Annotated in this window: 85 protein-coding genes and 1 riboswitch (1 of these 86 running past the window's edge); of the genes, 49 read left to right on the forward strand and 36 right to left on the reverse strand. The window is 66.6% G+C overall.

The genetic code is table 11. The features are described 5' to 3' along the window. A partial coding sequence (locus FBZ87_RS22990) for a transposase (RefSeq protein ID WP_186454930.1) occupies nucleotides 1-300 on the forward strand: 300 nt, incomplete at its 5' end. Nucleotides 301-450: 150 nt separating this feature from the next. Here FBZ87_RS22990 and FBZ87_RS22995 read toward each other — a convergent pair. The 6 genes from FBZ87_RS22995 to FBZ87_RS23020 form a co-directional block, all read right to left on the reverse strand. Beyond that, nucleotides 451-2,502, reverse strand: a complete 2,052-nt coding sequence (locus tag FBZ87_RS22995) for an FkbM family methyltransferase (protein ID WP_145612939.1) — start codon at nucleotides 2,500-2,502, stop codon at nucleotides 451-453. A gap of 93 nt (nucleotides 2,503-2,595) precedes the next feature. After that, the gene (locus FBZ87_RS23000) at nucleotides 2,596-3,627 is read right to left on the reverse strand and encodes a hypothetical protein (RefSeq protein WP_145612940.1); all 1,032 of its coding nucleotides are present in this window, start codon (nucleotides 3,625-3,627) and stop codon (nucleotides 2,596-2,598) included. Next, on the reverse strand, nucleotides 3,620-5,011 hold the full coding sequence (locus tag FBZ87_RS23005) for a hypothetical protein (protein ID WP_145612941.1): 1,392 nt from the start codon (nucleotides 5,009-5,011) through the stop codon (nucleotides 3,620-3,622). The genes FBZ87_RS23000 and FBZ87_RS23005 overlap by 8 nt, the downstream gene beginning before the upstream one ends. A gap of 394 nt (nucleotides 5,012-5,405) precedes the next feature. Continuing rightward, nucleotides 5,406-7,226, reverse strand: a complete 1,821-nt coding sequence (locus FBZ87_RS23010; RefSeq protein WP_145612942.1) for an HAD family hydrolase — start codon at nucleotides 7,224-7,226, stop codon at nucleotides 5,406-5,408. Then, nucleotides 7,223-9,307 (reverse strand): glycosyltransferase family 2 protein, encoded by a 2,085-nt coding sequence (locus FBZ87_RS23015; RefSeq protein WP_246134543.1) that lies wholly within the window; start codon nucleotides 9,305-9,307, stop codon nucleotides 7,223-7,225. Before FBZ87_RS23015 ends, FBZ87_RS23010 begins: the two co-directional genes overlap by 4 nt. Before the next feature lie 190 nt (nucleotides 9,308-9,497). Next, a complete protein-coding gene (locus tag FBZ87_RS23020) occupies nucleotides 9,498-12,176 on the reverse strand; it encodes a response regulator (RefSeq protein WP_186454931.1) in 2,679 nt (892 codons plus the stop codon). A 282-nt stretch (nucleotides 12,177-12,458) separates the two neighbouring features. On the opposite strand from FBZ87_RS23020, the gene FBZ87_RS23025 reads away from it, so the two are divergent. Together FBZ87_RS23025 and FBZ87_RS23030 are read left to right on the forward strand one after the other, a co-directional pair. Further along, nucleotides 12,459-14,522, forward strand: coding sequence for a methyl-accepting chemotaxis protein (locus tag FBZ87_RS23025; protein WP_186454932.1), 2,064 nt, complete (start codon nucleotides 12,459-12,461; stop codon nucleotides 14,520-14,522). 45 nt (nucleotides 14,523-14,567) lie between these two features. Next, complete coding sequence (locus FBZ87_RS23030; RefSeq protein ID WP_246134544.1) at nucleotides 14,568-15,056, forward strand: GNAT family N-acetyltransferase; 489 nt, start codon at nucleotides 14,568-14,570, stop codon at nucleotides 15,054-15,056. A 5-nt stretch (nucleotides 15,057-15,061) separates the two neighbouring features. Here the strand turns inward: FBZ87_RS23030 and FBZ87_RS23035 are convergent, their stop codons facing one another. Beyond that, a complete protein-coding gene (locus FBZ87_RS23035) occupies nucleotides 15,062-15,484 on the reverse strand; it encodes a rhodanese-like domain-containing protein (RefSeq protein WP_145612946.1) in 423 nt (140 codons plus the stop codon). 186 nt (nucleotides 15,485-15,670) lie between these two features. On the opposite strand from FBZ87_RS23035, the gene FBZ87_RS23040 reads away from it, so the two are divergent. The 6 genes from FBZ87_RS23040 (at nucleotide 15,671) to ftrA (ending at nucleotide 18,913) form a co-directional block, all read left to right on the forward strand. Next, nucleotides 15,671-16,039 (forward strand): antitoxin Xre/MbcA/ParS toxin-binding domain-containing protein, encoded by a 369-nt coding sequence (locus FBZ87_RS23040; RefSeq protein WP_145612947.1) that lies wholly within the window; start codon nucleotides 15,671-15,673, stop codon nucleotides 16,037-16,039. Further along, a complete protein-coding gene (locus FBZ87_RS23045) occupies nucleotides 16,036-16,554 on the forward strand; it encodes an RES family NAD+ phosphorylase (protein WP_186454933.1) in 519 nt (172 codons plus the stop codon). Before FBZ87_RS23040 ends, FBZ87_RS23045 begins: the two co-directional genes overlap by 4 nt. Nucleotides 16,555-16,647: 93 nt before the next feature. Next, complete coding sequence (locus FBZ87_RS23050) at nucleotides 16,648-16,995, forward strand: VOC family protein (protein WP_145612948.1); 348 nt, start codon at nucleotides 16,648-16,650, stop codon at nucleotides 16,993-16,995. A gap of 127 nt (nucleotides 16,996-17,122) precedes the next feature. Beyond that, nucleotides 17,123-17,485, forward strand: a complete 363-nt coding sequence (locus tag FBZ87_RS23055) for a hypothetical protein (protein WP_145612949.1) — start codon at nucleotides 17,123-17,125, stop codon at nucleotides 17,483-17,485. Further along, nucleotides 17,482-17,835, forward strand: a complete 354-nt coding sequence (locus tag FBZ87_RS23060; protein ID WP_145612950.1) for a hypothetical protein — start codon at nucleotides 17,482-17,484, stop codon at nucleotides 17,833-17,835. The genes FBZ87_RS23055 and FBZ87_RS23060 overlap by 4 nt, the downstream gene beginning before the upstream one ends. Nucleotides 17,836-17,920: 85 nt before the next feature. Beyond that, complete coding sequence (ftrA, locus tag FBZ87_RS23065; RefSeq protein ID WP_145612951.1) at nucleotides 17,921-18,913, forward strand: transcriptional regulator FtrA; 993 nt, start codon at nucleotides 17,921-17,923, stop codon at nucleotides 18,911-18,913. A gap of 4 nt (nucleotides 18,914-18,917) precedes the next feature. On the opposite strand, the gene FBZ87_RS23070 is transcribed toward ftrA, so the two are convergent. Next, the gene (locus FBZ87_RS23070) at nucleotides 18,918-19,289 is read right to left on the reverse strand and encodes a hypothetical protein (protein WP_145612952.1); all 372 of its coding nucleotides are present in this window, start codon (nucleotides 19,287-19,289) and stop codon (nucleotides 18,918-18,920) included. Nucleotides 19,290-19,509: 220 nt separating this feature from the next. On the opposite strand from FBZ87_RS23070, the gene FBZ87_RS23075 reads away from it, so the two are divergent. Continuing rightward, nucleotides 19,510-21,852 carry a beta-glucosidase family protein gene (locus FBZ87_RS23075; protein WP_246134545.1) on the forward strand — a complete coding sequence of 781 codons (2,343 nt, stop codon included), beginning with the start codon at nucleotides 19,510-19,512 and terminating at the stop codon, nucleotides 21,850-21,852. 91 nt (nucleotides 21,853-21,943) lie between these two features. Beyond that, complete coding sequence (locus FBZ87_RS23080) at nucleotides 21,944-23,563, forward strand: GMC family oxidoreductase (protein ID WP_145612953.1); 1,620 nt, start codon at nucleotides 21,944-21,946, stop codon at nucleotides 23,561-23,563. Between the two features lie 15 nt (nucleotides 23,564-23,578). Here FBZ87_RS23080 and FBZ87_RS23085 read toward each other — a convergent pair whose 3' ends face one another. Then, nucleotides 23,579-23,875, reverse strand: coding sequence for an ArsR/SmtB family transcription factor (locus tag FBZ87_RS23085; protein WP_246134546.1), 297 nt, complete (start codon nucleotides 23,873-23,875; stop codon nucleotides 23,579-23,581). Nucleotides 23,876-24,022: 147 nt separating this feature from the next. Between FBZ87_RS23085 and FBZ87_RS23090 the strand changes: the two genes are divergently transcribed. Further along, a complete protein-coding gene (locus FBZ87_RS23090) occupies nucleotides 24,023-24,769 on the forward strand; it encodes a glucose 1-dehydrogenase (protein WP_145612955.1) in 747 nt (248 codons plus the stop codon). 81 nt (nucleotides 24,770-24,850) lie between these two features. Here FBZ87_RS23090 and FBZ87_RS23095 read toward each other — a convergent pair whose 3' ends face one another. Continuing rightward, nucleotides 24,851-25,702: a CPBP family intramembrane glutamic endopeptidase gene (locus FBZ87_RS23095; RefSeq protein WP_145612956.1), complete on the reverse strand. Its 852-nt coding sequence runs from the start codon at nucleotides 25,700-25,702 to the stop codon at nucleotides 24,851-24,853. Further along, nucleotides 25,699-26,196, reverse strand: coding sequence for a MarR family winged helix-turn-helix transcriptional regulator (locus tag FBZ87_RS23100; protein ID WP_145612957.1), 498 nt, complete (start codon nucleotides 26,194-26,196; stop codon nucleotides 25,699-25,701). The genes FBZ87_RS23095 and FBZ87_RS23100 overlap by 4 nt, the downstream gene beginning before the upstream one ends. 190 nt (nucleotides 26,197-26,386) lie before the next feature. Between FBZ87_RS23100 and FBZ87_RS23105 the strand changes: the two genes are divergently transcribed. Continuing rightward, a complete protein-coding gene (locus FBZ87_RS23105) occupies nucleotides 26,387-28,903 on the forward strand; it encodes a PepSY domain-containing protein (protein WP_211107119.1) in 2,517 nt (838 codons plus the stop codon). Between the two features lie 13 nt (nucleotides 28,904-28,916). Here the strand turns inward: FBZ87_RS23105 and FBZ87_RS23110 are convergent, their stop codons facing one another. Beyond that, nucleotides 28,917-29,966 (reverse strand): LacI family DNA-binding transcriptional regulator, encoded by a 1,050-nt coding sequence (locus tag FBZ87_RS23110; RefSeq protein ID WP_211107120.1) that lies wholly within the window; start codon nucleotides 29,964-29,966, stop codon nucleotides 28,917-28,919. Nucleotides 29,967-30,654: 688 nt separating this feature from the next. Here FBZ87_RS23110 and FBZ87_RS23115 point away from each other — a divergent pair. From FBZ87_RS23115 to pgmB, 4 genes are all read left to right on the forward strand, one after another. After that, the gene (locus FBZ87_RS23115; RefSeq protein WP_186454934.1) at nucleotides 30,655-33,102 is read left to right on the forward strand and encodes a TonB-dependent receptor; all 2,448 of its coding nucleotides are present in this window, start codon (nucleotides 30,655-30,657) and stop codon (nucleotides 33,100-33,102) included. A 170-nt stretch (nucleotides 33,103-33,272) separates the two neighbouring features. Next, nucleotides 33,273-34,742, forward strand: a complete 1,470-nt coding sequence (locus FBZ87_RS23120) for an MFS transporter (protein WP_244410983.1) — start codon at nucleotides 33,273-33,275, stop codon at nucleotides 34,740-34,742. 99 nt (nucleotides 34,743-34,841) lie between these two features. Then, nucleotides 34,842-37,256, forward strand: coding sequence for a glycoside hydrolase family 65 protein (locus tag FBZ87_RS23125; RefSeq protein WP_145612959.1), 2,415 nt, complete (start codon nucleotides 34,842-34,844; stop codon nucleotides 37,254-37,256). After that, on the forward strand, nucleotides 37,243-37,887 hold the full coding sequence (pgmB, locus tag FBZ87_RS23130) for a beta-phosphoglucomutase (RefSeq protein ID WP_145612960.1): 645 nt from the start codon (nucleotides 37,243-37,245) through the stop codon (nucleotides 37,885-37,887). Before FBZ87_RS23125 ends, pgmB begins: the two co-directional genes overlap by 14 nt. A gap of 117 nt (nucleotides 37,888-38,004) precedes the next feature. Here the strand turns inward: pgmB and FBZ87_RS23135 are convergent, their stop codons facing one another. From FBZ87_RS23135 to FBZ87_RS23150, 5 genes are all read right to left on the reverse strand, one after another. Beyond that, on the reverse strand, nucleotides 38,005-39,954 hold the full coding sequence (locus tag FBZ87_RS23135; RefSeq protein ID WP_186454935.1) for a RiPP maturation radical SAM C-methyltransferase: 1,950 nt from the start codon (nucleotides 39,952-39,954) through the stop codon (nucleotides 38,005-38,007). Nucleotides 39,955-40,050: 96 nt separating this feature from the next. After that, on the reverse strand, nucleotides 40,051-40,212 hold the full coding sequence (locus tag FBZ87_RS29335; protein WP_186454936.1) for a hypothetical protein: 162 nt from the start codon (nucleotides 40,210-40,212) through the stop codon (nucleotides 40,051-40,053). A gap of 149 nt (nucleotides 40,213-40,361) precedes the next feature. Then, entirely contained in the window at nucleotides 40,362-40,628 is a 267-nt protein-coding gene (locus FBZ87_RS23140) for an Os1348 family NHLP clan protein (RefSeq protein WP_145612962.1), read from the reverse strand. Nucleotides 40,629-40,731: 103 nt separating this feature from the next. Then, on the reverse strand, nucleotides 40,732-42,834 hold the full coding sequence (locus tag FBZ87_RS23145) for an ATP-binding protein (RefSeq protein WP_145612963.1): 2,103 nt from the start codon (nucleotides 42,832-42,834) through the stop codon (nucleotides 40,732-40,734). Nucleotides 42,835-43,042: 208 nt separating this feature from the next. After that, nucleotides 43,043-44,788: an ABC transporter substrate-binding protein gene (locus FBZ87_RS23150; protein WP_145612964.1), complete on the reverse strand. Its 1,746-nt coding sequence runs from the start codon at nucleotides 44,786-44,788 to the stop codon at nucleotides 43,043-43,045. 186 nt (nucleotides 44,789-44,974) lie between these two features. On the opposite strand from FBZ87_RS23150, the gene FBZ87_RS23155 reads away from it, so the two are divergent. The 6 genes from FBZ87_RS23155 (at nucleotide 44,975) to FBZ87_RS23180 (ending at nucleotide 55,500) form a co-directional block, all read left to right on the forward strand. Beyond that, a complete protein-coding gene (locus FBZ87_RS23155) occupies nucleotides 44,975-46,405 on the forward strand; it encodes an SAM-dependent methyltransferase (protein ID WP_186454938.1) in 1,431 nt (476 codons plus the stop codon). A gap of 274 nt (nucleotides 46,406-46,679) precedes the next feature. Beyond that, complete coding sequence (locus tag FBZ87_RS23160) at nucleotides 46,680-50,426, forward strand: two-component regulator propeller domain-containing protein (RefSeq protein WP_186454939.1); 3,747 nt, start codon at nucleotides 46,680-46,682, stop codon at nucleotides 50,424-50,426. Nucleotides 50,427-50,604: 178 nt separating this feature from the next. Beyond that, nucleotides 50,605-51,447, forward strand: a complete 843-nt coding sequence (locus FBZ87_RS23165; protein ID WP_145612967.1) for a p-hydroxycinnamoyl CoA hydratase/lyase — start codon at nucleotides 50,605-50,607, stop codon at nucleotides 51,445-51,447. 131 nt (nucleotides 51,448-51,578) lie between these two features. Next, complete coding sequence (locus FBZ87_RS23170; RefSeq protein ID WP_145612968.1) at nucleotides 51,579-53,036, forward strand: aldehyde dehydrogenase; 1,458 nt, start codon at nucleotides 51,579-51,581, stop codon at nucleotides 53,034-53,036. A gap of 230 nt (nucleotides 53,037-53,266) precedes the next feature. Then, a complete protein-coding gene (locus FBZ87_RS23175; protein ID WP_145612969.1) occupies nucleotides 53,267-53,788 on the forward strand; it encodes a MarR family winged helix-turn-helix transcriptional regulator in 522 nt (173 codons plus the stop codon). Between the two features lie 171 nt (nucleotides 53,789-53,959). Next, nucleotides 53,960-54,039: riboswitch (Fluoride riboswitch) on the forward strand. Nucleotides 54,040-54,117: 78 nt separating this feature from the next. Beyond that, nucleotides 54,118-55,500 carry a voltage-gated chloride channel family protein gene (locus FBZ87_RS23180; RefSeq protein WP_145612970.1) on the forward strand — a complete coding sequence of 461 codons (1,383 nt, stop codon included), beginning with the start codon at nucleotides 54,118-54,120 and terminating at the stop codon, nucleotides 55,498-55,500. Here the strand turns inward: FBZ87_RS23180 and FBZ87_RS23185 are convergent. The 4 genes from FBZ87_RS23185 to FBZ87_RS23200 all read right to left on the reverse strand — a co-directional run bounded on the left by FBZ87_RS23185 (nucleotide 55,497) and on the right by FBZ87_RS23200 (nucleotide 62,460). Continuing rightward, nucleotides 55,497-56,354, reverse strand: coding sequence for a ParB/RepB/Spo0J family partition protein (locus FBZ87_RS23185; RefSeq protein WP_186454940.1), 858 nt, complete (start codon nucleotides 56,352-56,354; stop codon nucleotides 55,497-55,499). The two genes, FBZ87_RS23180 and FBZ87_RS23185, sit on opposite strands and share 4 nt — an antisense overlap. Further along, complete coding sequence (locus FBZ87_RS23190) at nucleotides 56,344-57,330, reverse strand: AAA family ATPase (protein WP_277906733.1); 987 nt, start codon at nucleotides 57,328-57,330, stop codon at nucleotides 56,344-56,346. Before FBZ87_RS23190 ends, FBZ87_RS23185 begins: the two co-directional genes overlap by 11 nt. 141 nt (nucleotides 57,331-57,471) lie before the next feature. Beyond that, nucleotides 57,472-58,731, reverse strand: coding sequence for a replication initiation protein (locus FBZ87_RS23195; RefSeq protein WP_246134547.1), 1,260 nt, complete (start codon nucleotides 58,729-58,731; stop codon nucleotides 57,472-57,474). 1,062 nt (nucleotides 58,732-59,793) lie between these two features. Then, nucleotides 59,794-62,460 (reverse strand): YfhO family protein, encoded by a 2,667-nt coding sequence (locus FBZ87_RS23200; protein ID WP_145612973.1) that lies wholly within the window; start codon nucleotides 62,458-62,460, stop codon nucleotides 59,794-59,796. 285 nt (nucleotides 62,461-62,745) lie between these two features. On the opposite strand from FBZ87_RS23200, the gene FBZ87_RS23205 reads away from it, so the two are divergent. Further along, a complete protein-coding gene (locus tag FBZ87_RS23205; RefSeq protein ID WP_145612974.1) occupies nucleotides 62,746-64,476 on the forward strand; it encodes a hypothetical protein in 1,731 nt (576 codons plus the stop codon). 6 nt (nucleotides 64,477-64,482) lie between these two features. Here the strand turns inward: FBZ87_RS23205 and FBZ87_RS23210 are convergent, their stop codons facing one another. Genes FBZ87_RS23210 through FBZ87_RS23235 form a run of 6 tightly spaced genes read right to left on the reverse strand, consistent with a single transcriptional unit; the run spans nucleotide 64,483 to nucleotide 70,747 of the window. Beyond that, nucleotides 64,483-64,872 carry a GtrA family protein gene (locus tag FBZ87_RS23210; protein ID WP_246134548.1) on the reverse strand — a complete coding sequence of 130 codons (390 nt, stop codon included), beginning with the start codon at nucleotides 64,870-64,872 and terminating at the stop codon, nucleotides 64,483-64,485. A 44-nt stretch (nucleotides 64,873-64,916) separates the two neighbouring features. Beyond that, entirely contained in the window at nucleotides 64,917-66,194 is a 1,278-nt protein-coding gene (locus FBZ87_RS23215) for an NAD(P)/FAD-dependent oxidoreductase (RefSeq protein ID WP_145612975.1), read from the reverse strand. Nucleotides 66,195-66,216: 22 nt separating this feature from the next. Then, nucleotides 66,217-67,182 carry an NAD-dependent epimerase/dehydratase family protein gene (locus FBZ87_RS23220; protein ID WP_246134549.1) on the reverse strand — a complete coding sequence of 322 codons (966 nt, stop codon included), beginning with the start codon at nucleotides 67,180-67,182 and terminating at the stop codon, nucleotides 66,217-66,219. A 17-nt stretch (nucleotides 67,183-67,199) separates the two neighbouring features. Further along, nucleotides 67,200-67,952 (reverse strand): SDR family oxidoreductase, encoded by a 753-nt coding sequence (locus FBZ87_RS23225; RefSeq protein ID WP_145612977.1) that lies wholly within the window; start codon nucleotides 67,950-67,952, stop codon nucleotides 67,200-67,202. Between the two features lie 5 nt (nucleotides 67,953-67,957). Next, nucleotides 67,958-69,295 (reverse strand): FAD-binding oxidoreductase, encoded by a 1,338-nt coding sequence (locus tag FBZ87_RS23230; RefSeq protein ID WP_145612978.1) that lies wholly within the window; start codon nucleotides 69,293-69,295, stop codon nucleotides 67,958-67,960. 3 nt (nucleotides 69,296-69,298) lie between these two features. After that, entirely contained in the window at nucleotides 69,299-70,747 is a 1,449-nt protein-coding gene (locus FBZ87_RS23235) for a UbiA family prenyltransferase (protein ID WP_145612979.1), read from the reverse strand. Nucleotides 70,748-71,302: 555 nt separating this feature from the next. On the opposite strand from FBZ87_RS23235, the gene FBZ87_RS23240 reads away from it, so the two are divergent. Both FBZ87_RS23240 and FBZ87_RS23245 read left to right on the forward strand, forming a co-directional pair. Beyond that, nucleotides 71,303-72,277, forward strand: a complete 975-nt coding sequence (locus tag FBZ87_RS23240) for a calcium-binding protein (protein WP_145612980.1) — start codon at nucleotides 71,303-71,305, stop codon at nucleotides 72,275-72,277. A 228-nt stretch (nucleotides 72,278-72,505) separates the two neighbouring features. Continuing rightward, nucleotides 72,506-73,219 (forward strand): hypothetical protein, encoded by a 714-nt coding sequence (locus tag FBZ87_RS23245; RefSeq protein WP_145612981.1) that lies wholly within the window; start codon nucleotides 72,506-72,508, stop codon nucleotides 73,217-73,219. Nucleotides 73,220-73,250: 31 nt separating this feature from the next. Here the strand turns inward: FBZ87_RS23245 and FBZ87_RS29340 are convergent, their stop codons facing one another. Further along, nucleotides 73,251-73,514, reverse strand: coding sequence for a hypothetical protein (locus FBZ87_RS29340; protein WP_186454941.1), 264 nt, complete (start codon nucleotides 73,512-73,514; stop codon nucleotides 73,251-73,253). A gap of 333 nt (nucleotides 73,515-73,847) precedes the next feature. On the opposite strand from FBZ87_RS29340, the gene FBZ87_RS23250 reads away from it, so the two are divergent. The 4 genes from FBZ87_RS23250 (at nucleotide 73,848) to FBZ87_RS23265 (ending at nucleotide 78,968) form a co-directional block, all read left to right on the forward strand. Beyond that, the gene (locus tag FBZ87_RS23250; RefSeq protein ID WP_186454942.1) at nucleotides 73,848-76,262 is read left to right on the forward strand and encodes a glycosyltransferase; all 2,415 of its coding nucleotides are present in this window, start codon (nucleotides 73,848-73,850) and stop codon (nucleotides 76,260-76,262) included. Between the two features lie 18 nt (nucleotides 76,263-76,280). Next, nucleotides 76,281-76,877 carry a class I SAM-dependent methyltransferase gene (locus tag FBZ87_RS23255; protein ID WP_145612983.1) on the forward strand — a complete coding sequence of 199 codons (597 nt, stop codon included), beginning with the start codon at nucleotides 76,281-76,283 and terminating at the stop codon, nucleotides 76,875-76,877. Next, nucleotides 76,874-78,172, forward strand: a complete 1,299-nt coding sequence (locus FBZ87_RS23260; protein ID WP_145612984.1) for a glycosyltransferase family 4 protein — start codon at nucleotides 76,874-76,876, stop codon at nucleotides 78,170-78,172. The genes FBZ87_RS23255 and FBZ87_RS23260 overlap by 4 nt, the downstream gene beginning before the upstream one ends. A gap of 199 nt (nucleotides 78,173-78,371) precedes the next feature. Beyond that, the gene (locus FBZ87_RS23265) at nucleotides 78,372-78,968 is read left to right on the forward strand and encodes a hypothetical protein (protein ID WP_145612985.1); all 597 of its coding nucleotides are present in this window, start codon (nucleotides 78,372-78,374) and stop codon (nucleotides 78,966-78,968) included. 28 nt (nucleotides 78,969-78,996) lie between these two features. On the opposite strand, the gene FBZ87_RS23270 is transcribed toward FBZ87_RS23265, so the two are convergent. From FBZ87_RS23270 to FBZ87_RS23280, 3 genes are all read right to left on the reverse strand, one after another. Beyond that, the gene (locus FBZ87_RS23270) at nucleotides 78,997-81,810 is read right to left on the reverse strand and encodes an ATP-binding protein (RefSeq protein ID WP_211107122.1); all 2,814 of its coding nucleotides are present in this window, start codon (nucleotides 81,808-81,810) and stop codon (nucleotides 78,997-78,999) included. Nucleotides 81,811-81,936: 126 nt separating this feature from the next. Further along, nucleotides 81,937-83,577: a hypothetical protein gene (locus tag FBZ87_RS23275; protein ID WP_145612987.1), complete on the reverse strand. Its 1,641-nt coding sequence runs from the start codon at nucleotides 83,575-83,577 to the stop codon at nucleotides 81,937-81,939. Between the two features lie 165 nt (nucleotides 83,578-83,742). Then, on the reverse strand, nucleotides 83,743-84,699 hold the full coding sequence (locus tag FBZ87_RS23280; RefSeq protein ID WP_145612988.1) for a LysR substrate-binding domain-containing protein: 957 nt from the start codon (nucleotides 84,697-84,699) through the stop codon (nucleotides 83,743-83,745). Between the two features lie 169 nt (nucleotides 84,700-84,868). Between FBZ87_RS23280 and FBZ87_RS23285 the strand changes: the two genes are divergently transcribed. The 3 genes from FBZ87_RS23285 (at nucleotide 84,869) to FBZ87_RS23295 (ending at nucleotide 88,200) form a co-directional block, all read left to right on the forward strand. After that, nucleotides 84,869-85,495 (forward strand): FMN-dependent NADH-azoreductase, encoded by a 627-nt coding sequence (locus FBZ87_RS23285; RefSeq protein WP_145612989.1) that lies wholly within the window; start codon nucleotides 84,869-84,871, stop codon nucleotides 85,493-85,495. A 135-nt stretch (nucleotides 85,496-85,630) separates the two neighbouring features. After that, nucleotides 85,631-86,104 carry a DUF1810 domain-containing protein gene (locus FBZ87_RS23290; protein ID WP_145612990.1) on the forward strand — a complete coding sequence of 158 codons (474 nt, stop codon included), beginning with the start codon at nucleotides 85,631-85,633 and terminating at the stop codon, nucleotides 86,102-86,104. A gap of 74 nt (nucleotides 86,105-86,178) precedes the next feature. Next, nucleotides 86,179-88,200, forward strand: a complete 2,022-nt coding sequence (locus FBZ87_RS23295; RefSeq protein ID WP_145612991.1) for a multicopper oxidase family protein — start codon at nucleotides 86,179-86,181, stop codon at nucleotides 88,198-88,200. Between the two features lie 27 nt (nucleotides 88,201-88,227). Here FBZ87_RS23295 and FBZ87_RS23300 read toward each other — a convergent pair whose 3' ends face one another. After that, nucleotides 88,228-90,300: a M1 family metallopeptidase gene (locus FBZ87_RS23300; protein ID WP_145612992.1), complete on the reverse strand. Its 2,073-nt coding sequence runs from the start codon at nucleotides 90,298-90,300 to the stop codon at nucleotides 88,228-88,230. Between the two features lie 426 nt (nucleotides 90,301-90,726). Here FBZ87_RS23300 and FBZ87_RS23305 point away from each other — a divergent pair, with 426 nt between their 5' ends. The 4 genes from FBZ87_RS23305 (at nucleotide 90,727) to FBZ87_RS23320 (ending at nucleotide 95,488) form a co-directional block, all read left to right on the forward strand. Then, complete coding sequence (locus FBZ87_RS23305) at nucleotides 90,727-92,175, forward strand: methyl-accepting chemotaxis protein (RefSeq protein WP_145612993.1); 1,449 nt, start codon at nucleotides 90,727-90,729, stop codon at nucleotides 92,173-92,175. A gap of 96 nt (nucleotides 92,176-92,271) precedes the next feature. Next, nucleotides 92,272-93,795 (forward strand): FAD-binding domain-containing protein, encoded by a 1,524-nt coding sequence (locus tag FBZ87_RS23310; RefSeq protein ID WP_145612994.1) that lies wholly within the window; start codon nucleotides 92,272-92,274, stop codon nucleotides 93,793-93,795. A 23-nt stretch (nucleotides 93,796-93,818) separates the two neighbouring features. Further along, entirely contained in the window at nucleotides 93,819-93,962 is a 144-nt protein-coding gene (locus tag FBZ87_RS23315; protein ID WP_145613074.1) for a DUF2256 domain-containing protein, read from the forward strand. Continuing rightward, the gene (locus FBZ87_RS23320; RefSeq protein WP_145612995.1) at nucleotides 93,959-95,488 is read left to right on the forward strand and encodes a cryptochrome/photolyase family protein; all 1,530 of its coding nucleotides are present in this window, start codon (nucleotides 93,959-93,961) and stop codon (nucleotides 95,486-95,488) included. The genes FBZ87_RS23315 and FBZ87_RS23320 overlap by 4 nt, the downstream gene beginning before the upstream one ends. A 19-nt stretch (nucleotides 95,489-95,507) precedes the next feature. Here FBZ87_RS23320 and FBZ87_RS23325 read toward each other — a convergent pair whose 3' ends face one another. Beyond that, entirely contained in the window at nucleotides 95,508-96,344 is an 837-nt protein-coding gene (locus FBZ87_RS23325) for an oxidoreductase (protein ID WP_145612996.1), read from the reverse strand. A 144-nt stretch (nucleotides 96,345-96,488) separates the two neighbouring features. Then, nucleotides 96,489-97,388, reverse strand: coding sequence for a LysR family transcriptional regulator (locus FBZ87_RS23330; protein WP_145612997.1), 900 nt, complete (start codon nucleotides 97,386-97,388; stop codon nucleotides 96,489-96,491). Nucleotides 97,389-97,576: 188 nt separating this feature from the next. Here FBZ87_RS23330 and FBZ87_RS23335 point away from each other — a divergent pair, with 188 nt between their 5' ends. Further along, on the forward strand, nucleotides 97,577-98,992 hold the full coding sequence (locus FBZ87_RS23335) for an aminotransferase-like domain-containing protein (protein ID WP_246134550.1): 1,416 nt from the start codon (nucleotides 97,577-97,579) through the stop codon (nucleotides 98,990-98,992). A 2-nt stretch (nucleotides 98,993-98,994) separates the two neighbouring features. Here the strand turns inward: FBZ87_RS23335 and FBZ87_RS23340 are convergent, their stop codons facing one another. Further along, on the reverse strand, nucleotides 98,995-99,849 hold the full coding sequence (locus tag FBZ87_RS23340) for an SDR family NAD(P)-dependent oxidoreductase (RefSeq protein ID WP_081486692.1): 855 nt from the start codon (nucleotides 99,847-99,849) through the stop codon (nucleotides 98,995-98,997). 440 nt (nucleotides 99,850-100,289) lie between these two features. On the opposite strand from FBZ87_RS23340, the gene FBZ87_RS23345 reads away from it, so the two are divergent. The 7 genes from FBZ87_RS23345 (at nucleotide 100,290) to FBZ87_RS23375 (ending at nucleotide 107,467) form a co-directional block, all read left to right on the forward strand. Beyond that, a complete protein-coding gene (locus FBZ87_RS23345; protein WP_145612999.1) occupies nucleotides 100,290-102,023 on the forward strand; it encodes an IlvD/Edd family dehydratase in 1,734 nt (577 codons plus the stop codon). Between the two features lies 1 nt (nucleotide 102,024). Next, on the forward strand, nucleotides 102,025-102,969 hold the full coding sequence (locus tag FBZ87_RS23350; protein ID WP_145613000.1) for a 2-dehydro-3-deoxygalactonokinase: 945 nt from the start codon (nucleotides 102,025-102,027) through the stop codon (nucleotides 102,967-102,969). A 40-nt stretch (nucleotides 102,970-103,009) separates the two neighbouring features. Then, nucleotides 103,010-103,639: a 2-dehydro-3-deoxy-6-phosphogalactonate aldolase gene (locus FBZ87_RS23355; protein ID WP_145613001.1), complete on the forward strand. Its 630-nt coding sequence runs from the start codon at nucleotides 103,010-103,012 to the stop codon at nucleotides 103,637-103,639. Between the two features lie 122 nt (nucleotides 103,640-103,761). Further along, complete coding sequence (locus FBZ87_RS23360) at nucleotides 103,762-105,327, forward strand: sodium/sugar symporter (protein ID WP_145613002.1); 1,566 nt, start codon at nucleotides 103,762-103,764, stop codon at nucleotides 105,325-105,327. A gap of 1 nt (nucleotide 105,328) precedes the next feature. Continuing rightward, nucleotides 105,329-106,279, forward strand: coding sequence for an SMP-30/gluconolactonase/LRE family protein (locus FBZ87_RS23365; RefSeq protein WP_145613003.1), 951 nt, complete (start codon nucleotides 105,329-105,331; stop codon nucleotides 106,277-106,279). Between the two features lie 30 nt (nucleotides 106,280-106,309). Continuing rightward, nucleotides 106,310-107,038, forward strand: a complete 729-nt coding sequence (locus tag FBZ87_RS23370; protein WP_044562306.1) for a FadR/GntR family transcriptional regulator — start codon at nucleotides 106,310-106,312, stop codon at nucleotides 107,036-107,038. 30 nt (nucleotides 107,039-107,068) lie between these two features. Continuing rightward, nucleotides 107,069-107,467: a methylglyoxal synthase gene (locus FBZ87_RS23375; protein WP_145613004.1), complete on the forward strand. Its 399-nt coding sequence runs from the start codon at nucleotides 107,069-107,071 to the stop codon at nucleotides 107,465-107,467. Between the two features lie 51 nt (nucleotides 107,468-107,518). Here the strand turns inward: FBZ87_RS23375 and FBZ87_RS23380 are convergent, their stop codons facing one another. After that, the gene (locus FBZ87_RS23380; RefSeq protein ID WP_246134551.1) at nucleotides 107,519-108,106 is read right to left on the reverse strand and encodes a DUF4142 domain-containing protein; all 588 of its coding nucleotides are present in this window, start codon (nucleotides 108,104-108,106) and stop codon (nucleotides 107,519-107,521) included. 157 nt (nucleotides 108,107-108,263) lie between these two features. Here FBZ87_RS23380 and FBZ87_RS23385 point away from each other — a divergent pair, with 157 nt between their 5' ends. From FBZ87_RS23385 to FBZ87_RS23400, 4 genes are all read left to right on the forward strand, one after another. Then, nucleotides 108,264-110,096 (forward strand): HAD-IIIA family hydrolase, encoded by a 1,833-nt coding sequence (locus FBZ87_RS23385; RefSeq protein ID WP_145613005.1) that lies wholly within the window; start codon nucleotides 108,264-108,266, stop codon nucleotides 110,094-110,096. 154 nt (nucleotides 110,097-110,250) lie between these two features. After that, nucleotides 110,251-112,224, forward strand: a complete 1,974-nt coding sequence (locus FBZ87_RS23390) for a M61 family metallopeptidase (protein WP_211107126.1) — start codon at nucleotides 110,251-110,253, stop codon at nucleotides 112,222-112,224. Between the two features lie 384 nt (nucleotides 112,225-112,608). Further along, complete coding sequence (locus FBZ87_RS23395; RefSeq protein ID WP_246134552.1) at nucleotides 112,609-113,163, forward strand: helix-turn-helix domain-containing protein; 555 nt, start codon at nucleotides 112,609-112,611, stop codon at nucleotides 113,161-113,163. A gap of 73 nt (nucleotides 113,164-113,236) precedes the next feature. Next, on the forward strand, nucleotides 113,237-115,343 hold the 5' portion of the coding sequence (locus FBZ87_RS23400) for a hydantoinase B/oxoprolinase family protein (RefSeq protein ID WP_145613007.1). Its footprint extends 1,535 nt past the window's final position; only the first 2,107 of its 3,642 coding nucleotides appear in the window; the start codon lies at nucleotides 113,237-113,239; its stop codon lies beyond the right edge, outside the window.

Genomic DNA, 115,343 nt, shown 5'->3' on the forward strand with positions numbered 1-115,343 from the left:
CAGCTGGCACCCACGCTCAGTCCGGGCGACGTCGTCATCCTCGACAACCTGGCCAGCCATAAGAGCGAGAAGGCCAAGGCCATCCTCAAGGAGGCTGGCGCCTGGTTCCTCTTCCTGCCGCCTTACAGCCTTGATCTGAACCCTATCGAGATGGCCTTCGCCAAGCTCAAGGCCCACCTCAGGCGCATCAGCGCCAGGACCATCGACGATCTCTGGAAGGCCATCGGAAACATCTGCGACCTGTACGATCCAGATGAATGCTGGAACTACCTCAAGGCCGCAGGGTATGCGTCCAATTAAAGGCTCGATGCTCTAATTTATCTATGGGTGCACGTAGGACACTTGAGCGCGCACCTATAAAGAGCCCCGGAAGGAAACTCTTCAGGAAAGCGCATCTGTACCAGGGTCACGCCGGTACGCACTGAAGCGCTTGTCTTGCAATTGGCTTATTCAAGAGCCCCGCTTGATCGCGTAAAGTCGCTTCAATTCCTTAAAATCACCTCTTAACAGCCGGCTAAGTAGCCGAAATGGCAAAGTAATTCTCCAAGATGTGGAATGGTACATTCCGGCGACCTGGCTGGTAAGGGCCAAGACCTGATGGGTCAGGTTGGCATCATGCCGCTGCAACGCCGCAGCTTCGATGAGCAGCTGCTCCTTCTCCTGGCGTAAAGCCTGCCCTTCGCTGGTTAGTACATCGTTGATCGCGGCGAGATTGTTAACATGTGCGATAATGCGGTCCCGCTCCTGCAGCAGAGTATTCTTTTCCTGTGCTAGGCTTTCATTGATGTCGGTAATATTTCTGACATGTACAGCCATGCGGTCCCGCTCTTGAAGCAAGGCATTATTTTCCTGCGCCAGACCTTCATTGATTGCGGTAATATTTTTGACGTGATTGACTATGCGCTCCCGTTCCTGAAGCAAAGCATCTTTCTCGTACGACAGGTTTTCGTTGATCGCAGTGAGGTTATTGACGTGAGTGACTATGCGCTCCCGTTCCTGAAGCAGAGCATCTTTCTCGTGCGACAGGTTTTCGTTGATCGCAGTGAGGTTATTGACGTGAGTGACTATGCGCTCCCGTTCCTGAAGCAGAGCATCTTTCTCGTGCGACAGGTTTTCGTTGATCGCAGTGAGGTTATTGGCGTGGGTAACCAGGCGCTCCCTTTCGCCTTGCATCGCGTGAAGCTGAGCGTGCAGCTGCTCCAGCTGAGACGCCTGAGATTGGATGGCATGGGCGGCGCGGTCCCTTTCCTCCGCCAGCATGACCTTGCTGGCGCGTGCCTCTTTCGTAAGGTCGTTCAATTGCTCGGTTATGGTGGTAGCGTAAGCGGCCGCCTGCTCCCTTTCCTGGGCCAGCAGGATTTTTTGGGCTCGGGCTTCTTTGACGCTGGCTTCCAGGTTCGCTTTCAGCGCGGTGGACTGCTCCGCCAGCGCTGAAGTTTTTTCCCGCTCCAGAATCAGGTCGGTATCCAAGGCCTGGATTTCCGCTTGTTGATCGTCAATGCGCTGCTGAAGCACGAGTGGCAGGGGAGGTGACCAAGGACGGCTCCCCCCATCCGGGACAAAGCTTACCAGATAGTCCTCCAGGTTTTCCCCCAGCAGGCTGTGGGCCGCCAGGGCCACCGTCTCCTGGTGTGAACGCCCCATCCAGGAGGCTGGGGCCCAGCGCGGGGTCGCCCACAGCGCCAACCGCAAATCCTCACGGCTTTCCACCCGCTTCAGAATGCATCCGGCGACCCGCAGGTCATCATCCAAGACGGGCGCTTCGCTTCGTGTGGCCCACAGTCCGGCTTCATAGCCATAGGGGAAGTCGACCGGCTCTGCCTTTTTGAAGTTGTCAGCCGTTGTCGCTGGAAAGGCGAAATAATAAACGGAGAAGCCCCGATCCAATAGAAATTCGGCCAGATCCAGTGAACCGGGAACCTCATTGCATTCCAGCCACAAGGTGGTGTCGGACGTGTCCAGGAACTCTTGATCATCCTGTAGGATGGCAAGCTCCAGTCCCTCAACGTCAATCTTGATCAAGTCGAAGGGGCCGTGCTCCTGCCGCAGCGCCGCCAGGGTCATGTGGCGGGCGGCTACGGGCACGGCGATCCTGTTATCGTCAGCCGCCATCGCCAGTGAAAAGCTGCCGGCGTTGCCGGGAGCCATGGATGCCTCGAATGGCAGGTTGCCCGCCGGTCCTATAATCGCCGCCAAGGCGACGGCCGACTTAAGGGAGGCGGGCTTGTTGGCGGCGATGTTATGATGCAGGAGCGGGAAGGTGGATGAATTAGCTTCCACGCAACACAAAGCACGGAGCGGCCTCAGCCCGGCCACGCCCAGCCCGAAGGTGCCCAAGAAGGCGCCGATGTCGGCCACTGCGGCGCCATCGGCCAGATTTGCAGCGACGAACCGCGTCTCACAGGAGCCCCACTCGCCATATGTCGCCAGGACACGGCTAATCAGATCGTTCGCAGGATCGACGACCTTCAGCCGGCCATACCGCGTTTCAACTTCCTGCACTTGCTTCTTACTCCCGTAACCAAGACCGTCATTGGCCGCCGGTTATTGCCAGCAGCATCAGTGTCGACCGGAGGTGATCCATGTGGTGGGACGTCAGCGTAGCCCTTCAGCCGCGCACCACGCTTGATAGCCGCTCGGACCGGACAGGAAGGGATCCTTAAAGTGATTACGCACATCCCAGCGCGCACGCCAAGTCAGCCGATGGGAACGGGGTATAGTCGTGCCATCGGCATAGGTGCCATATATCCACCATCGGTCGGGCAGCCCATCTGCCTTGTGGGCTGACAGCCGTTCACGGTACCAGCGCAATAACTCAAAAACCTCGGTGTCACCGTAGGAGTAGCGGGCCAGCATCCCCTCCCCGGCGGTGTTGACCTTCGTGAAGTGGAAGAAGCGCAATACCTCCCCGCCGGCGCGGATCATGCCGTCATCCCCAATAGTGATCGGCCGATTCCCCAGGTTCCACGATGCCACGTTATAGGCCGGATTGTGCAGGATCCCCACATCACGGAATAGGGCCGGTACCAGATCACACCACCGTTGATCCGTGAACAAGCCATTGGGGACGTCGTCGTGGCAGAACTGCAGCAGCCGATCCCGCCACCACCCGGCGAAGCGCTTGCCCTCGGTGCAGGCGCGGACAGCGACAAAGCCCAGATTGTAGACGCCGTGTTTGAGCGAACCGATTTCATTGTCCAGGATGCCGGCCAAGGACGATTCCGGCGTCGCGATGTGGGGGGTTAGAATCACGGAATGCCGCCCCAACATGTCCACGACATGATCAAGGGGAGAAAAGACGGCGATGTCCGGATCCAGGTAAACGACAAATTCAGCGCCTTCGCTGAGGAGCTTGTGCATCATCGGCCCTTTGACCGCCGTGCACAACTCCACCACATCATGGCCGAAAGCCCAGCTGCGATAGTCATCTATGCCCAGGTCACGGATGTTGACGACGTGGTCGAAATCTTCTTCCGCCAAGTCGAAACGGAATCCCGGCGGTGCGTCATCCGACAGCAGCAGCCACATCGTCCAATCTGGATGATGCCGTCTGACGGTTTCCGCCAGGACGCGCGCCCGGTCCAGGTAGCTGAATGAAATGCTCGTATAACAGTGGACCTTAGGCATCGCCGCTCTCTTGAAGCAGAATGGCACCCGTCCCCTGGCTGGGGACTAGGTGGCCGGTGCGGCGATCCGCCCCGGCCGCCAGTTCCAGAATATGGCCTTCAGCGAACAAGGCTTGCAACTCGACCTCCGTTTCGATCACGCAGGCGCGGTTGGGCGCCACGGCAGTCACCAGAGACCCGACGTTGCCCGCCCCCTTGCGCGCGATGACGAAGGCGCCGCCGGCCACCGCCTCCATGGCGGTGAAGCTGAAGCTTTCGTAACAGAGGGACCAATTTATCGCCACGTCCACACCGGCCTCGATCACGGCTTTCACCATGGCGTGACGATCTTCCCGGCTGACTTGGGTGTAGATGTGGCGAATGTTGGGCACGTCTAGGGTCAGGGTTCCAAGCTGAATGAATTCATACCGCGGATCGCCCTGGTGCCAGCGGGCCAGCGATTCAAACGCCTGCCAACCCTTGGCGAATAGGGGTGCGCCCAGATGGCCCACGCGTAAGGGCCGCCCGCGGTTGAAAGGCGCTGCCTCCGACTGGAACTCTACACGGCACGGCGGGACGACGCGCGTCGGACCCGTGAAGCCCGTATGCCGCTGCCAAACCTTCAGGATGGTGGCGGAAGGGGCCAGCACCGTGGGGCACGTATTGGCCAGGAATGCACCCATGCGGGTGACATGGCCCGGTCGTTCACTTCCGGATGGGCAAATTCCGCAGGCGGGCGAACCGATGGGCGGGCTGCCGCAGAACGAGATGTCATTGCGCAGCAGATGGACACTGGGGCAGAGGGCGAAGAGATCGTGCGCCCAGAACACCGTCTGCGCATTGGGGCAGGCCGTGACCAACGCGGCGATCAATTCAGGCGCGTGGCCCAGCAACTGGTGAATGATGAATGTCAGGTTGCGATGGGTCCGGCCCAAAAGCGTGACGGTCGTCGCCACGTCAGCCATTGTAACAACGCCCAGCCGTACACCGTTCAGCGACGCGACCAAGCGCATCATGTGCGCCGGCACGGGGTCCGAAAGCATGGGCAGGGGCTGCACCGGACAGAAGTGTAGGTAAGTCCAGCCGGCGTGGCGCAGGGCTGCTTCCTCGTCGTTCATGCAGTTCTGCGTGCCACCGAAGACCGTGAGGTAGTGATCGTGGCTGAAAACGACGGCCCATCCGGCCGCCTGGGCGACACCCGCGTCTTCCAGCGCACTCAGCAGTTCCTCTCGGGGCAGCGGATCTTCCCGGGTCACAGGCTGCCAGTGCGCGGCGCGCGCGCGAGGCGAGATCGCGTGGTTAATTGTTTCGCGTGCCGGATCGCGGCGCAGCCGATAAGCCCAGCCCTCCAACGTGGGTGGAACTATCACCCCGCGCCGATCATAGTCATTCGGAATAGCATCCAATTCAATCTCCGCATAGCTATTAAGAATTACGCCCCGCAGGCAGCAGAACAATCCTCGGCAATATCTGGTGTTGGCACAGTTGGAGTCACCATTTGGAACATGCAACCCTTGGCGAACCTATGGCGAATTCTTCTCGAAATGAGCTTCCTATTTAAGCGCTCCAAGAATGAGGAGAGATGAGGCAATATAACAAAAAAGACCCAAGCAATTGACCAACGAGGAAAAATTACAGCAAGTTCAATATTATTGAATGTTTATTTCTTTGTTTCGCCGCCTGACTTCATGGCACATTCTTGCGTTCCGTCATGTCTGCGTACGCCCTTCGGCGACGGAAATCACCGCCAAGTCTGTATTTTTAGTTGGAGAAGCGCGCGCCAATCAATGTCGACATGTGTCACCCCAAGGCGTCCTTCAGTAACATGTCCTTATTACGGGTTGCGCCCCAACTGTCGAAATTCTTGAGTGCAGCGACGGCGCCCGCCACGGGCTTGCCCGGGCGCCCCAACAGATCGACCAGCGGCCACGCCGTTTCCAGGGGCAGGGTCTTATCGGTCGTGGCGGCCGACCCGGACGCGCGCGCAGCCACCTGATCACGGGCATAGGCCTGCATGCCTTCGGCGACGGCGGCCGCAGCCGCAGACAATTCCCCTTTGGGATCGAACCGCCCGTCCTCAAGCCAACGCACGCCAGCGGAGCCCGGCTCCAGCCCGATTATGGAGTTATGCGGGGCGGTGAAGAATAGCTCGATCAGCACCCGATTGTCGTAAAGCCGACGTACTACGCTGTCGGCAACGCTGTCGGTGGAAAACAGCCCCCTCATAGCGTGGCGCCGTCGACGGCGTGCGGTGTCTGGGCTGTCGGCCAAGCAAAAATAATATCCCTGGACGCTCACGTCGACCATGGGCCGGACCGCAGTCTCAAACGCCTCCTGCGTGGTGCCATGCCAACCCACGTCGACCAGAGCGACGCGGGTGCCTCGCTGCAACTTCAGCTCTTTCAGATAATTGAACAGGCCGCGCCGATTGCGCCGGCAAACCGCCATGATTTCGAAGCGGTATTCATGCAGGAAGGCGTGCATGCGGGCGTGCAAGGCGGGCGACAGCATAACATCGTCCCCCAGCCCATACTGCTTCATCACTTCCGCAGCCGGCGCGGGCACGCCAATGCGCTCCAGCACCTCGTAAGGCGACAAGCCGTCGGATCCGGACAGGAGATAAGGAAGATACGTGGGAAAATTCTGATCGTTGATGGCGGCCAGGGTAAACGCGGTCCGGGAACCACCAAAATAGCTGCAGCGCGGCAGGTCCCAGGCTCCCAGGTTTTCACGGACGATGCGGTCCATGACATAACCATCGCGCGCCAGGAACAGTACATGATCGATACCGTCCTCGCGCACCTGCCGTTCCATCCAGTCCAGGAAAGCAACCGCGCAGCGCCCGCCTAAATTATATCCCAGTTCCCGGGGATCCACCGGCACTTCGTCGCAGGGCTTCGGCGCGACGGGGGACGTCACCGTCTCGCGCCGATAAAGGAAGGTGGCAAGACCCTTGGCATTGGCCTGGGCGATGTCGCCATGGGGATTGTCGCCGATATGCAGAAGCCGGGCTCGGGGCACCTGCAGGTAATCGGCCACCAAGTCGAACAGGTCACCGAAATCGCGCTTGGTGGCATCGCAGGCGCTGGAGATGAACAGCGGTACGGACGGAACACCGTAACGTTCCAGCGCATCCTTGAAAAATGGCTCCGTCAAATACATGTCGGAGGTAATAACGACCGGCTTACCCAAATTCAGCGCGTGGTGAAGCGCCCCCAATACAGTGGGATCGGGACGGATGACGTCAAGTTCCAGCGCATATTCCGCCGCCTGCAGCGACCGCACCAGAGCTTGGTCCAGGGGCAAGCATTCGTATATGCCGGTCAGCGAGATTTCATTGCGCCCGGCCTTGTGCATGCGGGCGAACGCCTCGGCTTGGGCAGCCTTCCGCTGCGCCCGGAAGTCGGGTAGGTCGAAACGGCGACCGATGATGTCGAAGACATCATCCGGGCTATCGACAATGCGGTAGAACAGCGTGTCAAAGAAATCGAAAGACACCGCATCCGCGGTGGCGACCGCGTGGTGCAACGCTGCCGCCATGCCTTCGTCCCCGCCCCGCATGTCGACAGTCGTGGCCATCGTCGTAGCAGCCGCGGCGCCACCCTGCATCACCACCGTCATCGCGCCGCCTCGAAATAGATCCCGTTGGGATGCAGGTTGGGGTTATGGAAGGGGTCGTGCTGATAGAAGTTGGGATGCAGGTCATACAAGCGGCGGCGATCACGCACCAACCGCTCCCTCTTTTCTTCGTTCATATGATCCACACCACGGCTGACGGATTCGTGATGGATCAGCCGCACCGCCTGGCACATCACATTAAAATATCCCGCCTCGTGCAGGCGCATGCAGATATCGATATCGTTGTACGCAATCGGCAGGCTGACGTCGAAGCCACCGATGGCCTGGAATTTCCGCCGTTCCACCATAAGGCAGGCGCCAGTCACGGCTAGCCAGTTGTATTCCAGGAGGTTGCGCAGGAAATAGCCAGGCGCGTCGGGATCCTGCCGCCAGAAGGCATGGCCAGGCCCATTCTCTAAATTGAGTACGCCGGCATGCTGCGTCTCGCGTCCGCCCGGATACAGCAGCTTCGCCCCCACGGCGCCCACGTGGTCCAACTGGGCATAACCGGTCATACGCTCGACCCAGTCGGCGGTCACCACTTCAGTGTCGTCGTTCAGGAACAGCAGCACGTCACCTGTGGCCGCTTCGGCCCCCAGGTTATTCAATTCCGAATAATTGAAGGGTGCGTCATGGCGCACAACCTTAACCTGCGACCAACCACGGATGCGGTTCAGATACGCCAGGGACGGCGGATCCTGTGTCCCGTTGTCCAAAACCACGATCTCGTACTTGTCATAGGAAGACTTGGCGCGGATGCTGTCGATGCAAGCGGACAGCACCCGCCAGTTGTCTCGCGTGGGGATGATGATGGAGACGGTTGGCGCGCCCCGCACATTGTACCGTACGCGGTAGTACCCCGGGACCTGGGGCAGAGGCTCCAGCGTGCCGTCCAGACCGCGACGGTTCAAGGCGTCCAAACGCAGCCTCTCGGACATGGCGATGGCATAAGGTTTGGCGTTCAAGTCGGCCGCGATGGATTGAGGAATGATACGCCAGTGGTAAAGGACCTTGGGGACATGCCGGATGCGAGTCGTCTTTTCCGCGATCCGCAGAACCATGTCCCAGTCCTGGCAGCCGTCATATTCCGACCTGAGACCACCCAATTCCTGTAGCAACGACCGGCGCACGCAGCTGACATGGCACGTGTACATCGTGCTCATCATCGTGTCGGGCGACCAATCCGGCTTGAAGAAAGGTTGGGCAAAGCACCCATCTTCCGTAATTTTATCTTCGTCGCTGTAGACGAAGTCTGGATCGTCGCGATCAATACACTGCGCCAGTTCGTATAAACAGTCGGGCGTCAGCTCGTCATCGTGGTCGAGAAAGACGATGAAGTCGCCCGTCGCCACCGCCAGGCCCGCGTTGGTCGCGCCCGCGATACCCCGGTTCTCCGTCAGCCTCAGCACGGTGACACGGGGGTCTCGCACCCCATCCAACACGGCGCTGGTCGCAGGGTCGGTGCCCGCATCGTCCACTAGAACCATCTGCCAGTGGGGATACCATTGCCCCAAGACTGAGCGCAGCGCCGCTTCCAGGATGGTGGGGGGCGTATTGTAGACGGGCACGACAATCGAGAATGTAATCGACCTGGACAGGGCGGAGATTGATGCCATCAAGTCCACGGGCGGACGTGGCATGCGGTAGGCATAGCCATCCGGCCCCAGACCGCACACCGGCGGAGCGTCGTTCTGGAGCACGGATACCGGCACGGATAGCATGCCGGGAGCAACACCGTGCAGCAGCCAGAACTTGATTCCGGGCACGCCATGATCGCGGCGTATGCGTAACAGATCGACGACAGGCGCCAGAAGGCCGTGGTTGCGCGCGGTGCGTGTCAGAGTTCGCAAGGCCACCTTGACCTGCCGGGCACGACGGGAGCACCAGCGCAAAGGGGTCGTCAAACGCCAGCTGCGGGACTGATAAATTCGGGCCAATTCCAGACCTAGGGCCGTCTTGTCGGCCTCGATCGCTTGCAACTGATAGGCGCGCTCATCAACCAGCTGATTAAGACGCCCAATGTTGAGGTCACGATCCTCCAGCTGACGGATGAGTTCGGCGATACGCTCGTCCCGCTTATCCAAGGGGGACGCCAAACCGCCAGCCTTAAGGGAGGTCGGCATTCCTGTCAGGGCCATCGCGATTACCAAAATTTATTTCAAATAAATGTCTTCCAGCCCACAGGACTGGCACGATTACTTCAATGAGCAGGATAGACAAAGAAGCTGCGGCCAAGCTATATGGAACAGGCATTTCTGTCAACGAACGGGCTGGTTATTCAGTTACGGCGACGGCCACTGCGGTGACCGGGCCCGGTGCGCCGAACCGCCGTGCGACCGCGGCCCAGCCCTCCCGCCCCGCCGTGACCGCGGCGTCGGCCAGCGACAGCACCCGGTCGCGCTGCCGGTTCGGGGCGGCGCAGGCAGCGTGCAGCGCCTCGCCCAGCGCCTGCAGTTGCTTGAGGCCGGCACTTCCGGCGGTGGAGATGAGGTCGTGCGCCTCGGCGCGCAGCCCGTCCATGTCGCCGCGGGCGCGCAGCGCCGCCACTCGGTCCAGGCGTTCGCCCCCATGCGTCACCAGGCTTCTGACGAGACTCTGGAACTGCTCGCGGCCGGCGATAAGCTCCAGCCGCAGCAGCACGCTTTCATCCAGGACCGTGGCAGCCGGCAAAGGAGTAGCCGGCATGGCCGGCGCCACCTCGTGGGGTGAGGCTTTGGTCCATCGCGCTACGGTGCCCAGGAACTTGCGCTGGTCGAAGGGCTTGGCCACCACGTCGTCCATGCCAGCGTCCAGATATTCCTCGCGCATGCCGGCCATGGCGTTGGCCGTCAGGGCGATGATGGGCACACGCACGCTGCCCTGGTGCGCACGGATGAGCCGCGTGGCCTCCAGCCCGTCCATGCGCGGCATCTGCACGTCCATCAGGATCAGGTCGAAAATGCCACCCGGCGCGGTCGCCGCGCGCACGCCATCCTCGCCGTCTTCGGCCAGGGTGACCTCGTACCCCTCTTTCCGCAGCATCAGCAGCGCCACCTGCTGGTTGATCTGGTTGTCTTCCACCAGCAGCACGCGGCGGCCGGCGCCGGTGCCCACCTTGGCCGGGTCGGGCTTGACCGGGGACGCCGCCACTTGGCTTAGGAACAGGCGGCTCAACACGTCCAACAAGGTCTGCCGGCGCACGGGCTTGGCCAGCACGGCGGCGAAGACGTCGACTTCGGCGTTGCCCCGGTCCATGACCCCAAAGGACGAGATGAGCACCAGCTTGGTTTCGGCAAACCGGCTGTCGTCGCGGATGCGCTGGCCCAGCTCATCACCCCGGACGTCAGCCATGGAGAAGTCCACCAACACCAGATCAGGCGGCCGGCCCGCTTCCCAGCTTCTTTCCAGCGCCGCCAGGGCGGACGCCGCGCCGTCGGCCAGACTGACCACCAGGCCCAGATCGCTGAGCGCGCGGCTCAAGATCTTCTGATGCAGGGGGATGTCGTCCACCACCAGCACCCGCAGGCCTTTGATGCCGTCCACCAGAGTGTCCTGGTCCACCAGGGTGGCAACCACCGGTCGCAAGGGCACGGTGAACCAGAAGGTGCTGCCCTGGCCGGGAACACTGTTGACGCCGATCTCGCCCCCCATCAGCTCCACCAGCTGGCGGCAGATGGACAGGCCCAGGCCCGTGCCGCCGAAACGGCGGGTGATGGAGCTGTCGGCCTGGCTGAACTTCTGGAACAGTCGGGCACGCTGTTCCTCCGGGATGCCGATGCCCGTGTCGCTGACGGCGATGCGCAGCCGGCGGCGGCCGTCCGCGCCAACGGCGGCGCCGGGTTCCTGGCCGATCTCGATGGCGACACTGCCGGTGGTGGTGAATTTGATGGCGTTGGACACCAGGTTGGCCAGGATTTGGCGCAGGCGGGTGGGGTCACCGCGATAGGCGCCGCGCGCCGCGTCCTCCACATAGCAGACCAGGTCCAGGTCCTTTTCCGCCGCCTTGGGCGACAGCAGCATGGTGACGCTGTCCGCCAGCTCATCCATGGAAAAGTCGATCTCCTCCAGCTCGACCTTGCCGGCCTCGAGCTTGGAGACGTCCAGGATATCGTTGATGATGGACAGCAGCATTTCGCCGCTGTCATGGATGGCGGCGGCCAGTACCCGCTGCTCCGCATCCAGCGGCGTATCCAGGATCAGCTGCGCCATGCCCAGCACGCCGTTCATGGGCGTGCGGATCTCGTGACTCATGTTGGCCAGGAATTCCGACTTGGCGCGGCTGGCCGCCTCGGCCGCCAGGCGCGCCTGGTCACGCTGTTCCGCCAGGGTCGCCATCTCCAGCGCCTGGTGCTGCAGGGTGGCCTCGGCCCGGCGCCGCTCCGCCACCTCGACCTCCAGCCGGGCGACCGTGGCCGTCCGTTCCTCCAGCAGCATCTGCTTCTCATGGAAGCTGAGTTGCTTGCCCAGGGCGCCGCCCAAGGCCTTGGCCATCATTTGCAGCAGGGCCACGTCCTCGGCCGTGAAGGCGTCGGGTTCCGTGCCCATGACCTTCAGCACGCCGACCACGCGGCCCGCCTCGGACAGCGGCGCACAGATCATGGAGCGCACACCCACCATCCGGCAGGCGTTGCGGTCCACGCGGTCATCGGTCTCGCTGTCCCGGCACATCAGGACCTTCTCGGTCTCGACGCAATAGCCGGACAGGCTGCCCTTGCGTTTCAGGCGCACGCCGACGAACTGCGACACGGCACCGCTGGCGGCGCGGTAGACCATGTCGTCGCCCTCCGCCAGTTCGACCACGGCGCCCTTGGCGTGCATAAGGCGCTGCAGGCGGTCCACCACCGTCTGCATGAAGGCATCCAAGTCCAGGTCGGAATCGGCCAGTAAAGACTGGGTGAGCACCACTTCGCTCAGGCGCTCCACCTGATGCTCCAACGCACGGATGCGGTCCGCCTCGGACTCCGACCGGGTCACGCCTGCCTCTTTCACGCTCAAGCCATCGAACCTAGCCATACCAAGGCGCCACTATACGTGCACCTCGCCCTGCGAGCAGCGTTCAAGTTGGGACGCAAGGACTATCTTTGGCAGTAAATGGCAGGCGCCGCCAGCCAGGGCGCGCCCCGACGCTAGCCACGGCCCAAGCTATGGATCATGGTTCATGCAACCTTAACCTGGACGCTATATCGCTATATTTGGCGGAAAGCGCCCTGTCCACGTCAGGCTAGGTCCACGTCAGGCAAGCCAGGAGGTACCCCGGTGAACATCAGCAAGACCGTCTTGTCGGGGATCGGTGGCGTCGCCGCCCTCGCCGTGGCCCTATCGGGCATCATCGCCTTCGTCGCCGCCCGGGACCTGGCGGCACAGGCCGACGCCGGGCGGAACTTGGCGGCCTATAGCGACACCCTCAGGTTGGGCGCCCTGCTGGCCTCGGAACGGGCCGCCTGGAATGGCGCCTTCAGTGCGGACGGCCCGGCTGACACCGGTGCCAGCAGCGCGCCGGCCAGGGCCATGGCGGCCACGGACGCCGCCCTGACCGCCGCGCAGAGCAGTACCGCCGCCGCGCACCTGGACCTGGCCGGCCTGGGCCAGGCGGAAAAACTGCTGACCGACATGCGGGCCGGCGCCAAGACCGAAACCGCCAAGGCAAAAGCCGACCGGGCGGCGGACGGCGCGGGGCGCATGCAGGAGGGCATCGCCGCCGCCGCCGCCGCGGTGGACCATGCCGCCGACCTGGCCTTCCGCCGTACAGCCGCCTCGTCCGCCGACCTGACGGTACCCCTGCAGATCGCCGCCATGGCGCAGGACCTGCGCGCCGCTGCCGGTACCCGCTCCGCCATCCTCAGCCTGTTCCAGGCGGGCCAGGCGCTGGACGCCAAGCGCCTGCAGACCGCCACCCAGTTGACCGGCCAGGTGGCCACCCTATGGCGGCTGCAGACCCAGGCCGTGGCCAATCTGGGCAGCCCGGCCAAGCTGGCCGAGGCGCTGACCACTGAGGAGGCCACCCTGATGAAGGAGGGGGAGCCGCGCTATCAGGCCATCCTGGAGGCGGCTCGCACCGGCGCGACCAGCCCCATGGAAAACGCCGCCTGGCGGGCCTGGACCAGCCCCATGCTGGACAACGCCCTGATCCTGCGGGACCGCGCGCTGGAGACGGCGCGTGACATGAACCGCGACGCCCTGGCGGAGGCGCGCCTGCGCCTGGTGCTGGGCGGCCTGACCCTGGCCTTCGTCGCCGTCATCACCGCCCTGGTGGCCTGGGTGCTGCGCCGCCGCGTGACCCAGCCCATCAAGGACCTGACCCAGGCCATTACCCGCCTGGCGGAGGGCGACCTGGAGGTGGCCATTGCCGCGCCGCGCGTACAGGACGAGGTGGGTGCCATGGCGGTCGCCCTGACCGTGCTGCGCGACAACGCCGCCCAGGCCCGTGCGGCCGAGCGCGAGGCCGCTTCCGCCCGTCAGGCGGCGTTGGACCGCGCCCGGGCGGTGGACGGGCTGTGCCGCGACTTCGACAGCCGCGCCACCGTCGGCTTGAACGCCATGGAGGAGGCGGCGGATCATCTGGCCGCTACCTCCGCCGCCATGACGGAGACGGCTCAACACTCCAGCCGCCAGGCATCCACCGTGGCCAGCGCCGCCCAGACCGCGTCCAGCGGCATCAATACCGTGGCCGCCGCGGCGGAAGAGCTGTCAGCCTCCATCTCCGAGATCAGCCGGCAGATGGCCCAGTCCACCACCATCGCCAACGACGCCATGGCCAAGGCGGAGGAGACAGACCAGGCCATCGCCGTCCTGGCGGCCGCCAGCGCCAAGATCGGGGAAATCGTGGGCCTGATCACGGCCATTGCCAGCCAGACCAATTTGCTGGCCCTGAACGCCACCATCGAGGCGGCACGGGCGGGCGAAGCGGGCAAGGGCTTCGCCGTCGTGGCGGCGGAGGTCAAGAACCTGGCCAACCAGACGGCCCAGGCGACGGATGAGATCACCCGCCAGATCGGGGAAATCCAGTTGGTGACGCGCAGTGCCGTGGCCGGCGTGCGCGCCATTTCCGACGTCATCCACACCATGGGCGGCATCACCGCCGGCATCGCGGCGGCGGTGGAGGAACAGGGGGCGGCGACGCAGGAGATCGCCCGCAACGTGCAGGAGGTGGCCATGTCCACTCACCAGATCACCGCCAGCATCGATGACGTGCGCACGGCCGTGGAACAATCCACCACCGTGGCGGGCGACCTGCGCCAGGCGGCCACCTCCATGACCGATCGGGCGGAACGGCTGAAGGGCGACGTGGCCGGCTTCCTGGGCGGCGTGCGCACGGCCTGAGCTGGCCTGGCGGCCTGCTTGGCCGTACAAGGATTCCCAATGCAAATGGGGAATCGTATGGATCTGCCCAACCGCTTGAGCCATCGGCCGCTGACACAGGATGACGTGGGTCTGGTGTGCCGGCACCGCGCCGCCATGTTCCGCGAGTCCGGCCGGCCGGAGGACGCCATCGCGTCCATGGCGGCGCCCTTCCGCGACTGGCTGGCGCCCCGCCTGGCGGACGGGCGCTATTTCGGCTTCGTCCTGGAAGATGCGGATGGCGCGGCCGCGGCCGGCATCGGCCTGATGGAGATCGACTGGCCGCCCCATCCCGCACATCCCGGGGAAGCCCGGCGCGGCTATGTCCTGAACGTCTATGTCGAACCCACCCACCGCCGCCGGGGCCTGGCCCGCCAGCTGATGACTCTGGCGGAGGCGGAGTTCCGGCGGCGCGGCGTCGCCTATGCCATCCTGCACGCCACGGCGGCCGGCCGGCCCCTGTATGAGCAAGCCGGCTGGGCCCCGACCACCGAGATGGCCAAGGCCCTCACCTGACCGGATCAGGCCCGCGCCAAGCCCAGGCCCTCATCGATCCAGCCCGTCAGCCCGCCAATCATCTCCTTCACCGGACGGCCCATCCTGGCCAGCTTCAACGCCGCCTTGGTGGAGCCGTTGCAATGCGGCCCGGCGCAATAGACGACGAACAGCGTGTCGGCAGGGTAGTCGGCCAACCGCACCTCGCTCAGCTGCCGGGTGGGGATGTTGACGGCACCCGGCACGTGGCCGGCGGCGTACATTGCCGGGGTGCGCACGTCCACCAGCACGAAGTCCCTGGTCTCATGGTTGGTGGCGTACCAGACGTCGGCGCAGTCGGTCTCAAACGCCAGCTTGGCTTCGAAATGAGCCGCGGCGGCCTGGGATGAGGCGGCTGGCGCCTTGGCGACGACGGAAGGGGAAGCGGGGATGTAAGCAGCGGTGGTCATGATCGGTATCCCTGTGAGACGATGGTGACGCGCACTTTGTCGCCCGGCGTCCGAATTCCCGCCAGTGGCGCGTCCGCCAATAGGCGGGCACTTCCAGCCAAGCGGCGCCTAACGGAAAAAGGCTGGCGCGAAGGCCCCGGATGCCCCACATTATGTCCCTAGATACGGGTAATTGATGAGGCGGCCATGGGCTCGCATGTGGCCTTCCTGGCGGAAGTGATGGCATCCGACGGCTTGGTCGCCACCGACCGCCTGGCAACCCAATTGCGCATCACCAAGACCGAACTGGCAGGCGCGATGGGCCTGTCCCGCGACGCCGTCTCCAAATCCGGCCGGTTGCGCGCGCCCAGCACCCAGGCCCGGCTGCGCGACGGGGTGGAGATCATCAATCGCATCCTGGCCTGGTCAGGTTCCCTTCCGCAGGCCTTCGCCTGGTACCGGGCGCAGCCCATCCCGTCCTTTGGCGATCAGACGGCCGAGGACCTGGTGAAGGAAGGCCGGGCCGAGGCGGTGAAGCGATACCTGAGCCGCATCGCCATCGGCGGCTACGCGTGAGGCTGACGGGCCTGGTCTACCGGGCACACAACCCGCGTTGGGCATTCCTGCCGGACTCTGGCGACGGGGCTGCCCGGTTCGGCGGACGCTTCAACCCGCCGGGAATGCCAACCCTCTATACCGCGCGCCGCCTTGAGACGGCTTGGCTGGAGGCGCAGCAAGCCTTCCCCTTCAAGGCGCAGCCCATGACGATGGTGGCCTATGAAGTGGACTGTGCGGGCATCGTGGATTTGACCGACCCCGCCGAACGGGCTGCCCATGGCATCGATGGGGCCGACTTGGCCTGCGCCTGGGAGGACCTGGCCGATCGGGGTCAGATACCAGGCAGCTGGCGAATAGCGCAGCGGCTACATCAGGCGGGGCATGTCGGCATCGTGGTGCCCAGCTTCGCCCCCGGCGCCAGCGCCATCGACATCAATGCCGTCTTCTGGACTTGGGGACCGATGCCGCCCCATCAGGTGCGGGTGATCGACGACGCCGGGCGCCTGCCCCGCAACGACCTGTCGTGGCGCTGATGCCCCGGGGGCCGATCCTGCTGACAGCTTCTGTCACCCGGCGCGGCTAGGAAGGTCCGACCAGACAAACGCAGGACAAAGGCACGCGATCCCATGCCCCGCCCCAACTACATCGAGCTGCCCACCCGCGACATCGCAGCATCACAGCGCTTTTACGAACAGGCATTCGGCTGGTCGCTGACCGGCTTCGGCCCCACCTACGCCTGCACCATGACCGGCGACGTGGACATCGGCCTGCAGGCCGACGCGGCGGAGGCGACCAAGGCCCCCCTGACCGTCATCGAGGTGGATGATCTGGAGGCGGCGCTGGCCGCCGTGACCGCCGCCGGCGGCACCATTGTCCGCCCGACCTTCAGCTTTCCCGGAGGCCGCCGTTTCCAGTTCACCGACCCCTCGGGCAATGAGCTGGCGGTGATGCAGCCGGACGCCCATCAGGATTGACCCGCGCGTAGTGTGCAACGCTGGGGCGGCACAGTCCTGCACCATGGGGTGGCGGGGCTGCCTTAAAATGCCCCCATCGCGGGTGGCCCCGGTCGTCATGGGGAGCCACCCGCGATGGGAGGTTCATATGGTTCATGCCCATTCCCTGCACAGCTTGGCCCTGCTGTTGCTGATTCTGGGCGGGCTGTTCGCCCTCGGTTTTGGCTTCGTGCTGTTTCACGTTCCGGGGGAGCCGGCCGATCGGCGCGCCATCCTGCCCTATTACTGTGCGGCAATTGTCATTCTGATGGGCACCGCGCTGCTGCTGGACCTGGGTCTGGCCAAGGGTTGGCCTGGGCTTTTGTTCCTGGTCGGCCTGGGGGTCGTGGCCTTGGCCACCTCCCGTGTCTGTAGCCGCTGCGGCATCGCCGTCCTGCCCCGCAGCTTGGTTCCGCCCGAACACTGCGCCCATTGCGGCCATGCGTTCGGCGGAGGGAGAGACGACCGATGACACCGGACTGGACCATCATCGGCACCATCCTGCTGGGCCTGGCCGTGGCACAGCTGGCCGCCGCCATAGCCTGGTGCCATCTGGTTCCCGGTAACCCGGTGCGGCGCAACCGGACCTACCACTGGTTCTATGCCGGCATCGCGCTGGCCGTCTTCCTTTACGCTTGGGTATGCTGGGGCTGGGCGCAGGCTTGGCCGCTGGCGGTGGCCACCCCCTTCATGATCGGCGTGGCATTGACGGGATTCCGGTTGTGCCCCACCTGCGGCGTCATCAGTGGTCACGTCGTCCGGCATTGCCCGCGGTGCGGTGCCGCGATGAAGGCCCCGGACGGTGAGGGCGCGCCACCATAGCCGTTCCGCCAATAGGCGGGCATTTCCCGCCATGGCGGCGATGCCCCCTTGGCGCCCCCGCCACGCCGGTGTTTCATGGGATGCCATGACCCTGCGCCGCCCCGCCCCCGCCGCTCCGCCGCCCCCGCGCAACCGCACGGTGGCCGTCCTGGCCTATGACGGCTTGTGCACGTTCGAGTTTGGCGTGGCGGTGGAGGTGTTCGGTCTGCCCCGGCCGGAGATGGTGGATTGGTACGAGTTCCGCGTCTGCGCCGCCGACACCGGCCCCATGCGGGCCATGGGCGGCATCCAGGTGCTGGCCGACGGCGGGCTGGAGGAATTGGCGGCCGCCGGCACCGTCATCATCCCCGGCTGGCGCGGCATGGATGCCCCGGTGCCGCCGGCCCTGCTGGACGCGCTGCGCCGGGCGCACGCCGCCGGGGCGCGGCTGGTGTCCATCTGTTCCGGGGTCTTCGTCCTGGCGGCGGCCGGCGTGCTGGCCGGCAAGCGCGCCACCACCCACTGGCGTTATGCCCAGGCCCTGGCGGAGCGGTTCCCCGACATCCACGTGGAGCCGGACGTGCTGTACGTGGACGAGGGATCCGTACTGACGTCGGCCGGCAGTGCCGCCGGCCTGGATTTGTGCCTGCACATCATCCGCCGCGACCATGGCGCCCGCATCGCCAACCAGGTGGCCCGCCGCTTGGTCATCCCGCCCCATCGCGACGGCGGCCAGGCCCAGTTCGTGGAGGCGCCGCTGGCCGACGAGGCCGCGCCCTTGTCCGCCCTATTCGACTGGATCCGCCGCAACCTGGACCAGGACCTGCCCCTGGCCCGTCTGGCGTCCCAGGCGCGCATGAGCGAGCGCACCCTGGTCCGCCGCTTCCGCGAGGCCGCTGGCACCAGCCCCAAGGACTGGATCCTGACGGAGCGGCTGAACCGCGCCCGCACCCTGCTGGAAGCCACGTCGCTGCCGCTGGAGCAGGTGGCGGCCGACTGCGGCTTCGGCAGCGCCGATACCCTGCGCCACCATTTCCGCGCCCGCCTGCGCACCAGCCCCGCCGCCTACCGCGGCCGTTTTGCCGACGCGGCCGAGTAGTCCCTTATACTTTTCCCCCGCAGGCGTTCACGGCGGCCAGGACCCTGGCGACGTCCTCGGCCGCCGTCTGATGGCTCCCGCCGACCAGCAGCGTCGCCTTGGCCGTGCCGCCCGGCGGGACTTCCGTGGGCAGAGGCGGGCGAAGCAGCGACACCGCCGACCCCCGCACCCATAGCGCCGATCCGTCCGGCCGCGTCAGGCGGGCGAAGTCCGGGACCAGGCCCAGGCGGGCCAGCAGGGCGTCCGGCGCCTCCGCCGTCGTCACCCCTTCGGCCAAGCCGCCCAGCGCCGTCCCGGATGGACCACCAACCAGGGTGCTGATGCCACCGGCATCGATATGGATGGTGGTCCCGGCGGATGTCTTGATCTCAGCCATCGTCTTCCTCCTGACAGTGATTTTGCTCCAGCCAAACCCAGGACCGCGCCGGCGGCCTAGACGCGCATTCGGCCATCAGCCATCCGGCCTCGCCGACAGGGCCGCACAAAACCGGTTGCGCCAGTCCAGGCCAAACCCTAGAGTGCCCGCCATATGACAAGGTTGTCATATGCCCCGTCGGGCCCCTTCCGGCGGCAATAAAACTAGGGAGTAGACGTTCGTGCCCCATGCGCCGTTTGGGTCCTGCCTGCCTTCCATTCCCCGTGCCTTCACCCGCCGCCTTGCCGCCGGCGCCGCCCTCAGCGCGCTGATGATTGGGGGCGCGCTGACCTCGCCGGCCCACGCCCAGATCGCGCTGGAGGCCGAGATGTCGGCGCGGGCCACCGCCGCCGCCGTGCCGCCCACCCCGTCGGTGCCGGGGCCGTGGATGAACACCAAGCTGTCGCCGGATGAGCGCGCCCGCCTGCTGGAAAGCCAGCTGACCCTGGATGAGCGCATCGGCATGCTGCACGGCATCATGGCCCTGCCCTACAAGATCGAGGGCCTGCCGGACGGCGTCGTCTGGTCCGCCGGCTACATCCCCGGCGTGCCGCGCCTGGGCATCCCGGCACTGCGCGAGACGGACGCCAGCCTGGGTGTAGCCACCCCTCACCGCCTGCGCCCCGACGGCGCCACCGGCCTGCCCGCCGGCCTGGCCATCGCCGCGACGTGGAGCCCGGAACTGGCCTACCAGGGCGGCGCCATGGTGGGTGACGAGGCGACGCGCAAGGGCTTCAACGTCCTGCTGGGCGGCGGGGTGAACCTGACGCGCGAGGCGCGGAATGGCCGCAACTTCGAATATCTGGGCGAGGATCCGCTGCTGGCCGGCACCTTGGCGGGCCAAGCCATCCGCGGCACCCAGGACCAGCACATCGTGGCGACGGTGAAGCACTTCGCCATCAACAGCCAGGAATCGAGCCGCCGCGCCGTGAGCGCCGTGATCGACGAGGCGCCGCTGCGTGAGAGCGACCTGCTGGCTTTCCAGTTCGCCATCGAGGCGGGCAAGCCCGGCTCGGTCATGTGCTCCTACAACCGCGTCAACGGCCCGTGGGCCTGCGACAGCGACTTCCTGCTGAACAAGGTGCTGAAGGGTGACTGGGCCTATCCCGGCTGGGTCATGTCCGACTGGGGCGCCACCCCGGCCCTGAGCGCCGTCACCAACGGCCTGGACCAGCAGTCGGGCGAGCAGATCGACAGGGAGGTGTTCTTCGACAAGCCGCTGAAGGCGGCGGTCGAGGGCGGCCAGATCCCGGCGGCCCGCGTGTCGGACATGGTGCGGCGCATCCTGCGCTCGCTGTTCGCCACCGGGGTGTTCGACGTGAAGGCGCCCACCGGCCCCATCGACTTCCAGGCCCACGCCGACATCACCCGCACGGTCGCCGAACAGGGCATCGTGCTGTTGAAGAACAGGGGCGACGTGCTGCCCTTCACCAAGGGCAAGCGTATCGCCGTCATCGGCGGCCTGGCGGATGTGGGCGTGCTGTCGGGCGGCGGCTCATCCCAGGTGCTGGCGGCCGACGGGCCCAACCATGACTACAAGAACGGCGCCTTCGTCCACATCGGCGGCACCGGTGAGCTGGTCCACATCTCCGACGCCGTCTACCAGCCCGACGCGCCGCTGAAGGCCATCGAGGGCAAGGCCGGCAAGGACAACGTGTTCTTCGCCGATGGCCGCTACGTCAGCGAAAGCGTGGCCGCCGCCAAGGACGCGGACATCGCCATCGTCTTCGCCACGCAATGGAACATCGAAGGCCAGGACGTGCCGGATCTGAGCCTGCCCCAGGGCCAGGACGCCGTCATCGCCGCCGTGGCCGCCGCCAATCCCAACACCATCGTGGTGCTGGAGACGGGCGGCCCCGTCGCCATGCCCTGGCTGGACAAGGTGGCGGGTGTGGTGGAGGCCTGGTACCCCGGCACGCGCGGCGGCCAGGCCATCGCCAACGTGCTGTTCGGCGACGTGAATCCCTCGGGCCACCTGCCCATCACCTTCCCCAAGGATGAAAGCCAGCTGCCCAGCCCGGTGCTGGCCGGCTTCTATGAGCGCGACCGCACCAAGCTGATCGACGCCCATTATCCGGAGAAGTCGGATGTGGGCTACCGCTGGTACGCGGCCAAGGGCCTCACGCCCCTGTTCCCCTTCGGCTACGGCCTCAGCTACACTACCTTCGCGCAAGGCGGGCTGAAGGCCGCCGCCGGCACCAAGGCGGGTGAGGCGATGAAGATCAGCTTCACGGTCACCAACACCGGGAAACGCGCCGGCCAGGATGTGGGGCAGGTCTATCTGGTGTCGGGCCCGCAGGGCAACCGCACGCGCCTGCTGGGCTTTGGCCGCGTGGACCTGAAGCCGGGCGAGAAAAAGACGGTCAGCGTCAGCGTCGATCCGCGCCTGCTGGCCGATTTCGACGCCCAGGCCCATGAGTGGAAGGTGGCGGCCGGCAGCTATACCGTGGCCCTGGGCAGCGACGCCCTGAGCCTGGGGGAGAAGCAGACCGTGACGCTGAAGGCCCAGACCCTGAAGCCGTGACGGGATCGCCTGGCAAGTCGCCCCGGCGCTTGCCAGGCCCCACCCCTGGGGCCGACACTGGCGGCAAAACAGCCGCCTGGGAGAACGCCTCATGTCCGCCGCCGCACAAGCCGACATCTTCGACTACATAGTCGTGGGCGCGGGGTCGGCCGGGTGCGTGCTGGCCAACCGGTTGTCGGCCGACCCGGGCGTGCGCGTGGCCTTGGTGGAGGCCGGCGGCAAGGACGACTGGATCTGGTTCCACATTCCCGTCGGCTATCTGTTCGCCATCGGCAATCCCCGTGCCGACTGGATGTTCAAGACGGAGGCCGTGCCCGGCCTGAACGGCCGCAGCCTGGCCTATCCGCGCGGCAAGGTGCTGGGCGGCTGCTCCGCCATCAACGCCATGATCTACATGCGCGGCCAGGCCGCCGACTATGACGGCTGGCGCCAGACGGGGCTGGAGGGCTGGGGCTGGGACGACGTGCTGCCCACCTTCCTGGCGCAGGAGGACCATGTGGCGGGCGCCAGCCTGTTCCACGGGGCCGGCGGCGAATGGCATGTCGACCATCCCCGCGTCCGCTGGGCCCTGCTGGACGCTGTCATCGAGGCGGTCGAGCAGTGCGGCATACCCCGCACGGAAGATTTCAACCGCGGCGACAATGAGGGTTGCGGCTATTTCCAGGTGAACCAGAAGGGCGGCCGGCGCTGGAGTGCGGCCCGCGCCTTCCTGGACCCCGTCCGCCACCGCCCCAACCTGACCGTCATCACCGGCGCCCTGGCCGACCGCCTGGTGTTCGAGGGCACGCACGCCACCGGCGTGCGCCTGCGCGCCCCGAACGGCGTCCGCACCCTGGCGGCGCGGCGGGAGGTGGTGGTGGCCACCGGCGCCGTGGCCACGCCCGCCTTGCTGGAACGCTCCGGCATCGGCGCCGGCCAGCGGCTGCGCGATCTGGGCGTGGAGGTCATCGCCGACCGCCCGGGGGTGGGGGAGAATTTGCAGGACCACCTGCAGCTGCGTCCCATCTTCAAGGTGACGGGCGTGCCCACCCTGAACCTGCTGTACAGGTCCCTGCCCCGGCGGGCGTGGATGGGTCTGCACTATGCCTTGCGCCGGCGCGGGCCGCTGACCATGGCGCCGTCGCAACTGGGTGCCTTCACCCGCAGCGGGCCGGAATACGCGACCCCCAACCTGCAATTCCACATCCAGCCCCTGTCGCTGGACAAGTTCGGCGACGCCCTGCACCCCTTCGGCGCCTTCACCGCCAGCGTCTGCAACCTGCGCCCCACCAGCCGGGGCAGCATCCACGCGCGCAGCCCCGACGCCACCGCCGCCCCCGTCATCCAGCCCAACTACCTGGCCACGGAGGAGGACCGGCGGGTGGCGGTGGACAGCCTGCGCCTGGCCCGCCGCATCGCCCAGGCCCCGGCGCTGGCCGCCTTCAACCCCGAGGAATACAAGCCCGGCACCCATCTGCAGAGCGATGCCGACATCGCGCAGGCCGCCGGCGACGTGGGCACCACCATCTTCCACCCCGTGGGCACCGCCCGCATGGGCGCCCCCGACGATCCGCACGCCGTCACCGATGCCCGCCTGCGCGTCATCGGCGTGCGGGGCCTGCGTGTGGCCGACGCCTCCGTCATGCCACGCATCACCTCGGGCAACACCGCCTCCCCCACCATGATGATCGCGGAGCGGGCGGCGGCGATGATACTGGAGGATGCGCGCTAGCGGGGACGGCGAACTCTATACCCGGACCTGCGCGTAGGCGCCCAGGATTGCCGCGATAAGGCCCGGGAAGCGCTGATCCACCTCGGAACAGCGCGAATGGTTGCGCATTTCCACGCCGTGCCGCTCGCACCGGATCAGCCCGGCCTCGCGCAGCACCTTGATATGGTGGGACAGCGAGGATTTCGGGATGGCCTTGTCACCCACCACTGCAAATGCGGAGCACGCCTCCACACAGCCCTGCCCAGAAATCTGGGTAAAGATCGCCGCGCGCACGGGATCGGACAGGGCGTGGAGGATGGCTTCCGGTCGCATATCTCCGACCGCGGGGTGAAAGAGGGGCCTCATGATTTTTTTAATATGAGGGGGCTTGTTGCCTGCTTCAATAGTTCCGATATTCCGAACTATGGGACGAAGCCGGCATCCTGCGGCTGCCCCGACTCAAAAGAGGGAATGGAAAACATGGGAAAGCTTACCGGTAAGGTCGCCGTGGTGACGGGCGCCTCCAAGGGCATCGGCGCCGGCATCGCCAAGGCGCTGGCGGCGGAAGGCGCCGCCGTGGTGGTCAACTATGCGTCGAGCAAGGCCGGCGCGGACGCGGTGGTCCAGGCGGTCACGGCGGCCGGCGGCAAGGCAATCGCCGTGCAGGGCGACGTCGCCAAGGCCGACCAGGCGCAGGGCCTGATCGACGCAGCGGTCAAGGAATTCGGTCGCCTGGACATCCTGGTCAACAACTCCGGCGTTTACGAATTCGCCTCCATCGAAGAGGTAACCGAGGCGCATTACCGCCGCATATTCGACGTGAACGTGCTGGGCCTGCTGCTGACCACCCAGGCGGCCGCGAAGCACCTGGGCGAAGGTGGCAGCATCATCAACATCTCGTCCGCCGTCACCAGCGTGCTCATGCCGAATTCGGCCGTCTATACCGGGACCAAGGGCGCGGTGGACGTCATCACCGGCGTGCTGGCCAATGAACTGGGCCCGCGCAAGATCCGGGTGAACGCCATCAACCCGGGCATCGTCGAGACCGAAGGCACACATTCCGCCGGGGTCATCGGCTCCGAACTCGAACAGGGCTTCGTGGCGCAGACCCCATTGGGCCGCGTCGGCCGGCCGGACGACATCGGGGCCGTCGCCGTCTTCCTCGCCTCCGACGACGCCCGCTGGCTGACCGGTGAGCGGTTGACCGCCAGCGGCGGCCTGCGCTGAGCGTCATGCCCCGTCTCGTGCGCTCCCCTTCACGGGGGGAGCGCACACTTACTCCGCCCGGCCCGGCTGGGCCGGCGCGCGTCAGGCGGGGCGCCCGAAGGCCAGACGCAGCCAGACCAGGGCGGCGATGGCGATCACCACCAGCGAGACCAGCGAGCCTTCGACCCCGAAGGCCCCGCCGGTCAGCCACGGCGCACCGGCCAGATCGCCGCGCACAAGGCCGGACGTGACGGCATGACCCGATACCGGGACCGAGAACACCTGGCCCACGCTGTAATTCCAGGCAACATGGCTGCCGATGCACAGCCACAGGCGGCGCACCTTCATGTAGATGGCCGCCTGCAGCAGGCCGAAGGCGCAGGCGGCGGCCACCGCCAACAGGGAGATGCCCTCGTTGGGCAGATGCACCAAGCCGAACAGCAGGGCGGAAATGGCAAGGGCGGTGCGGCTACCCCAGGCCCGTTCGGTCACGCCGAACACGATGCCGCGGAACACCGCCTCTTCCGCCAGCGCGACCAGCACCAGTTCGGCCAAGGGCAGGAAAAGCGCCAGGCTGGCGCCATTCACCCCATCGACCCGATAGACGCCTAACAGGGCCAGCAGCGCGAAGACAGCCGTCACCATGGCGCCACCCAGCAGCAGGCCAAGGCCCAGTTCGCGCGGCGCTTGGGGCAGCGCCAGTTCCATCACCGGGCGCTTTTCAATGCGCCGCACATAAAAGCCATAACCGAACCAAACGAGGACCGCCGCCAGCAGCTGCGGCCACACGACGCGGTACGGCTTATCCACCAGCTTGGTGGCCAGGATCATCACCAGCGGCACCGGCGCGAAGGTGAGCAGCGTGCCAATGAGGATGCGCACCAGCGGGTGGGCCATCAGACGCGTGCCGAAGCGGGGGCGGGGGACGGCCAGGGCCAAGGTGTGATCCATCATTCGCTTTCCGGGTTGGGGGATGAGGTGGCATCAGGCCGTGAGTGGCGGGCGGCGCGGATACGGTCGCCGAACGGGCGCTTGTGCAAGGCCTCGATGGCCTCGCGCAGGCATTGGGATAGGGGATAGGGCAGATCGGCATCCAGGCTGTCGGCGGCCTGGCGGGTCCTGTCCCAGCATTCCTGCAGCCGGCCCAGCAGGGACACGCCATGGTCGCTGAGCCGGACCAGGCGCTGGCGCGCGTCGCTGTCGCTGGCGGTGATGGACACCAGCTTGTCCGCCTTCATCAGCGCCAGTGTCTGCGTTACGGCCGGCTGAGTGATGCCGGCCAGTTCGGCGATGCGCCCCACCGTCAGGCTGCCGTGCGCCGCCAAGACCCGCATGACAGGCGTGTAGCGCGGCCGGTAGTCCAGCCCCGCCTCGCCGTAGGCGGCATCGACCGCCCCGTCGAGCAGGTCGATCAGATGCCGCAGCTGAGTTCCCAATCCCTGTTTCATGCGGTGATAATATCACCACTTATATAAGTGGTGATATAATTTTCTTCGATACGGTTTTGATACTGGTGGCCCCCCTCTGTAGACGAGACTCCCTAATCCAAGCCCCTTCCCAAATCGCCGCCCGACCGCTATAAGCGATTGCGAGTTATTTGCAATACCGGCGGTGGGACGCCGCCCGGGGGATGTGACAGTGACCAGCGTGACCAGAGACCAGGCCGGCGGCGACGCCGTGGCCAGCCAGAGCATTCGTGCGCCCGGTGAAGCGCGCCGGTTGTCGGTGAAGGGCCCGGCGGGCGGCGTCACGGGGCGGTGGGTGGTTTATCAACTGCACTGGCTGCTGGGCATCACGCTGGGCTTTGTGCTGGCCCTGATGGGCATCACCGGCGCCACCATGAGTTTCGAAGACCAGATCATGCGGGCGCTGAGCCCCGGCGTGATCACGGTGGCGCCGCGCGAGGCGCCGGTGCTGGCGCCCGACGCGCTGCTGGCCCGGGTGCGCGAGCAGCGGCCCGACACGCGGGTGGAAGGCGTGTTCCTGTCCGCCCGCAAGGATGAGGCGGCGCGCGTGCTGTTCGCCGGCGGCATGGGCGGCAACCGGGGGGAACGCGCCTATGTCGACCCCTATGACGGCACGGTGCTGGGCCGCGCGACGGGGGAGGAGTTCTTCGCCTTCGTCCGCCGGCTGCACCGCTGGCTGGCCCTACCCGGCAACGGCGACGGCATCGGCCGGCAGATCACCGGCGCCGCCGTCATGGCCCTGCTGTTCTTCTGCCTCTCGGGCCTGTATCTGCGCTGGCCCCGCCGGCCACTGGACTGGCGGGCCTGGCTGGCGCTGGACACGGGGGCCAAGGGCCGCGCCTTCCTGTGGTCCTTGCACGCCGTCATCGGCACCTGGGTGCTGCTGGTCTATCTGGTCATCGGCCTGACCGGACTGTGGTGGTCCTACGACTGGTACCGCGACGCGGCCGTCCAACTACTGACCGGCCAACCGCTGCCGGCGCGCGAGGAAGGCCCGAAAGGTGGGAAGGGCGGCCGGGAGCGAGGCAAGAACGAGGCCGACCCCGTTTCCGTCGATACCGCCTGGGCCGCCTTCCTAGCGCGCGAGGGCGACCATTACGCCATGGCGCTGCTAACCCCGCCGGGCAAGCCGGGCGGCCCCACCCGCGTGCGCTATCGCCCCCTGGGCGCGCCGGCGGACCAGGCCTATGACGAGATGGTGCTCGACACCGCCACGGGCGCCGTGACGTCGGAAAGCCATTACGCGGACAAGAAGCTGGGCGCCCAGTTGCTGGCCGGGGTGCTGACCGTGCACCGGGGCACCTATTTCGGCACCGGGGGTGCCGTGGTGTTCATGGCCGCGGCCGGGGCCATGCCCCTGTTCACCATCACCGGCCTGCTGATGTACCTGGATCGCCGCCGCAAGAAGAAGGCGGTGCGCTTGGCCATGGGAGCCGCGTCCACAATCCTGCCCACACCCATCCCACCCACTGGGGCCAGCAGCACCACCCTGACCGTCGCCTACGCCAGCCAGACGGGCACGGCGGAGCAGCTGGCCTGGCGCACGGCCGGCGCGCTGCGCGACGGCGGGCTGGCGCCCGAGGTGCTGCCGCTGGCCAAGCTGGATCCGAAGACCCTGCGCGGCCGCCTGCTGGTGGTGGCCAGCACCTATGGCGAGGGGGAGCCGCCGGACGACGCCCGCGCCTTCGCCAGGAAGCGCATGGGCAGCCCCGCCGATCTGGCCGGTGTGGCGTTCGCAGTGCTGGCCCTGGGTGACCGGCAGTATGAGACCTTCTGTGGCTTCGGCCGCGCGTTGGACCGCTGGCTGGGCGACAGCGGCGCCACCCGCCTGTTCGAGCCCGTGCTGGTGGACGACAACAACGCCGAGGCCCTGCACCAGTGGCAGGAGCAGCTGCGGAGCATCGGGGCCGGCACCGCGCCTGACTGGGCGCCGGACGCATACGGCCGCTGGCGCCTGGTGGAGCGCCGGCTGCTGAACCCAGGCAGCCCGGGCGGCCCCGCCTATCACCTGTCGCTGGAGCCCCTGGACCAGCCCCTGCCCCTTTGGGCCGCCGGCGACATCGCCCAGATCCTGCCCGGCAACGACGCCAGCGCCCATCACCGCGACTATTCCATCGCCAGCCTGCCATCCTCCGGCCGCCTGGACCTGCTGGTGCGCCAGCAGACGCGGCCCGACGGCACCTTGGGCCTGGGTTCCGGCTGGCTGACCGCCGGTATCGCGGTAGGGGATGAGGTGCGCCTGCGCCTGCGGCCCAACCCCAGCTTCCACGCCCCGGCGGCGGCGGTGCCCATGATCCTGATCGGTGCCGGCACCGGCTTGGCCGGCCTGCGCGGCCACCTCAAGCACCGCCAAATGCTGCGCCAGGGCGACGCCTGGCTGCTGTTCGGGGAGCGACATGCCGCCACCGACGCCTGGCATGCTGAGGAGATCGCTGCCTGGCAGGCGGACGGCACGCTGGCGCGCGTGGACCTGGTCTATTCCCGTGACGGCCAGGGCTATGTCCAGGACCGCCTGGCGGCCCTTGGCGACACGGTGCGCGAATGGGTGGATCGGGGCACCGTCCTCTATGTCTGCGGCAGCCTTGAAGGCATGGCCCCAGGCGTCGACCAGGCGCTGGAGACCATCCTGGGCCGCGACCGCCTGGACGCGCTGACGGCCGAGGGGCGCTATCGCCGGGATGTGTACTGATACCTGCGCGCGATTACGTCGCGCGCACGACTAACCTAGTCGGCAGGATCAGCGAGTCCGGATGCTCGCCATTGATCAGCGCCAGCACGGCCTGCGCCAGCCGTACCCCGCCCTCCGTCCAGTCCTGGTGCACCGAGGTCAGGGCCGGCGTGTGGAAGGCGGCCATGGGGGTGTCGTCGTAGCCGATGACAGACACGTCGTCCGGCACGGTCAGCTTCGCCTCTGTCAGGGCGCGCATGGCGCCCAGCGCGATGGCGTCGCTGCAGGCAAAGATGCCATCGAATCCACCTGGCGTATCGGTCAGCAGGCCCCGCACCGCCGCCACGCCGGCGTTGAAGGTGAAGTCGCACGGCGCCAGCGCCACCAGCACCGCCCCGGCCGACGCCAGGGTTTCGGTGAAGCCGTGCAGGCGCTCGGCATTCTCGCGGTGACGGGTGTCGCCCAGGAAGACCAGGCGGCGGCGGCCGGTCTCGATCAAGCGGGCGGCAGCCAGCGCCCCGCCCTGGTGATTGTCGCTGCCCACGAAGACGGGATCCACACCCGGCTGGGGGGCGCCCCACACCACCAGCGGCACGCCCATGGGCAGCAGCTGGCGCACGGCCGTGTCGTCGGCGCCCTGGCCCAGCAGGATTGCGCCGTCGGCCGCCTGCACGGCGGCGGCCGGCTGCGACTGGCCGGTGGTCAGCAGCACGTTGTAACCGGCCGTGGTCAGTTCCTGGCAGATGCCGCCCAGCAGATCCAAGGGAAAGGGGCCGGACATGGGGCGTTCCGGCGTGGGTTTCATGTCCACCACCACGGCGATGGTGTGGCTGCGCTGCAGGCGCAGGTTCCGGGCCGTGGCGTTGAAGCGGTAGCCCATTTCCCGCGCCAGGTCCTGGATGCGGCGGCGCGTGTCCTCACGCACGGACGGGCTGTCCCGCAGGGCGCGGGACACGGTGATGATGGAGACCTGCGCCCGTTCCGCCAGGTCGGCCATGGTCAGGCGCGCGGCGTCACCGGGGACAGCATCCGCCATTAAGGACGAAGCCGCCGGGCGGCTGGACTTGGCGGGGCGCGGGCTCATCAGCGGGTCCGAAACGAGAAAGAAAGCCGGGAAGAAGGAACATCCCCATAAACGGACATTCCGGGTGATGACTGTTTCATAAACCCACTGTGCTTGCCAGACGAGGCCTTGCCAAGCGCGGGCTGGTCCTGCCCGGCGGCGGTATCGAGTCGTCGTCCAGTCCCATATGCGGATAGACGTTCCGCCCGGCCCAATCCCCTATCCTCCCTCTTTCCGCAGGTGAACCCGCGCCCATTCCCGGCCAGGGTCTACGCTTGTTCCACAGCCCAGCCCTAGCATTGAATGACATCGATAACAATAGTAACGGCCCACCTTACCCCGCATGAGGGAAGGAGGACGATACTGATATGCCAAGAGTTTGAAGGAAACGCGACACATCCAGGATTTATGCTGCGTTTGCGAAGTGCAGGCGCAGCAATATTGGCCCCGTCCACGCCCTGGTGTTGCGCCGTTGCATCGCCCACCGCCCTCGTGAATTCCAAATGACATCGATGTCTTGTTATCGATGTCATTCGATGTTATCGATGGCCCCATTCAAGCAGGGGTGGTAGGCGATCCAACCAGGGCGTGCCATCCCGATAAGAAGCCTTGGGTCAGGGCGCGACGGGGCGAGCCAGTCCAAGTCACGATCACCACCAAGACATAAGGGGAGGGAAGAATGTCACATCCTCACAGGATAGGTGCGTTGTTGGGCGGCGTCGCGCTGGCGGCCCTGCTGATGCCGGCCGTTGGCTTGGCGCAAACGGCGGCCACCACGGCCACGAACACCGCACCGGCGCCGCAGGCCGCCGGCGCCGTGGACGAGCTTCAGGAAATCATCGTCACCGGCACCGCGCGCAGCGACGGCATGAAGAAGCTGGACGCCAGCTTCGCCATCAGCACCATCAAGGCCGAGGACATCGTCGCCCAGCAGCCCAACGGCACCGCCGACCTGCTGAAGCTGACGCCCGGCCTGTGGGTGGAATCCACCAGCGGCACGGCCGGCCCCAACATCGACGTGCGCGGTTTCCCGGGCGGCGGCGACGCGCCCTTCATCACCATGCAGATCGACGGCTCGCCCATCTACCCGGCACCCACGCTGTCCTTCATGGACAACTCCACCCTCATCCGCCTGGACGACACGGTGGAGCGGGTGGAGGTGCTGCGCGGCGGTCCGGCCACCGTCTTCTCCAACGCCCAGCCGGGCGCCACGGTGAACTTCATCCAGCGCAAGGGCACGGACACCCCCGAGGGCAGCATCCGCCTGACCGTGGGTGACGAGGGTCTGTACCGCGTCGACACCTATTACGGCGGCCCCATCACCAAGGACCTGAACTTCATGGTCGGCGGCTTCTACCGCTACAATGAGGGCATCCGCAGCACCCAGTTCCCTGCCGATGACGGCGGGCAGGTGGTGGCCAACATCACCAAGAAGTTCGAGAATGGCGAGTTCACGTTCTACGGCCGCCGCACGGACGACAAGAACGCCTTCTACACCGCCATCCCGCTGGTCAGCAGCAACGGCGGCAAGAACATCTCGGCCTTCCCCGGCACCGATCCGGGCACCTTCAGCCTGTACAGCAACGACGTCCGCAACGTCACCATCGAGACCGGCCCCGGCCAGTCCAAGAACGTGGACATCGGCGACGGCCGCGGCATCCAGCTGACCACCCTGGGCAACACCCTGGATTTGGACCTGAAGGGCTGGCAGCTCAGCAACAAGATGAACTTCGTCACCGGCCGGGCCTTCACCCAGTCGGAATTCACGGGCTCCAACCCCGAGACGCTGGGCCAGTTCATCAGCGACACCGTGACCTCGGCCAACGCCAACGCCGCCGTGGTGGCGGCGGCCGGCGGCATCGCCACCGGCGGCTCGGCCAAGATCGTCGGCTCGGGCGCCGCCCTGACCAACATGAACCAGCAGGTCATCGCCGTGGGCATGTGGTCGGTGGACAAGCGCATCCAGTCCTTCACCGACGACGCCCGCCTCAGCCATGAGCTGTTCCCCGGCAATACCCTGACGGTGGGCGCCTACTTCGCCCAGTATTCGTCCAAGGACCAGTGGTACCTGGGCAACAACTACCTGCTGACCATGCAGAACCACCCGCAGGCGGTGGACGTGGTGCTGAACAACGGCGCCAAGGCCTCGCGCGGCGGCCTGACCTCCGGTTCCTTCTACGCGCTGGACGCCAGCTACGACGGCACCGCCGTGGCGGGCTTCATCTCCGACGAATGGAAGATCACGCCGGACCTGCGCCTGGACGCCGGTTTCCGCATGGAACACCAGAGCATCAACGGCACCATCAGCAACGACAGCACCGGCGACCTGGATAACAACCCGCTGACGCTGTACGACAACGCCGCCAGTTACACCAACGGCACCTACTACGGCGTCAGTTCCCACCGGACGGAGCCGTCGTGGACCGTCGGCGCCAACTACTACCTGACCGACGACCTCAGCGTGTACGCCCGCGTCAACAGCGGCCACGAGTTCCCGCAGTTCGACGCCCTGCGCGGCGGCGACTACCAGATGGTCAACATCCGGCAGCAGGAAGTGGGCCTGAAGACGTCGTCACACTATTACAGCGCCTACGTCACCGGCTTCCACAACACCTTCTCCGGCCTCTTGTACCAGGCCGAGGTGGTGAACCCCGACGGCAGCGGCAGCCTGATCAACGAGATCTATGGATCGGAAGCCTGGGGTGCGGAGTTTGAACTGGCGGTGCGGCCCGTCACCAACCTGACGGTCAGCTTCCGCGGCACCTATCTGGATGCCAAGTACCAGGACAACCCCACTTTCAACGGCGACCAGGTGCTGCGCCAGCCCAAGTTCCAGTTCTCCATCGCGCCGTCGTACGAGATCCCGCTGGACTGGGCCAGCCTGCGCCTGTTTGGCACCTACACCCATGTGGGCGACCGCTACGGCGACCCGAACAACCAGCAGCCGCTGCCGGCCTACGACACCCTGGACCTGGGCGTCTCGGCCGAGTTCGACCGCTACACCGTCCAGCTGACCGGCACCAACCTGACGGACGAGTTGGGCATCACCGAGGGCAACGCCCGCGTGGTCGGGTCCGGCACCAGCAGCAGTGGCGTCTTCCTGGGCCGCCCGCTGTTCGGCCGGTCCATCCACCTGAGTGCCGCGGCCAAGTTCTGACCGCGGATTGATTAGGGGCGCCGTCCGCGGGGCGGCCCCCCTCCGGTACGGGGCCGTCGCCCCGAAGACGGCCTCTGGGGATGGGCGGGCATTGCCCCGATCTTTGCCCGCCCATCCTCCTTTTCCATTCGGCTCCTTTTCCTTCGGCCTACAGTGAAGGTGACCATCCCGTGTCCAGCGCCGCCTCCCTCACCTCCGCCCCCCCCGGCCCGCCCGCGTTGACGGAAACCGACATCCCGGCCCGGCTGGATCGCCTGCCCTGGGGCCGGTTCCACAGCCTGGTGGTGGCCGCACTGGGCATCACCTGGGTGCTGGACGGGCTGGAGGTCACGCTGGCAGGTGCCGTCGCCGGCGCCATGAAGGAAAGCCCGTCGCTGGCGCTGAACAACGCCCAGGTTTCGGCCGCCAGCAGCGCCTATCTCATCGGCTGCGTGCTGGGCGGCCTGTTCTTCGGCTGGCTGACCGACAGGCTGGGCCGCAAGAAGCTGTTCAGCATCACCCTGCTGGTCTACCTGACCGCCACCGCCGCCACCGCCTTCAGCTGGGATTTCACCAGCCTGCTTCTGTTCCGCTTCATCACCGGGGCCGGCATCGGCGGCGAATACGTGGCCATCAATTCCACCATCCAGGAACTGATTCCCGCCCGCGCGCGCGGCTGGGTTACCCTGGTCATCAACGGCAGCTACTGGCTGGGTGCCGCCCTGGGCGCCATCGGCGCCGTCGTCCTGCTGGATCCGGGCTTACTGGGGCCGGACATGGGCTGGCGCGCCAGCTTCTTCACCGGCGCCGTGCTGGGCCTGTTCATCCTGCTGCTGCGCCGCGCCATCCCGGAAAGCCCGCGCTGGCTGATGACCCATGGCCGCGTGCCGGAGGGTGAGGCCATCGTCGCCCGCATCGAGGCCGGCATCCAGGCCCAGGGCCTGACCCTGCCTCCCGCCGGCCCGCCGGTGCGCCTGCGTGAGCTGCGGACGGTATCAACCGCCGCCGTGGCCCGGTCGCTGCTGCGCGATTACGGCCGGCGCACGGTACTGGGCCTGTCGCTGATGACGGCCCAGGCCTTCTTCTACAACGCCATCTTCTTCACCGAGGCCCTGGTCCTGACCTCGTTCTTCGACGTGCCGTCCAGTTCCGTGGGCTGGTACATCCTGCCCTTCGCGGCCGGCAACTTCCTGGGCCCCCTGATCATCGGCCGCTTCTTCGACACCATCGGCCGCGTGCCCATGATCGCCGGCACCTACGCCCTGTCGGGTGTGCTGCTGATCGGCACCGGCATCCTGTTCCAGCAGGGCCTGCTGACCGCCACCACCATCACGCTGGCGTGGAGCGTCATCTTCTTCTTCGCCTCGGCCGCCGCCAGCTCCGCCTACCTGACGGTCAGCGAATGCTTCCCGTTGGAGATCCGCGCCGTCGCCATCTCGCTGTTCTTCGCCTTCGGCACCGGCCTGGGCGGTGTCTGCGGCCCACTGGTGTTCGGCGCCCTGATCGACACCGGCTCCCGCACCAACGTGCTGTGGGGCTACGTCCTGGGCGCCGGCCTGATGATCGCCGCCGCCATCGCCGAACTGGTGCTGGGTGTGAAGGCGGAGGGCCGGTCGCTGGAAGACGTGGCTGCCCCGCTGTCTTCCACCCCGCACAGCTGAACCATCCCTGCCGGAGGGAACCCAGGCCCCCTTGCCCGGGTTACCCCCCAGGCCACCTGCAGATCGAAACCCCGCAGATCGAAACCACGTGGATCGCCCGTGACAGCCTCGCTCCCCCCCTTCCCCGCCATTCCGTCCGCCACCGATCCCTGGGTGGTCATTGCCCAGGGCGACAGCCCGGCGGCACTGAAATGCACCGAATCCCTGTTCACGCTCGGCAACGGCTTCATCGGCGTGCGCGGCGGCGTCGAGGAGGATGCACGCTCCACCGCGCCCGTCGTGCATCTGAACGGCGTCTATGAGATCACGCCCATCACCTATCACGAGAAGGCGCCGGGCTTCGCTGAGGCCAGCGACACCCGCATCCCGGTGCCGGACGGCACCCTGATCGGCCTGACCGTGGAAGGCGAACCGCTGGATCTGGCCACCGGCACCGTGCTGGAGCATCACCGCTGGCTGGACCTGCGCACCGGTGTGCTGCACCGCGCCCTGCGCTGGCGCTCGCCGGCCGGCCGTACCCTGCGGCTGGCGACCGAGCGCCTGGTGGTGGAGGATCACCCCGGCCCCGTGGTCATTCAGTACCAGGTGACGGCGGAAGACTTCACTGCCGAGGTGGTCGTGGATTCGTGCCTGGCCCCGCACCAGCCGCCCTCGGGGGACGAGAGCGGCGTGCATGACCCCCGCGTGGGCCCGCAGCTGGCGGCCCTGGCCTTCCGCCGCTGGATCGAGGAAGACGGCAGCGACGGCATGGTGCTGCGCACCGGCCGCAGCCGCCAGGGCGTGGCCGTGGCCATGACCCATGGCGTGACCGTCACCGGCGACGCCCCCATCCTGACGGCCAGCATCCGCGACCAGGGCATTGTCAGCCACACCGTGCGCACGACCCTAACGCCGGGATCCGTGCTGACCCTGGTGAAGTGCGTGGCCTATGCCGCCGACAAGGGCGTTGACGGCACCCCCGCCGATGACGAGGCGCTGGCCCGCGCCGCCGTGGCCGCCCTGGCCCGAGCCAACGCCATCGGCCTGCCCGCGCTGCGCCAGGCGCGCACCCAGGCGCTTCAGGATTTCTGGCTGTCGTCCGACCTTGACATAGAGGGCGCGCCGGAGCTGGAGCGCGCCGTGCGTTTCAACCTGTTCCAGCTGCTGCAGGGGGCGGGGCGCGATGGCCTCACCTCCGTCGGCGCCAAGGGGCAGAGCGGCGAGGGCTATGAGGGGCATTACTTCTGGGACGCCGAGATCTTCGCCCTGCCGGTGCTGGTCTACACCCGGCCGGCCGTAGCCCGCGCCATCCTGGAATACCGGCACCGCACCCTGGACGGCGCCCGCGCCCACGCGCGCGCGATGGGCCATCGCAAGGGCGCCCTATACCCTTGGCGCACCATCGGCGGCGCCGAATGCTCCGCCTATTTCCCGGCGGGTTCGGCGCAATACCACATCAACGCCGACATCGCCCACGCCGTGCGCCAATACATGGACGCCAGCGGCGACGACGATTTCCTGGTGCGCCACGGCGCCGAAATCCTGTTCGAGACGGCGCGCCTGTGGCTGGACATGGGGCATTACAACCCCCGCCGCGGCGGCCGCTTCTGCATCCATGAAGTGACCGGGCCGGACGAATACACGGCCATGGTGGACAACAACCTCTACACCAACGCCATGGCCCAGGCGCATCTGGAGTATGCGGCCGAGGTGGCGGCCCGCCTGGGCCGGGAGAAGCCGGAGGCCCTAGCCCGCATCGCTGCCGCCATCGGCCTGGGCGCGGAGGAGCCGGAGGGCTGGCGCCAGGCGGCGGAGGCCATGTACCTGCCCCATGACGAGGCCAGCGGCATTTACCCGCAGGACGACAGCTTCCTGGACAAGAAACCCTGGGATTTCGCCGGCACGCCCGCCGATCACCATCCCCTGCTGATGCACTACCATCCCCTGGTGCTGTACCGCCACCAGGTGTGCAAGCAGGCGGACGCGGTACTGGCCTTCTGCTTGCTGCCCCACCGCTTCGAGCCGGAAGCCATGCGCCGGTCCTTCGCCTTCTATGAGGCGGTGACGGTGCATGACAGCACCCTGTCGGCGGGTGTGTTCGCCCTGCTGGCAGCGCGGCTGGGCCAGATGGACAAGGCGCTGGCCTATTTCAACGATACCGCCCTGGTCGATCTGGACGACCTGCACCGCAACACCGGCCATGGCCTGCACATGGCGGCCATGGCCGGCAGTTGGATGGCCCTGGTCCAGGGCTTCGCGGGGCTGCACGCCCTGGGCGGCACCCTGCGCTTCAGCCCCACCCTGCCCCCGGGCTGGACCGGATACCGCTTCCGCCTGGAGTTCCAGGGCAACCGGGTGGAGGTGGCCGTCGGTTGCGACGCCGCAACCACCTATCGCCTGCTGGCCGGCCCCGGCCTGGCGCTGAGCCATCACGGTCAGGTCGTGCACCTGACGCCAACCACCCCGGAACAGATGGCCCCGGAACAGATGGCCCCGGAACAGGTGATGGAGGGCGCCCGCGATGCCGCGCTTTGATGCCGTGCTGTTCGACCTGGATGGGGTGCTGGCCGACACCGCCCACATCCATTTCGCCGCCTGGCGCCGCCTGGGGGAGGAACTTGGCATCCACCTCGAACCGGCCTTCGAGGAGAAGCTGAAGGGCGTGGACCGCATGGGGTCGCTGGAGTTGATCCTGGCCCATGGCCGTGTGGAGCGCACGGCGGAGGAAAAGCGGGTGCTGGCCGAGCGCAAGAACGGCTATTACACCGCCGCCGTCGCCGAGCAGACGCCCGACGACCTGCTGCCCGGCGCCCGCCGGGTGCTGGAGGAGGTGCGGGCCGCTGGGCTGAAGATCGCCCTGGCCTCGGCCAGCCGCAACGCCCCGCCCCTGCTGCAGCAGCTGGGCATCGCACCGCTGATCGACGCCATCGCCGACCCGGCGGCGGTCAAGGCGCCGAAGCCGGCGCCCGACCTGTTCCTGGAAGCGGCACGCCTGGTGGGCGCCGTACCGGAACGCTGCCTGGGTATTGAGGATTCTGTGGCCGGCATCATCAGCATCAAGGACGCCGGCATGGTGGCCGTTGGCATCGGCGATCCCACCGTGCTGACCAGGGCCGACTATGTCGTGCCCACGACCGAGCAGTTTCACATCGGCGATTTCCTGTAACGTACCGGCTTATCCTTACGCCTTGGGGGCATTTCCCCCAAGGCGTAAGGTATCCGTCCCCGCAAATCCCTCTCAACCCGACGCGGACGGCGGCGGCGCCAAGCTTTTGGGCAAAGATCAGGCGGCCGGTTCCGGCATCCGCGCCGCCGCCTGGACGTGATGGAAATAGGAGCGCCCCCAAGAGGTGCGGATCTCCTCATGCCGTGGAGCGCGGTCGAAGCCCGGCTGGCGCAACGGCAGGGCCAACAGTTCGTCGCCCTCGCGCAGCAGCAGGTCCAACGCCTCCAGCTCCGCCACCGCCGCCGAAACGGCGGCCTCGCCAAAGCGGGGTGCCAAGGTCTTCAGCAGCGGGCCGGCACCCTGGATTTCGGCGCAGGCATCCAGCACCGCCGCGGCGACGGCAGTCAGCGCGTGTCGCCGGGGGGTGGCACCCCGGCCATCCTCCACCACCGCCGTGCCGTCATTGGCCGGCGTCAGGGTCAACGTCGCGTCGCCCCGGCGCCATAGGTCCAGCTGAACGGCGAGGGCGGCATGACCAGCCGCCAGATCCTCGTCCGGCCGCGCGGGCGTCATGTCGAAGTGATAGGCCAGGCGCGCGATGCCGTCCTCGTCGTGCGGGAATATGTGGCTGTAGCCGGGCACGGGACGGATGGTGACGCCGAAGGTCGCCGGGGTGTTGAAGTAAGGACTGAAGCGGTCGGCGCGCACCCGGTGGAAGCCGCCGGGCGGATGCAGGTGGGTGATCTTGGGCACCACCGCCGCGGCGGCATGGTAATGGGCCGCCGTCTCCCCCGGGAAGCCATAGAGGTGAGACCAGTCCACCAACACGCCCGCCTCCGCCGCCAGGCGCAGGGTCTGAACGTTGCGCAACAGGGTGGTTCCCTTGCGCATCAGGGCCAGCACCGGGGTGCTGAGCGATTCCACACCCGGTTGGATCTTGCGCACCCCCGCCTGCCCCAGCAGGGCCAGCTGGGCCGCGCGCAGGTTGGCCTTGACCTCGTAATGCAGCAGCAGCGGCCGGTCCAGCGCCGCCAGGCGGGGCAGGAAGTCGCCGAAGTAGCGGCTGTCCAGAATGTTGTCGACCACCATGATCTCACGCCCATAGCGGTCGGCCACCTCTGTCAGCTCGGCATAGGCGCGATCCTGGCTTTTGCTGCGATAGGCCATGCCCAGGCCGTTCAGGCCGCAGAAGGTGCAGTGGTGTTTCTGCCCCCACCAGCAGCCCCGGGCGCTTTCGAACAGGGGGAAGGCCGGGAAACGGTCAGCCACCGCCGGCAGGCGCGCCCGGTCGGCATAGAAATCGGCATAGTCCAGGGGCGGCAGGCTGTCCATGTCGGTGACCATGCCGGCGGGCACGGTGGCCGGAAGGGTCGTCCCATCGGCGGCGCGGATGGTGGTGCCGGGCAAGCCGGCCAGATCCAGCCCCGCCGCGTGGCGACGCACCAGCTCGGGCAGCACCTCCTCCGCCTCGCCGCCTACGACAACGTCGATGAAGGGATAGCGGCGGTGCAGCTCCACCCCCATCTCGTCGCTGCAATTGGCACCGCCGAAGACGATCAGGATGTGGGGATGCGCCGCCTTGATCCGCCGCGCCAGCGCCAGCGAGGCCATGGTCTGCTGGAAGGAGGTGGAGAAGCCCACGACGGCATAGCGCGACCAGTCGACCAGGCCGAAGCAATGCTCGATGAAGCCCGCCGCCTTGTTGCGGGCCGCCAGAATGCCCATTAGCCGCTGCGGTCCGAAATAGCGGCCGTATTCCCCGGTCAATAGGCCGTTCAGGAAGGTGAACGGCTCCCCCTCCGGCGCGCCCCCCTCTGGCGTGCCATGGGCGGCGCCGGCGAACACCCAGTCCCCCACCATGGCCAGGAAATAGCGGCTGTCCTCCACTGCGGCATAGACGTCGAAGCCGATATAGTCGGCGAAATCCAGGTAGAAATGGCGGATGTCCGCCGCCACGCCTTGGCGGGCCAGCGCCCCCTTCAGCAGGGACAGGCCAATGACGGGATAATGCAGGGCGGCGACGGGCATGGCCACCAGCAGGGTGCGGCCGTCACCGGCCTTCATCATTCCCGATCCATCGGCCATGCGCGTGCCTTGAAATTCCTCAGAACAAGCGATGCGTCCTACTGAGTTTCTCACTAGGGCGCGTCGCCCATGATCAAATCAGTACCAGACACTGGGAATCGGAAGGTTCGCAGCGGGCAGCATTTCCTCATCTTGAATGTCGCGCTCTTTAAGAGCACGGAGGAAAGCTTCGCTCGCCTCGGAAGCAGAGAGGCCGAAGGCTACCAAATTTTGCTCAATATCAGCAACGATCTGCGACATAGAAGTATCTCCCGATCTTTTGGTTTACTGGATGTGAGCAAACAAGAACCCCAAACCACAGGTGGGTTCATCTGAATACTAACGTCAATTATGCTAATATATTAAGGATGGGGCCCGCCACTTAGAGCGGGCCCTTATCTTTAGGACTGTCAGAACCAGGAATTGGGCAGCGGATTGGCCGCGAAGAAGCCCTCGATATCGCTGGCGGCATCGCTGAAAGGCTGGTTGCCCAGCTTGGCGAAGAAAGCCAGGGCTTCGGGCGAGGCCTTGAAGCCAAGGGTGGCAAGCGTTCCCGGAATGTCAGCCAGGAACTGCTTACGGAAACCGGGCTCCAACAGCGCCCGTCCCAGGACCTTTTGCACATCCTCGGGAGACATTTCACGTAAAAATTGCGTCATTTTCCCCTCATCTTTCACGCACAAGGCAAATTATTGCGCATCTTATACCATGCCCCATGCGAAACATAGCTCTTAATGAGTGTCAAACATCAGTATAGCACCCTCATAGAGGGTAGATTTCTTATACTGTCAATGGCGGTATTTGAATCGTTACGTGGGTACCACCCTCCGCTTCGCTCGCTACCACCAGACTGCCTTTTAGCCGCTGCGTCACCTGATTGAAGGCGACATGCAGCCCCAATCCCGGATGGCCGCTGCCACGGGCCGTGGTAAAAAAGGGCTCGAATACATGAGCAAGAACGTCGGCGGGAATGCCACAGCCATTGTCTGCGACTGTCAAGACCACGCTGCCAAAAGTATCCATCACCACGGAAACCATAACCTCGCCGCCCTGCCGGTCTGAAAAGGCATGGTCAATGGTATTCGCCAGAATGCGCGTCAAAGCATCCGTCAGCAGCTCCGGCACCGTGCGTATGCAAAGCCCATCCTCTATTTTAAGAGTCAGACCAATACCGCCCTTGTCGAAAGCGGGCCGAAATAGAGCGACCACATCCGTCAGCAAAATGGACAGATCGGTATCCAGGATGCGGCCGTCGCCCTCGGCAACGGCAACGGCGGAAAAACTTTTGACCAAGGTAGCGGTGCGGGCGGCATTGCGTTCCACGACCATCGCCAAGTCGCTCCATTCGGCAATACCTTGCTCAAGGGCGGCGCGAGTCAGCCTGCCCTGGCCCATTGCGGCCTTTAGATCTGCGACCCCGCCATGCAGACTTCCCGCGGCCGTCAATACGATGCCCAAGGGCGTGTTGATCTCATGCGCCACGCCGGCGACCAAGCGGCCGAGTGACGCCATCTTCTCCTGCTGGACGAGCTTGTCCTGAGTCGCCCGCAACTCAGCCAGCGTCGCTTCCAATTCATTATAGGAACATGCATTGGCTATGGCGATGGCTGCATAGGCGCATGCTGACCGCAGAACCTCGGCGGTCCGCTGGCCATAGGCATCGATGTCACGGCTTTGGGCGGTGATGAGCCCCAGCACGCGGCCGGAGACCACCAGCGGGCACCATATGGCGGCCTGGATCGGCCCACCAACCAACCCACCGGGGGTAATGGCCGCCGCCCATCGCTGCGCCTCCTCCCCCTGGATCAGGACCTCCTTCTCCTCGTTAAGGGCCCGGGCGGCTGGTTCGTTGATGACGGACAGGGCCCGAGGGGTAATGGAAATAGGGACGCCGTGCAGGATGAAGCGATCGAACAACAGCTCCCGGCCATCCCCTGACCGCCGGGCGATACCAAAGGCATCCATCGGGATGAGATCGGCCAAATGCTGGTGGAGCGCGTCGTGCACCTCGGCCAAGTCTAGAGTGGCCGTCAGCGCCCGGCCAGCATCACCCAATTGCCGCAAAGTTTCCGCCGAGTCAGCGAGATCGCTATTCGCCTGACGCAGTTCCGCCGTACGCGCCTCCACCTGTTGCTGCAGCAATTCGGAATTGATGCGCAGGCGCTGTTGATACCGGCCGATCAACCAAGCCAGTATCGCCACGCCAAGCATGACCGCCACCGCCGAGTACAGGAAGGTGCGCACCGTTTCAGCGGCTTGCCGGGTCGCCTCCTCCGCCTTGGACTGGGCGTCCTTACCGGTTTCCATGACGATCTGATTCAGATCGACCTGCATACGGCCGAACACGGCCCCAAAAGGCTCGATGAAACTTACCGTGCTGGCGAAATCTATGCTCAGCATGGAACCAACCCAGGCGACGGCACCTTTATAATCGGCCAAGCTGTGGAGGATTTCGTCCACGCGCGGCCGCTGGTCGGGCGTGGCGTACAGGTCGCGATAAGATTCCAGATCGGCGGCCAGAAGATCGACCTGCGCCGTGATCGCCCCCAATTCGACCGACACATCGATGGCTTGCCGCCCGGCCGACTTGACCGCCAGCAGCCGGTTGAAACGCGCGTTCACCGCCTGGACCCGTGTATTTATATCCGACAGCTTGATGCTGCTGGCTAGGTTCCGGTCGACAATCTGATCAATGGCGCCGGTCAGGCGGTAAAGGGTCCGTTCGCCGGTTCCAAAAAGGGCGACCATCAGGAACCCCGCCGCCAGAACTGGCAGAAGGATGCGCAGGGTCGCCCGGATGCGCGCGCCCTGTCGCAACTGTGCCAGGACGCCGGCGTCCCGCCGGCCCATATCGACGCTATCGCCCCGCACCAGTGCTCCCAATTCTGTCACCCGCCTGGCTTTTTGGAGACCGCTGCCACAGCCTTCATGGAGCTAAGGTCATAGCACCCGCACCAGTTGCGTCACAGAGTTATTTAACGACTGGCGATCGTCGCCACATTGCCCTGGGAGATTACCATGTTGGTGCCACCGCTCAGAAAATAAGCAGCCCACCCCAGCCGTGACCACGCGGGGCTGGCCCCAACCGCCCTCACAGCCGTGGGTGCCAATACTCCACCGGCGCCGACGCGAAGGTGCGCGCATCCACCGCACCGTCAATGCGCTTGTTCGCCAACGTGATCACCGTGCCGAACCACAGCGGCAACGCCGGCAAATCATCCGCATAAGCCTTTTGAACCTCCGTCAGCGCGTCGCGCCGGGGATCAACGGCACAGCCCGCCTGGGTCAAATGATCCAGGGCGTCATCCAGCGTCTTGATCCGCACGGCGAAATAGTTATTCCCCCGCTTGCCGTTGGCGGCGTTCGGGATCATCGTCGAATGGAACCAGAATCTGGCGGCTTCCAACCCCCCTTCCAAAGACTGGGAGAAACCGACAAGTCCGGAATACCGCTGGGTCGTATCCACGGCATCGCCAGACAGGGCGGCGTCTTCCACCAGGTCGACTTGCGCGCCAACGGCCTGCCAAGCCTCCGCGAGGCGCGGCGCCAATTGGGGCCAGGGATGGTTTCCCCTATATCGCAGCTCAAACCGTAGAGGCACGCCGGATATGTTATGGCGCATGCCGTCACGCCCCCTGACCCAACCAGCGACGTCGAGCAATTGGTTGGCCTTGGTGAGATTGAACGGATACCGGCTCACCGGAGCATATCCGGGCATGAAGGGACTTAACAGGCTTTGAGCGACGGTCCCCTTCCCCTCCAAAACCGAACTCACCAGGGCGTCGCGGTTCAGGCTGAATAACAAGGCCTTCCGGACCCGTAAGTCGGAAAGGATGGGGTTAGTGAAATTCACCTTCAGGTGGACCAGGAAATCGGACGGCGCGTAAAAAGCGTTGTAGGCATTGGCCAGATCCCGGGCCAGCCGGCTGCCGACATCAAAGGTAAGGGTAGTGAAAACATCCACCTTTCCAGCGCGGACGGCGGTTTCAAGGGCGGCCTGGTTGGCCGGAACCAGAAGGTCAACTTTTCCATAGGCGGGCTTTTGCCCCGGCCAGTAAATATTCTCCTCGAGATGCAAGGTTGTGCCGTCGGCGGCCACCACCCGATACGGACCACTATAAAGACCCGGGGTGCCTGGCTTCGTACGGTAAAGCGAGTTTGAGAAGTATTCCGCTGGGTTGGATTGCCAAATCGGCTTTTCCAAATGAGCCGGGAGCAATGGCGGCACTGAGAGCTGGTCGCTACAGGCGGAGCCCGTGTAAACGACGTCGAACCGCCGCTCATCGATCACCTGAATTGACTTCACGTTGATGATGCGCTGGTCAGAGTCCGCCAGGCCGCGGCCGGTGCTTGTTAAGACGTCCCAGGTAAATGCGACGTCAGCCGTCGTCATGGCGACACCGTCAGCCCATCGCACATCCGGGCGCATGATGTAGCGCGCGATCGTGATCCAGGTTCCATTCGAATCGCGCACCGTCCGCAAGGAACCATCGGCCACGGAGGGAACCGAGACGCAATAAACGCACGTCAGTCCACCCGGGCCGGCTTCCAGAAGTGGCCGGTTGACGAAGCGCTTCGCCATGACGTGGCCGAACTCGTCGCCTTGAAGCGGATGCAGGTCGACCGGCCAGCTGCCGATGACGGCGGTCGACACCACAGACTCCGCCTTGCCCGCCGCACGTGCTTGGTCGGACCATGCGGCCGAAGCCCCGATTGCCAAACAGACGATGACAAGGCCGGCGAACGCGTGGCGCGGCCACACTCGGGAAAAGCCGATATCAAACAACGAAGCGCCCCTGGTCTGCGGATAGGCGGAAGCCGAGGCACTATCATCCAACTCTCCACCCGATTGCAAAGGTCCATTAACGCACCATTGACATGGACCCTCTCGCCCCGCTGCGCCTGTCCTCGCACCCTCGGGGCGAAGGGGGATTCTGCCCGGATGCCATATTCCATCTACCCGTTCTGATTGTAGACTGGTAGCTTATCTGCCCAACTACAAACTCAACCGATGGGGGTAGTGATGCCGGACACCAGAATTGCGGATACCCAAGCGATCCTGACTGAAACCAAAGCGAAACAATCCAGCGGCAGCCTGGCCATTGTGGGCACGGGCATCCAGGCGCTGGGCCACCTGACCCGTGAAGCCGAGGGCCACATCCGCCACGCCGACGTCGTGTTCCACTGCATCCGCGATCCGCTGATGCTGGCCGACCTGCACGCCCTCAACCCCAACGTCATCGACCTCACCACGCTGTACGGCGCGGACAAGCGCCGCAGCCTGACCTATGTGCAGATGGCCGAGGTGATGGTGGCCGAGGTGCGGTCCGGCCGCCGCGTGACGGGCGTGTTCTACGGCCACCCCGGCTTCTACGTCGCCCCCGCCCGCCTGGCCCTGACCACCGCCAAGGCCGAGGGTTATGACACCTGCCTGCTGCCGGGCGTGTCGTCGCTGGACTACCTGTTCGCCGACCTGCGCGTGGACCCCAGCCAGTCCGGTTACCAAGCCATGGAGGCCACCGACTTCCTGCTGCGCAACCGGCCGCTGGTGACCAGCGGGCACGTCGTGCTGATGCAGGTGGGCCCGGTGGGCGACCTGTTCCGCCCGGTGACCGACAACCTGGAGCGCCGCGCCATCCTGTTCGAGCGCCTGATCGAGATCTATGGCGAGAACCATCCCTGCGTGGACTATGTCGGCGCCACCCGCCCAGGGCAGAAGCCCGTGCTGCGCCGCCTGAAGCTGGGCGCGTACCGCGACCCCGCCAACCTGAAGCGGCTGAGCAAGGCCAGCACCCTGTACATCCCGCCCAAGGACAGCCTGGACAACGACATGGCCATGGCGGAGCGGCTGGGCATCAGCGCCATGGTGGGCAAGCCCCTACCCGTGCCGGCGGCGGAATCCGCCCCCATCACGCTGGTGCCATCCACCCCGCCCGCCATGTCCCAGGCCTACTTCCAGGCCATGCAGCAGATCGCCCTGGACCCCGACGCGGCCCAGTCCTTCCGTGCCGATCCGGTGCGCTATGTCACCAGCTTCGGCGCGCTGAACGCCGATGAGCAGCGCTGGCTGGCCGCCTTCGCCAAGCCGGCAACGCCGGTGAAGGTCGTCGCCGCCGTCGAAGAGGTTCAGGACCAAAACGTTTCGACCGAGGATGTCCAGGATCAGAACGTCTCCACGGAAGACGTCCAGGACCAGAACGTCTCCACCGAGGACGTCCAGGATCAGAATGTCTCTACGGAAGACGTGCAGGACCAGAATGTCTCCACCGAAGACGTCCAGGATCAGAACGTCTCCACCGAGGACGTCCAGGACCAGAATGTCTCCGTCGAGGACGTGCAGGACCAGAACGTCTCCACCGAAGATGTCCAAGACCAGAACGTCTCCGTCGAGGACGTTCAGGATCAGAACGTTTCGGTCGAAGACGTGCAGGACCAAAACGTCTCTGCAGAATAAAAGCAGGTGAAATTACTGCGGGGTCTTGGCAGAAAGTCCGGGTACGCCATCGTATATCCGGCCTGGCTTGCCAAGGCCCCGTTTTACCGGGAGGCACATATCGCGACAGACTGATCGGTCATTACCCTGACGCCGCCGTTTGACGTATAAGATGAGCCTCATGCTGAATTTCGTTCAGGAAATTGGAAGATCGCTCAATAAAATCGGGCGGGCTGGCGTACTGATCGCCGTCTGTTTACCAATTCTCACGGCCGCACCGGCGCGTGCCACCGAGATGTGGCGTAATTCGGTCATCGATCTGTTCACCCGGTACAACGAAGACAAAGGCAAAAGCATCGAATACATCACGGCCATTCAGCAGGACCGTGAGGGCTTTCTGTGGGTGGGCACTGCCGGCGACCTGGCGCGCTTCGACGGCTATCGTTTCAAATCCTATGGCGGTGGGGCCACCGGGCCCTATGGCCTGCCCGACAGCAACATCCGCACCCTGCACACCGACGTCCAAGGGCGGTTGTGGGTGGGCACCAGCGCCGCCGGCCTGGTGCGCTACGACGCCGCCACCGACCGGTTCGTGCGCGTGCCGCTGGATACGATGAGCCATATCGACGTCCGCAGCATCGAGGATGACGGGGCCGGCGGCCTGTGGGTGGGAACCGAGGGCGGGCTTGACCACCTGGCCGCCAACCAGGAACCGGCCACGCACCTGCACGGCGCCGACAATCCGGCGGGCGGCGTGGTGGGCGACAAGATCCAGGCGCTGAAGCGCGACCATCTGGGATATCTGTGGGTGGGAACGGCCAACGGCCTGGCCTATCTGCCGCCGGGGCAGACGGAATTTCGCAGCCTAACCCTGCCGCGGTCCGCGGCCATGGATGGCGTCACCACCCTGTACGAAGACGGCCATGGCCGCCTATGGCTGGGCACCAGCCGCCACGGCGTGCTGCTGCTGCAGCTGGATAATACGGGCGTGCCGCAGTTCCAGGCCGTGCCGGCATCCTTCGCGGGCGTGGCCGGCGACTGGGTCAAGGCCATCCTTGAGGTGCAGCCCGACGTCTTCTGGATCGGCACCATGGGCGACGGGCTGCTGGAGGTGGACCTGGCCAGCGGCGCCGCCAAGACCATCAAACGCAACCGCACGGTTCCGGACAGCCTGCTGAACGACAACATCCTGTCGCTGTACAAGGACAAGGCGGGCCTGGTCTGGGTGGGAACCTATCCCGGCCTGTGCCGCTTCGATCCCTCCGCGCAAGCTTTCCGCTTCCTCACCCCCATCTCCTCCAACCCCCAGACGGAAGACCGCAGCGCCCATTCGCTGATGGTCACCCCGGATGGCAAGCTGTGGCTGGGTCGCGGCCGGGGCGGCGTGGATGTCCTAGACGCTTCGGGGCAGCTGGTTTCCCACCTGGCCTCCGACCCCGGCAATCCCGAACACGCCCTGCCGGCGAAGGTGGCCCGATCCTTCGCGGTTCAGCAGAACGGTACGGTGTGGATCGGCACCCGCGACGGCCTGTACCGCACCGACCTCAGCGCCGGGGCCGTGCATCTGACCCGGGTGCCGGGGCTGGATGCCGCCCTGAACATCTCCAGCCTGCAATGGGATGGGACACACCTCTGGATCGGCGATTCCAACGTCGGCGTCTGGGCCTACAATCCCGCTACGGGAAGCGCGCACCCGCTGGGCCAGGGTACCGGCGGCCTGCAGGATCAGCGCATCACGGTGCTGCAACTGGCGGATGACCACGGCCTGTGGATTGGCACTTACAGCGGCCTGTACCTGGCCGGCATCGACAGCGGCACGGTTCAGAAGATCGACCTGGACAGCGGCAACCCCACCACCTTGACCAGCCACAACATCGCGTCGCTGGCCACCGACCGCCAGGGCCGGCTATGGGCCACCATCTACGGCCAGGGTGTCGCCATGATCGGCAAGCCGGATGCCAAGGGCCGGCGGCCGGTGAAGTTCCTGGCCAGCGATGTGGAGCCTTTGCTGGCCACCGCCAACGCCGTGGCACAGGACGAGGACGGCTTCATCTGGGTGTCCACCGATACCGGGGTCGTACGCATCGATCCCATCACCATGGCCATCCGCCCCTTCCAGCGGTCGGACGGCGTGTGGCTGACCACCCACTGGTCCACGTCCGTCGCCAAGGGCCCCAACGGTGAAATCCTGTTCGGGGCGGAGGACGGCGTCACCCTTATCCACCCGCGCCTGCTGGCCGACTGGACCTTTGTGCCGCCGGTGGTGGTGACCCAGGCCTATATCGGCCGGCGGCAGATTCCGGGGTCGCAGGTGGCCCACACCACCACGCCCCTGACCATCCATCCCGACGACCACGGCTTCCGCCTGGAGGTCGCCTCGCTGGATTTCTCCGCTCCGGAACGCAACCGCTACGCCTACAAGCTGGAAGGGCTGGACCGGGACTGGCTGGAGATCGACGGCAACTGGCGGCAGATCGCCTACACCAACCTGCCGCCCGGCAATTACACCCTGCGCGTGCGGGGCAGCAACCGCAGCGGCCAATGGTCGACGGCGGAGCTGACGGTGCCGCTGGCCGTCTTGCCCGCCTGGTACCAGACTTGGTGGGCGCAAATGCTGGGCATCGTCGCCCTGGCCGGGGCCGTCGGCCTGCTGGTGCGGGGCCGCACCGCCATTCTGCGCCGCCGCCAGCAGGAGCTGGAGGCCGTGGTCGCGCAGCGCACGGTGGAACTGACGGAAGCCAACGCCGCCCTGACCCAGTCCGCCGCCATCCTGCGCCGCCTGGGTGACGCCGGGCAGGACATCACCGCCACCCTGATCCTGGACGCGGTGCTGAGCACGCTGAAGCGCTATGTGGGTGAGCTGCTGACCGGCCACCGCCTGGTGCTGTACCGACTGCAGGGGTCGTACCTGGAACCCGCCACCGCCGACGGCAGCGCCGTCGAGCCGGTCTACCTGGAGGATCCACTGTCCCTGCCCGCCCGCGCGGCGCAAAGCCGGCAGGAACTGACGGAGACGGTGGAAGACGGCGTGGCGCTGGCCTATCCGCTGGTGGTGGAAAACCGGGTGCTGGGCGTGCTGGTGGTGGTCGCCGACCATGCCTATGGCGACCGGGAACAGATGATCTTCCGCACGCTGTGCGCCTATAGCGCCATCGCCCTGGAAAACGCGGAATCCTACCGCCGTGCCGAAACCGCCTGGATGGAAACGGCCCAGGCGCTGGCAGATCTGCGCACCACCCAGTCCAAGCTGATCCAGCAGGAAAAGATGGCCTCGCTGGGCCGCCTGGTGGCCGGCGTGGCGCATGAGGTCAACACGCCCCTGGGCGTGGTGCTGACCGCCGCCGGCAGCCTGCGCGGCAGCCTGGAGGACGTGCGCGACAACATCGCCCAGGGCAAGCTGACCCGCAACGCCCTGGAAACCGGGCTGGAGGAATGGTCCGACCTGGCCGACCTGGTGGAACGCAACACCAAGCGCACGGCGGCCCTGGTGAAGAGCTTCACCGCCATCGCGGCGGAGGACGGCGAAAGCAAGGTGACGGAGGTCGACCTGTCCACCCTGCTTCCCGATGTGGCCAATGTGGCGCGGACAGCCCTGGCCCAAGGCGCCATAGAGCTGACGGTGGACGTGCCCTATGGCCTGGTCGTGCCCACGGTGCCGGAATCGCTGGTCAACGCCCTGACGCACATCCTGGCCAACACCGCCGACCATGCCTTCGACCCGGGCGCCCACGGCCATGTGACGGTCACGGCCTCGGCCGAGGGCGGTGTGGTGCTGATTTCCGTGACCGACAACGGGCGGGGCATTTCCGCCGAGGTACTGCCCCACATCCTGGACCCGTTCTTCACCACCGCCCGGGGTCGCGGCCATCCCGGCCTGGGCCTGCACGTGGCCTACAACCACGTGACCCAGCGGCTGAAGGGCAACCTGACGGTCGACAGCGTGCTGGGACAGGGCACCACCGTGACATTGGTCATCCCGTCGATGATCGGCGCCAGCCTGAGCGCCACCGCGGCCGACCGGCTGCGCGCCTTTCGTGCCTGATCCCTGACACCCGGATTCCGCGTCCGCCACCGTCCCGGCGGCCTTCATTTGCGACGTCGCAAATGCGGACGCCCGCCGCGTGCGGTCTATTGCGCTCATAATAGTTATTCTATATAAGTTAATAACCGGCCGCGAACCGGCCCTTTAAAGAAATGCAGTTGAGGAGGCCCTGAGGCCCATGCCCCAGTCCAAATATGCGGATCGTTGGAAGACCGTCCTAGTCGATGTCGTGGACGGTATCGCCTGGGTCACCCTCAACCGGCCGGACAAGCGCAACGCCATGAGCCCGACCCTGAACCGGGACATGGTCGATGTGCTGGAAACGCTGGAACTGGATGCGGACGCCCAGGTGGTGGTCCTGACCGGCGCCGGCGACGCCTGGACGGCGGGCATGGACCTGAAGGAATATTTTCGCGAGACCGACGCCGGCCCGGAAATCCTGCAGGAAAAGGTGCGCCGCGACGCGTCCACCTGGCAATGGCGGCTGTTGCGCTTCTATGCCAAGCCCACCATCGCCATGGTCAACGGTTGGTGCTTCGGCGGCGCCTTCTCTCCCTTGGTGGCTTGTGATCTGGCCATCTGCGCCGATGAGGCGGTGTTCGGTCTGTCGGAGATCAACTGGGGCATCCCACCGGGCAACCTGGTCAGCAAGGCCCTGGCCGACACCATTGGCCACCGCGCCGCCCTGCACCTGATCATGACGGGCGAGACGTTCACCGGCCAGGAGGCCGCCCGGATGGGCCTGGTGAACAAGAGCGTGCCGCGCGACCAGTTGCGGGAAGAGGTCACCAAGCTGGCCCGGGTCCTGTTGGCCAAGAACCCGGTGGTGCTGCGCGCCGCCAAGAACGGCTTCAAGCGCTGCCGCGAACTGACGTGGGAGCAGAATGAGGACTACCTGTACGCCAAGCTGGACCAGGCCCAGCTGCGCGACCCGGAAAAGGGCCGGGAGCAGGGCCTGAAGCAATTCCTGGACGACAAGAGCATCAAGCCCGGTCTGCAGACCTACAAGCGCGGCTCTTGAGAGGCGGGGGCTTAAACGCCCCCAGGCGGTAAGGATAAGCGCCGCCGCCCAGTTCCCGGGACGCTATCCTTACGTCTTGGGGGACAGCGCTGGCGGCCTGTGACAACGATAAAACCCCAGGGAGGGTCCCGATGACGACCACCACCATCGGCCTGCTGATCGGCGGACGCGACGTGCCCGCCGCCGGCGGCGCCACCTTCACCCGTGCCAACCCGGTCAGCGGCAAGGTCGTGACCACCGCCGCGGCGGCAACCGCGGCCGATGCCGACGCCGCCGTGGCCGCGGCGCAGTCCGCCTTCCCCGCCTGGGCGGCGCTCAGCCCTGGGGAGCGGCGCCAACGCCTGCTGAAGGCGGCCGACCTGATGGACGCCCGCACGGCGGATTTCATCGCCATCGGCGCCGCGGAAATCGGCGGCATGCCCAACTGGTACGGCTTCAACGCCATGCTGGCCGCCAACATGCTGCGCGAGGCGGCGGCCATGACCACCCAGATCAATGGCGAGGTCATCCCCAGCAACGTGCCTGGCAGCCTGGCCATGGCCCTGCGCCAGCCCTGCGGCGTGGTGCTGGGCATCGCCCCCTGGAACGCCCCCGTCATCCTGGGGACGCGCGCCATCGCCACGCCGCTGGCCTGTGGCAACACCGTGGTGCTGAAGGCCAGCGAGCAGTGCCCCGCCACCCATCGCCTGATCGGCCAGATCCTGACCGAGGCCGGCCTGGGCGATGGCGTCGTCAACGTCATCACCAACGCCCCCGCCGACGCGCCGGCCATCGTGGAGCGCTTGATCGCCAATCCGGCCGTGCGGCGGGTGAATTTCACCGGCTCCACCGGCGTGGGCCGTATCGTCGCCCAACTGGCGGCCACGCATCTGAAACCCGCCCTGCTGGAGCTGGGTGGCAAGGCGCCGCTGCTGGTGCTCCACGATGCGGACCTGGACGCGGCCGTTGCCGCCGCCGCCTTCGGCGGTTTCTTCAACCAAGGCCAGATCTGCATGTCGACGGAGCGGCTGGTGGTGGACTCCCGCGTCGCCGACGCCTTCGTGGACAAGCTGGCGGCCAAGGCCCGTACCCTGACCGCCGGCGACCCGTCCGCCCCTGGTTCCATCCTGGGCGCTCTGGTGAACGCCCAGGCCGGACAGCGCATCAAGGCGCTGCTGGACGATGCCGCGGCCAAGGGGGCCCACATCGCCGCCGGCGGAACGGTCGATGGCGCCATCATGCAGGCCACCGTGGTGGACGGCGTGACGCATGAGATGAAGCTCTATGCCGAGGAATCCTTCGGACCCGTGGTCGCGGTCATGCGCGTCGATGGCGACGAGGAGGCCATCCGCGTGGCCAACGACAGCGAGTACGGCCTGTCGGCCGCCGTGTTCAGCCGCGACGTCGCCCGCGCCCTGACGGTGGCGCAGCGCATCGAGTCCGGCATCTGCCACATCAACGGCCCCACCGTGCATGATGAGGCGCAGATGCCCTTTGGCGGCGTGAAAAGCAGCGGCTACGGCCGCTTCGGCGGCAAATGGGGCGTAGCCGAGTTTACGGAGCTGCGCTGGGTCACCATCCAGACCGGCCCCCGCCATTACCCGATCTGAGGCTCTCGAAAGCCGGCCATCCTTACCGTTTGGGGGATGGCTGGTCCCTTCCCGGCCGGAGTGCCGCGCGGTATCGCTCGACAAGCGGTGGTTCCCCTGGACGATCAGGACAATTACCGGGATACTTCCACCAACGCTATTGGCCCCGCCGCCCCGGCTGATATAAGGGCCTGAACCGATCATCCACCCTACCCTTTCACGCCGCTCCGCTTTTTTTTGAGACCGCTCCCATGCCGGCCCTGAAGAACACCACGCCCGCGACCGATGTGCTGACAGCTGAGGAAAGCCCCGACGAGTCCCTGCCCGCCACGGCCAAGGCGGAAACGGCGCTGGACTGTTCAAAGCTGGAGCGATTCGTCGGCTTCAACCTGTCGCGGGCGGAAACACTGGTGCGGCGCCTGGTGCTGGAGCATCTCGCCCCTTGCCAACTGACCTTGGCGGAATTCTCGCTCCTGAGCCTGGTGAGCGTGAACAAGGGCGTGAACCAGCGCCAGGCGGGTGAGGTTTTGGAAATCGCCCCGCCCAACATGGCCCACTTGGTCGACCGCCTGGCCAACCGGGGCCTGCTGAAGCGCGTGCGCGGCCGGCAGGACCGGCGGGTGCAGATGCTGAGCTTGTCGGACGCCGGACTTGAACTGTTGGTCCAGGCTGAAGGCCTGGTGGAAGAGCAGGAGGCCAAGGTGTCCGCCGTGCTGACGGCCGACGAGCAGACCCAGCTGCTGACCCTGCTGAACAAAATCCGCACTCTGTAAAGGCATGCCCGACTCGGCCGATCACGAAAATTAACTGCATCTTAGCTTTCTTCCTGGTCGCCAATAGCCAGCGAATCGGATAGCCGCGCGCGATTCAATATCCTTCGCGCCCCAGGTGGGCGACAGCACTGCGCGGCAAACCGTTGACAGGGGCCGTCGGCATCCGTCATAGCTGATTCTGGCAATGGATTTCTGCCTGGCCGTCTCCTGGCCGAACCGCCCCGTCCGGGGCTGATGATTCCTACCTTCGGTGTTTCGCCACCTGATGGTTGGAGTCCGTCCGCAGTGTCCGCGCCCTATCCTTACTTCATCAGTTCCGGGTTCCCCTCATGATCCCCCGTCGCCTGTTGGCCTCGTGGGCCGCGCAGACGCGCGCCCTGTTGAAATGGCTATGCCTGACAGCCCCTGTCGCCGCTCTGATCGGCAGCGCCTGCGCCCTGTTCCTGTGGGGCCTGGACCGGGCCACACAGGCCCGCTTCGATCACCCCGCCCTGCTTTACGCTCTGCCCCTGGCCGGCATCGCCATCGTCTGGGTCTATAGCCGTTTCGGCGGGCGGGCCGACGGCGGCAACAACCTGATCGTGGACCAGATCCACGAACCCGGCGCCGGCGTACCGTTGCGCATGGCGCCGCTGATCCTGGCCGCCACCGTCGTCACCCACCTCTTCGGCGGCTCAGCGGGCCGCGAGGGAACGGCGGTGCAACTGGGTGGCAGCCTGGCCAGCGGCTTCACCCGTCTGGTGAAACTGCCCCCGGTCGATACCCGACTGGTGTTGATGGCCGGCGTGGCCGCCGGATTTGGCGCGGTGTTTGGCACGCCCATCGCTGGCGCCATCTTCGCGCTGGAGGTGCTGAGCCTGGGTCAGGTGCGCTATGAGGCGCTCCTGCCCTGCCTGATCGCGGCCTTGGTTGGCGACTGGACCTGCCAGGCCTGGGGCATCGAGCATACCGCCTACATCATCGCCACCGGCGACGGCGGTTTTCACCTGCAAGGCTGGCTGCTGGCCAAGGTGACCCTGGCGGCGGTGATCTTCGGCCTGGGCGGCCTGGTCTTTTCCGAGCTCTCGCACAGCGCGGCGGCGCTGGTGCGCCGCCTCTGTCCCCAGCCCTTGCTGCGGCCAGTCCTGGGTGGCCTGCTGCTGATCGCCTTCGTCCACATCCTGGGCACGCGCGACTATCTGGGTTTGGGCGTCTGGTCGGCCGATCCAGCCGCGATCACCCTGCCCGGCCTATTCCAGGCCGCACCCTATCACCCGTTCAGCTGGCTGTGGAAGGCGCTGTTCACCATCACCACGCTGGCCACAGGCTTCAAGGGTGGCGAGGTCACGCCGCTGTTCTTCATCGGTGCCGCCCTGGGCCATGCCCTGGCTGGCGTAATGGGTGCCCCGACGGACCTGCTCGCCGGCTTGGGCTTCGTGGGGTTGTTCGCCGCAGCGGCCAACACCCCCTTGGCCTGCACCCTGATGGGGATAGAGCTGTTCGGCGCCGCGCACACCCCTTACATCGCGGTTGCCTGCTTCGTCGCCTATGCCTTCAGTGGGCATTCCGGCATCTATCTGTCACAGCGCATCGACGTGCCCAAGGGTCGGCTGTCACCGTCCTTACCTCTTGGGGGTACATTGCGGCAGGCGCGCGATCTGCCGCCAGCCCCCCTTACCCTGCATCGTCATATCCGTGTGCTGCTGAAGCGCCGATTGCGACGTCGCAATTAGCGGAGGATTTCGTCCAGCCGCTGGCGCAGCTTCTCCAGCCGCTCCCTGTCCTTGGCCGCCAGACCGTTGGGGCCGGCCGACACCTGCGCCAGGTCCCGCTCCATGCGCGTGATCAGGCGACCGGCAAGCGGTGGCACCTTGGGTGCCGGCACCGCCGACTCGGCCGGCTTGTTGGCGGCGCGCAAAGCCTTGATGGTGGCGCCACCCTTTATCAACCCCCACAGGCGATGGCGGGCGGCATCATCCTCGGCGTCGGCCAGGATGAACAGGTGGCTCTTGCTCACCTGGTCCCGATACGCGGGATATTCCGCCAGAATGCTGTCCGGCAGGCGCACCAGGGCCAGTAGGCGCGAGACTTCGGACTTGCTGAGTCCCACGGCGCCGGCCAGCTGGTCCTGGGTGTATCGATGGGTCTCTCCCAGGCGGCTCAGGCCCCAGGCCACCTCCAGCGTGTCTAGATCCTGGCGCTGCAGGTTCTCGATCAAAGCGATCTCATCCAGCCCACCCTGGGTCACGATGGCGAAGATCGTAGCCTTGCCCAGCAGGCGGTGGGCGCGCCAGCGGCGTTCACCGGCGGCGATCAGGTAGCCGCCCTCCGCCCGCTTGCGCACGACGATGGGCTGGATCAGACCCTGGGCGCCGATGCTGTCGGCCAGCTCGCGCAGGGCCGTCTCGTCGAAATGGCGGCGCGGCTGATCCGGGTTGGGGAACACCTGGTCCAGGTCCAGTTCCACCAGCTCTGGAAAATCCTCCGACGTGCCATACAGCTTGTTCAGCGGCTTGGCCGTGGCCGGCAACAGGCTGGCCGCCGTCGCCGCCAGGGCGGGATTGCTGCGGGCCAGTTTACGCGACATGGGCGACGTCCTCTCCATCCGCCTCAAGCAGGGCTTGGGCAACCTCGCGGAAAGGTGCCACGGTTGCAGGGTCCGATGCCACATCGATGGTGGGCTGCCCGGCTGCCACGGACTGGGGGAAGATGGTGGCGCGCGGCACGGGGGTGAAGATGCGGATGGCGCCGCCGAACCGCGCTTCCAGGTCGGCCAGGGTGGCGCGGTCCTGGGTATGGCGGGCGGTGAACATGGTGGGCAGGATGCCGATGACGCTGAGGTCGGGGTTGCCGCGCCGCCGCACCTTGCTGATGGTGTCCAGCAGCAGGGGCACGCCCATGAGGGCCAGCATCTCCGTCTGTACGGGAATCAACACGCCGTCTGCCGCCGCCAGGGCGTTCAGGGTCAGCATGCCCAGGTGGGGCGGGCAGTCGATCAGGATGTAGTCATAGGCCCGGCGGACCATGGCCAACCGCTCCCGCAGCACCAGTGTGCCCATGGGCTCGGCGATCAGTTCCGTCTCCGCTGCCGATAGCAGGATGGTGCTGGGCAGCAGGTGGAAGCGGCCGTCGCACACCGGCACGGCCGCCTGGCCCGTCGCCTGATCCTTCAGCATGACGTGATAGGTGGTCTTGCCCGCTTCCGACATGTCGGCCTGGCTGATGCCCAGGTGCACCGTGGCACTGGCCTGCGGGTCGGCATCCACCAACAGCACCCGCTGGCCCAAGGCCGCCAGGGCGGCGCAGATGTTGACCGAGGCGCTGGTCTTGCCCACGCCGCCCTTTTGGTTGGACAGGGCGATGATGGCGGCCGTCTGGCGGGCGCGGCGGCGCGGGGTCAGCAGGTCGATGACCGCCTGGGGAATCTTCTCCCCGCCGGTTTCCCAGCGGCTGATGCGGCCCTTGTCGTACTTGCGGCCCAGGCTGGCGTTCAGCCAGTCGGCGAAGGTCTGCTGGGTTTCACCACGCGCTTCCCGCGCGATCCGCAATGCGGCGCCATCCATGGCCGTCCCTTCCGTTTTAAGCCCCAAGATGTTGGCATCAGAATAGTGGCGCCGAATTGGCGGCGTCAACAAGTCCCGTTGTGTTACGTCAACATCACGCAGCTGGTTGCGACGTCGCAACCGTTAGCGCAGGCGTCATCCTTACGCCGAGGGGGCGGGGTCGGCGGCCCTACCCTTACGGCGTGGGGGTGCGACGATCTCCACCCCGGTGATGGACCCGGAGGTCAGCGAGACCAGGACGCTGCGGATGCTGGGCTCGTGATTCATGCGGGCCGTCTGCGCCGTGGCGGGATGGCCCGCCACCAGCACCAGCCGGCGTTCGCCCCGTGCCGTCTCCTCGATGCGCTCAACCTCCAGGTCGCGCAGCAGGGGGGCGGGAACGTTCTTGGCCAACAAGGCGTGGCGGGCGGCGGCCCACAGGGCGTTGGCATCGTCGGCGTCGGGCAAGGGCGTGGCCTCGACCACCGCCGGCTCCAGCTTCTCCACCTTGCCGATGCGCCGTGCCCGCCGGCCCACACTGTGCCGTTCCCGTTCCAGGAAGGTGTCGGCGACCTCGTCCTCATCCTTGGCGAAGAAGTCCAGCGTGACCTCCTCCACCTTGCGGCCCCGGCGCACCATCTTGGCCTCCGGCATTTCCACGCGGAAGGGCGCCAGCTGGTTCACCTCGGCGATGGCGCGATCGATGGTGCGGGTGCGCAGAATGCCGAAGTCCTTGTACGCCCCCTCCGGCACGTTCAGCAGGCGGCGCAACGTGTCGATGTCCAGCGCCAGCGAGGGGAAGTCCATCTGGTAACGCTGCATGCCGATCTCATAGAGCTTCAGCGCGTAGGTGCTGGTGACCTTCACCATGGCCGGGCCCGACAGCCGCGCCCACAGCTTGGAGGCGCGCTGCAGTTCCAGAAAGGCGTCGGTGAACTGGAAGTGGATGTCGGCGCTGTCGCTCTCGATCTCCTCCTCCGGCCGGACATAGCTGCTGAGGATGCGCAGCTCGGCACGCGACCGGCGGCCGCGGAAGGGGCCGATGACCACCAGGCTGGACTCGTAGATCTCCTTCACCGCGTCGAAGATGCGCTCATTGCCCTTGTGATTGCCGCGCACGACCTTCTTGGGCAGGCGGTAGAGCTTGTTGGCGAAGTTCTGGCTGCCGGCCAGATGGATCATGAAGTTCAGCATCTTCTGCGCCGGCAGGGACAGGCGTGACCCGTTGGCGGGATAGGAATAGACCGCCTCCGCCGCCTTGATCAGGTGCTTGTAGCCATCCCGCTCGAACGTCGCTGCCGCCACCTTGGCCGTCAGGCCCAGCGCGTTCTCCTCCGCCAGCGCCGGCACGGAGGTGTCCATACCGCCGTCCATGTCGATGACGATGCCCGGTCCCGCCACGTCCTGTGGCCGATAGGGCATGAGGGCATCCCTGGTCGCGGCCATTGGGGGCGATACCAAACGATCAGCCGCAGGCCCCGTCGGTATCGAAACCGACGGTCTCAAGACCGGTTTATCGCTTTTGCGCGCCATGCCATCATCCCGTGAATGAATGGCCGCACTGTAGGGGCTTCCTTACATGGACCGCAAGTAAGGAAAGGGTGGAAAGCCCTGATTTGCCAACTCCTTACTTCCTGGGGGCGCAATAGAGCGCCGCCCTTACGCCCTGGGGCGGCAGGCGAATCGCCCCGGCCGGTAGGGATATCGCCCCCTGCTGGTAAGCATAAGGTCGCAAAACCCCAGGGTTTGCCAGGGTTTGCGCGTCCTAGAATCCTTTTTGAAAGGGAATACCTAAAAATAACGGTTCATTTTGAGGGTAAAAGGATCAACTAAGGACCAAGCTGGACGCCTTCATCACCTCGGTGACGACGACTCGTGAGGTAAGGATCTCGCGCCTCCTTTCCACTCGAATCATGAGAGGAGCCGAATGCCCATCCCTTCGCCTGCCCCGTCCGCGGAAACCTTACCGCTTGGGGGAACGAAGCCATCATCCTTACATCCCGGGGGCTCCCATGCCCTATCCTTACGGCGTGGGGGAGCCGCACGCGCAGGCATTCTGCGCAGGCATTCGGCGGGGAAAGTCAATAAACAGCTGAAATAGCTAAAGAAAGGCGGTTACGCGCCATCTCGGTCGCCCAAGGGGCTAAAGCGGGTGGAAAATGCCCCCCCAGCGGTAAGGATGAACCCGCCGGTTCTCGAAAATCAACGGAGTCGCGGGCCCCCGATTGGTAAGGATACCGCATGACTCCGGTACAACACCGCCCTCAGCGTCTGGTCCGCCGCGACTCGCCCCCGGTGAGTAAGGATAGGGTGCCGCTACCGAGTCTCTTGGCTGGGGACCCTCCCCCAAAAGGTAAGGATGTCCCCCAAGCTGTAAGGACCCGTGGGGTGGGCCATCCGACCATGGCAGCCCGCCCGATGTCATCCTCACATGACTTTTGCCTTACACCGGGTCCCCGGCACCTTACCCGTCGCCGGGAGGCCTCAGGTACGCGTCACAGTCTGTCGATTCCACCAGGTAGAGGCCGCCAGGGATACCAGGCCCAGGAGGAAGAGGGCATAGCCCAGCGGCATGAAAGGCGGCCGGAAGTGGAAGGTGACCACCGACCAGCCGGCGGGCAACTCCACGCGCTGGAACAGCGGTCCGTCGGCGGCCACGGACTGGGCGACGCCGTTCACGGTGGCTGACCATCCGGCCATTGCCAATTCTAGCCGGCGCAAAGCGGCGGCGGCGGGACAGTTCGCCACCAGCGCCTCACGCGACTGTACATCCAGCGTACAGCCCTCAGCGGTGAAGTAAGGTGTTGCATTGTCCAGCTCATACACCGTCATGACGCTGTCGCGGAATACCGGGCGCAGGGGGCCGTCGGCACTCAATGTCAGGGAGAGCTTTGGTGCCTGCTCTTCGAACGCGAAACCGCCATCCAGCGCCTGGGTACGGATGCCGTCGGGCTGCACCGGATACATCCACACGGCCAGGGGCTGGGTGCCACCCGTCCGCTGCAGTTCCAACCGCGCATGGCCGCCGTTGACGGGCAGGCCGCTGTCCAGGGGAATGGGGAAGTACGTGTTGTCGGCCGGATGGTCTAGAACTGCAGATCCCTGGGCGCAGGTATCGGCCACACACAGCTTGACCGTCAGCAGTCCATCGCTCTTGCGGCCGTAGGTGCCTACTAGGATACCGACCTGGGTCACGACCCCGTGGTCGGGCAAGGGCAGGGTGAAGGCCGCATGGCCATCGCTGGGCAGGGGGGCGGCGCTATTGCCGTTCTGCTGTGCGGCACTCCCTGGAGGTGTCCAGTCATTGGCGTTGGTCGGTCCCCCCAGGACGTACTTCACACCCAGTTGCCGATATGCATCCAGGTTGCGCAGCAGGTTTTCGAGGGCCGTCGGTCCGCTGGCTGATGCCCGGCTGAAGCCGGTGAACAGCACATCTATGGTATTGTCGTCCAGATGTTTGACCACATGATCCACCCAGGCCCTGGGCAGGGGCATATCATTATGGTTGATGCCGGCGATACCGAAATAGGCGCCATAGTTGGGTGTCACCGGTCCCAGGGAATAAAAGCGCTGTTGACCCAGATGGTTTTGCAAGAAGGTCACGCCGCGCGTATCCACCACGGCCGCTGAGGGTAGGCTGCGCAGAGGCACAATAAACAGCAGCATCGCTTCCAACCCGGCCAGAATGGCTACCAGCATGGCGCGGCGTCTGGTTGCCAGGGGCAGTCCACCCAACAGAGCGAGGCCGCCCAGCACACCTTCTCCCACCATCAACGACCGCTGGAACCAAGGAGTAAGTGGCAGGCCGACAAGGGTGGGCGCGGCCGGAGTCAGGGCCGCTACCGTCACCGCGAAGGCTGCGGCCAAGCCGGTCCAGAATTCCCAGCCGGGGCGCCGCACCGACGCGGTGGCCAGATCCTGCACCGCGAAGCCCGCCAGGACGCTCAGCGAGAACTGCCACGAGGCGCAGAAATAACGGAAAAAGGCCGCTGTTCCCACGGCGGGAATGCTGGTGACCAGGGGGGTGATGACGGGTGCACCGTAGGTCGCGGTCATGGTCACGGCCGCCCAGGCGGCCAGGGCCAGGCGAAGAGCGCGGTACGTGCCGTCACGCAAGGCGCCAGCGGCGCCAACCAGCCCCAGGGCCACCAGGGCCATGCCGGCATAGCCGCCGACATTGCCCCAGAAAGCGCCGTTGCCGACAGGGACGGGCAATTCGCCCAAATGGCCGAAAAGATAAGGCAGCGTCAGGTTGACGATGTTGCCAGCCTGCAGGTGCATGTGTCGGAAGCCGTCGCCGCTGTGTCCGCCGACATTGGCCACGAGCAGGAAATCGGTGAAGGCGATCAGGATGGGAGCGGCCAGCAGCATACCCACAACGGCCCCGCCTGCCACGCTCGACAGGTAACGAGCGGCTACCCGGGCAGAGCCCAGGCCGATTAGGCGGACCAAGGTCCAAACACCGATCAGCAGGCCGTTAAGGTAAGCCGTTTCAGGAAAGCCGGCATACAGGGACAATGCCAAGCCTATTGGAATCCAATACCAACCGGCAGCACGACGCACCAACCCGTCATGGGACGGGGAAAAGCGGGCGCGCACCGCCTCCACCCCCAGCAGGATCATAGGTAGAAAGGCAATGGGATTGATGACAGCGTTGGCTAGCCAGGCGTAGGTGCCGTTGAACTCGTACAATACGCCGGCCAGGGTCGCAGCGACCTTGCCCGCCCCCAGGCGGCGCATGAGCAGTACCGTGAAGACGCCGGCGATAATCTGCAGGATGATATGCATGTATAACTGGCCATTAGGCAGGGCCAGCAGCGGTGTCAGTGGAAACAGGGCGGCGGACTGCATCTCACCCGCCAAGGGCATGCCCACGCCTTGGAAATAGTTCCACCAGGGCAAGTGACCGCTCAGCAGATCCAGCGCGGCGCGATGGCCCAGGGTCTGGCTGGTGAAGGCGATATTCGGATCCAGCGTCGGGTTGCCCGGATGGGCCATCGTGAGCTCGCTGGCCAGGCGACTGTAAAGCGGTGTCGGATCCGCGATGCGCAGCCCCAGGATCAGAGGCAGCTTCACCAAAATGGGGGCCAGAATGACCAGGGCCAGGGCCAGTCGATTGTTCCAGGTGGTACGGCCGGTATTATTTCGCATACGCTGCCTAATAAAGTGTAATCGTTTAAAAGTGGCGCCCTGGTCCGAAATAGGCAAAAAGGGCGACGCGCTTCCCAACGCGTCTACCGGTTTTGTCGCCTGTCCACAGAGCTGTCAAGGAAAGTCGGGGCCGCCGGCGCAGCCATCCCAACGCTGCAGCATGCGCGCTTCACCGTAGCATTCCTGCCAATTTCAATGATATAAATAGCGCTCTGCGCGCTCATTTCGTGCTTTGGCAGCGCAATTCTTGCAAACGGATTCGGAATAAAGATCGGTACGACTGATATGATTGACGCTGACTGGTTCTCCAATGTTACTTTTCTGGTTTATTTCACATTCGTAATTCTAGCGTTGACTTATTTGCCATGGGTGGCGGCCGTCACGGGCGGTGGCAGGTGGCTCAAATTGCCGGCTGAGAGAATTGTTTTGGGCGGCGTTAGCTATGGTGTGGCGGGTTACGTCACCTTTTTTGCTTATTTCTTTTCCCGGGCCATTGGCACCACCGTCACCTTAATAGGGGCCACGGGTTTCGTTGCCGCTGCCGTCTGCGCCTGGCGGGCGGGATGGCTGAGGAGGGAACGGCTGACCAACGATCCGGCCTTGACCGCGCTGGTGCTGGTCGGTCTGTTCACGCTGGCCCTTAGCGCCGCCGGGTTGATTTATGGTGGCATGGGGGATGTCCTACGGACGGCGGCTGTGCGCTTCTCGCATCATCTCCCCATAGACAACGCGTTGCCGCGCCTGTTCGAGGACGGTCTTTATCATAACTACATTCCCAGGCCTCTGACTGGTGATTGGCTGACCAGTGACCGCCCGCCGCTTCAGACGGGGTTGGCGCTGGAAGTGGCGCCGTTGGCGGTTCAGGCCGGGTGGCGCCATGATATGGCCTACGAACTCGCGTCCATCGGCGCCCAGGCGTTCTTCCTGCTGGGATTGGCAGCGTATCTGGCGGTCTGGCGGTTGAAGGATGGGGCCATCGCCGTTGGTCTTGTGGCGTGCGCCTTTTCCTCGGTCGCCATCATAAACGGATTCTTCGTATGGCCGAAGCTGATCGCAGCGGGCTTCATCCTGATGACGGCGGCGCTGCTGCTCTCTCCCTATTACCATGAAATCCGGGCCAGCTGGCGTCATGGAGCTCTGGTCGGTGCCACGGCTGCCTTGGCAATGTTGAGCCACGGCAGCACGGCCTTCATCCTGCTGGCCGTGGTTGTCCTTTTCCTTGCCATGGGACGAATCCCTACTTGGCGCTTTATCCTGGCGGGCGGCGTTTGCTTCATCGCCCTGATGCTGCCTTGGTCCCTCTATCAGGCCCTGGTCGATCCGCCCGGCAACCGACTGTTGAAGTATCATTTGGCGGACGTGACTCAGGTTGATCCCCGCAGCACCTGGGAAACGTTGCGCGACGTTTACGGGCCGCTATCCTGGCAACAAATCCTCCACACCAAGTGGATAAATTTCCAAAAGATTTTCGATGGGATGTGGGATATTCCCAAATGGATCGGGGAGGCCGGCGGGGCTTTGCTGGCCGGCGACAGCGCGCGGTATCACAGCCTGAGCGGGGGACTGCGTGGGGGACAGTTCTTCCTGGTGTCTAGCGTCGTCAGCGTGTTTTATTTGGGCTTGCCCGCCGTCTTGTTGGCCGTCCGCCATCAAAAGGATGCCGCCCGTTTCGTGTTGGTCACCGGAGGCGTGTTCCTGCTGACAGCAGTGGTATGGAGCCTCGCCATGTTCAAGGAAGGGGCTACCATTATCCATCAGGGCGCGCTGGCCATGCCGCTGATGGCGATTGCAGCCGGCGCAGTTGGTCTTTACGCCCTTTCGCCCTGGCTGGCCATCATCGTGACCGGAGCCGAAATCATGGTCAGCGTCGCCATATTCGGCATTGGGGTGCCGGACGATTTCCTGAAGGAGTATCACGAGCCCCTGATTAACCCGGGAATGGCTGTGGTGGCCGCGCTGGGCACGATTGGCTTCATCCTGGCCTGCCGAAGACTGGGTCGTCAGTTAGGAACCTAACGTCGCTTACTTGCGGAATGAAAAGTAACGATGGCCGAAATAGCTGGTCACGACCGGTGACAGCACGCCGATGATATGAGCGATATCCTCGGCGTGCCAGGTCAGGCCGATGGCGGGGAAGGCGAGGCGTGCCAGGCCTTCGCTGACCAGCCATACCTGTGCTGCGGCCACAGCGTTGACCATGCAAAAGCGGATGAATTCCTCATGGGCCTTGCGGCCCGACGCCTCGAACACGAAGCGGCGGGACAGCAGGTAGGCCGTGACCATGCCGAACAGATAGGCCACCAGCACGGCGGCCTCGAACGGCATGACGCGGTTCAGCAGGTAGCGCGCCACCACGTTCACGCCGGCGGAGAAGCCGCCCACGAGCAGGAAGCGGGCGAATTCACTGGCCATCAGCCTGTCCACGGGTGACGCGGGGCGTTTTTCCATGGCAGGGCTCACAGCGTGTCGACCATGCGCTTGGCGAAACGGATGCTTTCGGCGATGCCCCGATCCTCGGGGTAATAGTAGCAGGTGTCGGCCACCTGGAGGCCGGCGACCTCGGTCTGCACCGGCGGCAGCTTGTCCAGGAAATCGGGCTCGCATACCGGCTGGGCGTAGCGCAGGCGGCCGACGTGGGTATCGATCAGGTCGGCGTCGGTCAGGGCCGGGTTCAGGCGGTGCACGCAGGCCATCGTCTCCGCCACGAAATCGGCATCCGTCCAGCCCCACTTGGGGTGGCTGTGCGGCATGTAGTACGGGATGTAGACCACCGTGTCGGGCAGGGGCCGCAGGTTGGAAAATTCGATGATGCCGGGGATCTCCATCGTCGGATCATTCACGTTCAGCCAGAAGTGCCGGGTAACCGGCCGCTTCAGCTTAAGCATGACGCAGACCACGCCGATGTTCTTGATGGCGTCGTACTTGTCCTTGGTGGACTGGGTGAAGGCCGGGACGAGGCCCGCCACATAGGGCGTGGGCACAGTGCAGATGACGGCGTCGGCGGGGAAGAAGCCCTGGGCGGTGCGTACGCCCGTCACCCGGCCGTCCTCGGACACGATCTCCTCCACCTTGGCGCCCAGGTGCAGGCTGCCGCCGCGTCGCGTGACGTCGGCGGCGAGGGCCTGGACCAGGGTCTCCGACCCGCCTTCCAGATAGCCCAGCTGTTCTTTCATCAGGGATTGGCGGGAATTGCCGATGCGGCGGATGCGGGTGGCGATCCAGCTCGCCGAGACGTTATCGGCGTATTCGAAGAACTTCAGGTCCAGCAGCCGCTTCCACAGCACGTTGAACGGCTTCTCGCCCGCGCCGCGCTTGAACCAGGTGGCGGCGTCCAGATGTTCGATGGACTGGAAATCGCGGGCCTTGGTGGTCAGGAACATCTGCAGGCCCAGACGCAGCTTATCGATGGGGCCCAGCAGGGGGAAGGACAGCAGGGCCAGCGGATCGCCCCAGCGGTAATGCTTGCCGTCGATGAAATAGCCCATGGATGTGGTGCGCCATTTCAGCGTGTCGGCGATGCCCAGCTCCGCCAGCAGGTCGAAGGTCGGCTGGTCCGATTTGCAGATGAAATGGTAATAGCGCTCGATGCTCAGGCCGCCGAAATCGAAGTGCGCCGCCATGCCGCCGGGCTGGGTGTCGACCTCGTAGACCGCCACCTCATGGCCGGCCTTTAGGGCATAATGGGCGGCAGCCAGGCCCATGGCGCCGGCGCCGATGACGGCAAGTTTAGCCATTGCGGGAAACCCCTCGGGAAAATCAGAAGTCGAGGACGACGCTGGCGTAGCGCGGGTCGTTGAAAGTGACGGACAGCGCCTCGTCCAGCGGGGTGGAGCGCACGCCGAAGATGCCGGGCCAGTCGATGACGATGAATTCGTCGGGCGTCACCAGGGCCTTCAGCTGCTTGGTGGTGAAGGGCGGGTTGCGGTCGACCAGGGCGTAAACCGTTAACAGCGCGTGGAAGAGGCCGTAGGGAATGCGCAGCAAGGGCGTCTTGGCGCCCACCGCCTTGCGCAGGACGCGGATCAGCTCAATGTAGGTGATTTTTTGCTGGCCCGAGATGTCGTAGGTGCCCGTGCGGCGGCTTTCCAGACAGGCGATGATGATGGCGCTGAAATCTCCCACGTACAGCGGCTGGCGGATATAGCGGCCGGATCCGGGGATGGGGAAGACTGGCACCTTTTGCATGAAGCGGGCGAGCCAGCCCAGATGCTTGCGGTCGAACCATCCGAACATCAGCGTGGGGCGCAGGGTGACATGGGGGATGGGGCAGGCATCCACCAGCTTTTCCTGGGCCTTCTTGCTCTCGGTATAGAAGTCCACCGCCATGGAATTCACGACGGAGGAACTGGCGTGAACCAAGTAGGGCACGTCGGCGGCTTGCATGGCGGCCAGCACCCGCTCCGTCGCCGTGATATTGTTATCCTCAAACTCAGCCCAGTCCAGCCCGCCGATCTGGGCGTGCATCTGGATCACGGCGGCGGCACCTTCCAAGCTGTCCTGCCAGCCATCGTCCCGCGCCAAGTCGGCCTGGATGACGGTGAGGTCCGGGTGCATGCGGGCAAGCGCCGGGGTGTTCGCCGGATGCTTGTCGATGCAGACGATGTTGGTGTAGCCGGCATCCTTCAGGCGGACCACCAGGTTCTGGCCCACCAGGCCGGCGGCGCCGGTGATGACGATCTTGCCCACGGGCTTGCCATTGGGCATGTCGGTGCGGCTGGGCATCAGATTTTCATCCACCATTAGATTTTCATACGGTTGAAGATGGCGCCCGGCAGGTTGCGGATGATCATCATGATGCCCATCCAGAACCAGGGGGTGTAGAGGGTGGTGGCGCCCTTGGCGGCCGCCCGGTCGATGTCGGCCGCTACCTTCTCCGGCGTGGCCCACAGCGGCCCGCCCTTGGCCAGGCCATCGGTCATGGGCGTGTCGATGAAGCCTGGCTTCACCGTCAGCACCTTTACCTTCGTGCCGGCGAAGCGGTGGGCCATGCCCTGCGCGAACAGGGCCAGGCCGCCCTTGGCGGCGCCATAGACGTAATTGGACTGGCGTCCGCGATCCCCGGCGACGGACGCTATGGCGATCAGCGTGCCTTGGCCCTGGCGCTCTAGATGGTTGGCGGCGACGGTCAGCCAGGCGCAGGCGCTGGTCATATTGGTGATCAGCTGGCGGGCCATTTCGGCGGTGTCGGCCTCGGCTGCCTTTTGGTCGCCCAGGATGCCGTAGGCCAGCAGCACCGTGTCCACACGGCCGCCCAGCTTGGCGGCCATGTCGGCCCAGGCCGTGTCGAAGCCCGCTGCCGGGGCTGCCAGATCCATCATGGCCACCTCGGCACCGGCGGCACCGCGTGCCATCAGGTCGGCCGCGATGGCTCCAAGCCGGCGGCCGTCGCGGCCAGCCAGCACCAGGCGCGCGCCGCGTGCCGCGTGCAGGCGGGCGTAACGCTCCGCGACGGCGGAAGTCGCGCCCAGGATCACCACGGTCTGTCCGGTCATTTCGGTCACGCCTGCTTGCTCTTCGTAGGGGCCTGTTCCATGCGCCGCCAGAAGTCGGACATGAAGGCGGGGTCAATGTGCCGCTTGAAATCCGCCACAGCGGGATAGCCCGCCGCGAACAGGTCCGCCGGCATGCGCGCGTCCTTGGCGGGATAAAGCCGGCCGCCGGCGGCTGCCACCGTGCGATCCAGATCCGCCATCAGGGCCAGGGTGCGCTGACCCTGGTTAGGGAAATCCAACGCCAGGGTGGTACCGGCCATGGGAAAGGACAGGAGGCCGGCAGGCGCGACGTCGCCGAAGTTCTTGAGCACCACCAGGCAGGATCCGGTGCCCGAGGCCGCGATCCGGGCCAGCAGCTCCGTCACGGCCTCCCGCGCCACGGCGGGGGGCACGACGCATTGGTACTGGTAGAATCCCCGGGGACCGTACACGCGGTTCCAGTGATGCACACCGTCCAGGGGATAGAAGAACCCATCGAAGTGGCAGCGGCCGGCGAAGGTGGCGCCCGGACGGCTGTAATAGGCGGCGTTGAACGCGCGCAAGCTCAGGCCGTTGATCAGGCTGATGGGCGGGGTCAGGGGCACCGCGAGCTTGGCGCTAGCCGGCTGAGCCAGGCGCGGGCCATCCGGCGCGTGGCGCCCGCGGGAGAAGATGCCCCGCCCCAAGCTGGCGCCCTGGCTGAGGCAGTCGACCCAGGCCACGCTGTAAGGCCAGTCCAGGCTTTCGGCCGCCAAGTCGAAAAAGCGGTCGACATGGTCGAAGCGGATGTTCTCCACCTCCATGTCGGACGAGGCGATGGCTTGCAGCTGGATTTCCGCCCATTCGATCAGGCCGGTCAGGCCCAGGCCGCCGATCGTGGCGCGGAACAGGTCGGTATTGCGGTCAGGCGCGCAATCGACCAGGGTTCCATCGGACCGGCGCAGGCCCAAGGCCCGGACATGGTGGCCGAAGCTACCGGCCACATGGTGGTTCTTGCCGTGCACGTCGTTGGCCACGGCACCGCCCAGGGTAACGAACTTGGTGCCGGGGGTGACGGCCACGAACCAGCCGCGCGGCACGGTGATGACATGCAGATCGGCCAGGCTCAGGCCCGCGTCCGCCCGCAACACGCCGGTGGCGGTGTCGAAGGCGTGGCAGCGATCCATGCGGCGGGTGACCAGCAGGCCGCCGCCGGCGTTTAGCGGGCTGTCCCCATAGGAACGGCCCAGGCCGTGGGCCAGCGCGCTGCCGGTTTTCTCCAGCAGGGTGGTTAGCAAGGGCGCGGCATCTTCGCGAAAGGCGGGCGTCGCCACGTCATGTTCGACGCTGGCCAGATTTCCCCAGGACTTGATCGGCTGGCGCATGGGTCAGATCGCCGCTAGGACGATGGCCACCATAACGGCGCCGGTGATCAGGCTGGTGCGGTCGGTGGCGGCGAAGACGACGGGATCATCATGCAACTCGCCACGATGGGCCAGCAGCAGCAGGCGACTGATCCAGTATAGGAGGGGCGCGCAGGCCAGCCATAGCAGCGATGGATTGCGGTAAAGGACGTGAACCTCGGGGCTGTTGAAATACAGCGCCAAGATCAGGACGGAACAATAACCGCTGGCGCTGGCCAAGCCTGACAGGATGCTGAGATCCTCCAGCCGGTAGCCGCGACCTTTGGGATTGCCCTTGTTCGCCTTCAGGCTGCCGACCAGCTCGATGTAGCGTTTGATCAAGGCCAGGCAGAGGAAGACGAATACGGAAAAGCCCAGCAGCCAGGCGGATGATGGCCGGTCAATGGCGGCGCTGCCCGCCAGAATGCGCATGGTGTAGAGCCCGGCCAGCGTCAGCACATCGATCAGCATGTGGCGCTTGAGATGCAGCGAGTAAGCCAGGGTGATGATGTAATAGGCGGCCAAAACAGCGAGGAAATCGGCCGACACTATGAGCCCGCTCAGCACGGAAACACCCAGCAGCAGGGGCGCCAGAATGGCCCCGTGGATCAGGGGCAGGCGGCCGCTGGCCAGGGGCCGGTGGCGTTTGCTGGGGTGGGCCCGGTCATTGGGCAGATCCAGCAGATCGTTCAACAGATAAGCGCTGGAAGCCGCCAGACTGAAAGCCAGGGCCGCCAAAAGACTGTTGGCGATTGTGTGGCCGGTCAGGTCATGGCTGGCCAGCAGCGGTACCAGCACAAGCAAGTTCTTCAGCCATTGGTGCACTCGAATGGCTTTCAGATAAACCTTGATTCCGGCCTTGGGTGCCGTCAATTCAATGGCATCCCCACGTTCCGCCTTCAACCGCCGTACCAGGCGGGCCGTCGCGTTGGTCGCGATGGCCACGCGGCAACGGCGCCACACCGCGAAATCGACCCAATCATTGCCGATATAGTCGAAGCCCCGGTCGCCGAACTCACGGCACAGCATTTCGGCCTTGGCCTTGCCCGATAGGTTGATGGCCTCATTCGACCCGAAGGACCCATCGACGAAACCGAGATGCCGCGCCAAAGCCTCAACCAGTCGCTGGTTGGAGGCGGATGCCAAGTAAATACGACGACCATTTGCTTTTTCCTGAAGAAGAAAATCAACTACAGGCTGGTTAAGAGGAAGTGTCGTGACATCGACGCCGGCGTTAGCAGCCAGATAATCCTTCAACCACGCTTTGCTGCGCAGCGGCAAACGCCAGATGCCCAAGGCCGCCAAGGGCTTGGTGGCCAGCATGGTAAAGAAATTCTCAATTAGAAGATCAGTCCGAATAAGAGTGCCATCGATGTCCACCACCAATGGTACTTCGCCAACGTGGGCCAGGGGCTTGCTTTCAGCACCGTTCATCGGCTGGTGGACCCCCATAATATCATCGCCAGTGCGTTGAATAACTGTGCAAATATAATGCATCCTGTCCGTGACGAGGACGCTTGGGGCGAAAAAAGCCATAGGCCCGGGCCGGGCGTCAATCTTTTAATCTCCACCTTACAATCGCGAGGTTGATTGGGTCGAACGCGGTTGACCTTGGCGGAAGAGACCTGTTGGGCTGATGCGCGAATCGCTGCACCCGCGAACGGCGATACGGTCATTTTTTCCCGCCAGCAAGGGGAGAAAGCCCGCCGTCTCCGCCGAAGGTAATAGGCCTAATGGGCTAAAATCCCGGTCTGCTTGTCGATCGCTTTTCTTTGGCGGATGTGCTCCGGCGGCTTATGTCTAAAATTAAGGCGATAATCTTCTTGAATCCGTCTTGTGCAGCGGAACCGACGTGAATTATACCTACTTCCACGCGGGACTGGCGGAACGCGTTAATAAATTCGCCAAGGGGTTTTAACTGACGCGTCAGTGCCGCAGCGGGCTGCGGCTCCATAGCCAAAAGCGACGTTTTAGCGGGGGTATTAAAATATGCCGACTCTTTCCGGTGGTAACGGTACGGTTAGCTTCTCGACGGCTCCGACCATCTCGCAGGCGGATCAGAACAAGATCACGACGGCCCTGTCCGGTATCCTGGCGAACAGCACCGGCACGCTGAGCATCGCTAGCGTCGCGCCGACGTCGGCCAGCACCCCGACCCAAACCCTGTCCTCGACCATCACGTTCGGCACCAAGGCCGTTACCTCGGTCAGCAGCGTCGTCGTTTCCGGCTCCAGCGCCAACCCGACGCTGGCGGCTGTTGACCTGTCCCAGACAGCCGCGGGCACCTCCACCGGCAGCAGCATCGTCACCAACGTCGTGGCTGACAGCAGCCTTACTTCCGTCGTACTGACCGGCACCGCTGCCGGCAACACCACCGCCCTGTTCCTGGACGCCAGCTCTGGCGGCAAGGTCGTTGTTGGCGACGCCGGTAACAACTTCCTGGTGTTGAGCGGTGGCTCGGGCACTGGCTCGGGTGGCGTGAACACCGTCATCGCCGGCACCGGCAACGACAGCGTCATCGGTTCCTCCACCAACGACGTCATCAGTTCCAGCGTCGGCAACGACATCATCAACGGTGGCGCGGGCAATGACTCCATCGTCGGCGGCTCGGGTTTTGACACGCTGGGTGGTGGCGCCGGTAACGATACCATCGTTGCTGGCAGCGGCGGAGCCTACATCATTGGCGAGGCGGGCAACGACAGCCTGGTCGGCGGGGCCGGCAAGGACACCTTCATATTCAGCCCGGGTGACGGCAACGATACGGTCGCCGGCTTCGATGCGACGAAAGATGTGCTGGGCTTCACCAGCACCAATTACGGTGGCAAGTCACTTGACCTCGGTTCGCTGATCAGCAACGCCACGGTCAGCAACGGCAACACCATCCTGACCCTGCCGGACGGCAGCACCATTACCGTTCAGGGTGTCACGGGCGTGAACGTCAGCTGGTTCACCAGCAAGGGCTGATCCAGCCATCTATACATGAGGTACACTATGGCGGGCCCGGTGCCCGCCATAGTCGTTTCTGCACCACGGTTTTCTTGCATTCGACTTTATTCCAGGGCAGGGTTCGGTGCTTCCGCTCCCTTCTGTATTGGTAGACCCATGCAGCCTAATATCTTGGCGCCGGCCGGCACGACGGCGGTGACGACTCCCGCTCCCAGTGGCGATCCGGTGCGTGCGACGCCTAAGGTCATGGCCCTGCCGGAAGGCACCTATTACATCACCGTCCGTCTCGGCACCGAAGGACGGCAGCAGATCAAGGGCGTGACCTTCCCCTGTGTCCAACTTTCCTCACTGCCGGAACCCGGACGCAAGGCCCTGCAATTCCTGACACCCGACGGTCTCATCACCTCGACTTGGATCAACGGCTCGAACGGCGTGGCCGTGCTGGTCACGGCGGATTCGGCGCCCTTGCTGCTCACCACCTTGACCTTGAACGGCCAGCTGTCATCTTCGGTCTCCATCGGTGTGCAGCGATTGGGTGATGAGACGGTTCCTGCTACCATCGACGTACGGCTGGTTGCGCACATCCAGCGCATGGGCGATAAGGTGTTCGCTGGCGGCGAATGGGCCTCGGCCGGGGATCATCTGCTGTGGCTCGAGGGCTTCACCGTCGTCGGTTCGCCGGAGCTGGCCGATAGCTTGGAATATTGCGCCGCCAACCCGATTGACCAGACCGGTACCTGGGTGAAGGCCGGCACCTTGGCGGGAACCCAGGGCCGGGGGCTCCCCCTGTTGGGCGCCGGCTTCCGCTTGGTGGGACCGTTGGCCGCTACCCACCGCCTGGATTACACCGTTCGTTTCCTGCGCCACGGCGACATCGAGGGGCAGTCGGGAGTACTGTGCCGGTCCGGCCAGCCTCAGGATCCTTTGATGGCAATGAAGGTCGCGGTCCTGCCGCGATGATGCGATCCGCGTGATGTCCGGCTTATCTACTTCAACCCTGGGTCGGACGCTGCAGGACATGGAAGCGGCCGTGGCCGTGAAGGACTATGATACGGCCATAGCCTTGGGTTGGCTGGCGTTGGCCGAGCCTGAGACCCGGCTGGCCGCACTTCGAGGGTTGGTGCATGCCACTTTGGCAGCCGGCCGTCTGGAAGAAGCCGCCCATTACGCCGCCCGTTTGGTTCAGGGCGGAAAAATTGCGCTTGATGTCATCCTCGAAGGGGTCGTCGCCCTGAGCAGAGGCGAGCTTCGGCACGCCGCCGGTTGCTTCACCCGCGCCTTGGAGATGGACGGTACCCAACCCTTTGCGGCGGTCGGTTTGTTCCAGGCGCTGTCGGGATCCCGTGAAGACTTGGCGGTCGCCCTGGATCGCCTCGTCCCCGCGCTTTCTTGGAATGCCGAGGCCGACGATACCTGTCTTGCCGCCTTGCGGGGCTTGGTGGCAGGGGGCGCCGTGCCTGCGGTGGTCTACACTCGCGCGGGCCGGATCGAGGGCATCGCGGCGGCGCCCGGGGGACAGGCCGAACTTATATGGAAAGGCCTGACAGTGGATCGGGCTGCCCCGACTCCCGATCGGCGGGATCCCCGCTTGTGCCTTTTCAGCTTCACCGTGCCGTCGGAATTGGCGGGGAATGCCCAGGTCCAGGTCACCGTCAATGGCACGCTGGTGCCGGGCATGCCCCTGGCGGCTGCCATGACCCGTCCACCCCGCCTCATGGCGCGCTTCACCCGCGCACCCGTTTCCGCGATGCCGGGTTCCATTCCGCCGGGTGACCCCGAGTGGTCAGTGCTGGCCTGGGACGCCGCCCACCCGGCGCGTCCGGTCACCCTTGACCTGGTGGACCGGGACGGGCAGATGCGCCGGCTGGTATTCCGGCCGGAGCAAGGGGGCGCTCGGCCGGCGGAGCCACAGACGGTGTCGGCGGGGCTGGGCGTGCGGCCACTTTTCCCCGCCACCGGCGAACCCGCCTATTGGCAGGCCGGTGTGCTCCGTGTGGAAGACGCGGTCCGGCCTCGGGTGCCCCTATCAGGCCTGAGGCGGCCGGTGGACATCATCGTCCCCGTTTATGGCGACGCTGCCGTGACGCGGGCCTGTTTGGTGGCCCTGCGTGAGAGTATGGCGGGGGTGCAGGTTGGACCACCGGTCGAAGTCATCCTGATCGCCGATGCTCCAGCGGACACGGCCGTGACGGCGCTGGTGGAGGAGGTGGCGACCGAGGGCTGGGCGACGGTATTACGCAATCCCGGCAACCTGGGCTTTGTGCGCACGGCCAACCGGGGCATGGCATTGCACCCGGACCGTGACGTGGTCCTGCTGAACGCGGATGCCATGGTTCACGGGGATTGGCTGGCTCGTCTGGTCGCCGCGGCTTACAAGGACGCCGCAATAGGCACGGTGACCCCACTGTCCAACGATGCCACCATCCTCAGTTATCCCGATCCCGAGGGTACTCAGCTGGCTGAGATCTCTGTGCCTTTCCTCGACGGGCTGGCCGCCGCGGCGTTGCCGGGCAAGGTCGCGGACGTGCCAACGGGCGTCGGCTTTTGCTTTTATATCCGTCGCGACTGCCTGGACGACGTCGGTTATTTCGACGCCGAAACGTTCGGCCTGGGCTATGGCGAGGAAAACGATTTCTGCTGGCGGGCCCGGGCGCGGGGTTGGCGTAACGTCGCGGCGCTGGATACCCTGGTCGGCCATGTCGGCGGTTCCTCCTTCGGTGCGGAAAAGGCGGATCGCATCGCCACGGCTCTGGCACTGCTGGACCAGCGGCATCCTGACTATCAGCCCGCTGTTCACGCCTTCATCGCCGCCGATCCGCTGCTGCCGGCCCGGCGGGCATTGGACGTGGCCTGGGCGCGCACCTTGGGCCCTCAGACCTGCCTGCTGCTCTGTCCCGTCCTTGGCGGCGGCACGGATCGTTTCGTCGATAGCCAGGCCGCATTGTTGAGGGCGCAGGGTGTCGGCGTGGTGGTGTTGCGGCCCGAGGGATGGGGAGACGAGGCCGGGGAGACGCCACGCGTCCGGTTGGAGATCGCGGCCGCACCGCAACTCCGGTCCCTGGTGTACGAAGGCTTGGCGGCCTTGCCGGACTTGCTGCGTGATTTGCAGGCCCTGGGCGTGGGCCGCATGGTGGTTCACCACGTCAAAGGCGTGCCAGCCGTTCTGCTGGCCATGCTGGCCGGTCGATGGTCCTATGACGTACATATCCATGATTACGTCTGGTACTGCCCGCGCATCAATCTGGTGGATGGCAGTGACCGCTATTGCGGCGAGCCGGCAGTGGCGGTGTGCGAGGCGTGCGTGGGTGACAATGGCCATTTCCTGCGGTCTGGGGATATGGCGGGCGACCGGCCGGTCGCGACCTGGCGCCGGTCCATGGCGGCCTTGCTGGCCGGAGCCCAACGGGTGATCTGTCCCACGCAGGATACGGCACGCCGTATGGCGGCGCAGTTCCCCCGGAACAGCATCCGCCTGGCGGTGGAACCCCACCCCGATCGGGAGATTCCGGCGGTGGAGCCAACGCCGGCCCGGCCGTCGATGGTGCGCGTGGCCATCGTCGGCGCCATCGGTGATGCCAAGGGATACGGCGTCCTGCTGGCGTGCGCCCAGGATGCCCAGGCACGGGCCCTGCCTCTGGAATTCCTGCTGGTCGGCTACTCCCGCGATAACGCGCCGTTGCTGGGTACCGGGCGCGTGCGCGTCACCGGCGCCTACACCGAGGATGAGGGCGTGGATCTTGTCCGGGCTTATCAGGCGCATCTGGGCTTCCTTCCCTCCGTCTGGCCGGAAACCTGGTCCTACACCCTGACGGAAATGCTGGCCGCCGGCTTGGCCGTCGCCGCCTTCGACCTGGGTGCTCAGGCGGAACGCCTGCGGATGCACGGCCGAGGCATGTTGCTGCCGTTGGGCATGACGGCGCCCCGCATCAATGATGCCTTGTTGGAATTGGCGCGCCGCCAGGGGATAGTACCGTCCGTCGATGCCGTGCCGGCGTCGGCGTGAGTTTGGGATTAAGTGGGCATGACCTTGGACACCCCGGTTTCACGCACCGTCCTGCATGTCGGATGCGGCGTCCACAAGCCGGAGAAACTGCACAGCCTGTTTCATAGCGGCGAATGGCGTGAGGTTCGGCTGGACATCGATCCGGCGGTCCGGCCTGACATCGTCGCGTCCATCACCGACCTGTCCATGGTGGCGGATGGCAGCGTGGACGCCATCTGGTCCTCCCACAATGTCGAACATCTGCACGCCCATCAGGTACCGGTGGCCTTGACTGAATTTCGCCGGGTGCTGAAGCCCGATGGCTTTGCCCTCATTACCTTGCCGGATCTGCAGGCGGTCGCCGCCCTGGTGGTTGAGGACAAGCTGGATGACGCCGTCTACGTGTCAGCCGCCGGCCCCATTGCGCCCCTGGACATGCTGTTCGGGTTGCGCAGCGCCATCGCGAACGGCAACGAATATATGGCGCACCGTACCGGCTTCACCGCCCAAACCCTGGGCAAGGCCTTGTTGGCCGCCGGCTTCGCCGCCGTGAAGGTGACCAAGGACAAGCCCAGCTTCAACCTGTGGGCCATCGCCTACGTCACGCCGCCGGCGGGGGCTGCCAAGCCATCATGAAGCTGCTGTTCATCCATCAGAATTTTCCCGGTCAATATCGCCATCTGGCGCCGGCGATGGCGGCGGCGGGGCATGAAGTGGTCTGCATGGGCGAGGACGGGAATGTGGTGGTGCAGAGCCCGCCACCCGGCATGGTTATCGTTCGCTATCCCCGGCCGGCAGGCGCCAGCCGCGGCAGTCATCATTATGTGGCCGGGTTCGAGGCGGCGGTCCGGCGGGGCCAGGCGGTGCTGCGGGCCTGCATGGAACTGGGCCGGCAAGGCTTCATTCCAGACCTCATCTGCGCCCATCCCGGTTGGGGCGAATCACTGTTCCTGAAGGACATCTATCCCCAAGCCAAGCTGCTGGCTTACTTGGAGTTTTTTTACAACGCGCGCGGTCAGGACGCGGGCTTCGACCCGGAATTTCCCGGCACGCTGGACGACACCTTCCGCATCCGCATCAAGAACAGCGTGCTGCTGCACGGGCTGCAGACCATGGACTGGGGTGTCGCACCCACCCGCTGGCAGGCGCAGCGCTTCCCGGCTGACGTCCAGCACCGCATTTCCACCGTGCACGATGGGGTTGACACCCGCCTGGTTCGTCCGGATGCGGCGGCGACCCTGACAGTCACGCCCGAGGGCGCTTCCACCCCTTTGACCTTGCGGCCGGGCGACGAGGTGGTGACGTTCGTGAACCGCAATCTGGAACCCTACCGCGGCTTCCATACCTTCATGCGCGCCTTGCCCGAATTGTTGCGCCGCCGCCCCAACGCCCAGGTGGTGATCCTGGGTGGGGATGAGGTCAGCTACGGCTCGCGGCCCACCAATCACCCGCACTATCGCGCCCAATACCTGGCGGAGGTGGGCGCGAACCTTGATCTGTCGCGCGTCCATTTCCTGGGCAAGGTCCCTTACGCCACGTTCCTGTCGGTGCTGCACGTCTCAGCCGTGCATGTCTACCTCAGCTATCCCTTCGTGCTGTCCTGGTCTCTGATGGAGGCCATGGCCGCCGGGTGCCTGGTGGTGGCGTCGGATACGGCGCCGGTGCGCGAGGTGGTCCGCCACGGCCAGAATGGCCTGCTGGTGGACTTCTTCTCGCCCGGCCAACTGGCGGAGACCGTGGCGGCGGCCCTGGAAAACCCCCAGCGGCTGGAACGCCTGCGCCGCCGGGCGCGGGAGACTATCCTGGCCCGCTACGACCTGGAGACGATCTGCTTGCCGACGCAAATGCGCCTGATCGAGGATCTGGCGGCCAGCCGCATCCCACTGCGGCGTCCGCCGGGTTCGAAACCGCTTCCCACCCCCGGGACGTAAGGAAGCGCTTCCCGCGGTGCCGATCGACAGGTTCCTGTCAGGAAATGCGTGGAAACTGGACTGGCCCGTCCCATATTGGAAACGGGCCTGCCGCCCGTCCCGGTCGGCTGATGCGCTTTCCCCGCCGGTCCTGGAGTTGAATGCTATGCCTGCCGTCCATTCATCCAAGCTCTTGGGTAAAGCCGTTGGCAAATCCGGGGTGTCCGCCCTGTTGCTGGTGGCCTGCCTCACCGCCATGGGCGGTGGCGCCTGGGCGCAGACTGGGACGGTGAGCACGCCGGCAAACGCCATCGACGAGGGCCCGGCGCGCCCGCCGGTGCTGGACGGTCCCGGCGTCGCGACGGCCGATGGCCGGGATGATGGCGTGGTTGCCGCCCGCCCCCCGGAGGATGATGGCTGGAAATCCAAGGACACCAGCTGCCGGGCCGGTGGCAGTGTCACCATGGGCATCGGCTTCGGCGGCGGCATGATCGAACGCGGCGCGGGCGCCACCTTGAATTATGGCCAGGACGGCAATCCGCTGCGCCCCTGCGAGGACACGGGCATCGGCTTCTCGCTATCGGTGTCGCAGGGCAATGTCACCGGCCATCCCCGCAATGGGGGCTGGGGCGTTGGCCCCTGGGGTGGGGTTGGCGGCCCATTGGGGCCGGGGCTGGTCGATGGCGCGGACGGTGCCTATCCCTATTATGGATCGGCTTACCCTTATGGCGGCACCTATGCCGCCCCATACGCCTATGGCCGCTGGCTGGATCGTGGCAGCCTGGACAGCTGGTTCCCCAGCCGTATCCATCCCTGACCGTGCTGGCCCTGACGGTGCCGGCGCCTCAGCCCCTGGTGCCATACAGCGTGTCCAGCCGGTCGATCAGGACCTTCACCGACAAGGGCTTGATGAAAAAGGCATCGGCGCCGCCGGCGCGGGCCGTGGCCTCGTCCACATTGGCGCTATAGCCGGTGCACAGCACGCAGATCAGACCGGGGTTCCTTCCCTTGGCGGCGTGGATCAGGCTCAGGCCCGTCATGCCCGGCATGGTCTGGTCCGTGATCAGGGCGTTGTAGCCTCTGGACTGATCGGCCAGCAGGGCCAGTGCCGCCTGCGGCTCACCGCAGACGGTGACGTCGTGCCCCCGCCGTGTCAGGCCCTCGCGCAGCAGTTCGCCCATGGCCTCGGTGTCGTCCACCACCAGCACCCGCAGCCGGGCCGGAGCCGGGTTGAGGGGTGAGGCCGTGGCCGCACTGCCAGAGGACCCCGCGGCTGCCCGGTCCGCGGTTATGCTGGGGCCCGACAGGCTGGGAAGGGTGATGCGGATGACGGTGCCGGCCCCGAGCTTGCTCGCGACCGCGAGGCCGCCGCCATGGGCCTTGACGATGCTCTGCACATTGGCCAAGCCCAGGCCGGTGCCTTTGTCCTGGCCCTTGGTGGTGAAAAAGGGTTCGAACATGCGGGAAAGGTGGTCGGGCGCCAAGCCGGTTCCCTGGTCGGTCACCTCCAGCACCACATGCGGGGCGTCCACCGGTGCCGGCAGGATGTCCGCCACCGCCCAGTCGTCGGGGAAGGTGAAGGGCAAAGGGCCCCGGTTCAGGCGGATGGTGATATCGCCCGTCTCACCCCGGCGGGCGTCGTGGGCGTTGATGACCAGGTTCATCAACACCTGCATCATCTGCGTCTGGTTGGCGCGCACGGGCGGCAGGCCTTCCTCAGTCATGCACGTCAGGCGGGTTGTGGCCGGCACGGTGGATCGCAGCACCACCTGCGCGTCGTCCACGATGGCGCGGGCGGGCACCACCTCCTGGACGCCGGCGTCGGTGCGGGCGAAGCCCAGGATCTGGCGGACCAGTTCCTTGGCGCTGGCGCCTACCGCCAGGATGCGGTCGGCATAGCCGCGCGCCGGGCTGTCCGCCGGCAGGTCGGCCACCAGGAATCCGGCATAGCCCAGGATGGCACCCAGCAGATTGTTGAAGTCGTGTGCCACGCCGCCTGCCAAGCGGCCCACCGTTTCCAACTTGTCCTGCTGCAGGATCTGGCGTTGCAGGATCTGGCGCTCCCGTTCCACCCGGTCACGTTCCGATACGTCTCGGGCCACGACCAGGATGTCGCCGCCGGGGTCGTTGCTGGCGGTGAACTCCACGGCCTCGATGCGATGGCCGGTCAAGGTTGTCCAGTTGTCAACCTGGCCCGTCCACACGCCGGCATGGGCCAGGCTAGCGGCGATGTGCTGGCGCAGTCCTGCCAGCGAGGCGGCCGTCTCGGGCGTGACGAATTGGGAAATGCGCCTGCCCAGCAGGGTCTCGCGGTCGGTGACGCCCACCAAGGTCAGCGCCTGGCTGTTGGCGTACAGCACCGTGTAGTCGCGGCTCATCATGTAGATGGCGTCATGAGCCACCTCGATGCAGGCGGCCACCCGCTGCAGGTCGCGGCGCAGATGGTCCCGTTCCACCAGGGTCCGGCGGAAATCCTCCAACCCGCGCGCTAGGTCGCCAATGACATCGGGGCAGTTCTGATCCAGCAGGGGGTGGTCGTACTCGCCCCGTTTCAGACAATCCACCCCCGCCTGCAGACGCTTCAGCGGCCTGGCCACGATTAGGCGGACGGCCAGGACCATCAGGCCGCTCAGCAACAGGGCGCACAGCAGCCCGGCCATCAGGATGGCGGTGCGGATGCCGGCGAAGGGTCGCGCCAGCCGGTCCAGGGGCACGTCCATGACCAGCAGGCGTCGGCCCTCGCCCGGGAACAAGTCCACCGGCCAGGTAAAGCGGCGCAGCCGGGACCCGTCGGGCAGGCGGCGTTCCAGGCTATAGGGCTGGGCCTGGTTGACGAACACCCGTTCCCCTGGCGTGAACTGATAGTCGGGGCCGTCGCCGAAGGTGGCGGCAGTGCCCAGCCGGGCCGGGTCCGGGTGATAGCCCCAGACACCGGAGGTGTTGATGATGGCGATGGGCGCGCCGAACGGGTGGTGCCCCTCATAAACGTGGGCGCGCTGCCGCTGGTCCAGGTCCACGCCGGCCACGCCGATGAGGCGGTCGCCCACCATGGCCGGGAAGGCGTGGGAAACCAGGGCGGTGGGCACGCCCTGTATGGGGAAGATATGGACCGGCAGGATGGCCAGGCGGTGGCTGCGCTGGGCGTGGGTGTAATAGTCCTGGGCGTCGAAGTCCGGCGGCGGGGACTGCAGGCGCACGGCACCTTCCTGGCTGGTGGCGTACAGGGCATAGCGGCCGGTGCCCGCCATTCCCACCAGGGGATCCCGTAGGGCCAGCGCCGCGGCGTCAGGCCCCAGGGCGTCGGGCTCGGCAAAGAACCAGATGCCCACGGCCTCGGGATGCAAGGCCGCCGCCTGGCGCAGGTATTCGGTGATCTGCCGCCGGTCTGCCAGCGTGGGGGCGACCCCTTCCCGCTCCCGCGTGGCGGCCAGGGCGGAGACCAGGCGGGCGGCGCCTTCGGCCAGGGTCATCTCTTCCTGGATGCCGGCGCTGATGGCCAGCGCCTCGCGCTGGGCGGTGTCGCGGCCGTAGTCGTTGATGAAACGCTCCACCACCCGCTGGCTCAGATGCAGGGTGACCAGGATCATCCCCCCCAGCATGACGCCAGCGGCCGGCAGGATCGCCAGCAGCAGCCGCACGGGAAGGGAGAAGCGGATCATCCGCGGGTCCATGATTGGCGCCCGGGCCGGGCTCGGGGCGGGCGGGCGCGGCGGGGGTGGCCTGGTTGGCACAAACGCCCGAAAAGCGTAGCGCAATCAACGTGGATTTGCGCCTTACCAAGAAGGTCAGGGTTGGGGCGTCACCGCCCGCTCGGCAGCGCTTCCCACGGCCAGGTCTCCCCCCGCCATTTCCGCCGCCAGGCCATCAGGCACACCCAGATCAATGAGGGGGCTGGTCAGGACAGGCCGCGTCGCGCGACGGCGCAGCAGGGCCGCCGGCAGGGATATGGCATTCGGCACCCGCAGCGCCGGCTCTGCCTCATCCGTCGCCTCTTCGGTTTGGCGCAGGCGGGTGTTCAGCGCCAGGACGAACACAGGGACCAGCCACACCAGCCGGTTCTGATAGCGGTCGTGCGGGTTGGACAGCGCGCCGCAGATCAGGGCGTTGCCGGCCAGCGCCGCCCATAGGAACAGCAGGGCGCCCAGGGCCATGCCGTCGCGACGCCTTACCGCTTGGGGGACCAGGACGGCCAGGGCAGCCAGCGCCAGATAGGCCAGGGGAACGGTCAAGTAGTTGGACAGGTCCGCCATGCCGGGGGTCGGCCCCTCGCTCTGCTGGTCGGCCTTCAGGTAGGCGGGCTCAAGGGGAGCCAGCCACTGGTGCATCGCCTCGCGGGTGCTGCGGTGGAACTCGTCCAGGCCGTCGCCCGTCTGCACGCGGAAGAACTGTTCCATTCCCGCCTGCAACGACGACAGGGCCAGGGCCAGGGGATAGGCCCGCATCACCGCCATGTTGATACGCGCGGCTTCGGGCTCCATGCCTTCCCAGCCGCCCAGGGCGACTAGGGGGGAATCCTCCGCCCACAGGAACTCATCTGCCGTGGTGGGCAGGCGTTGGCGATAGGCACACAGGGTGTAGGCGTGCGGGTCGTCGGCGCATCGTTCGTCCAGCAGGCGGCGCACCTGGCCCTGCTGCAGCAGACTGCCGAACAGGAACAGCGGCCCGCCGGGGGTCAGCCTGGTCTCGCCGGTGACGGCGCCGTTCAGCAGGGGCAGGGTCACCATGCTGCCAATCACCAGGGCCGCCGCCGGCAGCAGGCGCAGGGCCCGCCAGGATCGCGGGCGGCCCACCACGCCAATGGCCTTCATCAGCGCCAGCACCGCCACCAGGCCGGCGCCCAGGGCCATGCCTGACATGTGCGACAGCAGGCTGATCAGGCCCACGGCGGCCGCGCCCAGGCGCGTCCCCCAGGACAGCCGGTTCCAGCGGAAGGCCAGCAGCCACAGGGTCGCCACCACCAGGGGGATGGCGATGTCCGGCATCAGCTGGGCCGTGTACCAGGCCATGCCGGTGCCCAGCGCCAGCACCGCCACCAGGCCCAGGGCTCCGAACCCATTGCCTTTGCCGCCCGGCAGTCCGTCGCCGGGCGCCAGGCCGGCGCACAGCAGGCGCAACAGCCACAGGGTCAGCAGGCTCTGCGCCACCACCGGCCCCCACAGCGTGCGCCAGTTCAGCGACGTCGCCTGCAGGAACAGGCCGTAGGCCAGCGACCGCCCCTCCACCAATTCACGCTCGGCCGCAGCCTCGATGTAGCCGCCGGTGTCGAAGAAGACGATGGGGAAGCCGTTCAGCAGTGCCGGCCACAGCATCAGGACCAGGGCGGCGAGGATGGCCAGCAGCGGAAGCAGGACGCGCCGGGCCAGGCAGGTGCGCACAAGCCCGCCCAGCCGCGCACCAAGGTGGCGGACAGTAGACGACCCAGGCATGGCGGATGGGTCCCCCAAAACCAAAACTTCCCCAAAATTCTTATGCTTAGCGTGTTAGTAGCACTGGCGTCGGCCCCCGCTGTCAAGGGCAAAGGGTGGGGATGGTTGCAGATGTGCGGCCAAGGTGGTTTTCCTGCCACGGGGGTGGCCCACCGTGCTGTGCCGCTACAGCCCCAGGTCGGGCCCGCCGCCGATCCAGGCGGGGTTGGCGGGGCAGGGGGCCGTGGGCCGCTCGGCGAATTCCGCCGCCAAGGCGTCGATGAAGCCGCGCACCGCCGGTACCAGGCCCCGGCGCGAGGGGAACACCGCGTGCACCACGCCCGCCGGCAGGGTCCAGCCGGGCAACAGCGCCTCCAGCACGCCCTGAGCCAGATAGTTGTCGATGATGAAGTGGGGCAACTGGGCGATGGCAACCCCGGTCAGCGCCGCATCGCGCAACAGGGCCATGTCCTCGGTGATCAGGCGGGGCTGATGCGGCACGGTGCGCAGGATGCCGTCGGGACCATAGAGGCGCCAGACGTAGTCGCCGCCCGTGCGCGGCATGTCGGCGGCGGGCAGGGCCGACAGCTCCTCCGGTGTAGCGGGCCGGCCGTGGCGGTCCAGGAAGTCTGGGCTGGCCACCAGGGCCGAGCCGTGGCTTTCCAGCACCTTGACGATCAGGTCGCTGTCCTCAAGCGGCGGCATGCGCACGCGGATGGCCAGGTCGTAGCCCTCCTCGATGACGTCGACGCGGCGGTTGCTGGCCTCCAGCCGGATGGTCACGCGGGGATGTTGCGCCATGTAGCGGGTGACGACCGCCCCCACGCGAGTGGGCACCAGGGCGGTGGGGCAGCTGACGCGCACGGTGCCTTGCGGCTCCGCCCGGGTGCGGTCCACCACCTCTTGTGCCGCTTCCGCCTCGGCGATCATGGCCAGGCAGTGGGCATGGTAGGTGCGGCCCACGTCGGTGACGGCGAAGCGGCGGGTGGAACGCTGCAGCAGCCGCACGCCCAGCTGGTCCTCCAGCATCGAGACGCGGCGGCTGAGCGTGGACTTGGGCACGCCCAGCGCCCGCTCAGCCGCGGCGAAGCCGCCATGCTCTACCACCTGGGCGAAGTAGTAGAGATCGTTCAGGTCGCGCATGGTGGGGCCCCGATCGCCGCCCGGATGCCGGGGACGGCCATTGTTCCAATCATGGAACATAGAGTGTGAAATCTGGCCCCTGATGGCAAGAGCGTTCCAGTGGCAATCTCAAGGGGTCTTCGGCGGCCGGGCCTCACCGGCGCCCATCCCAGAATTGAGAGTACGGATCATGAAGCTCCTGCACATCGACTCCAGCCCCCTGGCCCAGGCCTCCGTCTCCCGTCAGCTGACCGCCGCCGTGGTCCAGGCGTGGCAGCAGGCCAACCCGTCGGGCGAGGTGGTGTACCGTGACGTTGCCGCCGTGGCCCCCGCCCACCTGGACGCCGAGCTGCTGGCGGTCGCTAAGTTTGGTGCCGACCAGAACCTGACCCCCGCGCAACAGGCCGAGCGCGCGCTGGTCGATACTTTGGTGGACGAGCTGCTGTCGGCCGATGTCGTGGTCATCGGCGCGCCCATGTACAACTTCTCCATCCCCAGCCAGCTGAAGTCCTACCTGGACCGCCTGGCCCAGGCCGGGCGCACCTTCCGCTACACCGAGGCCGGTCCCCAGGGCCTGGCCGGCGGCCGCAAGGTCATCGTCGTTTCCTCCCGCGGCGGCAAGTACGCCGGCACCCCGTATGAGGCGGCGCTGGACCATCAGGAAGCCTATCTGAAGGCCTTCCTGGGCTTCCTGGGCATGACCGACGTCACCATCGTCCGCGCCGAGGGCGTCGCCATGGGCCCCGATGCCAAGGCCGGCGCGCTGACCGCCGCCAACACCCAGATCGGTGACCTGTTCGTGGCCCAAGCCGCCTGATACCTTCGGTCCCTGAACAAAATTCCCCCGTTGGCGGTTGGAAGCCGGCGTCCCTGACCGTCAGGGGCGCCGGTTTTCTTTTGGCCGGCGCTGTATGCTGAGCGCCGGCCGTCGTGGGAACAAGGGAAGGGAGCCATGGACCACCCTGTCGACTCATTCACCGCCAGCCCACACTGGGACCTGCAACGCTTCGTCGATGCCCAGAACCCGCAGTTGGACACGGTGATCCAGGAGCTGACCACCGGGCACAAGCGCAGCCATTGGATGTGGTACTTCTTTCCCCAGATCGCGGGGCTGGGCCAAAGTGCGACGTCGCAACATTACGCCCTGGCTTCGCTGGGGGAGGCACGGGCTTACCTGGAGCACACCATCCTGGGCGGGCGCCTGCGCCAACTGACCGGCCTGGTCAACGAGCTGCCCGGCCATGACGCCCGGGCGGTGTTCGGTCCCGTGGACGCGCTGAAGTTCCGCTCCAGCATGACCCTGTTCCACCTGGCGGCCGGCGACTGCGACAGCCTGTTCCAGGATGCGCTGGACAAGTATTTTGACGGCCAACCCGATCATCGAACGCTGCAGCTGGCCGGTGCTGTCGATAAAATGCCTGCATAAGTAGTGGTGTATGGATCTATGCGCGTTTATCGGGCAGTTTATCCCGAAAGGGATACGCTGACGGGGGAACGTGCATGTCCATTATCGCGAAGCCGGGCCGGCGGGCGTCGGCCTTGGGGGGCTTGGCCCTTACGGCCCTGGCCGCCGGCCCCGCGCCGGCGGGGGAACTGGTCCAGCCGGCGCCCATGCCAGTGGTGGCCGGTGTGTCGCAACTGATGGCCTTCCCGCAGATCTTCACCCTGCCCAACGGCGACGGCGCGCCGCTGAAGGTGCAGGCCAACGCCTTCGTCAGCTTCGGCGACCGCAAGGGGGCGGAGGTGAAGGCGGCGGTGACCGCGCGCAAGCAAGTCATGGGCGCCGCCCTGCCGACGGGTGAACTGCTGGCCGGCCCCACCATTCGCGTCCATCCCGGCGACACGCTGGACATCCTGTTCACCAACGGCCTGCCGTTCGACGCGGACGAGGGCGACGGCACCATGTTCAACGCCGTGCCCCATGGCTTCGACGTGCTGAATCTGCACACCCACGGCCTGCACGTCAGCCCGCAGAAGGACGGCGACAACGTTCTGCTGGCCCTTTATCCAGCCGACACGCCGGCCGATGTCATGGCCATGTGCGTGCGGGACGCGAACGGCGACGCCAGCCTGTGCCAGAAGGGCGACTACCACTACCGCATCAAGATTCCGGAGCAGCATCCGGCCGGCACCTATTGGTACCACCCGCACAAGCACGGGGCGGTGGCCCTGCAGCTGGCCAGCGGCATGAGCGGCGCGCTGATCATCCAGGATGAGAAGAACGGCATCGACAGCCTGCCCGCGGTGCGGGGGTCGGCGGAAAAGGTGATGCTGCTGCAGAGCATCGAATCCGCGCCCAACCTGACCAGCCCGCAACGGGTGACGTGCAAGAGCGTCTATTCCTTCGCCCGCTGCACCTATGTCGACGGCCAGCCGGCGCCCGAGCCGGCGCAGAACGTCAACCAGAAACTGTCCGTCAACGGCCAGCTGAACCCCACCGTCACCATGACGACGAATGAGGTGCAGCTGTGGCGGGTGGTGAACACCACGGTGGGCACGGTGGTGCCCATGTGCCTGGTGCCCCAAACCGGCGTGGACGCGGCGACGGCGCCCGCCGCCTATGTCCTGGCGGCCGACGGCGTACCGGTGCAGCGTCCCCTGTCGCCGGGGGAAGAGGATTTGCCGCTGCGCCTGACGGCGCCGGTGGCCAAGCCGGACGGCAAGGGGGTGGTCAACAATGAGCTGCTGTTCCTGGCGCCCGGCCAGCGCCTGGACCTGATGGTCAAGGCCCCGGCCAAGCCCGGCCGGTACCTGCTGGTCCAGCCCGCCCCCGGCACGGTGGTGAAGCGGCAGCAATCCTCGCAGGATCCCCTGGCGCGCCAGCCCGGCATCGGCGATCTGTGCAAGCCTGGCGTTGTCCCCGACGCCCAGCTGGTGATGACGGTGAACGTGGTGGCGGCGGCATCCGGGCCCACGGCGACCGCCCTGCCTACCCAGTCCCAGCTGAACCGGCTGTACGCCCCCACCACCCTGGTGGACGCGGCCGACCGGCCGGCCTCTCCCACCCAGGGGGTGGTGTTCGGCTTCACCAGCGGCACCTACGCGGAATCGGCCGGTGGCGCCTCGGTGGTCAACGGCCGCCCCTTCAATGCCGAGGGCGGGCCGCAGCGCATCCTGACCCTGGGCCAGACGAACCTGTGGGGGGTGATGAGCGCCGCCGACACCCACATGTTCCACATCCACACCAATTCCTTCCAGGTGATGAAGCGGGGCACGGTCGACTATGCGTTCCCCATCTGGCGCGACACGGTGCTGATCAATTGCGCCCGGGCGGTGGGGGGGACGAACTGCACCTTCCCGGGCGGGTTGACCAACGTCGACGCCAACACCGGCTTCAATTACGGCGAGGTGGTGCAGTTCCTCAGCCAGGCGCTGGACTACACCGGCGCCATCGTCATGCACTGCCACAACACCAGCCACGAGGACAACGGCATGATGGAACTGGTGGAGATGGTGGAACCGGGCAAGGCGCCCACCATCACCCCGCATGCCCATCACCACGAAGGGGCAGGGCATCACTAAGCCGAAGGAGGCCGCCGGCTTTTACGCTTACTTCATCTCCCACACGTCGTTGGCCCGGTTGGTGTCGGGCAGGGCGTGGGTGGGGTCGATGGTGACGCGGGTGATGGCGGGGCCGCCGTCCAGCCGCACGGTGGTCTCGGCCCGGCCGCGCCAGGTCTCCACCGGAATGCGGAGGCTGCGCTGGCTGCCGTCGGCGTAGTCCACCTGCAGGGTGGCCGGCAGGACCAGGCGGTCCAGGGCCGCCAGGGTGACCAGGGCGCCCTTGTCTGGCCCGCCCTCGGCATAGGCGACCTTGCGCACGGCGAAATCGACCGCCCAGTTGTTGAAGTACCAGCCGCGCCAGAACCAGGTCAGGTCCTCGCCCGCCCCGGATTCCATGGCGCGGAAGAAGTCGGACGGTGACGGATGCTTGTAGGCCCAGGCGCGGATATAGCGGCGCAGGGCGGCGTCGAACCGCTCCGGCCCCAGGATCTGCTCGCGCAGCAGCACCAGGCCCAGCGCCGGTTTGAAATAGCTGACGGGGTGGCGGTACTTCTCCGACATGCCGTCGGGGGCGTTGACGATGTTGGGGGCGTCGGCGTCGGCCAGCAGGGGCAGGATCTCGTCTGCGGGGTTGCCGCCGCCGGGCGCATATTCCCCGTCGCGCTTGGGGGCGTATTCACCGTGGTTGAAGGCGTCCTGGGCATAGATGTCGATGAAGGTGTTGGACCCCTCATCCATCCAGGCGTCGCGCCGCTCGTTCGAGCCCACGATCATGGGGAACCATGTGTGGCCGATCTCATGCGCCGTGATCCAGTACAGGTTCTTGCCCTGGTCCTTATACCCGTCGAACACCATGCCCGGATATTCCATGCCGGCGCCGTGGCCGCCCAGGTTCACGGCGACAGGCCAGGGATAGGGGAACCACTGGCTGGAGAAATGCTCGATGGAAGCCTTCAGGTACTCCGTCGACCGGTTCCACTTGTCCGGCCCCACGCCCTCCACCGGGTAAACCGACATGGCCAGGGCGTGCTTGCCCTCCGGCAGGTTCACGCGCGCGGCGTCCCAGACGAAGGCGGCGGAGGCGGCGAACACCACGTCGCGGGTGTTCCGCATGCGGAAATGCCAGGTCATCTCGCCATTGGTGCGCGGGCGGCCTCGGGGGTCCGTCACCTCATCCGGCGTGCGGATCATGACCGTGGCGTCGCTGGCGCGGGCCTGGTCCAGGCGCTTCACTTGCGTGGGCGTCAGCACCTCCGCCCCGTTCACCAACTCGCCCGAACCCGCCACCAGCATGGTGGCCGGCACGGTGACGGTGTAGTCGAAGTCGCCGTACTCCAGATAAAACTCCGACCCCAGATAGGGCAGGGTGTCCCAGCCGCGCAGGTCGTCGTAAACCGCCATGCGCGGATACCATTGGGCGATCTCATAGATCTCGCCGTTCTGCGTCGGCGTGTGGGCGGTGCGCCCGCCCCAGGTACCGGGAATGGTGTAGGCGTAGTCGATGTGCAGCGCCAGCTTGCCGCCCTTGGCGGCCAGCGGCTTGGGCAGGTCGATCCACAGGCGGGTGTCGTCGATATGGAAAGGCAGGGCCACCGCCTTGCCGTCCCCCATATCGACCGCGACCGCCTTGATGGTCATGCCGTCGGTGTTGCCCCGGCTGGGCCGCCCGCCACCCGCCACGGCCGCGCGCGCGTCCTTGCGATAGATGTTCTGGTCCAGCTGCAGCCACAGCCGGTCCAGCGCGTCCGGGCTGTTGTTGGTGTAGCGGATGACGCCGCTGCCGCTCAGCGCGGGAGCATCAGGGTTGCTCAGGTCCAGGCGGGCGTGCAGCTCATAATCCGCCCGGTTCTGCCAATAGGCCGGGCCCGGCAGGCCGCTGCCCGACCGGTACTGGTTCACCGCCTGCGGCAGGGTCAGGGGCGCGAACGCCTCGAATGGGCGGTAGGCGGTGGTCAGCGGCGGTTCGGTGTCGGCGGGTTTTTCCAGCTGCTGGGTGATCCGGGTTGACGTCTGTTGCGTATCCACGTGCTGAGCGGTTTGGCTGCGGCCTGTTCCCGTCGTCGTCAAAGTCAACGTGGACACGATGAACATGGTACGGCGGAACCAGGACATGGCCATGGAGAAAGCAACCTCTGGCTATCGTTTCAGGGTGGCGGAAGGATAGGGGGACCGCACCCCATCCCCTGCCCTGGATGATGGCGCCGGTCGTTAAGTCCCTGCCATCATGAGGGATTTGGCAGAGGAGTGGAAGCCCTGCGGCGACCGGCGAGCACCCCGCTCCCTGGTTGATGACATCAAATATTAACCAAGGAAAGTAAAGTGCATGTCTGTGGACTTTAGAATCCGGCTAGACAGTCGATAGCATTAATACTACATTCACATCCCAACAAACACCCCTGTCAGAATCATCAGATGCACTGCTTGTTTTCAAGCGGTGCGCTGCGCTTTTACGGGGTGGCCCTTTAACCATCTTTAAAAGGGCGAATCCCTTACTTCGCGGAGTGGTTAATGTTTCGGTCTTTTCTGGCACGGCATATCCGGGACATGAAGGCAACGCTGGCCGCCCTGGGCAAATCCCAAGCCATTATCGAGTTTGCCCTGGACGGCACCATCCTCACCGCCAACGACAACTTCCTGAAGGCCATGGGTTACGCCCTGGCCGAGGTTAAGGGACAGCATCACAGCCTGTTCGTGGCGCCAGGGTATCGGGACAGCCTGGAATACCGCCAGTTCTGGGACAGCCTGCGCCGGGGGGAATTCCGGGCCGCGCAGTTCAAGCGTTTGGGAAAGGGCGGCCGCGAAGTCTGGATCGAGGCCTCATACAATCCCATCCTCGACCGCGCCGGCCGGCCGTACAAGGTGGTGAAGTATGCCACCGACGTGACAGCGGCGAAGCGGGAACACGCCGACCTGCTGGGCCAGGTCACGGCCATCAACAAGTCGCAGGCGGTCATCGAATTCAGCCTGGACGGCACCATCCTGCGCGCCAACGACAATTTCCTGAACACCATGGGCTACACGGCGGCGGAGGTCGAGGGCCGGCATCACAGCGTTTTTGTGGAACCGGGCCAAAAGGACGCGCCGGAGTACCGCCAGTTTTGGGAGACCCTGCGCCGAGGTGAGTTCCAGGCGGGCCAATTCAAGCGCCTGGGCAAGGGCGGCCGCGAGGTTTGGATCGAGGCCTCGTACAACCCCATCCTCGACCCCGATGGCCGTCCGTACAAGGTGGTGAAGTATGCCACCGACATCACCCGCCAGGTGCGCATGCTGGCAAACCTGAAGCAGTTGATCGACAGCAACTTCAAGGAGATCGACACCGCCGTCGAACAGTCGGTGGGCCGGTCCGAGGGCGTGGCCGCGGCGGCGAACCAGACGGCCGGCGCGGTCCAGGGCATCGCCGCCGGCGCGGAAGAGCTGGCCGCGTCCACCCGCGAGCTGGCGGCCAACATGGCCCAGTCCCGCGCGGCGGTGGACAGTGTCGCGGCCGAGGCGGAAACCGCCGGGTCGGCGACCGAGCGCCTCAACGCCGTCGCCCAGTCCATGGAGCGGGTGGTGGACGTCATCCGCGGGATCGCCGGCCAGATCAACCTGCTGGCCTTGAACGCGACCATCGAGGCGGCGCGGGCGGGGGAGGCCGGCAAGGGCTTCGCGGTCGTCGCCACCGAGGTGAAGAATCTGGCCAACCAGGCGGCGAGCGCCACGCAGGGGATTTCGGACGAGATCACCGGCATGCAGTCCGTGGCCGGCGAGGTGGTCGGCGCCCTGGAGGGCATCCGCCGGTCCATCGATGCCGTGCGGGACCACGTCACCTCGGCCGTCGCGGCGGTGGAGCAGCAAGGTGCGGTCACGCTGGAAATGTCGCAGAACATGCAGCAGACGGCCGGCGCGGTGGACACCGTGACGGAAAACATCAACGACATCGGCCGCGCCATCCGGCAGGTGGAAACCATGGTGGACAAGACCCGGGAAGCGGCCCGCGTGTTGGCCCAGTAAGCGGACCATCTCACTACCGGTGATCCGGCGGCCGGTTCCTCCCCGTACAAGTCATGACCCGGCACCGCGCCGGGGGTGATTGAGGCGGAGGGGGCCATGACCTACAGCGTCGTCTGGTTCAAGCGCGACCTGCGCCTGGACGATCACGCCGCCCTGCATCGGGCGGCGGGGCAGGGCCCCGTGCTGTGCCTTTACGTGATCGAACCCAGCTTCTGGCGCCAGCCCGATGCCGCCAACCAGCATTACCAGTTCATCCTCGAATGCCTGAGCGACCTTGCGGCGGAGCTTCGCCGACGGGGTGGCGTCCTGCATGTGGTGACGGGCGAAGTGGTGGAGGTGCTGGAGTGCCTGTACCGCCAGGCCCCCTTCACCGCACTCCATTCCCATGAGGAAACAGGCAACGACCTGACCTACCGGCGGGACCGGGCGGTGGCCCGGTGGTGCCGCGACCACGGCGTGCCATGGCATGAGACGCCGCAATTCGGCGTCATCCGCCGCCTGGACAGCCGCGACGCCTGGCAGGCGGCATGGGAGACCCGCATGGCCGCACCCCGCCTGCCGGTGCCGGCGATGGTCTTCTCCCCGATTCCGTGGCCGGACGCACCGCCGCCGGGTCCGGCGGATCTGGGCCTGGACGCCGCCGACCCGCCCCTGCGCCAGGCTGGCGGGCGTCGCCAGGGGTTGGCGATCCTGGACAGCTTCTTGGATGATCGCAGCGGCCGCTATCGCGGCGGGCTTTCCTCGCCCCTTTCCGCGCCCACGGCCTGTTCCCGCCTGTCGCCCTATCTTGCCCAAGGCGCGGTCAGCCTGCGGGAGGTCGTGCAGGCGACGCGCCGCCGGCTGGCGGACCTGCCGGATGGGCCGGATCCCCGTCGCCAGGGCCTGGCCGCCTTCCTGAGCCGCCTGCACTGGCACTGCCATTTCATCCAGAAGCTGGAAAGCGAGCCCGCCTTGGAATGGCGCAACCTGCACCCCGGCTACGATGGTCTGCGCGAAGGGGAATGGAACGAGGCCCATTTCCAGGCGCTGGTGGCTGGGCGTACCGGCTGGCCGCTGGTGGACGCCTGTGTCGCCATGCTGCGTGAGACCGGTTGGATCAACTTCCGCATGCGGGCCATGCTGGTCTCGGTCGCGGCCTATCCCCTGTGGCTGCACTGGCGCCCGGTGGGCCTGTGGCTGGCCCGCCAGTTTCTGGACTACGAACCCGGCATCCACTGGAGCCAGATGCAGATGCAATCGGGCACCACGGGCATGAACACCACCCGTGTCTACAATCCCCTGAAGCAGGCCCGCGACCATGACCCCCAGGGCCGCTTCGTCCGCCGCTGGCTGCCCGCCCTGCGGCGGGTGCCGGACAGCTGGTTGTTCGAGCCGTGGCGCATGCCGCCGGAGGTGCAGGACCGCTGCGGCGTACGGGTGGGACGCGACGTCCCTTTGCCCATCGTGGACCTGGAAACGGCGACACGGGCGGCCAAGGCCCGCGTGCATGGCCTGCGGGCCCAGCCGGCGGTCAAGGCCGTGGTGCCGGCGCTGGTCGACCGCCATGGCTCGCGCAAGCCGGCGGCCCCGCGCTCCCGGCCCCGTCCCGTCGCACGCGGCCAGCTCAGCCTCGATCTGTGATCCCAGGAAGCGACGCCATGCGCATGCGGCGGAAATCGGACCTGCCCACCAAGATCTGCCCCCAGTGCGGGCGCCCCTTCGCCTGGCGGCGCAAATGGTCCCGGGTGTGGGAGGAGGTCAAATACTGTTCCGACCGGTGCCGGCGCGCGGCGCGGGGGCGCCCATGACGGTGCTGCGCCTGATCCTTGGGGATCAGCTCAATCCCCACCACCGGTGGTTCGACCAGGTGGACGGGGCCGTGGTCTACACCCTGATGGAGGTGCGGCAGGAGACGGACTACGTCCTGCACCACGCCCAGAAGATCCTGGCCATCTTCGCCGCCATGCGCGACTTCGCCCGGCACCTGCGGGCGGCTGGTCACCGGGTGGATTACCTGGCCATCGACGATCCCGCCAACCGCCAGGCGCTGCCCGCCAACCTGGACCTGCTGCGCGACCGGCATGGCGCCACGGCGTTCGAGTACCAGGCGCCCGACGAATGGCGGCTGGACCGCCAGTTGGCGGACTACGCCCGGCACCTGGGGCCGTCGGCCCGCATGGTGGACACCGACCATTTCCTCAGCGCCCGCGACACCGCCGCTGCGCTGTTCCAGGGGCGGCGGCGCTGGCTGATGGAGCATTTCTACCGCCACATGCGCCGCGTCCATGGGGTGCTGCTGGAACCGGATGGCGGGCCGGTGGGCGGTCAGTGGAATTTCGACCACGACAACCGCAAGCCCTGGCCGGGCCTGCCGGCTGAGCCCGATGACAGCCGGCCGCGGCACGACCATGGCGTCCTGTGGCGGGCCATCACCGCCGCCGGGGTCGGCAGCTTCGGTGATCCCATGGCGGATCGGCTGCCCTGGCCCCTGAACCGAGCCGAGGCGCTGGCGCAGCTGGACGCCTTCCTGGCGCAAGGCCTGCGGCACTTCGGTGACTATCAGGACGCCATGAGCATACGGGGCTGGCGCCTGTTCCATTCCCTGCTGTCCTTCGCCCTCAACACCAAGATGCTGTCGCCGGCCGAGGTGGTGGCGCGGGTGGAGGAGGAATGGCGGCGCGGGGTGGCGCCGCTGCCGGCCGTGGAGGGGTTCATCCGCCAGATCCTGGGGTGGCGCGAATATGTGCGCGGCGTCTACTGGGCCCACATGCCGGGATACGACGACCGCAACGCCCTGGGCCACGACCTGCCCCTGCCGTCCTGGTTCTGGACCGGCCAGGTGGGGATGCGCTGCCTGGCCCACGCGGTGGGACAGTCGCTGCGCCACGCCTACGCCCACCATATCCAGCGCCTGATGGTCATCGGCAACTTCGCCCTGCTGGCCGGCCTTGATCCGGCCGCGGTGCACCGCTGGTATCTGGGCGTCTATATCGACGCCTTCGAATGGGTGGAGTTGCCCAATACCCTGGGCATGAGCCAGTTCGCCGATGGTGGGCTGATGGCCACCAAACCTTACGTCTCGGGGGCGGCCTACATTGACCGCATGGGCGACTATTGCCGGGGGTGTCGCTACGACCGCAAGGCCAGGGTGGGGCCGCGCGCCTGCCCCTTCAACGCGCTCTACTGGGACTTCCTGGATCGCCATGCGGCCGCCCTGTCCGCCAACCCCCGGCTGGCCTTGCCCTATCGCCAGCTGGCGCGCATGGACCCCGCCGACCGCAAGGCGCTGCGCGACCAGGCGGCGGACACGCGCCGCCGCCTGGAAACGATCTGACCTTGGGCCCGGAAGACACTTAAGCCGGGAAGTCGGTGCTGAGCGCGACCGACCGCCAGTCGGCCAGGTTGGTGGTGAACGCCTCCTGCCGGGCCTGCACCCGGTTCCAGGCGTCGGTGCCCAGCACCAGGTGCTGCGGCGGGTTGGGTGAGCGCACGGCGGCCACGATGGCGCGGGCGGCCAGCACCGGGTCCCCCGGCTGTCTGCCGTTCAGCGCCTGCAGGCGGGCCACCGCCGCCCCGGCCGTCGCGGCATAGTCCGCGATGGGGGCGCCGGTCAGCCGCAGGGAATGATCGGTCAGGAAATCGGTGCGGAAGGCGCCCGGCTCCACCAGCGTGATGCCGATGCCCAGGGGCGCCACCTCCTGCGCCAGGCTGAGCGACACGCCCTCCAGCGCGAACTTGGACGCGGCGTACAGGCCGGATCCCACGCCCGGGGCCAGCCCGGCGATGGAGGTGATGTTGACGATGTGGCCGGACCGCCGCGCCCGCATCAGCGGCAGGGCCGCCTGCATCACCGCCAGCGCGCCGAAGAAATTGACCTCGAACATCTGGCGCGTGGCGGCGGTGTCGGCATCCTCAACCGCGCCCAGAAGGCCATAGCCGGCGTTGTTGACCACCACGTCCAGGCGGCCGTGCAGGGCGTGGGCCTTGGCCACCGTCTCCTTGACCTGGGCCGCGTCCGTGACGTCCAGCGGCAGGATGTGCAGCCGGCCGTCGGCGGGCAGGTCGCTCCGGCCGTCGCGGGTGGTGCCGATGACCACCTGGCCCTGATCCAGCAGGGTGCGCGCCAACTCCCTGCCGAAGCCGCGCGAAACGCCGGTGATGAACCAGACCTGTTGGGTGTCGTTGACCATGATCCGCATCCTTCCTGAAGGCCGGCCCGGAAAATGGGCCCCAAAACGGGACCAGGGGCCGGGGGATGCGCTGAAGATGGGGCGTGTCCGCTCTGTGGGGTATGCGCCATAGTCGAAACGGTTAATGAAGGGGCCGGTATATAATCAGCCGTAGGTCGCGCGCATGAAATCGGTGAAGACGCGCAGCGGCAGGGGCGTATGCCGCTGCTTGGGATAGCACAGGAAAAACCCGGGGAAGGCGCCCGACCATTCCTCCAGGATGGGCACCAGCCGGCCGTCCTGGACATAGGGCAGGATGCGGTCCTCCAGCCATAGGGCGATGCCCACGCCCTGCAGGGCCGCGGCCAGCACCATGCTGCGGTCGGTGACGATGATGGGGCCCTTCACCGCGACGGAGAACCAGTCGCCGCCAGGTTCCTGGAATTCCCAATGGTAAATGCGGCCCGTCTCCGTCCAGCGCCAGTTGATGCAGGCGTGGTCCAGCAGGTCGCGCGGATGCTGCGGCACGCCGTGGCGGGCCAGGTATTCTGGGGTGGCGACGGCCACCTGGCGCAAACTGCCGCCCAGCTTGATGGCCACCATGTCGTCGGAGATCATCTCGCCCAGGCGGATGCCGGCGTCGTACCCTTCCGCCACGATGTCGCGCACCACGTCATCCACCGTGGTGTCCAGGACGATGTCGGGATAGGCGCGGTGGAAATCCCCCAGGATGGGCGCCAGGAACCGCTCCGCCCCGACGCGGGAGGAGGTCAGGCGCAGGGTGCCGGCCGGCCGCTCACGCAGGTCGTTCACGTCGGCGACGGCGGCCTCCAGTTCCTCCAGCACCGGCTTCAGGCGGGCATAGAGGCGCGAACCGGCATCGGTGACGGAAACGCTGCGCGTGGTGCGGTTCAGCAGGCGCACACCCAGCCGCGCCTCCAAACCCCGGATGGTCTGGCTAAGCGCCGAGGGGGAGACGCTCAACTGCACCGCCGCCCGCGCGAAGGTGCCATAGGCCACGATGGTGGCGAACGCGCGCAGATCCGCGAACTCACTGCCCCGCATTCTATCCCTTCCCCTTCAGGATCAACCGGGGACAGCTAGCATAGCGGATGGCGCCGTCGCTGTGTCAGCCGACACTACTTGATGGAAATCATGGCATAAGGCGGTTGCAGGGCTTCCCATGCCAATTGTCCGCATACGCATAATCCATGCAATAAGGGCAGGCCCGCAATATGGACGGGGAGGTGACCGTGGCTGACGATGATCTGTGGAAACCCCGTCTGGACCGCCGGGGCGGGCCGCTTTACCTGGCCATCGCCGACGCCATGGCGGCCGACATCGGCGCCGGCCGCCTGGTGCCGGGGGAACGCCTGCCTACCCAGCGGGCTTTGGCGGAGGCGCTGGGCATCGATCTCACCACCGTCACCCGCGCCTATGCCGAGGCGCGGCATCGCGGCCTGCTGTCGGGCGTGGTGGGGCGGGGCACCTTCATCTCCGACCGCGCGGCGGCGGATATGGCGCCCCTGGCCCAGGGCGACATCGACATGTCCATGAACGTGCCGCCGCAACCGCTGGCCTTGCTGCGCACCCACCTGGCGCAGGGGCTGGAGCGGTTCGTGCGGGCACCGGACCTGGGGCGCCGTCTGGGCTATCGCGCCGCGGGCGGCGGCGCGACGGAACGCACCGCCGGGGCCGCCTGGCTGCGCCGCCGCTACATCGCCGCCGGGCTGGCGGCCAACACCAGTCCCCATGCCGACCGCGTGCTGGTGGCGCCGGGGGCGCAGGCGGCGCTGCACGCCCTCCTGTCCCTGCTGGCGCAGCGGGCCGATGTGGTGCTGGCGGAAACGCTGAGCTATCCCGGCTTCACCGCCGTCGCGGCGCGCCTGGGGCTGCGGGTGCTGGCGGTGGACTGCGATGGCGAGGGGCTGGTGCCCGATGCGGTGGCGGCCGCCTGCCGCAGCAGCGGCGCCCGCTTGCTCTACTGCACCCCCACCCACCATAACCCCACCACCGCGACGATGTCGGAAGGGCGGCGCCAGGCCCTGGCCGCCGTCATCCAGGCCCAGGGTCTGACGGTGGTGGAGGATGACGCCTATGGCGCGCTGGCGGCCACCCCCGGCACGCCGTTGGCGGCCTTGGCGCCCGCCCAGGTATGGCACGTGGCCACCCTGTCCAAATGCCTGACGCCGGCTCTGCGCACCGCCTATGTCGCCGCGCCCGACGCCATCCAGGCGGAACGGTTCGAGGGCGTGCTGCGTACCCAGACGCAGATGCCCTCGCCCTTGGCCGCCGGCCTGGCGGCGGATTGGATCCTGGACGGCACCGCCGCCACCCTGGCGGAGGCCATCCGGGCCGAGGCGGTGACGCGCCAGCGCCTGGCGGCGGAGCTGCTGCCCCCGGGCAGCTACCAGGCCCAGCCCGACAGCCTGCACCTGTGGCTCAATTTGCCACCCGATTGGACGCCTCACGCCTTCGTCCAGCGCGCCGCCCGCACCGGCCTTACCCTGGTGGCGGGCGACGCCTTCCTCTCATCCGACACCCCGGTGCCCGCCGCTGTGCGCCTGGCCCTGGGCGCTGCCCCCGACGCGGCGTCGCTGAAGGGGGCGCTGATCCGCGTGGCTGGCCTGCTGGCGGGACCCAGGGGCGGGGCGACAGGGGTGATCTGACTTCAGCCCATGGTGCGGCCGCCATCCACCACCAGCGACTGCCCCGTCATCATGGATGAGGCGCGAGAGGCCAGGAACAGCACGGCGCTGGCGATGTCCTCGCCTGACAGGGGGCGCTTCAGACATTGGGCGGCCAGGGTTTCGGCCAGGGCCTCGGGCGTCACCCACAGGCGCTGCTGCCGTTCCGTCATGACCCAGCCGGGCACCACGGTGTTGACGCGGATGCCGTCGGGGCCGAACTCGCGGGCCAGCGCCCGGGTCAGGCCCGTGACGCCGGCCTTGGCGGCGACATAGGCCGGGTATCCCGCCAGGCCCAAATTATGGGCGGTGGACCCCAGGTTGACGATGGCGCCGCCGCCGGCGCGCTTCATGCCCGGCGCCACCGTCTGGGCCAGGAAGAACTGCGGGCGCAGGTTGATGGCCAGGTTGTCGTCCCACTCCGCCACCGTCATGTCGGCGGTGGCGTGGCGGTCATCGCGGGCGGCGTTGTTGACCAGCACGTCGAAGGCGCCCATCTGCGCCTCCGCCTCGCGCACCTTGGCCTGCAGCGTCTCCACGTCGCGCAGGTCGCAGCGCAGGAACAGGGGGCGCTGGCCGGTCGCGGCCTCCACCGCCTGCACCAGGTTCATGGCCGACTGCTCACGCAGGGCGATGAAGGCGACGCGGCAGCCCTGGGCCGCGAAGGCGTAGGTGAGATAGGCGCCGATGCCCGACCCCCCGCCGCTGATCAGCACGGCCTTGCCCGCCAGATCGCCATAGACGGGATAAAGATGCTGGGTGACGCCTTCCGGGGCGCCGGGCGGCGGCTCTTCCGGTGTGTCGATGGGACCGGTGGCGGTCTGGTTGCTGTCTGGCATGGGGGCGCCTTCCTTACGCATTGGGCCCATGGGCGCCCATGGGGCGTCGGGTCACGGGCGGCCGGGTCAGGAAGGATAGTTAGAGCGGTCCCACCCGGGCCGCAATTCCCCATGCCACCAAATCCCCTTTACAGAGGCTATTTTTGTCCGATAAATCATACCAAGAACCGGAGGCTGGGCGCCGGCTCGTGGGCTCGGGCCGGCACGGTCACGATACCGCGAACCGCGCCGGAACCTCCTACCATAACGACATTGGGTGGGGAAACGGCGGGTGCGGGCGGCCACTGTTTGGCGCCATGCCATCAGCCGCCGCTGGCGACCGGTTGACTTGCATGCCCAGGCCACGACCAGGCCTGCGCCTTGAAGGGTCCGGCCAGCCATCACCCTACCCAGTGCCCAAGGACAGGGGCCGTTCCAGGCTCCGAGGTGGACGGTAGACGATGACCGACGACGGCAAGCGGACGTTACGCAGCGCGCACAGCTATGGAAAACTGGACCGCGACGGGTTCATCCACCGCAGCTGGATGAAGAACCAGGGCCTGCCCGGCGACGTGTTCGACGGCCGCCCCGTCATCGGCATCTGCAACACCTGGTCGGAACTGACCCCCTGCAATTCCCACCTGCGCGAGGTGGCGGAGCATGTGAAGCGTGGCGTGTGGGAGGCCGGCGGCCTGCCGGTAGAATTCCCCGCCATGTCGCTGGGCGAGACGCAGATGCGCCCCACCGCCATGCTGTTCCGCAACCTGCTGGCCATGGAGGTCGAGGAATCGATCCGCGGCAACCCCATCGACGGCGTGGTGCTGCTGGGCGGCTGCGACAAGACCACCCCCGGCCAGATCATGGGGGCGGCCAGCGTCGACCTACCCACCATGGTCATCTCCTCCGGTCCCATGCTGAACGGCAAGTACCGCGGCAAGGACATCGGCTCGGGCACCGACGTGTGGAAGTTCAGCGAGGCGGTGCGCGCCGGCGAGATGACGCTGAAGGACTTCATGGGGGCGGAGGCCGGCATGTCCCGCTCGCCCGGTACCTGCATGACCATGGGCACCGCCTCCACCATGGCCTGCCTGATCGAGGCCATGGGCCTGTCGCTGCCCTTCAACGGCACGCTGCCGGCCATGGATGCCCGCCGCCGCGCCATGGCGCATGAGACGGGCCGCCGCATCGTCGCCCTGGTGAAGGAAGACGTGAAGCCGTCGCGCATCCTGACCCGCGCCGCGTTCGAGAATGCCATCCGCGTGCATGCCGCCATCGGCGGGTCCACCAACGCCGTGATCCACCTGCTGGCCCTGGCCGGCCGGCTGGGCGTTGACTTGTCGCTGGAGGACTTCGACGCCTTGAGCGCCGACATCCCCCTGCTGGTGGACCTGCAGCCGTCCGGCCAGTACCTGATGGAGGATTTCCACTACGCCGGCGCGCTGCCGGGCCTGATGACCAAGATCAGGGACAAGCTGAACCTGGACGCCGTCACCGTCGGCGGCATGACCATCGGCGACATCGTGGCCGAGGGTGAGGTCTACAATGACGAGGTCATCCGCCCCATGGCCAACCCGGTGAAGCCCGTCTCGGGCATCTGGGTGCTGCGCGGCAACCTGGCGCCCGATGGCGCGGTGATGAAGCCCAACGCCGCCTCACCCGAGTTGCTGACCCATCGCGGCCGCGCCGTGGTGTTCGACACCATCGAGGATTTCAAGGCCCGCATCGACGATCCGGCGCTGGAAGTGGACGAAACCTCCATGCTGGTATTGCGCGGCTGTGGCCCGAAGGGGTATCCCGGCATGCCGGAAGTGGGCAACATGCCCCTGCCGCCCAAGCTGCTGGCCAAGGGGGTCAAGGACATGGTGCGCATCTCCGACGCCCGCATGAGCGGCACGGCCTTCGGCACCGTGGTGCTGCACGTGGCACCGGAATCCACCGCCGGCGGCCCGCTGGCCCTGGTGCGCACCGGCGATGAGATCGAGCTGAACGGCCCCAACCGCAGCCTGAGCCTGCTGGTGGATGAGGCCGAGCTGGCCCGCCGCCGGGCCGAACTGGCCGCCCAGCCCGCCGCCCCCGTCCCGGCGCGCGGCTACTACCGCCTGCATGTCGAGCATGTGATGCAGGCCGACAAGGGCTGCGACCTGGACTTCCTGGTGGGCGCCAGCGGCGACCGCGTCACGCGGGAGTCGCACTGACATGGCGGCACCCGTCTTCATCGCCGGCGACTGGGGCACCAGCAACCTGCGCCTGTCGCTGGTTGACGCGGACGGCGCCGTGCTGGACACCCGCACCGGCCCCGGGGCCGCCGCCGTGCCGGCGGGCGGCTTCCCGGACACGGTGCGCGGCTTGCTGGCCGACTGGGATGCCGCCCATGGCCGCCTGCCCCTGCTGCTGTGCGGCATGGTGGGGTCCACCCTCGGCTGGGTGGAGGTGCCCTACGCCGCCGCCCCGGCGGGGGCGGGGGAGATCGCCGGGCATCTGCACCGCATCGACCTGCCGTTCGAAGGTGAGGGGGGCCGGCCGGTCTATGTCGCGCCGGGCGTGAAGGGCACCAACCTGCAGGGGGCCCCCGACGTCATGCGGGGGGAGGAAACCCAGGTGCTGGGTGCCCTGATCACCCATCCGGATCTCGCCACCGGCGACCACCTGCTGTGCCTGCCCGGCACCCATTCCAAATGGGTGGACCTGTCGGACGGCCGCATCACCGGCTTCACCACCGCCATGTCGGGCGAGATCTACGCCCTCTTGTCCAAGCACAGCACCCTGGCGCGCGGGGCTGCCGACTGGGACGGCACGCCGGACGCCGGTTTCCACCAGGGCCTGGCCCGGGTGGCGGAGGCGGGCGCCGACGTCCTGCACCTGCTGTTCGAAACCCGCGCCCGGCAGATGGCGGGTCTGCTGAGTCCTAAGGACGCCTTGGGCTTCCTGTCCGGCCTGGTCATCGGCGGCGACGTGGCCGCCACGCTGGCCCGGCACCGGGCGCTGGGCAGGCCGGCGCCCACGCGGGTGGTCCTGGTCGGCGCCCCGGCGCTGAACACCCTATATACCCTGGCATTGGCCAGCCACGGCGTGACCGCCCTGGCGCTGAACGGCGCCGAGCAATCCACCGCCGGCCTGCTGGCCTATTTCCGCCGCCTCTGAAGGGCCGCCTGTGAAGGGCCCGCCTGTTAAGGAACGCGTCATGACCGAAGCCTGGTTGAAGCATATGCCCGTGGTGGCCATCCTGCGCGGGGTGACGCCCGATGAGGTGGTGGCCGTGGCCCGCACCCTGCACGACGCGGGCATCCGCGCCATCGAGGTGCCGCTGAACTCGCCGGAGCCGTTGCGCAGCATCGAGCGGCTGGTGCAGACCTTCGGCGACGATTGCCTGGTGGGGGCGGGCACCGTGCTGTCGCCGGACAAGGTGGACGCGGTGCGCGCTGTGGGCGGCCAGCTGATCGTGTCGCCCAACGTCGATGTCTCCGTCATCGCCCGCACCGTGGCGCTGGACATGGTGTCCATGCCCGGCTTCTCGACCGGGACCGAGGCCTTCGCCGCCATCGGCGCCGGCGCCCGCTACCTGAAGCTGTTCCCGGCCAGCAGCCACGCCCCAGGCCATGTGAAGGCGCTGAAGGCCGTGCTGCCGGCCGACGTCGCCGTCTACGCGGTGGGCGGTGTCACCGCCGCCAACCTGCAGCCTTGGGTGGACGCCGGCGTCACCGGATTCGGTTCCGGCGGCGACCTGTACAAGCCGGGCGTGGATCTGGGCCAGATGGCGGAACGCGCCGCCGGCCTGGTGGCCGCCGTGCGCGCCGCGCTGAAGCTTTCGTAAAGTCTGATACTGAGGACCCGCCACCGACCCTCGGTGGCGGTGGGACGCGGCCCGCGTCCGCCGGACGTTTCCGGCGACTGAGGGGGCCTTGAAAGGCCAAATAACATAAGGGGGGTACGCCGATGGGTTTGGCGACGCTTGATATCGCGGTGCTGGGGTTCTACGCCGTGTTCATTTTCCTGCTGGCCCAGTGGGTGTCGCGGGAAAAGGTCGGCCATGAGAAGAACGCCAAGGATTATTTCCTGGCCGGCCGCTCGCTGCCCTGGTGGGCCATCGGCGCCTCCCTCATCGCCGCCAACATCTCGGCGGAGCAGATCATCGGCATGGCGGGCTCGGGCTACGCCATCGGCCTCGCCATCTCCTGCTATGAATGGATGGCGGCGCTGACCCTGATCATCGTGGGCAAGTACTTCCTGCCCATCTTCCTGGAAAACCAGATCTACACCATGCCCCAGTTCCTGGAGCAGCGGTACGGTCCCAGCGTGCGCCTGACGCTGGCCGTGTTCTGGCTGGGCGTCTACGTCTTCGTCAACCTGGCCTCCATCCTGTGGCTGGGCTCCATCGCCGTGCACGCGGTGGCGGGGGTGGACCAGATGTACGCCCTGATCGCGCTCGGCCTGTTCGCCTGCGCCTATTCCCTCTTCGGCGGGCTGAAGGCGGTGGCGCTGACCGACATCGTGCAGGTGGGCCTGCTGGTCATGGGCGGGCTGATCATCAGTTACTTGGCCCTGAACCAGATCGCGGACGGCCAGGGCGTGGTGGCCGGCTTCCACCAGCTGGCGGCCAATGTGCCGGAGAAGTTCAAGCTGATCCTGACCAAGGACAGCCCCTTCTACAAGGACCTGCCCGGCATCTCCGTCCTGGTGGGCGGCCTGTGGGTCATGAACGTGTCCTACTGGGGCTTCAATCAGTACATCATCCAGCGCGCCCTGGCCGCCAAGTCGGTACGCGAGGCGCAGCGCGGCGTGGTGTTCGCGGCCTTCCTGAAGCTGCTGATGCCGGTCATCATCGTGCTGCCGGGCCTGGCCGCCGTGATGCTGATCCCCAACCTGCCGGTGCCCGACCAGGCCTACCCGGAACTGATGAAGATGCTGCCCACGGGCCTGAAGGGCCTGGTGTTCGCGGCCCTGGTCGCGGCCATCGTCGCGTCGCTGGCGTCCAAGATCAACAGCGTGGCCACCATCTTCACCCTGGACCTCTACGCCCACATCAAGACGAACGCGTCCCAGCACCATCTGGTGGCCGTAGGCCGCATCGTCAGCGTGGTGGCTGTGCTGATCGGCATCGTGGTGGCGAAGCCCTTGCTGGGCAACTTCGACCAGGCCTTCCAGTACATTCAGGAATTCACCGGCTTCTTCACGCCCGGCATCTGCGTCATCTTCCTGCTGGGCATGTTCTGGGCCCGCGCCAGCGCCGCCGGCGCCCTGACGGCCGCCATCGGGTCCGCCGTGCTGTCGCTGGCCTTCAAGATCTGGCTGCCGGAACTGCCCTTCATGGACCGCGTGGGCGTCGTGTTCCTGCTGTGCCTGGCCGGCGCGGTGCTGGTGTCGCTGGCGGCCCCGGCCGCCATCCCGGGCCAGATCAAGGTCAAGCTGAAGGGCATCGACTATTCCACCACCACCGGCTTCAACATCGCGGCCTTGGTGGTGCTGGTGGTCCTGTCCGCCCTCTACATCACCTGGTGGTAAAATGACGAACGCCCGTCCGCTGAACGCCCATCCGGTGCTCGATGCCCCGCTGGTCGCCACCTTCGCCCTGGGCAATACCCTGGGCGAAGGGGTCACCTGGGATGAACGTGACCAGTCGCTGTGGTGGACGGACATCCACGAACGCCGTCTGCACCGGCTCAACTGGGCCAGCCGCGCGGTGGAAACCTTCGCGGCCCCGGAACGCGTCTGCTCCTTCGGCCTGATCGAGGGTGACCCCGGCCGCCTGGTGGTGGCCTTCGAAAGCGGTTTCGCCCTGTTCACTCCGCGCACCGGCCACGTCGAATGGCTGGCGCGGCAGGACCTGCCCGCGGGCGTTCGCTTCAACGACGGCCGGGTGGACCGCCAGGGCCGCTTCTGGGCCGGCACGATGGTGGAGGATGAGGCGGCGCGGGCGGCCAAGTCGCTGGCCGGCGCGCTCTACCGCCTGGACGGGCGGGACCGGGCCACGCCCCTGGTGCATGGCGCCCTCATCTCCAACAGCCTGTGCTGGAGCCCGGACGGCACGCGCATGTACTACACCGACGGCCCCACCCGCCGGATTCGCGCCTTCGATTACGATCCGGCCACCGGCACGCCGTCGAATGAACGCGTTTTCGTGACGACGGAAGAGGGGGCCTACCCCGACGGCGCCAATATCGACGCCGCTGGCCACCTGTGGAGCGCGCAGTGGGGGGCGTCGCAGGTGGTGCGCTACGCCCCGGATGGAAGCGTGTCCGGCGCCATTCCCGTGCCCACGGCCCGCGTCAGCTGCGTCGCCTTCGGCGGCCCGGACCTGACCCTACTGTTCGTGACCACGGCGCGCGAAGGCATGACGGCGGCGGAGATCGCGGCCGATCCCAATGCCGGCACCCTGTTCGTATATGATATCGGTACCATCGGCGTGCGCGGCCTGGTCGATAGTGCGTTCAAATTGGCCTCGGCAGGGATATAAGTAGTTGTGAGGAATAATGTGGGGGAAGGGATGATTGCCAAGTTTCGCGGCCAAAACCTGACGTTCGCCATCGTCCAGGATCTGGGGGCCGCGATCGTTACCGGGACCTACAGCGCCGACAAGCCCTTCCCCATCGAGGCCGACCTCTGCAAGCATTACGGCGCCAGCCGCAGCGTGCTGCGCGAGGCGGTGAAGATGCTGACGGCCAAGGGTCTGCTGCGCGCCCGCCCCCGCCAGGGGACCTGGGTGGAGCCTGAGGAAAGCTGGAGCCTGCTGGACCCCGACGTCCTGCGCTGGATTCTGGAGCGCAAGTTCTCCCTGCCGCTGCTGGCCGAATTCACCGAGATCCGCCTGGCCGTGGAACCACTTGCCGCCCAGTTGGCCGCCGCCCGGGCGACACCGGCGGAGAAGGCCGCCATCAAGGTGGCCATCGACCGCATGTATGCGGCCGAGCGGGGGGAGGATGACCCCCTGACCACGGACATCAACTTCCACGTCGCCATCCTGAAGGCCAGCGGCAACCGCTTTTACCTGCAACTGCGGGAACTGATCGACACCGCCCTGCGTTTCAGCATCCGGCGCACCAACCAGTACAAGGGCGTGAGGCTTGCCAGCGTGGCCGACCACAACGCGGTGGCCGAGGCCATCCTCGCGGGCGATCCCCCCCGGGCGGAGGCCGCCATGCGCTACCTGATGCAAGAGGCGCTGGACCTGCTGTCGCAGGGCGAGGAGGCCGAGGGCAAGGCCGCGGCCTCGTGAGATCCCGTCTGAAAATCCGGAGTCTGCAGGATGCGTGAAGACGCCAGTCGTGAAAATGGCAGGCTGGCCATCGGGCTGATCGCCCATGACGGCAAGAAGCAGGCGATGGTCGATTGGGCCCTGGCCCATGCCGACTTCCTGCGGGCGGGCAAGATCTTCGCGACATCCTCCACCGGCACCCGGGTGGCGGAGGTCATCGACGGCCTGGACATGACCCGCCTGCGCAGCGGCCCCCTGGGCGGCGACCAGCAGATCGGCGCCATGATCGTCGAGGGTAAGCTCGACATCATGATCTTCTTCGTCGACCCGCTGGGCACCCTGCCGCACGACGTGGACGTGAAGGCCCTGCTGCGCCTGGCAACGCTGGCCGACCTGCCCTTCGCCTGCAACCCCGCCACCGCCAGCCTTCTGGTGGCGGCGATGGCGTGAAAAAAGGGCGGCCCATCAGGACCGCCCCTCTTTTGCCCGTGGTCCCGAGATTTACTTCGTCTTGTCCAGGGTCTTGGCCATTTCCAGATGCGAGGCGATGGTGGGTTCGGTCTTGGCGGCCCAGTCCTTGAGGGCCGCGTTGTCGCCGCCCTTGGCATAGCGCTGGAAGGCCGAGTCCGCGTCCTTGTGGGCACTCACCTGGTCCTCGCGGTACTGCTTCACGAAGTCGGCGCCGCTCAGGCCCTTCAGCTTGTCCAGCTTCTTCTGGTGGGCGTTGTCCAGTGCCGTGGGGATGGTCGCCTGCACGGTGCCGCCGGTGACGATGGTCTTCAGCTCCGTGGACGTCTTCTGGTGCGCCTGGATCATCTGGTTGGCGAAGGACTTGGTGGCCTCGTCACCCTTCTGCTGCGCCAGCTCGCTGGACTGGATTTCGAACATGTCGCTGATGGCGACTTCCTTCACGAAGTCCTCCGTGCGCGGGGTGACGCCTAGGACGGAATTGGCGCCGGTCTTCTCGCCCATGGACTTGGCCTTGTCGCCCACGGAATCCTGCGCCGACGCCTGGGTGGCGATGGCGGGGGTGAACAGCATCAGGCACAGGGCGGAGGCGGCGGCCGCCTTGCCGGTCAGGGTCCTCATGATGGCAACTCCTCATGACGGGGATGGGTCGGGCGGTCCGGGTGGGCCGCCCACAACCCCAGCAGAAGTGCCAAGGCGGCTGTTCGGTTCCGCCGGTCGCGGTTATTGCGCCGGCGGTCCCCCGCCTCCTATGGTGGCAACCCGCCGCTGGCGGGTGATGAGTGAGAGATGGGGGACGGAGTTGGCCCAGGTGGTCATTCTTGCGGGCGACGGCGACACTCCCGCCCTGACCGACATCGCCGGTACGCCCTTGCTGGGCCGGCAGCTGGCGATGATCGCCCGGTCCGCCCTGCGCGACGTGCTGGTGCTGAGCGGTTCGGCCGCCGTCGCCCAGTACTGCGGCGATGGCGCCCGCTGGGGCCTGGCGGTGCGGGCGGCTCCCAGGGCGGGGGAGGCGGCCGGGGAGGCCGGGACCATGGTGGTCCTGCCTGGCGACGTCCTGCTGGACGTGGACCTGGATCGCCTGCTGGACCATCACCGCGGCCAGGGTGCTGACGCCACCCTGCTGCTGCGGGCCAGCGACAATATGGCGGACGCCGACCTGGTCGACAGGGCGGAGGATGGCCGGGTGCTGGGCGTTCATGCCCCGCCGCACGTGGATGATTTCCATAACCAGGCATGGCCAGGCCCTTACGTCGTGGCGTGGTCGGCGCTGGCCGGTGGCGACCTGCGGGGCCGGCCGCTTGTGGATCGCCTGTTGCGGGCGGGCCGCCCGGTGCAGAGCTATCTCAGCCCGGAATATGTTCGCCGCGTCGGCTCGGCCGGCGACCTGGATCAGGCGCGGGCGGACGTGGCCGCCGGTCTGCCCGACCGCCTGTCGCTGCGCTCACCCCAGCCCGCCGTGTTCCTGGACCGCGACGGCGTGCTGAACGTGGAGAAGGGCAGCGTCAACAGTGTGGCGGCGCTGGACCTGATTCCCGGTGCCGCGCCGGCCTTGGCGCGGCTGAACCGGGCGGGGTTCCGCACCCCGGTGGTGACCAACCAGGCGGCGGTGGCGCGGGGCCTGTGCAGCCTGGAAACGCTGGACGCCATCCACGCCCGCCTGGAAACCGGCTTGGGTGCCGATGGGGCCTACGTCGATCGGATCTATTTCTGCCCGCATCATCCCGACCCCACCCTGCCCGGGGGGGTGCCGTCGCTGCTGGTCCGTTGTGATTGCCGCAAGCCCAAGCCGGGCATGGTCCACGCGGCGGCGGCCGACCTGAACATCGACATCGCGCGGTCGTGGGTGGTCGGCGACAGCTCCAGCGACATGGGCCTGGCGCGGACCTGCGGCATGGGCGGCATCCTGGTGCGCGACGGTCATGGCGGGCGCGACGGCAAAAGCCCGGCACAGCCGCACGTCGTTGTCGACGACCTGGCCGATGCCGTGCGCTTCATCCTGGATGTCTGGCCGGGGCTGTCGGCGCATCTCGACGGCCTGGCCGCCGGTATTGGGCCGGGCGATGTGGTGCTGGTCGGCGGCCTTGCCCGCGCGGGCAAGAGCCTGCTGGCGCAGTGCCTGTCCTTGCGCCTGGGTCAGCGGGGCCGCCGGGCCGTGGTGCTGGGCCTGGACAGTTGGCTGAAATCCCACGACCGGCGGGGCGTGGGTGTCCTGGGCCGCTATGATTTGGAGGCGGCGGGCCAGGCGCTGGCCGCCGTGACGAACCGGGGCACGGCCATCACCCCGCCGCGCTATGACGTGCTGACCCAGACCAGCCACCCCGGCCGCGAGGAGGTTGTGCTGGGGCCGGACGACATCCTGATCGTCGAGGGCGTGCCCGCGCTGACACAGCCCGCCTGGCGGGCCCTGGCCACGCGCCGCCTGTACGTCGCCACGGACGAGGCGGGCCGACGGGCGCGCTTTCACGCGGAATACCGGCGCCGGGGCTGGTCGGATGATCGTATCGAGTCGACCTATGAGGACCGCTTGCGGGATGAGCGGCCCATCGTCCTTGCCAGCAAAGGTTACGCCGACGTGGAAACCAGCCTGGACGGCCTGCTGGACTGACGCCGCCGGCACGGGGGCGCGGCGTATCAAAAATTTCGCCGTTCAAATTATTAAAGAAACAATGCAAGATTTTTACATATGAATTGAAGGGCTAAGCTAAGATTTGGCCCATGCCAACATGCCTGCGCGGGGCGGGCCAACAAGATGGGGTTTGATGTCCGTGAAGTCTTCCGTCCTGTCCCTGGCCGCCGTGCTGGCGGCCGGTACCGCCCTGATGAGCCCGCTGTCGGCCGTGCCGGTCCGGGCTGATGAGGTTCTGCCGCAGCCGTATCCCGCCGCGGCCCCCATACCCGAGCCGCAGGACGTGGCCTATCCCGGCACCATCCGGCTGCAGGTCGATGCCACCGATACCGAGCGTCGCATTTTTTGGGTGAAGGAATCGGTGCCGGTGAAGGGCCCCGGCCCCATGACCCTGCTGTACCCGAAGTGGCTGCCCGGCAACCACTCCCCCACCGGGGCCATCGACAAGCTGGCCGGCCTGATCATCCATGCCAAGGGTGGGGCCGCCGACGGCCAGCGGGTGGAATGGGAACGCGACCCGGTGGAGGTCTATGGCTTCCACGTCGACGTGCCCAAGGGTGCCACGTCGCTGGAGATGGAATTCCAGTTCGTCTCCCCCACCGCCGACAACCAGGGGCGCATCGTCATGACGCCCGACATGACGAACGTGCAGTGGAACGCGGTGGCCCTCTATCCCGCCGGCTACTTCACCCGCCGCATCCCGGTGGAGGCCAGCGTGAAGCTGCCGGAGGGCTGGGGCTTCGGTACCGCCCTGGACGTGGCCAAGGAGGCGGGCAAGGACGGCGTCACCACCTTCAAGACCGTGCCCTTCGAAACCCTGGTGGACAGCCCCATGTTCGCCGGCCGCTACTACCGCCGGCTGGACCTGGACCCGGGCGGGCGCTCACCCATGCACCTGAACATCGTCGCCGACCGGCCTGAGTTGCTGGAGGCGACGCCCGACCAGATCGCCTTCCACCGCAACCTGGTGGTCCAGGCGGACAAGCTGTTCGGCGCCCGCCATTACGACCATTACGAGATGCTGCTGGCGCTCAGCGACAAGCTGGGCCACATCGGCCTGGAACATCACCGCTCCAGCGAGAACGGCACCACGCCGACGTACTTCACCGACTGGAACAAGTCGGCGGGGCATGAACTGCTGTCGCACGAATACACCCATTCCTGGAATGGCAAGTACCGCCGCCCGGCGGACCTTTGGACGCCCAATTTCAACGTGCCCATGCGCGACAGCGGCCTGTGGGTGTATGAGGGCCAGACGCAGTTCTGGGGCTGGGTGCTGGCCGCGCGCGCCGGCCTGACCACCCGGCAGCAGGCGCTGGACAACCTGGCCGGCGTGGCCGCAACGCTGGAAACCCGCGCGGGCCGTGCCTGGCGCGACCTGGCCGACACCACCAATGGCCCCACCGTCGCCATGCGCCGCCCGGCGCCGTGGATCAGCTGGCAGCGCGCCGAGGATTACTACATCGAAGGCCAGCTGATCTGGCTGGACGCCGACAGCCTGATCCGCGAGCGGTCGGCCGGCAAGCGCAGCCTGGATGATTTCGCCAAGGCCTTCTTCGGCATCAACGACGGCAGCTACGTTCCGGCCACTTACACCTTCGACGATGTGGTCAAGACGCTGAACCAGGTGGAGCCCTATGACTGGGCGACCTTCCTGCGCACCCGCTTGGACACCCACCAGTCAGCCCCCATGGATGGCCTGGCGCGGGGCGGCTACAAGCTGGTCTACACCGACCAGCCGCTGTCCGAGGCCAGCCGCGCCAACGAGGCGCCGGGTTCCCTGAACCTGACCTATTCCCTGGGCTTGGCCCTGGACAAGGCCGGCATGCTGACCAGCGTCCAGTGGAACGGCCCGGCCTTTAAGACGGGCCTGACCGTGGGAACCAGCGTGGTGGCGGTCAACGGCGTCGCCTACGACGCCGACCGCATGAAGGCGGCGGTGACGGCGGCCAAGGGCCAGGGCCCGGCGGTGGAACTGATCGTGAAGAACGGCGACCGCTATCGCACCGTGCGCATCGACTACCACGACGGCCTGCGCTATCCGCACCTGGAACGGGTGGAGGGCACGCCGGCGCGCCTGGATGATTTGCTGACCCCGCGCAGCTGATGGAACTGCCACCCCCGGCCCTGCGCGGGCCGGGGGTGTGCGCAATAAAATGTCCAGGACGGTGGACTTCTGCGCAATGCAGGCCCCAGGTTCCGGTGGTGGACATGGAACAAAATTATCCTATGGTGGCAACGCAAAATTTTCTGATTCAAATTTTTTGACCGGCCCCAACGCATCATGCGGGTGCGGGGGGCATGCGCGGGTGGGGCCCCGGCAGACGGTGCGCGTGCGAATAAAGGGCCGGGACCGATCCAACGGTTGCGGAATGGGGCCTAGCGTTTCAGGAGGAGGTGGGGGCGGCCGGGTATCTCCTGGTGTCGGCCCGTTGAGGAAGGTCGAGGAGTCCCAATGCAGATTTTGAGTACCCGGGCCAAAAAGCCGTCCATGCCTATCGGGGAGCAAATCCGCAAGCGTCGCAAGGACATGGGCCTGACGCTGCAGCAGCTGGCCGATCGCTCCGGCCTGTCGGCGCCGTTCATCAGCCAGGCGGAGCGCAACCTCAGCGTCCCCTCGCTGGTGTCCTTGCTGGCGCTGGCTGAGGCGCTGGAGGTCGACATCTCCTTTTTCATGCAGGTGCCCAACACCGGCACCATCGTGCACCGCGCCGCCAAGCCCAACATCATCGAGGTGGACAGCCCCGTCCAGTACATCGACCTGGCGTCGGACCTGGATGACCGCAAGCTGGACATCATCCTGATGAGGATCCCGCCGGGCCACACCTTCCCGGTGGACACCCGTAACGGCGAACACTTCCGCTACGTCCTGTCAGGTGAGCTGTACGCCACGGCCGGCAACACCCGCACCACCCTGAAGGCCGGCGACAGCATGCATTTCGATGCCCGCATGAAGCACACGGTGGAAAACCGCACGGACCAGGAAGCGGTGCTGCTGTACGTCGGCACGCCCAGCGTCTTCAAGAAGGCCCAGCGGGCGAAGTAAGCCCGGCTTGGCCTGGACGGCGGGCGCGATGTAGGGTGGCGCCGGCAGTATCAGGCATCAAGAAAGACGGGACATGGCGGCAGTGCGTCCGGAGGCAGGCGGATCCGGCTGGGAATTCTGGGTCGATCGCGGCGGCACCTTCACCGATGTCGTCGCCCGCCGGCCCGACGGCCGGCTGCTGACCGCCAAGCTGCTGTCGGAAAATCCTGAGCAATACCAGGATGCGGCGGTCGCCGGCATCCGCGCCCTGCTGGCGGACCATTCCGACTTCCCCGCCGACATCGATGCTGTGAAGATCGGCACCACCGTCGCCACCAACGCCCTGCTGGAGCGCAAGGGCGAGCCCCTGGTGCTGGCCATCACCCGGGGCCATGCCGATGCCTTGCGCATCGGCTATCAGGCGCGCCCGCGCCTGTTCGACCGTCACATCAGCCTGCCCGATGCCCTCTACACCCGCGTGGTCGAGGTGGCGGAGCGGGTGGACGCCGACGGCGCCATCCTGACGCCCCTGGATGAGCAGGCGACCCGCCGTGACCTGCGGGCCGCCTATGACGCCGGCTATCGCGCCGTGGCCATCGTGCTGATGCACGGCTACCGCTTCGACGATCATGAAAGGCGTGTGGCCGCCATCGCCCGCGCCATCGGCTACACCCAGGTGTCGGTCAGCCATGAGACCAGCCGGCTGATCAAGCTGGTGCGCCGGGGCGACACCACGGTGGTGGACGCCTATCTGTCGCCGGTGCTGCGACGCTACGTCGACCAGGTATCGGGCGCGCTGAAGGACGATGAGGGTGATACACGGCTGCTGTTCATGCAGTCGAACGGCGGCTTGGTGGACGCGCGGCTTTTCCAGGGCAAGGACGCCGTGCTGTCCGGCCCGGCCGGCGGCATCGTTGGCATGGTCAGCACGGCGGTGGAGGCCGGGTTCGACAGGGTCATCGGCTTCGACATGGGCGGCACCTCCACGGATGTGTCCCACTACGCCGGCACGTACGAACGCACGTATGAGACCATGGTGGCCGGTGTGCGCCTGTGCGCGCCCATGATGAACATCCACACCGTGGCGGCCGGTGGCGGCAGCGTCTGCACCTTTGACGGTTCGCGCTTCCGCGTCGGCCCGGAATCGGCGGGGGCGGTGCCCGGCCCCATCTGCTACCGCCGGGGCGGGCCCCTGGCCGTCACCGACTGCAACCTGATGCTGGGCAAGATCCAGCCGGCCTTCTTCCCCCACGTCTTCGGGCCCGGCGCCGACCAGCCGCTGGACCTGGACGCCGTCGCGGCCCGTTTCCACGCCTTGGCCGCCGAGGTCAAGGCGGCCACGGGGGAGGAACGCACGCCCTATCAGCTGGCGGAAGGGTTCATCACCATCGCGGTGGAGAAGATGGCCAAGGCCATCAAGGAAATTTCCGTCCAGCGTGGCTATGACGTGGCCCAGTACACGCTGGCCTGCTTCGGCGGCGCCGGGGGGCAGCACGCCTGCCTGGTGGCCGACGCCCTGGGTATGAAGCGGGTGATGATCCATCCCTTCGCCGGGGTGCTGTCGGCCTATGGCATGGGCCTGGCCGACCTCCGCGTCATCCGCGACCGCACGGTGGAACAGCCGCTGTCGGCGGGCCTGGATCTCACCACACCGGCCGACGCCCTGGCGCGGGAGGCCAAGGCGGCGCTGACCGCCCAGGATGTGCCCGTCGCGCAGGTGGAGGTCGAACTGACCGCCCGGCTGAAGTACGCCGGCACCGACACCAGCCTGGCCGTGCCATTCGGGGACGCCGCGGCATTGGCCGCCGCCTTCGCCGACGCCCACCAGCGCCGCTTCGGCTTCACCGCCCCGGGCAAGGCCGTGGTGGTGGAGGCCCTGGCGGCCGAGGCCATCGGCCATCCCGGCCGGGGCAGCATCACGGCCGCGGCGGGGGACGCGGCCACCGGCGCACCACGGCCCTTGGCCGAGGTCCGCACCTATATGGCGGGTGCCGAGGCCGGCACTCCTGTCTATGACCGCGCCGACCTGGCGCCCGGTCATGAGGTGAACGGCCCCGCCCTGATCCGCGAAGCCACGGCCACCACGGTGATCGAGCCCGGCTGGCGCGCCCGGGTGGACGGCCATGCCAACCTGGTCTTGGAACGGGTGGTGGCCCTGGCGCCCCGCACCGCCATCGGCACCACCGTGGATCCGGTGATGC

This window comes from Nitrospirillum amazonense, from assembly GCF_007828035.1.
Classification (GTDB): Bacteria; Pseudomonadota; Alphaproteobacteria; order Azospirillales; family Azospirillaceae; genus Nitrospirillum; species Nitrospirillum amazonense.

What these genes read in the sequence shown, in the direction of transcription:
- FBZ87_RS23395 (WP_246134552.1), top strand. Translation starts at nt 112,609, where the DNA reads ATGCCTATCGGGGAGCAAATCCGCAAGCGTCGCAAGGACATGGGCCTG.
- FBZ87_RS23240 (WP_145612980.1), top strand. Translation starts at nt 71,303, where the DNA reads ATGCCGACTCTTTCCGGTGGTAACGGTACGGTTAGCTTCTCGACGGCT.
- FBZ87_RS23375 (WP_145613004.1), top strand. Translation starts at nt 107,069, where the DNA reads ATGCGTGAAGACGCCAGTCGTGAAAATGGCAGGCTGGCCATCGGGCTG.
- FBZ87_RS23380 (WP_246134551.1), bottom strand. Translation starts at nt 108,106, where the DNA reads ATGAGGACCCTGACCGGCAAGGCGGCCGCCGCCTCCGCCCTGTGCCTG.
- FBZ87_RS23340 (WP_081486692.1), bottom strand. Translation starts at nt 99,849, where the DNA reads ATGCCAGACAGCAACCAGACCGCCACCGGTCCCATCGACACACCGGAA.
- FBZ87_RS23165 (WP_145612967.1), top strand. Translation starts at nt 50,605, where the DNA reads ATGCCCCAGTCCAAATATGCGGATCGTTGGAAGACCGTCCTAGTCGAT.
- FBZ87_RS23285 (WP_145612989.1), top strand. Translation starts at nt 84,869, where the DNA reads ATGAAGCTCCTGCACATCGACTCCAGCCCCCTGGCCCAGGCCTCCGTC.
- FBZ87_RS23040 (WP_145612947.1), top strand. Translation starts at nt 15,671, where the DNA reads ATGGGCTCGCATGTGGCCTTCCTGGCGGAAGTGATGGCATCCGACGGC.
- FBZ87_RS29335 (WP_186454936.1), bottom strand. Translation starts at nt 40,212, where the DNA reads ATGTCGCAGATCGTTGCTGATATTGAGCAAAATTTGGTAGCCTTCGGC.
- FBZ87_RS23110 (WP_211107120.1), bottom strand. Translation starts at nt 29,966, where the DNA reads ATGAGCCCGCGCCCCGCCAAGTCCAGCCGCCCGGCGGCTTCGTCCTTA.
- FBZ87_RS23330 (WP_145612997.1), bottom strand. Translation starts at nt 97,388, where the DNA reads ATGCGGGGCAGTGAGTTCGCGGATCTGCGCGCGTTCGCCACCATCGTG.
- FBZ87_RS23390 (WP_211107126.1), top strand. Translation starts at nt 110,251, where the DNA reads ATGTCCGTGAAGTCTTCCGTCCTGTCCCTGGCCGCCGTGCTGGCGGCC.
- FBZ87_RS23270 (WP_211107122.1), bottom strand. Translation starts at nt 81,810, where the DNA reads ATGATCCGCTTCTCCCTTCCCGTGCGGCTGCTGCTGGCGATCCTGCCG.
- FBZ87_RS23055 (WP_145612949.1), top strand. Translation starts at nt 17,123, where the DNA reads ATGGTTCATGCCCATTCCCTGCACAGCTTGGCCCTGCTGTTGCTGATT.
- FBZ87_RS23365 (WP_145613003.1), top strand. Translation starts at nt 105,329, where the DNA reads ATGACGAACGCCCGTCCGCTGAACGCCCATCCGGTGCTCGATGCCCCG.
- FBZ87_RS23255 (WP_145612983.1), top strand. Translation starts at nt 76,281, where the DNA reads ATGACCTTGGACACCCCGGTTTCACGCACCGTCCTGCATGTCGGATGC.
- pgmB (WP_145612960.1), top strand. Translation starts at nt 37,243, where the DNA reads ATGCCGCGCTTTGATGCCGTGCTGTTCGACCTGGATGGGGTGCTGGCC.
- FBZ87_RS23080 (WP_145612953.1), top strand. Translation starts at nt 21,944, where the DNA reads ATGTCCGCCGCCGCACAAGCCGACATCTTCGACTACATAGTCGTGGGC.
- FBZ87_RS23350 (WP_145613000.1), top strand. Translation starts at nt 102,025, where the DNA reads ATGGCGGCACCCGTCTTCATCGCCGGCGACTGGGGCACCAGCAACCTG.
- FBZ87_RS23230 (WP_145612978.1), bottom strand. Translation starts at nt 69,295, where the DNA reads ATGCGCCAGCCGATCAAGTCCTGGGGAAATCTGGCCAGCGTCGAACAT.
- FBZ87_RS23060 (WP_145612950.1), top strand. Translation starts at nt 17,482, where the DNA reads ATGACACCGGACTGGACCATCATCGGCACCATCCTGCTGGGCCTGGCC.
- FBZ87_RS23370 (WP_044562306.1), top strand. Translation starts at nt 106,310, where the DNA reads ATGATTGCCAAGTTTCGCGGCCAAAACCTGACGTTCGCCATCGTCCAG.
- FBZ87_RS23385 (WP_145613005.1), top strand. Translation starts at nt 108,264, where the DNA reads ATGAGTGAGAGATGGGGGACGGAGTTGGCCCAGGTGGTCATTCTTGCG.
- FBZ87_RS23185 (WP_186454940.1), bottom strand. Translation starts at nt 56,354, where the DNA reads ATGTCGCGTAAACTGGCCCGCAGCAATCCCGCCCTGGCGGCGACGGCG.
- FBZ87_RS23205 (WP_145612974.1), top strand. Translation starts at nt 62,746, where the DNA reads ATGATTGACGCTGACTGGTTCTCCAATGTTACTTTTCTGGTTTATTTC.
- FBZ87_RS23300 (WP_145612992.1), bottom strand. Translation starts at nt 90,300, where the DNA reads ATGGCCATGTCCTGGTTCCGCCGTACCATGTTCATCGTGTCCACGTTG.
- FBZ87_RS23290 (WP_145612990.1), top strand. Translation starts at nt 85,631, where the DNA reads ATGGACCACCCTGTCGACTCATTCACCGCCAGCCCACACTGGGACCTG.
- FBZ87_RS23155 (WP_186454938.1), top strand. Translation starts at nt 44,975, where the DNA reads ATGCCGGACACCAGAATTGCGGATACCCAAGCGATCCTGACTGAAACC.
- FBZ87_RS23195 (WP_246134547.1), bottom strand. Translation starts at nt 58,731, where the DNA reads ATGCCCTATCGGCCACAGGACGTGGCGGGACCGGGCATCGTCATCGAC.
- FBZ87_RS23220 (WP_246134549.1), bottom strand. Translation starts at nt 67,182, where the DNA reads ATGCCCAGCCGCACCGACATGCCCAATGGCAAGCCCGTGGGCAAGATC.
- FBZ87_RS23175 (WP_145612969.1), top strand. Translation starts at nt 53,267, where the DNA reads ATGCCGGCCCTGAAGAACACCACGCCCGCGACCGATGTGCTGACAGCT.
- ftrA (WP_145612951.1), top strand. Translation starts at nt 17,921, where the DNA reads ATGACCCTGCGCCGCCCCGCCCCCGCCGCTCCGCCGCCCCCGCGCAAC.
- FBZ87_RS23225 (WP_145612977.1), bottom strand. Translation starts at nt 67,952, where the DNA reads ATGACCGGACAGACCGTGGTGATCCTGGGCGCGACTTCCGCCGTCGCG.
- FBZ87_RS23295 (WP_145612991.1), top strand. Translation starts at nt 86,179, where the DNA reads ATGTCCATTATCGCGAAGCCGGGCCGGCGGGCGTCGGCCTTGGGGGGC.
- FBZ87_RS23170 (WP_145612968.1), top strand. Translation starts at nt 51,579, where the DNA reads ATGACGACCACCACCATCGGCCTGCTGATCGGCGGACGCGACGTGCCC.
- FBZ87_RS23260 (WP_145612984.1), top strand. Translation starts at nt 76,874, where the DNA reads ATGAAGCTGCTGTTCATCCATCAGAATTTTCCCGGTCAATATCGCCAT.
- FBZ87_RS23215 (WP_145612975.1), bottom strand. Translation starts at nt 66,194, where the DNA reads ATGGCTAAACTTGCCGTCATCGGCGCCGGCGCCATGGGCCTGGCTGCC.
- FBZ87_RS23275 (WP_145612987.1), bottom strand. Translation starts at nt 83,577, where the DNA reads ATGCCTGGGTCGTCTACTGTCCGCCACCTTGGTGCGCGGCTGGGCGGG.
- FBZ87_RS23345 (WP_145612999.1), top strand. Translation starts at nt 100,290, where the DNA reads ATGACCGACGACGGCAAGCGGACGTTACGCAGCGCGCACAGCTATGGA.
- FBZ87_RS23180 (WP_145612970.1), top strand. Translation starts at nt 54,118, where the DNA reads ATGATCCCCCGTCGCCTGTTGGCCTCGTGGGCCGCGCAGACGCGCGCC.
- FBZ87_RS23320 (WP_145612995.1), top strand. Translation starts at nt 93,959, where the DNA reads ATGACGGTGCTGCGCCTGATCCTTGGGGATCAGCTCAATCCCCACCAC.
- FBZ87_RS23135 (WP_186454935.1), bottom strand. Translation starts at nt 39,954, where the DNA reads ATGATGAAGGCCGGTGACGGCCGCACCCTGCTGGTGGCCATGCCCGTC.
- FBZ87_RS23000 (WP_145612940.1), bottom strand. Translation starts at nt 3,627, where the DNA reads ATGCCTAAGGTCCACTGTTATACGAGCATTTCATTCAGCTACCTGGAC.
- FBZ87_RS23200 (WP_145612973.1), bottom strand. Translation starts at nt 62,460, where the DNA reads ATGCGAAATAATACCGGCCGTACCACCTGGAACAATCGACTGGCCCTG.
- FBZ87_RS23190 (WP_277906733.1), bottom strand. Translation starts at nt 57,330, where the DNA reads ATGGATGGCGCCGCATTGCGGATCGCGCGGGAAGCGCGTGGTGAAACC.
- FBZ87_RS23305 (WP_145612993.1), top strand. Translation starts at nt 90,727, where the DNA reads ATGAAGGCAACGCTGGCCGCCCTGGGCAAATCCCAAGCCATTATCGAG.
- FBZ87_RS23050 (WP_145612948.1), top strand. Translation starts at nt 16,648, where the DNA reads ATGCCCCGCCCCAACTACATCGAGCTGCCCACCCGCGACATCGCAGCA.
- FBZ87_RS23090 (WP_145612955.1), top strand. Translation starts at nt 24,023, where the DNA reads ATGGGAAAGCTTACCGGTAAGGTCGCCGTGGTGACGGGCGCCTCCAAG.
- FBZ87_RS23235 (WP_145612979.1), bottom strand. Translation starts at nt 70,747, where the DNA reads ATGAACGGTGCTGAAAGCAAGCCCCTGGCCCACGTTGGCGAAGTACCA.
- FBZ87_RS23310 (WP_145612994.1), top strand. Translation starts at nt 92,272, where the DNA reads ATGACCTACAGCGTCGTCTGGTTCAAGCGCGACCTGCGCCTGGACGAT.
- FBZ87_RS23035 (WP_145612946.1), bottom strand. Translation starts at nt 15,484, where the DNA reads ATGACCACCGCTGCTTACATCCCCGCTTCCCCTTCCGTCGTCGCCAAG.
- FBZ87_RS23030 (WP_246134544.1), top strand. Translation starts at nt 14,568, where the DNA reads ATGGGGAATCGTATGGATCTGCCCAACCGCTTGAGCCATCGGCCGCTG.
- FBZ87_RS23325 (WP_145612996.1), bottom strand. Translation starts at nt 96,344, where the DNA reads ATGGTCAACGACACCCAACAGGTCTGGTTCATCACCGGCGTTTCGCGC.
- FBZ87_RS23280 (WP_145612988.1), bottom strand. Translation starts at nt 84,699, where the DNA reads ATGCGCGACCTGAACGATCTCTACTACTTCGCCCAGGTGGTAGAGCAT.
- FBZ87_RS23160 (WP_186454939.1), top strand. Translation starts at nt 46,680, where the DNA reads ATGTGGCGTAATTCGGTCATCGATCTGTTCACCCGGTACAACGAAGAC.
- FBZ87_RS23360 (WP_145613002.1), top strand. Translation starts at nt 103,762, where the DNA reads ATGGGTTTGGCGACGCTTGATATCGCGGTGCTGGGGTTCTACGCCGTG.
- FBZ87_RS23245 (WP_145612981.1), top strand. Translation starts at nt 72,506, where the DNA reads ATGGCCCTGCCGGAAGGCACCTATTACATCACCGTCCGTCTCGGCACC.
- FBZ87_RS23100 (WP_145612957.1), bottom strand. Translation starts at nt 26,196, where the DNA reads ATGAAACAGGGATTGGGAACTCAGCTGCGGCATCTGATCGACCTGCTC.
- FBZ87_RS23095 (WP_145612956.1), bottom strand. Translation starts at nt 25,702, where the DNA reads ATGATGGATCACACCTTGGCCCTGGCCGTCCCCCGCCCCCGCTTCGGC.
- FBZ87_RS23315 (WP_145613074.1), top strand. Translation starts at nt 93,819, where the DNA reads ATGCGGCGGAAATCGGACCTGCCCACCAAGATCTGCCCCCAGTGCGGG.
- FBZ87_RS23210 (WP_246134548.1), bottom strand. Translation starts at nt 64,872, where the DNA reads ATGGCCAGTGAATTCGCCCGCTTCCTGCTCGTGGGCGGCTTCTCCGCC.
- FBZ87_RS23355 (WP_145613001.1), top strand. Translation starts at nt 103,010, where the DNA reads ATGACCGAAGCCTGGTTGAAGCATATGCCCGTGGTGGCCATCCTGCGC.
- FBZ87_RS23010 (WP_145612942.1), bottom strand. Translation starts at nt 7,226, where the DNA reads ATGACGGTGGTGATGCAGGGTGGCGCCGCGGCTGCTACGACGATGGCC.
- FBZ87_RS23070 (WP_145612952.1), bottom strand. Translation starts at nt 19,289, where the DNA reads ATGGCTGAGATCAAGACATCCGCCGGGACCACCATCCATATCGATGCC.
- FBZ87_RS23085 (WP_246134546.1), bottom strand. Translation starts at nt 23,875, where the DNA reads ATGCGACCGGAAGCCATCCTCCACGCCCTGTCCGATCCCGTGCGCGCG.